This is a genomic window from Gemmatimonadota bacterium (assembly GCA_021295815.1).
Lineage (GTDB): Bacteria > Gemmatimonadota > Gemmatimonadetes > Longimicrobiales > Gaopeijiaceae > JAGWBQ01.
In genome coordinates this window covers 1-111,273 of sequence record JAGWBQ010000003.1, presented here as the reverse complement: position 1 = coordinate 111,273, position 111,273 = coordinate 1, and the positions used below count along the sequence as shown (strand labels likewise).

The window sequence follows — 111,273 nt, the reverse complement described above, 5'->3', positions numbered from 1 at the left end:
CGCAACGAATCCCCCACCGCTCCCGCTCGCCAAGGCCTCAGACTCAGACTCGACTTCGTCTTCTGAGTCGCAGCCGACGACGCGAGCGCCACCCGCCATGCGTTCCGGACCGGCGACCGTTCCATTAGACTTATTCCACGACGCTCTTGGACACCGGGTAGAGCCCGACAGACCGTACTATTCGTGGCAATATACGGGCGGGAGCGAGCTCAAGCGCTCGACAGGGACACGGTACGGGGGATCGTTCCTCGGCGGCGAAAGTTGAAGGCTGTTAGATTCGCCCGGTGAGCCCCCGCTCCTCCGCATCGCCGTCCGACCCTGTCGAACGCGTCATACTCGGCATCGATCCGGGTACCGCCGTAACCGGCTTCGGCGTGGTCGGCCGCGAGCTTTCGGGAACGCTCCGCCTGGTGGCTTGCGGTGCCATTCGCACCTCCGCCCGCGCTCCCCTGGCAACCCGTGTCCACGAGATATTCGCCTCGGTCCTCGAGCTTGTCGAGAGCCATCGTCCACACGCGATGGCGGTGGAAGATGTCTTCCAGGGCAAAAACGTTCGGTCCGCTCTGACCCTTGGGCACGCCAGAGGGGTAATACTCCTCGCCGGCTCGCTTCACGGGGTTCCCGTGGCCGAGTACGCACCCCGTCAGATAAAGAGTGCGGTGGCCGGCTCCGGAAACGCTACCAAGGATCAGGTTTCGTTCATGGTCATGAAGCATCTCAGGCTCGCCGAGCCGCCCACTCCCGCCGACGCGGCGGACGGCGTGGCCGCGGCCATATGCCACGCAACCATCGGCGACCTTCCGTGACCGTACCGCACACGCCCGGCGACGTGCAGACGCTCGTCCCGCTCGGTCCCGAATGAGCCCGAGGTGATTTCCCGGCTACGTGGAACGGTGGCCTCCCATGCGGAGGGCATGGTCGAGATCGAGACCGACGGCGGCGTCACCTACGAGGTGAACGTGCCCGCGCCCGTCTTGGTCGGACTCCGAGGTCGGGAAGGTTCCGAGCTCGAACTCCTCACCCACCAGGTGTTCACCGAGAACTCGGCGGCCATCTACGGCTTCGGCAGCAGCTCCGAACGACTCCTCTTCACGCTCCTGCTCTCGGCCCAGGGAGTCGGGGCACGACTCGCGCTCGCGATGATGTCGACCCTGACGCCCGACCGCCTCGCTCGCGCTCTGGTCGAGGCCGACTACGCCGTTCTCGCTCAGGTCCCAGGGATCGGTCGCAGAACCGCCGAGAAGATTTCGGTCTCCCTGAAGAACAAGGTCAAGGCCCTTGCGGCGGTGGCTCCAGAGGCGGAGCGCACCCCTGGCGACGGGTCCGTGGGCCAGGCTGTCGCGGCTCTCGTCGGCCTCGGCATGGCGGCCCAGGAGGCGGATCGCCGGGTACGCGCGGTTCTGGCGGAGAGCGTCGACGGCTCCGAGGACGAAGTGAGCGCGGAGGAGCTCATCAGGCGAGCTCTCGCCGGTCCCGCCGCCACCGAAGATCGATGACGAGTCGCATCCAGGTCACCACGCCGCGCGAGCTCCCCGACGACCGCAAGACCGAGCAGTCGCTCCGCCCGACTCGCCTCTCCCAGTTCGTGGGGCAGAAACGCGTGCGCGAGTCGCTCTCCATCGCGATCCAGGCGGCCCATCAGCGAGGCGATCCGCTCGATCACATCCTTTTCCACGGCCCCGCCGGTCTGGGCAAAACGACCTTGGCCTCGCTCCTAGCAAGCGAGATGGGGGTCAACATCAGGACGACCTCGGGACCGGCGCTCGAACGGCCGGCCGATCTCGTGGGCCTGCTCACCAACCTGCGCGCCGGCGACATTCTCTTCATCGACGAGATACACCGCCTGCGCCCGGACACGGAGGAGTTCCTCTATCCTGCGATGGAGGATTGGAAGGTCGAGCTCCGAATGTCGGACGGCCCCAAGGCACAGATGATGACGATGGCGGTCGAACGCTTCACCCTGGTGGGCGCCACCACCCGCTTCGGTCTGCTGACGGCACCCATGCGCGCCCGGTTCGGCATCGCTCAACGGCTCAACTTCTACCCGATGGAGGACTTGGCGGAGATAGCCGCCCGCAGCGCGAGCATCCTCGGGATCAAGGCGGACGACGAGGGAATTCTTGCGATCGCGCGCCGGTCGCGGGGAACTCCCCGAGTCGCCAACCGGCTCTTGCGGCGGGTGCGCGACTACGCCGAGGTTCGCGGCACCGGAGTGATCGACGGCGGAGCGGCCCGCGGCGCCATGGACCTGCTGGAGGTGGACGAGCACGGCCTCGACGAGACCGACACCCAGCTTCTGCGCACCCTCATCGAGAGATTCGACGGGGGCCCGGTAGGGCTCGCATCGCTCGCGGTAGCCATGAGCGAGGATTCCCGCACGCTTGAGGAGGTGTACGAGCCTTTCCTTATCCAGAGAGGGTTCATGAAGCGTACCGCGCAGGGGCGAGTGGCGACCGTGCGCGCCTTCAGGCACTTGGATCTGGATTTTCCCGAAGACGGAGGCCAAGGTCGGGACGGCCCGCCCGGCGGGTCGCAGCGCACGATCTTCTCGTGACGCCGGCCGACAGCCCGGAGGACTTCGACTACGACCTTCCCGACGAGCTGATCGCTCGCTATCCGGCCCACCGCCGCGACGAGAGCCGCATGCTCGTGCTGACCGGCGACCGCGGAGCTCCACGCCATGCCCGGTTCAGGCGGATCGCCCGGCTCGTAGGGCCCGGCGACCTTCTGGTCGTCAACGAGAGCAAGGTGTTTCCCGCCCGCCTTCTCGGCCGGAAGCCCACCGGCGCAGCCTGCGAGGTCCTTCTGCTGCGACCGCTCCCGGACACGGATCGCCGTTGGGAGGCACTTGTCCGTCCCGGCGGCAAGCTCAAGCCGGGTCGCAGCGTCGAGGTCGGGCCGACCGGGGCGCTTAGGGTGGAGATCCTCGATTCGCTCTCCGACGGCCTCCGCATCGTCGAACTCCACACTGATCTTGCGGTCCCCGCCGCGATCGACCGCTACGGTCGTGTGCCGCTGCCGCCCTATCTGGGGCGCGAGTCCGAGCCTATCGACCGGGACCGTTACCAGACCGTCTACGCCCGCACCCCGGGTTCGGTGGCCGCCCCTACCGCCGGGCTTCACTTCACTCCCGAGCTGCTGGACGACCTCCGTGGTCGCGGGGCGAAGATCGCACCGGTCACGCTCCATGTCGGCCCGGGGACCTTCAGGCCCGTGGAAACGGAACGTATCGACGAGTACGAACTCCACGCCGAGAACTTCTCGGTGCCCGAGAGCACCGCCGACGCCGTGAACGAGACGCGAGCCGCCGGCGGCAAGATATGGGCCGTGGGGACGACGAGCGTCCGCTCGCTGGAAGCCGCAGCCGCCGCGAACGGACACTTGCGGACCGTCTCCGGTTCGACCGACCTCTTCATCAGACCCGGTTACCGATTCCGGGTGGTCGACCGCCTCATCACCAACTTCCATCTGCCGCGCTCGTCCCTGCTCATGCTGGTTTCGGCTTTCGCCGGTCGCCGTCGGATCCTAGCTGCCTACCGAGAAGCGGTCGCGAAGCGTTACAGGTTCTACTCGTACGGCGACGCCATGGTGATCGTACCTTGAGCGCGGCCGTCTCGTTCAGCGTCGAAAAATCCGTGGGAAGGGCGCGGAGCGGCGTCCTGACCACTCTGCGCGGCGAACTTCCCACACCGCACTTCATGCCTGTGGGCACCCAGGGAACGGTCAAGGGGCTCTCGATGGACGAGGTGCGCGATACCGGCGCCCGCATGGTGCTGGCCAACGCCTATCACCTCTTCCTCCGTCCCGGCCACGAGCGGGTGCGACAGCTCGGGGGGCTCCACAGCTTCATGCGCTGGGATGGACCGATCCTGACCGACTCCGGCGGCTACCAGGTCTTCTCGCTTTCGGCCATTCGCCGGATCTCCGACGAAGGCGTCGTTTTCGGCAGCCACATCGACGGCAGCCGCCATCTCTTCACTCCCGAATCGGTCGTCGATATCCAGAGGGCTCTCGGTTCGGACATCACCATGGCGCTCGACGAGTGCCCGCCCGCCGGATCCGACCCTGCCGCAGCCCGGGACGCCGCTCGGCGCACACTGGCCTGGCTCGAACGGGCGGCTCGGCACTTCCATGCTCGCGAACCGGAGACCGACGCGTCTCCGCAGGCCCTTTTCCCGGTGCTCCAGGGCGGTGTCTTTCCCGAACTCCGTCGAGCACACGCCCGGCGAGTCCTCGATACCGGCGACTTCCCCGGCTTCGGCATCGGCGGCCTCAGCGTCGGCGAGTCGAAGGAGGCCATGCGGTCCGCGCTCGAAGCGGTCGACGAAGCTCTGCCCGCTGACCGACCGCGTTACCTCATGGGTGTCGGCTATCCCGACGACCTCCTCGAGGCCATCGCCCGAGGGTGCGACCTCTTCGACTGCGTGGCTCCTACGCGGAACGCTCGTCACGGCACGGTCTGGACGAGCGAGGAGGGCCAGATCAACTTGAAAGCGGCTCGTTTCAAGGATGACCGACTGCCCGTCGATCCGAGCTGCGGCTGCGCCACCTGCGCGATTTACGACCGAGCCTACCTTCGACATCTTGTGGTTGCCGGAGAGTGGCTGGCTGTTCGCCTGCTCTCGGTCCACAACCTGCGCTTTCTCGCTAGTCTTACCGCAGAGGCCCGCCGTCGCATTCGACGCCGCGAGTTTGGATCCTGGTCACGCGAATGGCTCCGACGCTTCCGCGCAGCACCTGCCCGATCCCGACCTGCACTTCAATCCTCGAACCGAACCCCGAATCCGGAACTGCCATGAACCTCCCCGTCCTGACGACTCCGCTCCCACTTCCGGCCGCTCCTGGCGAAGGCACCTCCGGATTGCTGCGCCTCCTTCTCCAGGTGACCGCCTTCCTGGCCATCTTCTACTTCCTCCTGATCCGACCCAATCAGAAGCGGGAGAAGGCGCGACGCCAGTCGATCGAAGCCCTCAAGCCGGGTGACGAGATCGTGACGAACGGCGGCATCATCGGCAGCGTGGTCCACATCGACGACGGCAGGCTGACGGTGAGGACCGGCGACTCCACTCGCATCACCGTAGATCAGGCCCGGGTCGCCGCGGTTCTCGACGTTAAGTAGGATGGCCCTCCGTCGAATCGTTCTCCTGGGGGACCCCGTGCTCCGCCGCCCGGCCGAGGAGGTCACCGAATTCGATGAGGAGCTGCAGGAGCTGGTCACCGATCTTTACGAGACCATGTACGAAGCCGAAGGCATAGGTCTGGCCGCACCGCAGGTCGGGGTGAGCAGGCGGGTGTGCGTGGTCGACGTGCGGGAGGAAGGCGCGCAAGGGCACCTGGCCATCGTCAACCCGCACATAGTGGAGGCGAGTCGGGAACGGAGCCGAAAAACGGAGGGGTGCCTGAGCATCCCGGGAGTGGAGGAGGCCGTGGAACGCCCCGCCGAAGTCACGGTGGAAGGGCGCGATGTCCGCGGCGAGCCGCTCGCCCTGAGCGCGCGGGGCATCTTCGCTCGGGCCCTCCAGCACGAGATCGACCATCTCGACGGCGTTCTCTTCCTCGACCGCCTGAGTCCGCTCAAGCGCAGGATGCTCCTTGCCAAGTGGCGCAAGTCGGGCGAGGGGCGTGAGTGAGAATAGCCTTCTGGGGCACACCGGACTTCGCGGTCGCTTCCCTGCGGGCTCTGGCGGAAGCCGGGCACGATATCGTCGCGGCCGTGACCCGGCCCGACCGCCCCTTCGGTAGGGGCAGGCTCCTCCGGCCGTCGGCGGTAAAGGAGCGTGCGCTCGACATGGGAACGCCGGTCCTGCAGCCCGATTCGCCCAAGGAGCCCGGTTTCGCCGAAGCCCTGGGGGCTGCTCGGCCCGACCTGTCGGTCGTGGTCGCCTACGGGCGGCTGATTCCGACCTCGCTGCTCGACCTTCCGTCCCTGGGGTCGATCAACCTCCACGCCTCGCTGCTTCCCGAGCTCAGAGGAGCCGCCCCCATCGCCTGGGCGATCGCTCGCGGTTACGAGACCTCCGGGGTCTCGGTGATGCGCATGGTGGAAGAGATGGACGCCGGTCCGGTGATACGGACGGCTACGCTAACCATCGAGGCCGCAGTGACGGCAAGCGAACTGGCGGTACGGCTCGCCGAACTGGGAGCCGCGACCGTGGTGAAGGCGGTGGCCGCGTTGGAAGCCGGACGTGCGCAGGAGCGGCCTCAGGATCACAGCTCGGCCACCTTCGCGCCGAAGATCACTCGGCAGATCGCCCGAGTGGACTGGAGTCGATCCGCCTCGGAGGTCGCGTGCCAGTTGCGCGCGATGGACCGGAAACCGGGCGCCTGGAGCCTGCTCTCGGGGAAACCGGTGAAGCTCTTCCGTCCCGAAGAGGACGCGCCGCCGCCGGGTTGCCGCGACGCCGATTCGTTCGGCCATCCGCCGGGCACGGTCGTTTGCGCCGACGTGCGCGACGGGCTGGCGGTCGCCTGCGGCCACGGCGTTCTCGGGGTGGGAGAGGTCCAACCACCTGGGAAGAAGCGGATGAGCGCAAAGTCATGGATAGCCGGAAGAGGGGTCGCCTGCGGCGAGCGCTTCAACTGAGCATGGCTGCCTGCGGACCGACCTCCCGCCGCATTCGAACGGCGCTACCGCGCCTTCACGTCGTCACCGACGACGACATCCTCGCCAGACCGGACTTCTCCATCCAGGCGGAACGGATGCTCCGGCTGCCCATTGCGCTTCACGTCCGGGGACCGCGCACGAACGGCAGGACGGTCTTCGAGCTGGCCGAAGCGCTGTCGGCCGAGCCGCGGCCCGGCCATCCGACGAGGAAGGGTCGGCTGATCGTGAATGATCGCCTCGACATCGCTCTCAGCCTGCCGGTGGACGGCGTTCACCTCGGCGCCCGTTCCTTCACCGCCGTCGCCGCCCGTGAGCTGATCGCTGGCGTGGGCCCGACCCGTGCGGTCCCGAGGTCTTCGCAAGCCGTCCGAGGTTCAGCCCCGAACGGCCTGGCCGTCGGTGTCTCGATCCGGCTCGCGACCACCGAATCGATCGCGACTCCCGATCCCGGCGGAAGGAAGGACCGCGACCCGGATCCGCCCGCTGCGGTAGATTACGTCTTCGCCGGCAACCTTTTCAAGACCCGCAGCCACCCGGGACGCCCCGGCGCCGGACTTGCGGCTATCTCCCGCACGGCCGAAGCCGCCAAATCGGTACCTGTGATCGCGATCGGGGGTATCACTCCAAAGACCGCAGCGGACGCCTTTCGCGCCGGGGCCTACGGAATCGCGGTTGTGAGCGGCGTCTGGGGGCGCACCGATCCCGTTCATGCCGCGGAAGACTACCTGAGGGCCTTGCCTTGATCGAGACTCGAGAGAAAATCGCCATTCGCGCAAACGGCGAGGATCTGCGCATCGCCTCTGAACATACCGTGACCAGTCTGCTCGCGGAGCTCGGCGTCCATCCTGCCGCCGTCGTGATCGAACTCAACCGCGAAATCCTGAGGCGGGAACGCTTCGCCGAAACGAAGGTCCGGGAGGGAGACGTGCTCGAGGTCGTGCACTTCGTGGGCGGTGGCTGAACATGCGACCCTGTCCCGCAACCTGACAACCTCGGATAGGCATTCGATGCATACGGGAAAAGAACCCACGGTGTCCGGAGGCCGGCCCGACTCCGGCGACCTCCTCGAAATAGGCGGTGAACGCCTGGCCTCGCGGCTGATCGTCGGCACCGGCAAGTACTCCACCAACGAGATCATGCTGGAGGCGATCCGAGCCAGCGGGGCCTCGATGGTCACAGTCGCGGTCAGACGCGTGGATCTGACCGGGGAAGACGAGGGCATCCTGAGCGTCCTCGACCCCGACGAGTTCTTCCTGCTCGCCAACACGGCGGGCTGCTACACGGCCGAAGACGCCGTCCGCTATGCGCGTCTGGCTCGCGCCGCCGGCTTCAACGACTTCATCAAGCTCGAGGTCATCGGCGACGAACGCACCCTGGTTCCGGATGTCTACGGAACCCTCGAAGCCGCGAAGATCCTCGTTGCGGAAGGGTTCAAGGTCATGGCCTATACCAGCGACGACCTCGTGACCGCGCTGCGTCTGGAAGATTCGGGCTGCGCCGCCGTCATGCCGCTGGCGAGCCCCATCGGCAGTGGACTCGGGTTGGTCAATCCCTATTTCATCAGAGAGATCAAGCGGCGACTCGAGGTCCCGGTGATCGTGGACGCCGGGGTCGGCACCGCCTCGGACGCATGTGTGACGATGGAGCAGGGTGTGGACGGAGTGCTGATGAACACCGCGCTGGCCGAGGCGCGGGACCCGGCGCTGATGGCCCGGGCCATGGCCGACGGCGTGCGCGCCGGTCGAGCCGCCTTCCTCGCCGGCCGGATGCCCGCACGCGAGATCGCCGCGCCCTCCTCCCCTATGGAAGGCATGGTCGACTGAGCATCCGGTCGCCATTTCCGGCACGCGATGCGGCCCTCGACACAAGACTCCAGGTCGAGCGCGGTCGTCGTCTCGACCGGGCCTTCGACGAGGTCGTCGAAGGGCTCGAACTCAGGGATCGTCGCCTCGCCCGCCAGATAGCCTGGGGAACCACACGGGCTCGCGGCCGGCTCGATCACCTCATAGCGGCGCGCTCGAAGCGCCCGGTCGCGGAGCTCGATCCGCCGGTGAGAGAGATCCTGCGCACCGGTCTGTATCAGGCGCTCCACCTGAATTCGGTGCCGGAGTATGCCGCAGTTTCGGTAGCGGTGGCCTTGGCCCGGAAGAGAACGACCGCGGGAGCCACCCGGTTCGTGAACGGCGTGTTGCGCTCGGTTCTGAGGATTCCGAACCCGGAGGAGCTCTTCCCGAGCTGGCAGGACGATCCGGTAGGCCACCTCTCCACGAGCGGTTCGCATCCTCGCTGGTTGGTGGCGCGCTGGTGCGCCAGGTGGGGCGCCGAGACCGCTCGGGATCTGGTGACGGTGGCCAACCGTCCGCCTCCGACCTGCCTGGTCCCGCTGGATGGCGACCTGGAGAGGGCCGGGAACCGGTTGGCGGGGCTGGTGCCGCCTCGCGACGGAATTGCGGGGACGCCCCGAAGTCGACCCGAACCCGAGCAGGCGCGCCACCCCGATCCGACTCTCTTCGGCTGTGTACCGTTACCAGCCGGAGTCGCGCCCGACGCGGCTCTCGAAGCGGTGGGCGATGCCGTCATCCAGGGACCGGGGGCGCACTCGGCGGTTCGTTACGCCGACCTGCCGGCGGACGGGCGCATTGTCGATCTCTGCGCCGCGCCAGGCGGTAAGGCCCTGGTTCTGGCGGCCGGCGGCGGCCGGGTCGTCGCGCTCGACCGATCTCCCTCCCGTCTGCAGCTCGTGGCCGCAGGCGCCCGTCGTCTCGGGCTGGAGGTCCGCTGCGCGGTCGCCGACGCCCGTCGTCCGCCCCTGAACCGGTCCCCTGCGGTTCTGCTCGACGCTCCATGCACCGGCACCGCCACGTTCGCCCGCAACCCCGACCTGCGCTGGCGGTTGAGACCGGACGCACCTGCCAGGATGGCCGCTTTCCAGGCCGATTTCCTCGCCGCTGCCGCTCGTGCGGTAACCCTGGGCGGACTACTGGTGTATTCGACCTGCACACTCGAACCGGAGGAAAACGAGCTCCAAGTGGCGGCATTTCTCACGAAGCACCCTGACTTCAGGCTCGAGCCTCCTGCGCATGAGGCGGCGCGGCAGGCGGCTGAAAGTCACCTGCTCGTCAGACCCGATCAGACGGGCGTGGACGGAGCTTTCGCCGCCCGGTTTCGGAGGCGGCCGTAACTGCCCGTGAAGCTAGGAGACTCGATCGCGCGCCGCCGCCCCGGCAAGCCGAAGAAACGGTCCGGCGGCAAGAGGAAACCGTCCGCCCAGACGCCCAAGGCCGCCGCGTCCAAGCCCAAATCCCGGGCCCGTACAGCCTCCGGCCGGCGCTCGCGTCCATCCACCCGCTCCGGCTCATCTCCAAGTCTGTTCGGCTACCTGGGCAAGCTGGCCCTCGGTGCGATCGCGAGCCTGGCGGTCGGCTACCTCGTCGCCACCCGTTTGATCTACCCGGCCGCCCCGCCGCCCACGGGGTTCTTCGCCGTACCCAGTCTTGCCGGCATGGATCTCACCGCGGCGACCTCAATGCTCTCCGGGGTCGGCCTCATCCTCAGGGAAGTCGATTCCCTGAATCATCCGAAGATTCCCGACGAGGTCGTATTCGGACAATCTCCGCTCCCCGGTCAGGTGGCCAGCCTGGGCGATTCGGTGAGCCTCACCGTGAGCCGAGGTCCGCTGACCCGGTTCGTGCCCGACGTGACCGGCCTCTCGGGCCGGATGGCCGAGGTGCTGGTCACCGGAACCGGCTTCGGACTGGTGTTCGACACCGTCGCCTCCGATCTCCCACGCGGCCAGGTGGTGGAGACCGTTCCCGAGGTCGGAACCGAACTGAGTCTTCCCGATACGGTGGTCATGGTGGTCAGCTCCGGACCGCTACCCTTCCCGATGCCGGAAATCGTCGGCTTGAATCTGGAAGAAGCGGAGGAGCTGCTCGACTCGCTGAACCTGGTGCTGGGGGAGGTGCGGGAGGTCTTCCGCTTCGGCTTCCAAAGCGGGCTGGTGATCGAGCAGACACCGGAAGAGGGCGTTCCGGTCGCCAAGGGAGACGAGGTGCGGCTGGCAGTCGGTTGGAGCCGGCGCGAGGGGGTGCCGACCCGAACGACGGAGCGAACACCGTGAAGCGTGGGTGGACCCGCTCGCCCTACCTCTGGGGAGTTGTGGCCTTGGCCGCTCTGATCACCGCGGCCTGGGTGCTGCGGGACAACGCGGAACCGGTGGTCGTGGGCTTTGAAGCGCCGGACTTTTCCGCTTTTGACCTCGAAGGAGGCCGGCGTTCCGTGTTCGAGCATCGCGGCGAGGTGATTCTGGTCAACGTATGGGCCACCTGGTGTCCGCCCTGTCTGGAAGAGATGCCTTCCATGCAACGGCTTTACGAGGAATTCGCCGACGACGGCTTCGAGATACTCGCGGTGAGCGTCGACGCGCCCTACGGCGAGGCTGACGCCGCAGGCCGTCCGGGCGGCAAACTCGATCTGTTCGCCGATGAGCACGGCCTCACCTTCCCGATTCTCCACGACCCCGAGGGGCGGGTGCAGAGGGTTTACCGGACGACCGGCGTACCCGAGACCTTCCTCATCGGACGCGACGGAATCATATACAAGAAGATCGCGGGCGGAACCCACTGGGACTCGCAGGTCAATCGCGAACTCGTTCAACGCCTGCTGGGAGGTTGACCTTGTCGACAGGTAAGACGACTCTGGTTTCCAAGCTGACCAATCTCGGCAAATTCGGGGGCGTCGACGAGGTCGGTCGGATGTTAAAGGAGGCGCCGGCTGGGTTGAAGCGCAATTGGCATCTCAAGATCGCCGCCCTCGTGATCGCGGTGCTGCTCTGGGCTCTGACATCCACGGGATGACTGCGGAACCGGCGGAGTGACCGCAGGCGTGGCCGACCTGCCCTCGCTGATCTTCGGCATGGAGAGCTCGTGCGACGAGACTTCGGCCGCGGTGATCGACGCTGACGACCGGATTCTCGGCCACGTCGTGCTCTCTCAGGACGAGCACGAGGTCTACGGCGGGGTGGTACCCGAGCTCGCCGCCCGGGCTCACCTGCGTTCCATCGATGCCGTGGCCGACGCCGCCCTCCGCCAGGCCGGGGTGCGGGGGAACGAGATAGATCTCTGGAGCGTGACCGCCGGCCCCGGGCTCATCGGCTCCCTGCTGGTCGGAGTATCGTGGACCAAGGCCGCCGCCTTCGGGTACCGTCGCCCCTTCGTGGCCTGCCATCACATGGAGGCGCACCTATTCGCCGCATCCCTCGAAGACCCCGACGCCTGCCCGCCCTTCGTCGGGCTCCTGGTGTCGGGCGGGCACACTCTCCTCCTCCATGCGGGCGCCTGGGGCGAGTACACGCTCCTGGGGGAGACCCGCGACGACGCGGTGGGGGAGGCTTTCGACAAGGTGGCCAAGCTTCTGGGGATGGGCTATCCGGGCGGACCCGAGATCGAAAGGGCGGCGGCTGCGGGGGAGCCCCATTTCCAGCTCCCTCGGCCTATGGTGAAGGGCCGTGCCGGGCAACCCGGGGACCCTGCCTACTTCGACTTCTCGTTCTCCGGCCTCAAGACGGCGGTGGCGGTGCTTGTGGAGAAGATCGGAGATCCGACTCCCCGTTCCGCAGACTTGGCGGCCTCCTTTCAGGCGGCGGCCGTGGACGTTCTCGCCACCAAGGTGATGCGAGCGGTTGCGCGGACCGGGTGCCGGCGGGTGCTGGTCGGTGGCGGCGTGGCAGCGAACAAGGCGCTGCGGGCGGAGCTGATGCGACGACTCCGGCCACACGGCTCCCTCCACTTCGCCAGCCCCCGGCTCTCGCTCGACAACGGAGCCATGATCGCCAGGACCGCCCGCTTCCGGTACGCCCGTGACGGGGCCAGCCCGTGGGACACGGACGCCTCCGCCTCGCTAGCTTTCCCCGGACTGGCCAGTATCTCCAACGCCGGACACGACCGTCGCACCTTCCGGCACGGTACCGCGGCGGCGGCGAACTGATCGGCACAACGGTGGACCGACCACAACTCAGGCGCAAATGTACCCGGTAATCTTCGACATTCCGCAGTGGGTGCCCATTCTCGGCGGCAGTCCCGTGACCTCCTTCGGCGTCTGCATGTTCCTTGCCTTCCTTGCCGCCGGCTACGTGGTCCGGACCGAGCTGCGCCGCATCGGCCAGGACCCGGACCGTGCCTGGGATTTCGTCTTCATGGCCGTGGTCGGCGGAATCGTCGGCGCCAAGCTCTACTACGTTTTCCTCAATTTCGACCGGCTGACGGCCGACCCGACGGGCATGCTCTTCGGTCGCGGCGGTCTGGTCTGGTACGGCGGGCTGATCGGTGGCACCGCATTGGTGCTCTGGGAGATACGCCGCCGTCGGCTGCCGCTCCCGGCAACGGCGGACGCCATCGCTCCGTCCCTCGCTCTCGCGTACGGAATAGGTCGCATAGGCTGTTTTCTGGTAGGGGACGACTGGGGCCGGCCCACGGATTCCTGGCTGGGCATCGCCTTTCCCAACGGCGCCCCGGCGACCACCGTCGCCAACATCGAGGCTTTCGGGATCGAGGTGGATCCCGCGCTGGTCGAGCGCTACGGGGAAGTGCTCCCGGTGCATCCCACGCAGCTCTACGAGGTCGGCCTCAGCACCCTGATCTTCCTGTTCCTCTGGAAACTTCGTCTGGGCGGGGGTCCTGCGGGATCCCTCTTCTTCATCTGGATGGCTCTGGCGGGAGCCGAGCGTTTCCTCGTGGAGTTCCTGCGAGCCAAGGACGACCGTTTCTTCGGCATTCTGACTCTGGCGCAGCTCTTCAGCCTGGCCATGATCGCGACAGCCTTTGTCGGCCTGCGCGCCCTCAGGAGAGCAAAGGCCGGGAAGGCGGCCTGACTTGCCCCCGGATCCGCTCCCGGAGCTGCGGGTCCTCCACGCTTCGGATCTCCAGATCGGCCGACCCTTCCTGCGCACCGCAGGCGAAGCCTTTCTCGCGCTCATACGGGAACTCGCGCCCGATCTCGTAGTCGTTTCGGGCGATCTGACCCAGAGGGCGAAAAAGCGCGAATACGAGATCGCGGAGGCTCTTCTGACCGAGATCGGAGCGCCTGCGATATGCGTGGCCGGAAACCACGACGTCGCGCTCTATCGGTTCTGGGAACGGCTGCTGTGGCCGTGGCGAAAGTGGGATCGTCACATAGGCGAGCGAAGAAGCGCATGCCATCTGCCCGGGCGGGCTCTCGTCGTCGGCCTGAACACCGCTTCACCCCACCGCGGCATAGTGAACGGACGGCTGCGGAGCGAAGATCTGAACTACGCCCGCACGGCTTTCGACGGGGCTGAGCCCGGGGAGCGCCGCATCCTCGTCATCCACCACTGCCTCCGACGTATTCATGGAAAGGCAAGCTCTCCGCTGCCCAACGCCGAAGACGCCATCGAAAGGATCGCCGGGATGGGGGTAGACGTGGTGCTGGCCGGTCACCAGCACGTCTCGCACGCGGACAGGGTCGTATCGAGGTCGGGGTCCTTCCTCCTGATCCATGCAGGCACGGCTACCTCCTCCCGTTGGCGCGCTCCCGAAGAAGGCGTCAATACCGTCAACCTCCTAGACCTGAACGGTCCTGCGCTCGCCGTCACCCGCTTCTCGCGCAGCGAGGGCAAGCGTTCCTTTCTCGCGGGCAAGGCGCGGCGTCTGCTCTTCGGCCTTCTGGCCGCAGTCGCTCTGGCAGGCGGGGGCGGGGCGGCGGCTCAGATTCCGACGCCGCAGATCCACAGGGTGGAGTTCACGGGCGATCTCACCTTTCCGGTCGACTCGCTGAGGAGGATCGTTCAGACGAGGTCTTCGGAGTGCGTCACCTTCCTGCTCACTCCATTCTGCTGGGCAGGCGCGGATTTCGCTACGAACACGGCGCTCCTTCGCGAGCGCTCTCTCGTGGTGGACGCCGCCCGGCTGCGAGCCTGGTACCATCAGCGAGGTTTTCAGGAGGCGAGTGTCGGTTTCTCCACGGTCGAACGCGAGGACGGTTCGGTCGATGTGACCTTCACTATCGACGAGGGCAGGCCGGTCCTGCTCGCTTCCTTCGAGATTGCGGGCCTCCCGGACTCGCTCTCCGACGCGGTTCCGGCCGGAGGCGCACCGGTTCCCGGCAAGGCGCTCTCGATCGTCGATCTCCAGATTCTCAGGGATTCGCTGGAAGCTCGCCTGGCCGATCGCGGCTACGCCCATGCCCGCGTGCTTCGACAGACCTTTGTTCCGGCGGGCGCTCCTTACGCCGCCGAGGTCACCTTGGATGTCTCGCTCGGCCCTCTGGTGCGCTACGGCGAAATCACTGTGACCGGCAACTCCTCCCTCGACCGGACGACGATCCTATACACCGCCCGCATCGCCGCAGGCGACCTTTACAGCCGCGAGGAGCTGCGCAACGCCCGCACCCGGCTCTTCGGTCTGGAGATCGTGCGCCGGGCGGACCTGCTCGCCGACTCCACCGCGATCCTTCTCGCCGATTCCGTGATGCCGCTGGAGATCAGGATATCCGAGTCCGACGCCTACCGGTTCCGATACGGAGCCGGACTGAACAGCGCCGAGTGCCTGGATGCCGAGACGCGGTGGACGGCGAGGAACTTTCTGGGCGCCGGTCGGCGCCTGAGCGTAAGGACGAGGGTGTCGAACGTGCTCGCGTCCCAACTTCACAACCTGGCCTGTCCGCAGAGTGGAGAAGAGGAATTCGCGGCTCTCAACTGGCTGGCTTCGCTCGAATTCAGTCAGCCTTGGGTTTTTTCCACCCGAAACTCCTTTTCGGCCACTTTCTTCGCCGAACGGAACTCCGTGCCCGACATCTTCGTGCGCGAAGCCATCGGCGCCTCCGCAGCCGTCACCCGTCCATTGAACACCCAGACCACGGTGACGGCGGCCTACGGCCTCGAGCTCTCCAGCCTGAGCGCGGCCGATGCGCTCCTGTGCGCGAGCCTGCTGGTCTGCGATCCGAACGACATCTCCATTCTGGCTGATCGCCATCGTCTGGCTCCGGTAACGGTTCGGTTGAACCGCAGTCTGGTGACCGGCATTCTGAATCCTACCGCCGGATACGTCGTTCGACTCGACTATGAGTATGCCTCGTCGTGGACGGGATCCGATTTCACCTACCAGCGCGTTCTGGGCGAGGGCGTCTGGTATTCCCAGCCCGCGTCTCGCCTCGTGCTCGCCACCCGCTTGCGGGGAGGCTGGGTCGGGGCTGACGGGAAGAGCGTCCGAGAGGGTGGTCTGTCGCTCCATCCCACCAAGCGATTCTATTCCGGTGGGGCGAGCTCGGTGAGGGGATTTGAACAGGGCGGACTCGGTCCGCGCGTGCTCTACGTGCCCGAGGCCGCCGGCCTGCTGGGGCCCGGAGGATGCGACCCCGAAGAGCTTGCCGCCCTGACCTGCGATCCCGATAGGGCGGACGCCTCCGTCTTCCTGGCCCGGCCCACCGGGGGCGACTGGGTTTTCGAAGCCAACCTGGAGACCCGGATCGGACTCTCGAATCTGTTCGAGGGCGTGCTCTTCGCCGACGTGGGCCAGGTCTGGAACAACCCGGCCGGCGTGTCTCTCTCCGAGGTCGAGGTCGCTCCCGGGCTGGGAGTGCGCTACGCGAGCCCCATCGGACCGCTGCGACTCGATCTAGGCTACCACTTTCGCGCGGGCGAGGAGCTTCCGGTGGTGGTTCCTCTCATCCTGCCTTACTTGGACGGGGAAGATCCGGAGTCCAGGCTCGTGGTCGACGGTCGGCCCGTGCCCTGGGTGCAGAGTTCGACCCTCGCTCGGCTCAAGGCTGAACGGGGCTGGGGCGAAGCGCCGGGATTGTCCGTCGACCGACTGCGCCTCCACGTCTCGATCGGCCAGGCCTTCTGAGTGGAGTTGTCGTGACCCGACGCCGAGACGATCCAGAGACCGGACCGAACGCCACCTCGGCGGGAGAGGATGGGGACCGGAGCGCGGCCAGGAAGCGGCGCTGGTGGCATTGGAGCCGGCCGTGGCCGTGGCTCGGGCTGCTGGCGCTATCGTCGGCCTTGCTGGTATTCGCCCGCGGCGGCCTTGCGAGTCGTCTTATACTCGAGGAAGCCATCACCCGAGTCGGCGAATCGCTTGCAGGCGAGATCATTGTCGACTCGCTCGCCGAGGGAGACATCTTCAAGCAGATGCGGCTCAAGGGAGTCGGTCTGATGGACGAGGACGGCCAGCCGATCTTCACCGCCGACTCCATCGCGCTCGGGAGCTCCCTGGCGTCGCTTTTGGTTGGCGGTCTCAGCGTGGACGAGGTCGCGATCTGGGGGCTCGACGGGAAGATCGCCCGTCTGCCCTCCGAGGCCGCGACCAACGTCGACAGGCTTTTCGCTCCCGAGGGATCCGCGACCGCACCGGGTGAAGACGATCTCGCTCCGGATACCGACCGGGCCGAACGGTCGCCGTTGCGGATCGAGAAGGTCTCCATCCGAGACAGTTTTCTCGACATTGCGGTCCCGGTCGGCGGTGGAGACGACCAACTGCTCGGCAACATCCCCGCTTCCGACGGCTCAGGGTCCGTATCGGAGCTGCCCATTTCCGGGATCGACCTCGACCTGGAGGATGTGACGCTCTGGCCCGAGGACTCCCGGGCGGAGTTCGTCGCAACGGTAGCGTCGCTCTCGGCCGACCTCGAGCTGAACGGCGGCGGGGTGCGGGTTCACGATCTGAGCGGCCACCTTACCTACACCGGTGGGGAGGGGGTCGTGATCACCCAGGGCTCCCTCAGCCTGGCGGAATCGACTCTGGCGTTCCAGGAGGCGAGGGTGGAGCCGCCCGACACGCAAGACACTGGCCGACCTTGGACCTTCACCTCGAGATTCGTCACCGTCGGAGCGGCGTCGGGGGACGATTTCACGGTCATCGAGCCGCGGTTGGCAGGCACGAGCATCAACGGCGAAATCGGGCTCGCCACCGACCGGGCGATCCTTCTCGACTTCTCACCGATCGTCGTCGAAGAACGGGGCGGCACGGCACGGCTCGAGGGCGGACTGCTGATCGACCGCGAGGGCGACCGCTACGACTCGGTGGAGGTGACGGTCGAATCCGCGCCCTCCTCCCTGGTCGAGAGATGGTTCAAGGTCGTCATGCCGGAGAACGTCCGCCTCTCGGGGGACGCGATTCTCGACGGAGAGGGCCGGAATCTGGCCGTAAGCGGGGTTCTGGCCCTACACCCGGAGGAGGTGGCGAGTCCGATGCTCCCGCCGCGCCCCGACGGTCCTCCGACCGTGACCTCCGCCGGCGACGAAGATACGGAGCCCGACCCAGCGGCCGGCACGTTCTCGCCCACGCCGGAAACGATCTCGGCCACTGTCCGAGGGTGGATCGACCTCGGGGAGAGAGGAACGGACGGAGAGGAGCTGCGGGCCCGCGAGCTCGTGGTGCGGGTCCAGCCGTTCTCGCGGGAGGAGGTCACGTTGCTGGGACGGAGCAGGGCGGATTTTCCGCTCAGGGGTCGGAACCGGCTCGAAGCGCGTCTGGACGGCGGATTGACGAGCGGCCTCACCTTCGATCTCGACCTGACGAACGGGTGGGAGGGTCGCGTGTCCCCGATCTCGGTCAGAGGAGAGATTCGCCAGGGAGAGCTCTCCGAGTTCGAGATCGAGGCTTTGACGGCGCTCGACTCGCTTCCGCTCGGAGCTCTTGGGCTGGAGGGCGAGGTGGGGAGCGCCTACGCGTCGGGAGCGGTCTCGATCTCCGGGCGGGCTCGCGACGCAGGCATCGACGCCGACCTGGAGATAGACGGAGGTCGACTGGCGGTGAGCGGCGTCGCGGACATCAGGGAGCCTGGCGCCTTCTACCGCTTCGGTCTCCAGGCCGATTCCCTCCCGGTCTCGAGTCTCTTCCCCGAACTCCCGGAACCCACATCGATCAACATGAGAGCCGACGTGGAGGGACGCGGGCGGGATCTGAACGCGGGATACCTTAGCGCCTCGGTATCCGCAAGCTCCTTACGCACCGGGCCGCTGACCGTGGACACTCTGGCCGCTCAGTTGTCGGTGGAGGGAGGTTTTCTGAACCTCGCCACGATGATCACGCGGGTGGGGGGCGTCTCGATTGCCGGTTCCGGGCGCATCGGACTGAACTCGCCTTCGAGAGGGGAGATCCGCTTCGACGCCCGGGCGGAGTCGGTGGCGGGTCTGCGCGAGCTCGTGATCGGGCCGGTCGGACCCGTCAAGGATACGCTCACCTCCCTCCAGAGGACGCTTCTCGCCATCACCGAAGTCGATGTGGAGGCGCTGCCCGAAGCCGTCGACGTCCGGCTCGACGGAAGGCTCCGAGGAAGAGTCGCTCTGCGCGGGTCGCTCGAGGACTTCGACCTCGAACTCGACCTGGGGCTTGCCGAAATGGCCTACAGGAGGGAAGAGGTCGATTCGCTGACGCTCAGGACCACAGTGCGCGGACTCCCGGAGTTCGACAACACCTGGACCCTCGACGCCGAGGCCGGCGGTCTGCGCCTTTACGGCCGCCGGGTGGAGACGGCCTCCGTGAGCGGTGTCTCCGAAAGAGGCGTCGGCAAAGCCCGCGTGGACCTGCGTCGGGGTTCGACCGGCGCACTCGCCCTGGCGTCCGAGTTCACTATCGAGGACGAAGGCGTGGAGATAGGGGTAACCGAGCTAGGTATAGCCGCCGACACCGTCCTCTACGAACTGGCCCGCCCCGCCCAGGTGTCGTGGGGCTCGCAGGCCTTGTCCTTCAACGATCTCAGGCTCGAAAGAAGGGGAGCGTCGGGGAAGTTCGTCACCGCCAGCGGTACCCTGGCCCGGGTGGGCATCACCAAGTTCGACGTCGTCGTCGAAGGGGTCGAACTCGCGCACATCGGGGAGCTGGGCGGGTTCGGTGACTGGCCGGCGTCCGGGAACGTGACGCTGACGGCGGCCGTTGTTGGACCTTCGAACGCACCCCGCATCGAGGCCGACTGGATCATAGTCGAACCCCGTTTCGAGGACTTCGAGCTGTCGAGTCTGACCGGAAGCGCATCGTACCAGGAGCTGAGCGCCCGGGTCAAGCTCTCCGGCATGGTGGGAGAGCGCGAAGTGCTGAGAGCCCAGGGACCGATGCCGGTGGACCTGGGACTGACCCGCGTGGCGGACAGGACCCCTGACGGCCTCATGGACATGGCCTTCGAGCTCGATTCGTTGCCTGCGGCCTCCGCGCTCGCCGCTCTTCGCGATCTGGAAGGGGTGAGCGGCGTCATTTCCGGCTCGGCCCGGCTGGGTGGAAACCTCGACGTCCTCCGCCCCGACGGGGAGCTCGAAATCACGGATTTCGAGTGGTCTCTGCCGGCCTTGGGCATCCGACCTCCCCCCACCGACGGCGTGCTCGGTCTCAACCGCGACGGGAGCGTCGATCTCAGGCTCGCGACCCGAGGCGGCGAGCTTGTCGCGGAAGGGACCGTCGATTTCTCCTCGGTCGCCAACCCGGCGCTCGACGTGAACTTCATGTTCGACGAGTTCCTCGCCGTGTCGCGGGCCGACATGGAGGCCGTGATCACCGGCGAGATCGGCCTGGGCGGCCGGTACCTGCGTCCGGTCGCGCAGGGAGCGGTCATCGTCGACCGCGGTACGCTCTTCACCGAGGAGTTCGAGCGAACTGCGTACGTGATCGATCTCTCCGATCCGCGCCTCTTCGGCACCGACACGACGTTCCTCGCCGCGCAACCCTTCCTCCGCGGTCTCAGCAATCCCTTCCTCGCCAACTTGCGCACGGAGATCGACCTCGAGGTTCCCCGCGACCTGTGGCTGCGCTCCCCCGAAATGAGCGTTGAAATGGGGGGCGAACTCTCGGTGAGCTATGATCGCCGGCAGGGCGACATCGTGCTTGTGGGCGAGCTCGAGGCGCTGCGGGGCAACTACTCGCTGTTGCAGCGCTCCTTCGAGGTATCCGGCGGCTCGGTCAGTTTCACCGGCATTCCCGGCGTGAATCCGAACCTCGATGTCACCGCCGTCAGCCGCATCCGCAGGCGCGAAGGCGAGCCGCTCCAGATGACCGCGACGGTGGAAGGAACCCTGACCGCTCCCGAGGTGAGTCTGACTTCCGACGAAGCCGGACTTGATCAGGCGGACCTGATCGGCTACCTCCTGCTGGGCAGGCCGGTTTCGGGTCTTGCCTCGCAGAACCCGCTTTCCCAGGCGACCACCGGAGCCTTGGCCACGCTCATCTCCGGAGCCGCCGCCTCGCAGTTGGGTACTGCTCTGGCCCAGGAGATCGGCGTGGACTATCTCTCCATAACCCAGGCCGGCGACTACACCCTCGCCGGGCTCGCTTCCCCCCTCGCCACCACGGAGGTGGAGATCGGACAGTACATCGGGCAGGACGCCTTCGCCGTACTCGTGCTGCGTCCCCTCGCCCAGCAAACCGGAGTGGGCGGCTTCTTCGGCGGCGTCAGGGTCGACTGGGGCTTCGGCGACGAGTACTGGGTGGAGACCTTCGTCGCGGATCGCTACCTCAGGGGAGGATCCGGAGGGCTCGGAGGCATCGGCACTCTCGGCGGGCTGGGGATAGCGCCGCAACAGATAGTCGGCGTCTTTCTCTTCAAGGAGATAGGATGGTGACGTCGGGAACGGGCCGGAGCTTCCGGGAGGAACTCGTCGTGCGCGGCGCCCGCGAACACAATCTGAAGGATGTCGACATCACGCTCCCCCGCGACAGCCTAGTGGTGATCACCGGCCTTTCGGGCTCGGGCAAGTCCTCGCTGGCCTTCGACACCATCTACGCGGAGGGGCAGCGCCGTTACGTGGAATCTCTCTCCGCCTACGCCAGACAGTTTCTGGGTGTGATGGAGAAACCCGACGTGGACGCCATCGAGGGGCTCTCGCCCGCCATCTCCATCGAGCAGAAGACCGTGAGCCGCAACCCGCGCTCGACGGTCGGCACCGTAACCGAGATATACGACTATCTGCGTCTGCTCTGGGCGCGGGTGGGCATCCTCCACTGTCCGGAGTGCGGCAAGGCCGTGGAGCGTCAGTCGGCGACCCAGATCGTGGATCGTCTGCTCCAGATCGAGGAAGGCACCCGCATCGAGCTCCTCGCACCGCTCGTGCGCGGCCGCAAAGGTGAATTCGCCGCGCTCTTCGAACGCACCCGGAGGGACGGATTCGTCAGAGTACGCGTCGACGGGAAGACCTACGATCTCACGAGCCCGCCGCGTCTGAACCGCCACCAGCAGCACGACATTTCGGTGGTCGTGGACCGCCTCGTGGCTCGCGCTCAGGACAGGGAGCGGATCGCCGACTCGGTGGAAATGGCGCTGCGCCACGGAAACGGCCTGATCGAGGTGGTGGAGCACCCCAGGATCGGGGAGCCCGGGGACGCGACGACCTACAGCGAGCGGTACGCCTGCATCGACTGTGGATCCGATCTCGACGAGCTCGAGCCGCGCCACTTCTCGTTCAACTCGCCCTACGGCGCTTGCGAGAGCTGCGGAGGACTCGGCACGCGAGCCGAGGTCAGCCCCGAGCTCGTCGTCGGCGACCCTTCCCTCAGCGTGCTGGAGGGGGCGATACTGCCCTGGGGCGAAGCTTCGAGCCACATTCGACGCTCCGCTCTGCCCGGTCTGGCCGAGCTTTACGACTTCGATCCCGACGCCGCTTGGGGGGAATTGCCCGAGAAGGTTCGAGAGATTCTGCTTTGGGGATCGGGCGAACGATCGGTCAGGTTTCCGTATCGCTCGCAGTCCGGAAGCTTCGCAGGACATTTCGAAAGGCCTTGGGAAGGAGTCATCCCCAACCTGAACCGACGCTTCCGCGAAACCGAATCGCAGGCCGTGCAGGGCCAGATCAGGGAGTTCATGACCACGCGCACCTGCGCGACCTGCGACGGCAGCCGGCTAAAACCGGCGTCGCGGGCGGTGACCGTGGGTGGCATGTCCCTAGGTGAGTTGGCACGGATGCCTATCAACCGACTGACGGGCTACATCGCTTCGCTTCCGCTTGAAGGAAACGGGGCGCTTCCGGTCGCGATAGCCCGCCCCATCATCAAGGAGGTAGCCGATCGCCTGCAATTTCTGGAAGATGTCGGGCTGGGCTACCTCACGCTCGGTCGGTCCGCAGGCACCCTTTCGGGAGGTGAGGCGCAGCGGATCCGGCTCGCGACTCAGATCGGGAGCAGACTGGTCGGTATTCTCTACATCCTCGACGAGCCGTCCATCGGGTTGCATCAGCGCGACAACCATCGCTTGCTCGCGACGCTGCGCACGCTGCGGGACATGGGCAACACCGTTATCGTGGTCGAGCACGACGAAGGTACGATCCTCGCCGCCGACCACGTGGTGGACATGGGGCCGGGGGCGGGCAGGCACGGGGGCGAGGTAGTCGCGAACGGGCCGATCGAGGCGGTGCTGAAGGAGGAGCGCTCCATGACCGGCGCCTATCTGCGCGGCGACCGAAACATCGAACGTCGAGAGACCAGGCGTTTCGCGGACCCGCGGAACGAGCTCGTGGTGGTGGGAGCGCGTGGCAACAACCTCCGCGACATCGACGTGACCTTTCCGCTGGGCGTGTTCACCTGCGTCACCGGGGTGAGCGGATCCGGCAAGTCGACCCTGGTGAACGAGACCCTCTACCGCTCGCTCGCCCGCAGCCTCCATCGAAGCCGAGCGGTGGCCGCCGCGCACGACCGCATCGACGGTCTCGGTCTTCTGGACAAGGTTATCGAGGTCAACCAGGCACCCATCGGGCGCACTCCGCGTTCCAACCCAGCCACCTACACCGGGCTTTTCACGCCCGTGCGCGAGCTCTTCGCCAGTCTGCCGGAAGCCAACATGCGCGGCTACGGACCTGGACGCTTCTCGTTCAACGTGAAGGGCGGTCGTTGCGAGCTGTGCAAGGGGGACGGCCTCAAGAAAGTCGAGATGCACTTCCTGCCCGATGTCTACGTGCTCTGCGAAACCTGCCGGGGCAAGCGCTACAACCGCGAGACGCTCGACATTCGCTACCGGGGCCGGAGCATCGCCGACGTGCTGGCCTTGAGCGTCGCGGAAGCCCTCGAGCTTTTCGACGCCGTGCCGCGCATCCGTTCCCGACTCAAGACCCTCAACGACGTCGGCCTCGGCTACATCACCCTCGGGCAGGCGGCGACGACCCTCTCGGGAGGCGAGGCCCAGCGGGTGAAGCTCGCCACCGAACTTTCCCGCCAGGCCACCGGTCGCACTATCTACATTCTCGACGAACCCACCACCGGCCTCCACTTCGAGGACGTTCGCGTCCTGCTCAAGGTGCTGCACCGCCTAGTGGATCTCGGCAACACCGTAATCGTGATCGAGCACAACCTCCATGTGATCAAGACCGCCGACTGGATCATCGACCTCGGTCCCGAAGGCGGAGCCGAGGGCGGCCTGGTCGTGGCCGAGGGCACGCCCGAAGATCTTGCCCGGAACCCCGACTCGCTGACCGGGGAGCACTTGAGGCCGTTGCTGGCCGACGGCGGCGAAACCCGCACGGGCGCCGATGCAGCGCACCGGCTAGGTGAGACGAGGGACGAATAGCGCTCTTTCAGACTTCGGTTCGGTAGGTTTTCCCCGTGGATCCTGGTTCCAGAACGGCTAGATGCGTGTGCGAGACTCGAATGATGACGCTTCCGCGACGGTCCCTATCCTGCTCACCGCTCAACGTCGCCCTCCCGGCACTCGAACCCGGAAACGAAACCGCGAACGCGGGGGTAGCGAAGTGGCCCTTGGCCCGCCAAAGTGCGGAGACCGGTGCGCACACGCGCAAAAGGCAACCTCACCGGAGAACCGAACGCATGGTAACCTACGACGATCTCGAGAGCTTCCTGATCCGAATGGATCTCGACTACGAGGAGGTGGAAGAAGGCATCTGTCTCGTACGGTCGGGCACGAGCGGCCTCCCCGTCGTGCTTCACTACGACGACACCATCCTACTCATCCGCATGAAGCTCATCGACCTACCCGACTCTCTCGCTGCGGAGAAGGCCCTCTACCGGACCCTGCTCGAGCTCAACGCCAGCGAGGTCGTGCACGGTGCCTACGCCATCGAGGGAGACGAACTGATACTCAGCGACACGCACGAACTCGAGACCCTCGACTTCCACGAGCTCCAGGCCTCGATCGAGTCCATGGAACTGGCAGCGTCGTCTCACGAGCACACCATCCGGAGGCTCGCGGGGGTCTCGAGCAACAAAGAGGAGGAAAGCTGAGCATGGGCATCTTTTCACGCCTCTCGACGCTGATCAAGTCCAACGTCAACGACATCATCTCGAAGTCGGAAGACCCCGAGAAGATGCTCAACCAGATCATCCTGGACATGCGCGACCAGTTGGCCAAGGCGAAGCGCGAAGTCGCGTCCGCCATCGCCGACGAACGCAAGCTAAAGGGCCAGCTCGACGCCGAGGTCAAGGCGGTCCGGGAATGGCAGCACAGAGCCGAGCTCGCGATCCGCAAAGGTCGGGACGACATGGCGAGGCAGGCGCTGGTCCGCCAGCAGGAGCACGCCGAGCGTCACCAGATGCTGGATCGGACCTGGAGGGCGCAGGCTGCGGAGACCGAGAACCTGAAGAATTCGCTCAGGGCTCTCAACGAGAAGATCGAGGAGGCGAAGCGCAAGCGAAACCTTCTCATCGCCAAGCAGAAGCGAGCTCAGGCCCAGAAGCGGATCCACCAGACCATGTCCGGCCTCTCCAACACCTCGGCGTTCGAGGCCTTCAACCGCATGGCCGACAAGATCGAGGAGGAGGAGCGACAGGCGGTCGCGCAGGCGGAGGTCACCGAGGCCATCACAGGCGATACGCTCGAGACCGAGTTCGTGCGGCTCGAGGCCGGCTCCGCCGACGCCGGCACCGAGGATCGTCTGCTCGCGCTCAAGTCCAAGATGGGCTTGCTGCCCGAGGGGACCGCCGAACGGAAGCAGTTGGGAGCCGGAGACGCTGCTGCCGCCGATGCGGAGTCGGCCAGTGCGATCCCGCTGGGAAGCGGCGCCGGCGACGCGTCGGCCTCGAACGATGGCCAGGATTCGACCGGCGCCCAGGGGCCGGCCCAGAACGCGTTGAGCGAGGCCGAACTCATCTCTCAGTTCGACCGTCTCGACGGTGACGCCGGGAGCGGATGAAAGAACCTGTCTTCTTCCTCAACGGCGAGTTTCTGCCTAGAAGCGAAGCGCGCATCTCACCCGAGGACCGAGGCTTCCTGCTCTCCGACGGCGTCTACGAGGTCGCTCCCTTCTACGACGGCTCGCCCTTTGCGCTGCGCGAGCACCTCGACCGCTTGGCCTCAGGCATCGAATGGATGCGTATTCCCTACGATGTCTCCAGGCTCGCAGGCGTGCCCGGGGAGCTAGTTCGCCGCAACGGGATCGCCGACGCTCCCACCGCGCTGGTCTACCTCCAAGTGACCCGCGGCGCGGCGCCCCGGACGCACTTCTTTCCCCCGGAGCCCGTCGAACCCACGGTCTTCGGCTATGCGAAGGCCTGGGATCGGCCCGAAGCGGACCGCTGGGAGCAGGGCTTTTCGGCGGTGACCGTTCCCGATCTGCGCTGGGGTCGGGTCGATATCAAGACGGTCTCGCTGCTCCCCAACGTGCTCGCCTTCCAGCGGGCTCTGGATCTCGGCGCCGACGACGCCCTTCTCGTCCGCGACGGCATCGCCATCGAGGGCGCGCACCAGAATTTCTGGGGTGTGTTCGACGGAACGGCGGTCACGCATCCGCTCACCGCCAACATCCTCCCCGGCGTTACCCGCCGTTTGGTTCTGGAGTTGGCGAGCGAGGCCGGCGTCCCATGCTCCGAGCGCCCGATCGCTGTCGAGGAGATCGAACTTGCCGACGAGCTCTTCTTCACGGGGACCACCGGCGAGATCCGCCCTTGCACCGAGGTGGACGGCAAAATGGTAGGCGACGGCATGACGGGCGAGGTGACGCGCAAGCTATCGCGCCTCTTCCGGGCTCACGTCGAGCGTACGGCGACCGGCGGCTAGCCGGATCGGGCGGCGCGACGACGGCATGACGAGCGCTCCTCCGCCCCAACTGCGCAACCTTTCGCTGGGGGCGATCTTCGCTCTCGCGGTGATCGCCCTGTTCGCGGTGGTGTTGGTCGTGCCCGGCGACGGTTCTCGAACGGGGGGTGGCGGTTCGGCGGCAGCCGGCGCGGATGAAGGGTCGCGCTGCCGTGGGAGGCTTTGTCCACCGCTTGCTGGGGATCGCGTTCATGTCGGCGCCGAGCGGCTGCTCGTCGACTCGCTCCACCTCGTCGCCGGTAAGCGGGTCGGGTTGATCACCAATCACACCGGGATCGTAGGGCCGGCCGGACCCGCCGCAGGAGAGACCGAACTGATCTCGACCGTCGACGTCCTTCACGGGGCGCCGGGAGTGGAGCTGGCCGCCCTCTTCGGCCCGGAGCACGGTCTTCGCGGCGACGCCGAAGCAGGGGTCGGCGTGCAGGACGGCGTGGACGTCCGAACCGGAATTCCGGTCTACTCGCTCTACGGCGCGGTCCGCCGTCCGACCCCCGAGTCGCTGAGCGGCCTCGATGTCCTTCTCTTCGACATGCAGGATGTAGGTGCCCGTTACTACACCTACGTCTACACCATGGCGCTGGCCATGGAGGCCGCCGGCGAGCTCGGGATACCCTTCGTCGTGCTCGACCGCCCGAATCCGGTCGGGGCCGCTATGCAGGGCAACATCCTCTCCTCCGGTTTCGAGAGCTTCGTCGGCATGTACCCTGTGCCTATGCGCCACGGCATGACCGCCGGCGAGCTCGCCCGAGCCTACGTGGGGGAGTTCGGGATCGAAGTGGAGCTCTCGGTCGTGCCTCTGCAAGGCTGGCGGAGGGAGATGACCTACTCCGAGACCGGCCTGTCCTGGACGGCGCCTTCGCCCAACATGCCCAGCGAGGAGAGTGCGCTCGCCTACTCCGGCACCTGTCTCTTCGAGGGGACTCCGCTCTCGGTCGGGCGGGGTACGGAGTCGGCGTTCCAGGTGATCGGCGCCCCCTGGCTCGACGGCCGGGAGCTGGCGGAGCGGCTCAACGCATACGGAATCGCCGGAGTGCGTTTCGAGGCGGTCCGCTTCACGCCGGGCGCACCGGGTGACGGCAAGTTCGACGGGACTGAGCTCGGGGGCGTACGTTTCGTGGCGATCGAAGCCGAGTTCGACGCTCCGAGAGCGGCGGTGGCGGCTCTGATCGAAGCTCGCGCGCTTTCGGGAGACGACTGGAGCTGGCGAGAGGGACATTTCGACCGTCTGGCTGGCACCGATTCGCTCCGTCTCGGCGTAGAGGCGGGATCCGACCTCGACGAGATCACGGGAAGCTGGGACGGTGGGATTTCGGAATTCAGAGCCAGGATCCAAGATTACCTGCTGTACTGAGAATGTCGGACGGCCGAACGGCAGCGGCGTCCGCTCCGAGCACGACAAGTCCACATAATCCGCCGACCGGCGACCACACCCTTGCCGCACCCCGGAGGGGCCTCCCAGATATGAGCCACCGCTTCCCAGCACTGATCTGCGCCCTATTCGTCACGGCCTGCTCCGCGCGCCAGGCGGGTCCACCCCGCACTCCCTCGACCGGGAACAACCCAGGTCAGGTTTCCAACCCGGCTCCAAACCAACCCGCAGCGGTCGGGCGAACGGCTGAGAGCGGGGTGTCCTCCACCTCCGCCGGGGCTACGGAGACAGGACTCCGCTGGGTGGAGAACACGATGGCGTCGCTCACCCTGGAAGAGAAGGCGGCCCAGCTCGTCATGCCCTTCGTGCTGGGCGATTTCGCGCCGGTAGGAAGCTCGAGCCATTCCCGAATCACCTCGTACGTGGAGGACCTCAAGGTCGGCGGGGTCATCATGTCGGTAGGGCAGCCCACGGAGGTGGCCGCCAAGCTGAACGCCCTCCAGGAGGTCGCCGATGTCCCGCTCCTGGTCGCGGCCGACCTCGAGACCGGCGCCGGATTCCGACTCCACGGGGCGGTGCAGATGCCCGGAACCATCTCCCTGGGAGGCGCGACCGATTTTCCCGCCCTCATGGCGCTGGGGGCAGCCGACGCCGAGGAGCTCGCCTACGAGATGGGGCGGATCACCGCGGTCGAGGCTCGCGCCGTGGGCATCCACGTGGCGTTCGCACCGGTGCTCGACGTCAACAACAACCCCGACAACCCGATCATCAACGTGCGCTCGTTCGGCGACGATCCCGAACGGGTGGCCAGACTGGGAAGCGCCTTCGTGCGGGGAGTCGAAGATCACGGAGCCGTCGCCACCGGCAAGCACTTCCCGGGCCACGGCGACACTGACACCGATTCGCATCTCTCCCTCCCGGTCATCAGCCATACCCGCGAGCGGATGGAGACAGTTGAGCTCGTGCCCTTCCAGGCCGCCGTCGATGCCGGCATGGGTGCGGTGATGACGGCCCACATCGCAATCCCGGCGCTCTCGGAGGGCGTGCGAGCTCCCGTGACCCTCGCACCCCAGGTGCTGGAAGATCTGTTGCGCCGCGACATGGGCTTCGACGGCCTCGTGTTCACTGACGCGATGGACATGGGCGCGATCACCCGTCTTCATCGCGGCGGCGAAGCGGCGGTGCGCGCGTTGGAGGCTGGCTCGGACATCATTCTCATGCCTCCCTCGCCCGAGGCGGCCATCGCCGGGATCGCCCAGGCGGTGACCTCGGGGCGGATGAGCGAGGAACGGCTGGACGCGTCGGTGCGCCGGGTGCTCGGGCTCAAGGCCCGACTGGGACTGGAGCGGGTCGCGACCGTCGACATCGGCGAGGTCGCTGCGCGCGTCGGCATTCCAGAGCACGACGAGGTCGCTCGGGCGATAGCGGAGCGCTCGATCACCGTCCTCAAGAACGTGGAGGATGGCCGTGAGATGCTGCCGCTCCTGAGCACGCCGACGGCCAGGGTCACGTCCGTCACTTTCCGGCGGAGCTCGGACGTGATGGCGGGTCGCTACTTCAACCGGAGGCTCGGCCAGACCTATAGACGGCTCGCTACGGTCAACATCGACGCCGACGCCACGGCCGCCGACTACGGCGCGCTTCGACGTCAGGTCGCGAATCAGTCGCTGGTGATCGTCAGCACCTACGTCGCCGCGGTCTCCTACTCGGGCACGGTGGCGCTTCCGGATGAGACGGTGGAGTTCATCCACCATCTGCGAGAGTCCGGGAAGCCGCACATACTCGTGTCGTTCGGCAATCCGTATCTGGTTACCGAATTTCCGCAGGTGCGAGCCTACGTGCTGGCATGGAGCGGCGCCCGAGTGAACCAGGTCGCTGCGGCCCGCGCGCTCCTGGGCGAGATCGAGGTGGTCGGGCGCACTCCCACCGCGATCCCTCCGCTCTATTCCACGGGCGACGGAGTGATGATTCCCGCGAAGGGCAGTCGGGAACGATGATGAAGGCGACAGGGGCGCTTGCGACCGCGGCTGCGCTGGGTTGGGCCTGTTCGCCGGTCGGGGTCGCGGAGGCGGGACCGATTCCGGAGCTCGACAGGGACGGCGAGCGCTGGGTGGAGAGCACGATGGCCGAGCTCAGTCTGCCGGAGCTCGTCGGTCAGCTCGTCATCGAATGGATACCCGGAGGATATGCCGCACCGACGAGCCCGGACTTCGCCGCCCTCGAGCGTTGGGTGACTCACGACCGAATCGGCGGCGTCGTCCCGTCCATCGGGACGCCGCATGCCTATGTGGCCAAGCTGAACGCCCTCCAGGAGAGGGCCGAGATTCCACTTCTCGTCACCGCCGACTTCGAGAACGGCGGTCCGGGCATGCGCATCAACGGCTCCTTCGCTCTCCCGTCCATGCTGCCGCAGGGCGGCGGGACCTCCTTCCCGCCCACGATGGCGTTCGGGGCCGTCGGAGACGAGATTTTCGCGCACGAATACGGACGAGTCACCGCAGTGGAGGCCAGGGCGAGCGGCGTACACCTGCTCTTCGCACCGGTACTCGACGTCAACAGCAATCCCGACAACCCGGTGATCGCTTCGCGGGCATTCGGGGGCGAGCCCGGACTCGTGGCTCGCATGGGCGCGGCCTTCGTACGCGGCGCTCGGGAGGGAGGGGCCTTCACCACCGGCAAGCACTTTCCCGGCCACGGCGACACTTCGGTCGATTCCCACGTGGGGCTGCCGGTGATCGATGCCGACCGCGCTCGACTCGACTCGCTCGAACTCGTCCCCTTCGTCGGGGCGGTGGAGGCGGGGGTGGACGCCATGATGACGGCACACGTCTCGCTCCCGGAGCTGCTCGGTCCCTACGGGCCGCCGGCAACCCTCTCGTCCGAGGTGATGACCGATCTGCTTCGCTCCGAGCTCGGCTTCACAGGCGTGCTCTTCACCGACGCGCTCACCATGAGGGCCATCACCGACGGCTATGGGGTCGGCGAGGCCGCAGTGCGCTCGCTGGAGGCCGGATCCGACGTAATTCTTTCGCCCAAGGAGGTCGGAACCGCTATCGCGGCGGTGGTGGCCGCGGTCGAAACCGGGCGCGTCGAGAGAGAGAGAGTGGAGGCGTCCGTGCGCCGGATTCTGACCCTGAAGGCCAGGCTGGGTCTCCATCGCGACCGCTTCGTATCGCTAGACGAGGTGGATGCGCACGTCGGCACGGGCCAACACCTGGCCTTCGCCGACAGCGTCGCGACTCGGTCCATCACGCTGGCTCGGGACGCGGAAAAGCTGGTTCCGTTATCGAGCGTCAGCGCCGAGCGAACCGTACACGTTCGGTTCACGCGCTCCAGCTGGCTCTGGACCGGTCGCGCGCTCGACGCGGCGCTCGCCGACCGCCTGCCCGACCTTCCCACCGTCGAGCTCGACGAACGCAGCGACGAAGCCGCCTACCGCCGGGCGGCCTCCCTCCTGGCGGCGGCCGACCGCGCCCTGGTTTCGGTATACGTGCATCCGTCGCGGGGCTCGGACGAGGACGCCCTGCCCGCACCTTTCCGAGATCTGGTGAACGGCTCGGCTCGCGAGCGACCGACGATACTCGTCTCGCTGCGGAGTCCCTATCTCGCCCGGGCGTTGCCTGCGGTCACCACCCACCTGATCGCCTGGGGAGACGATGCGGCTTCCGAGCGGGCCGTCGCGCGCGCCCTCTTCGGCGAGGAGGCCGTCACAGGCAGGCTGCCCATCGCCATTCCGCCCGATCTGGCCATCGGTGACGGGTTCGTTCGGGAGGCAGTGCGCCCGCCGGTCGGCAGGGTCGACGTGGAGGACCCGTTGGTGGCGGCCGGCATCGTGGCCCGCGGATCGGGGGCGGCGGCACGCGCACAGGAGGTGACGGTCGCGGACCCGGCGACCGTGGGCATGTCCGGCACGGTGCTCGACCGCATAGACGAGATCATGCAGGCCGGCATCGCCGACTCGGTCGCCTCAGGGATGGCCGTGGCCGTCGGCAGGCGCGGCAGGCTGGTCAAACTGGCCGGCTACGGCGAGCTCGCCTACGGAAGCGGTCGGGAGGTGGAGCCGACCACGATCTGGGATCTGGCTTCGGTGTCGAAGGTCGTGGGAACCACCACTGCGGCCATGATCCTCGTGGACGAAGGTCGTCTGGAGCTCGACGAACCCGTGGTGAGCTATCTGCCCTGGTGGGCCGAGGGTGACGACCTCAAGCGGGAGGTCACGGTAAGGCATCTCCTGCTCCACCGCACCGGACTGCCGCCCTTCCGCCGCTGGTTCACCGAGCTTTCGGGCGTGGACGCCTACAAGGACGCCGCCGCCGCAGAACCGCTCGACGGCCCGCCGGGAGAGGTGACTGTCTACTCCGACATCGGCGTGATGACGCTCGCCTGGGTGATCGAGGAGGTAGCCGGACAGCCGCTCGATCGATTTCTGGAAGGCAGGGTCTGGCAGCCGCTGGGTATGCTCGACACCAGATACCGCCCTGCCGCAGGTCTCCGCCCCAGGATCGCGGCGACCGAATTCGACGAGGACTGGCGGGGCGAGCTGGTCTGGGGCAGAGTCCACGACGAGAACGCCGACGCCATGGGTGGAATCGCGGGCCACGCCGGTCTGTTCAGCACCGCCGTCGACCTCTCCGTCTTCGCTCGCGTCATGCTCGACGGCGGGAGCGCGCCTGCCTGCGTCCCGGGAAGGATAGCGGGAGAGCCGTGCCCGGTGGAACGAAACGAGGAGCGGCGCGTCGTGGGCGAGGGGACGCTCGCCCTATTCACGCGGGCCTTCGACTCCACCTCGACCCGCGCCCACGGATGGGACACCCCGTCCGAGAGATCCTCGGCCGGCGACTACTTCAGCTTGCGCTCCTTCGGACACACCGGCTACACCGGGACCTCGCTGTGGATGGACCCGGAACTCGAGCTCTGGGTCGTGCTGCTGACCAATCGGGTGCACCCCACCCGGGAGAACTCCCGCCACGTTCCGCTAAGGCGCGCGGTTCACGATGCGGCGGCGCTCGCCGTCGACGACCGCGAGGTCGAACCCCGAGGGTCGCGCTGACGGAAGCGACCCGCCACGCCAATTCGACCCATGCCCACGACACCACCTTCCGCCGGCAGCACCCCCCGACGGAGCAGGGAGCGAGTCCGGGTGCGGACACTCTCCGACCACGACCGGGTCGCGACTCATGTGGCCGACCGGATAGTTGGAGTGATCCGGGAGCGCAAGGCCCAGGGGCGCAAGGCGGTTCTCGGTCTGGCCACGGGGTCGACGCCGCTCGGGGTCTACCGCGAGCTCGCGCGCATCCATCGAGAAGAGGGGCTCGACTTCTCGAATGTGGTGACCTTCAACCTCGACGAATACTATCCGATGGAGCCGGAGAGCAGGCACAGCTACCGGCGCTATATGCGTGAAAACTTCTGGGGTCCGGTGGGGATACCGCCCGCACACGCCCACATCCCCAGGGGAGACCTGCCGGCGACTGAGGTAGAGGCTCACTGCGCCGAGTACGAACGGAGGATCGCCGAAGCAGGCGGAATCGATTTCATGCTGCTCGGCATCGGTCGCACCGGTCACATCGGCTTCAACGAACCGGGGTCGGAACGAGACTCCCGCACCCGGCTCATCTATCTCGACTCGGTGACTCGGAACGACGCCGCAGGAGATTTCTTCACTAAGGAGGCGGTGCCTCCCCAAGCCGTCACCATGGGTGTGGCCACCATTCTGGAGGCCCGCGAGATCGCGTTGCTTGCGACCGGCGAGCACAAGGCGCCGATAGTCCGTCGAGCGGTGGAAGGGAAGCCGCACCCCGACGTCGCCGCCACATATCTCCAGGAGCACCCCCGCGCGACCGTCTATCTCGATCCCGCAGCCGCAGCCGATCTTACGCGCGCTCGCGCGCCTTGGCTGGTCGGATCTGTCGAGTGGCGCTCCGAGCGCGTCACGGAGGCCGTGATCTGGCTCAGCAGTCGAGCTGGCAAACCCATTCTGCACCTCTCCGAGGACGATTATCGCGAGCACCACCTGAGCTCTCTGGTGGCGAGGTACGGCGCGGGTGAGCTCAACGGGAGGGTCTTCAACGAGCTCTCGGACAAGATTCGAGGGAAGAGCAGGCTGCCCCGAGAGAAACGTATTCTGGTATTCTCCCCTCATCCCGACGACGACGTGATATCGATGGGTGGGCTCCTGCGCAAGCTCGCCCAGAACGAGAACCTCCTGACCGTCGCCTACCAGACCTCGGGCAACATCGCGGTCTTCGATCACGAAATCCGGCGCTATCTCGACTTCGTGGAACGTTCCGCGGCCGCACTCGGCTTCATGGGAAAGGAAGCGGCCTCCGATCTCGCTCGCCGCGTCTGCGAACTGCTTCGGGCCAAGGGGGCGGGAGACGCGGATGCGCCGGAGGTGCAGGCATTGAAGCGGATCGTGCGGGAGACCGAGGCGGTCGCGGCGCTGGAGGCGACCGGAGTGGATTCGTCGAGCGCCCGTTTTCTCGACCTCCCCTTCTATCGAACCGGCACGGTGCGCAAGGACCCGATAGGCACGGAGGATGTGGAGGTCGTGCGCGGTGTTCTCGCGGAGGTTCACCCCGAGATCGTCTGCGCCGCCGGCGATCTCTCGGATCCGCACGGGACGCATCGCATGTGTCTGGAGGCCGTCGAAAAGGCTCTGGACCGTTACGAAGGACCGGAGCCCGAGCTCTGGCTCTATCGGGGAGCGTGGCAGGAGTGGAGTCTCTCCGAGGCCGACCTGCTGACCCCCCTCTCCGACATGGAGCTCCATCTCAAGACGCAGGCGATATTCCGCCACGAATCCCAGAAGGACAGCGCGCCGTTCCCGGGCCACGACCCCCGCGAGTTCTGGCAGCGCGTCGTGGACCGCAATAGGGGCACCGCGGAAGAGATGCGCTCGCTCGGTCTGCCCGCATACTTCGCCATGGAGGCCTACAAGGTGACCGGAACCCGGGGACTTGCACCGTGAGCGGCTTCGGAGCCCTCGATGTGGCGGTGCTGGTGGTCTACATGGCCGGGGTGACTGCATGGGGCGCGTGGCTGGGGCGCAACCAACGCGACGGAGCCTCATATTTCCTGGGCGCTCGCGCCATGCCCTGGAAGCTCGTCATGCTCTCGGTGGTGGCGACCGAGACCAGCACCCTGACCTTCCTGAGCATTCCGGGCGTGAGCTACCTCGGGAGCCTCGTCTTTCTCCAGCTCACCGCAGGCTACCTCCTGGGACGGATCGTCGTGGCGTTCGTCTTCCTGCCCGCGTACCGCAAGGGCGAGCTCACCACGGCCTACGGACTTCTGGAACGCCGCTTCGGCACCGGGACCCGGCGCTTCACCTCGGCGATCTTCATGGTCACTCGCCTGCTCGCCGACTCCGTGCGCCTATTCGCGACGGCGATCCCGCTCGCGCTCATCACGGGCCTGCCCTACTCGGCGTCCATCGCGGTGATCGCGGTCCTCACCCTCGTCTATACGTATTTCGGGGGGATCAAGGCGGTGATCTGGGTGGACGCGTTGCAGATGGGGCTCTACCTGCTCGGGGCCGCGGTCGCGATCGTTGCGCTCGAGCTCATGGTCGCCGGAGGCTGGGGCGAGATACTGTCGTCCGCCGGGGAGGCCGGCAAGCTGCAACTGCTCGACTGGGACGTGCCGTGGCCCGACTGGAACGCCACCTACACGGTGTGGGCCGGGGTCCTGGGCGGAGCGGTTTTCGCTATGGCTTCGCACGGCACCGACCACCTGATCGTGCAGCGCTTGCTCACGTGCAGGAACCTGCGCGCCTCCCAGAAGGCCCTCGTGGGCAGCGGAGCGGCGGTGATCGTCCAGTTCGCGCTCTTCCTCCTGGTGGGCATCGGGTTGTGGGCGTACTACAGTGGCTGCGACGTAGGTGCCGGTGGGTGCTTCCGCGCGAGCGACGAGATCTTCCCGCTCTTCATCGTGGAGCAGTTGCCTGCCGGCCTCAGCGGTTTGCTCATCGCCGGGGTTTTCGCAGCGGCCATGTCGTCTCTCTCGTCGTCGGTCAACTCGCTCGCTTCCGCCACCGCCTACGACTTCTGGGCGCCTCTCGCGGGTGCCGCAGGTGATGACCGACGCATCCTTCGGGCCGGACGATTCTTCACGACGGTCTGGGCGGGACTGCTCACCGTCGGGGCGATCATGTTCATCCCCCTGGGTCGGGAGAGCTCGGCCGTGGAGGTGGCGCTGGCGATAGCCGGCGTTGTCTACGGTGCGCTGCTGGGGGCGTTCCTGCTCGCGATTCTCACCCGCCGCCCGGGGCAGCGCACCGCGATCGTCGGGATGAGCGCCGGGCTCGGCTTCGTCGTCTGGATCTGGCTCAGCACCGACGTCGCCTGGACCTGGTACGTGCCCGTCGGTGCGACGGTCACCCTCCTCGTGGGAACGGGCGTCGGCGCGCTGCGCCGTGCCGTCATGGCCCTGCTCCCCCGGATGGCGGCAAGGAGGAGGCGTCGTTGACCTGGGTCGTCGGCTTGGACTGCGGAGCCTCGAACGCCCGGGCCGTCGTGCTCGACAGGAACGGACGCCTGCTGGCCCGCTCCGCCCACGCCTGCGGGGCGGCGGCGACCTCGAACGATCTCGCTCCCACGACGCAAGCGATCGAGTCGGCGGTGCGGGAGGCGGTCGACCGAGCCGGAGCCGAGCTTCCGGCCGCTTCGCTCTGGGCGGGAGTCGCCGGAGCCGGCAGGGCAGGGGTGGCGAGCCAACTGGAAGAGGCGCTCCGCTCGACGGGATTGGCGCAGCGCGTGACGGTCGGAACCGATGCGGATACCGCCTTGCACGCGGCCTTCGGGACCGGCGAAGGAGTGGTCGTCATCGCCGGGACCGGGTCGGTGGCCCTGGCTAGGCGCACCTCGCCGGAGGCTCCCGGCGGGTATCGCCGCTTTCGAGTGGGAGGTTGGGGGCCTGCCATCGACGACGCCGGGAGCGGTTGCTGGATAGGAATGCGAGCGCTGAAGGCGGTCGCCCGAGCCACCGACGGCCGCGACCCCGAGACCTCCCTCACCGATAGGGTCGCCGGGCATCTCGGCGACGCGAACATCGTCACCTGGGCCGAGAAAGCCACGCGGAGAGATCTTGCCGACCTCGCGCCCCTGGTCTTCGGCGAGTATGAGCAAGGCGACCACGCGGCCCAGGCCATAGTCGAGGACGCGCGGGCCGCGTTGACCGAGCTCGCCCGTCGAGCGGTGCGGCGGTCGGGGCCGTGGATGGAGCCGGCTCCGCTGGCATTGGTTGGCGGACTCGTTGGGGAAGGAGGCCCGCTGAGAAACTTGGTCGTGGACGGCCTGGCGGCTCGCGGACGAAGCCACCCACGCCGGCGGGACGCCGCACGGGATGAGATCCGAAGCCGGGAGGAGGTCCGAATCAGGTTGGTCGAAGGCGGAGACGCCGCGCTCGCCGCCGCCCGACTCGCTCTCGCCGCCGTGGACCGCAACCAGTGAACCTCGAGCTGATCGGCTCGGTCTTCGTCGCCTCCATCGGGAGCGGCCTGCTCCCGTTCCTCAACGCCGAGGTCATCCTTGGAGCGGCGGTGGTCGCCTCGCCTTCGGATCTTTGGCCGTTGACGATCGCCAGTTCGATCGGCCAGATGGTCTCGAAAGCCCTCCTCTACGCACTCGCGCGCTGGGTGCCGGATCGCCTTCCCGCTCGGGCCAGAAAGGCCATGGACAAGGCTTCCAGCCGGGTCGAGAAGGTCCGCGCCGGAGGTTGGGGTCTCGTGTTCGTGAGCTCGCTCACCGGCTTCCCGCCCTTCTACATCGTGTCGCTGGCCGCCGGAGTCGTGAAACTCCCGCTGGCCGGATTTCTGGTCGGGGGAACAGCCGGGAGAATCATCCGCTTCGCGCTCATCGCCTACGGAACCGTGGCGATCGGGGAGGCCGTGACGGGGTAGGTTCACGGCTGCACGCCGAGGCAGATTCGGGGGCATACGCTCCGCTCTCGTCATGCGTTCGGCTGGGCGGAATTGCGACCGATGGTTATCGGGTACCCGCTCGGTTTCTGATCGGGTATCTGGCATTGGGGTTCAATTGGGTTAAGCTAAAGCAGGGCCGCTCCGCCCCCCGGCTGCAGGCGTCAGCGCGTTCCTCGGGCTTACCTGCCTCAACACCGAAATCCGGCCACACTCATCCAGATTCAGATCCATACACTCCTTCCCGCACTGGCCGATCTCCATAAGGAGATACTAGATCTCGTGCAGATTCGACACGTGTCGGACCACGAAATTCGGACATCCCGGCGGCCGCAATGCGTCGGGGTGTTACCGGTTCTGGGTCTGACGGCGTTGACGTCCTGCGCGGAGCCCGAGCCTCAGGTCGGATCGGTATCCGAGGCACCCCAGACGATTCTCGAGCTCGGCGACACCATCGCCGTTTATCCTCCACCGGGCGGCCCCCTTTTGGCAAGGGTTCGCGAACTCGCCTTGGCGGCGGACGGGCAGTCCGTATATGTCCTGGACCCCGGCTTCGAGCAGGTCCATCGGATCGGGCTCGACGGTACCCATCTGGCAACGTTCGGTGGCGAAGGCGAGGGGCCTGGAGAGCTCGAGCTCCCCAACTCCATACGGCCAACCGCAGGTGGGGTGTGGGTCCTCGACAGACACCGTTTGACGCTTTTCATGGATGACGGGACGGTCGCGGAAACCAGACCCATGACCGACATGCCTGCGCTCACCTTCGCACCCCTCGGCGACGGTATGGTCCTTGTCCCTTCGGTCCAGGTAGCGACGCAACCGCGGCCAGACCGACTCTTCGCTGAGATCGAGGGGCTGCTGATGCGAGTCGAGGGTGATGGACCCGTCGTCGTGACGAACTCCACAGATGTTCCGGACGCACTTGCGAAGGCCGGTGTTGAAGAGCGGTGGTTGGGGTGGATTCTGGCTCCGTTAGGTGATCGTGAGGTTGCGGTCCTGCTGAACGGGCCGGTGCTGCGCGGCTGGCTGGCTGCCGTGAGTGACGATGGCGCGACCATCGAGTCGCTGACGGAGCTTCCGATGCCGGCGACCGTAGTGCGCGCCATTGCGGATGCGATCCGAATGGCCGACATTCCCGAGGCAACAATCAGACCATTGCGTGATGCGAAGCTGATGGCGGACAGGCTGTGGGTCGCGTCCACCGGCCTTGGCTCTGGACCGGTGGCGTTCACGGTCCCGCTTCAGGATGACGATCCCTCCTTCGTCATTCCAGGCGGTGAGGGTTTTCACACGAGAGGGAACCTGGTCAGGGATGTCGTGGTCCTGCCGGATCGAGTTTTCGTAGCGCGGGACATCGCGGTCACGATTCGCCGAGTGGTGGGACCCGTGGTGAACTAGCTTTGCAGCCGCGGCCAACCTCGCGCGCGAGCGACGAGCTCGGCACTCCTGCAGTTGACGATAGGGAGGTCGCCGCCTACTAGTCTAGTCCAGTCTAGTGCTACTAGTGCCACCGCACCCGGCTCGTCTGGGCGCACCACAACATATGGTTGCGCAGGGTCCGAGCCGTGATCATGGGGATATAGGGCACGGACAGGTCCCCGCTTGCGACCTGGACCCGGAGGGTCGCCAGCCCGAACCATCTCTGGATGAACGACTGCCTGACAGTGACCGCCTGGGTCTTGCGGAAAAGGAAGACGTCGACCTTGCGTCCCAGCGTGCCCCGCCTGATCGCCATCCCGTCGTCGTCGTGAAAGTACCCGAAATTGCGCCAGCGCAGCCAGCCCAGCCCGCAGATTACCGCCAGGACGGGTACGGCCCTGAAGGCCAGGCCGCCGGGGTCGGTCCCGAGCAACGCTTGGAGAACAGGTGAGAGCTCGCTGACGAAATGCAGAGCCGCACTCGCTACCAGTACTGCGACGGCTGAACGGAACCCGAAGCTCCAAAGATAGTGAGCGGACACCGCTCGGTGGCGCGGGTCGCCGGGAAGCAGGGTCAGATCCGGACCCTCCTCCCCTAGGGTCACCGCTCTCAGCTCCTCGGCCTGAGACTCGGTAACGAGAGGGACGCCCAACACCGTGACCTCCTCGCCCCAGCCCACCTCTGTCGCCGCCGTTTGGTCGAGGGTCACGGGCCGTAATTCGAGAGCGGCTTTCCGGAGCCCGCGCAAGAAGAGAGTCTGCTTGAGGCGCAGCACCTGGATCTTCGTCAGACCGACGACCACGGTCCGCCGTGTGAGAAGACCGCTTCGCGCCCTCAACGTGCCCCCCTCCGCCGAGAGCGCGTAATCGTGGAAACGCAGCCAGGCTCGGACTATGTTCATCGGCAGGAGGAAAACCATCATGCCGATGTAGACTATCGAAGAGGCAATGAAGGTCACGGCAACCCCGAAGGACGATTCCACGGACGTCTCCCCGCTTGAGACAGTGTCGGCGAGTCGCCGGGCCTCAACCGCGAGCACTATCATTACCCCGACGACCAAGGCACCGAAGACGGTGGGTCCGGCGGTGGAGAGCCCTATTTGGGCGATGTCGCGTCCTCCCAGCTTCAGAAGTGTCCGCCGAGCGAGAACCGACACTCCGGCGTTCTCGACTAGCGGCGACTCGGTCTGGACTGCGGAAGCGTCGTCGAGCTCTTCGCCCTCGACAACGGCTTCAAGCCATTCGGCCACATCTACGGTGACGCAGGGGAGCCGGCACTCGGTCTCCCTGCTTCCCGCCGTGTCGAGACTTACCGTTACGAGGCCGAACAGACGATCTATCAGGGAGCGTTTCACCTTGACCCCCTGCACGCGTTCGAAGGGCAGACTGAGGGCGGTGCGCTTCACAACGCCCTGCCGGACGAGTATGCGGTCGTATTCTAGTCGGTAGCGGAAGAACCAGTAGCGGAGCCCGGCGACGACTGCCGCAAGCAGCGCGAGCGCAGGCAGAATCACGATTAACTCCGGGTTTTCCCGGTAGCGTAAGCCGATGAAGCCGAGCACGGGGCCGACCTGCAGAAGATTTGTGGTTCGGCCGAACACCCCGGCGAGGAAGTAGACGGCGGCCAGCGGCGAGGTGCGCCGCCATACCTCCACGGGTACCGTCGTCACCGCTTGTCTCGGGGAGCGAAGGCCTCCGTTGCGGGCGGATCGGGATCGGCGGGAACGTCCGGGCTCGGATCCGCGTCCGACATGGGCGCGGCGGGCAGGCGCGACACGTCGGACACCCGGGCCGGAAGCGGGGGAGGCTCGGCCTCGATCCGGCTGGAGATGTAGGCCCGCAGTTCCTCCGCGGTGTCGGCCGCCAGTCCCTCGAGGTCGTGGGTGGCAACGCCGGCCGGACAGATTGTCAGCGTCGAGATGCCGAAGCGTCGGTCGAGCGGCCCGCTATGCGTCTGGGTGTGCTGAATCCTGCTGAAGGGCACCGCCACGACCGAACGCCAGAGCACGCCCGCGCGGAACACGATGTCGTGCGAGCGCAGCACGTATCCGCGTCGTGGAACCTCGACCATGGGCCATGCCAGGTCGCGCACCGACAATATGATCGCGATGCACCACACGCCCACGCCGACCCGGGGTGCGAGCTCTGCAGCCCAGGCCGGAAGACCGTCGAGAGGCGCCAGTGGCAGGAGGGCGGCCGCACTGATCAGGAAAGGAATGCGGTACACGAGCCTTCCCACCTGAAGCCGGAGAGCGAAACGCGGATGAAGCGGCCTCCAGGTCAGGTCTTCCGGGGAAGTCAGTGCAGCGGGATCGATCTCGGGGTTCTGGAACACGTCTGGCTCGGCTGGTATGCGTGCCGGCCGCTCAGCTCGCCGCCGATCTTCTGTGCGCTGGCATGTCGGCAACTACGACCTTCCTGGAAACTGGGTCCCAAAGGTAATAGATGCGCAGGCAACGGCCCGGGTCGCGGGTGTTGCCCCCGCTCTTCAGATGCCATTCCACCTTACGGCTCGTGCCGTTCCACTGCACGTCGAAAGTGTCGCCTCCGCACGGTTGGTTGTGCACGCCGGGCAGTTCGTCGATCGCGCCGCTCAGGTCGGGCGCGTTGCCCCGGAGACGTCCGATCCGATAGCTGGTCGCGAGCCAGAAGATGCAACGCGCGGCCATGCCGACATCGCTGTAGAGCGCCCGCCCGATCGAGCTCCGGGCCGAAGGCAGCAGGACGAGGCGTTGCTCGAAGTGCTCCTCGCACCAGTCCGCGAGTTCGCTCCATTCGATGGGAAAGGGTATGGACGCATCCGCGTTCTCTCCGAGGACCGGAACCAGCTTGAGGACCTCTCGCAGACGCTCGGTGGCTCGGTCGCGCTCCTTGGTCGCCGCCAGGACCTCCTTCCGCAGATTCGATGCCTTGGTTCTCCAGCGTTGGGAGCCGGGGCGGCGAGGTCGGGAGGCTCCGCCGCCCCGGGCTGCGGCTGGCGGTCGGGCCGGCTGCGCTTCTTCTTGCGCAGCGAGTCCGGGAGCCGTTCCGTCTTCCGCGACGGCCACCGCTCCGGTGACGTTGTCCGCCGTGCCGGTGTGACCGTCCGTCGGGGTCTTCGGGCCGCCGCGCCTTCGGAAGAGCTCCCGGAAGCGGGCGAAAAAGCCCGACTTGGAGGCCGTAGCACGCACCCCGGCAGTCCGTCTGCGGCTTGGAGGCGGGGCAGGGGCGAGCGCCTCGGCCTTCCTTCTGAGTTTGCCGAAATCCGGGTCGGGCTCCGGCGGTTGAGGCATTGCGGCGAGGATCTCCCTGCGAATCTTCTCTTCAATGTGGGCGGCGCCTCCCGGAGTCCTGACCCGCTCTCCCAGATAGAGCGGGTGGTGGTACTGATTCGACATCGGGGAAAAGCCGGGCAGATAAAGACGCCAGGCGCCCCCGTAGACCGAGCGCTGCTTGCCGACCTTGTCCGAGAGCAAGTAAGTGCACCGACTTGCCAACGTAAAGACGGTCGCCGTTCCGGTCAGGTTCCGAGCGAGAGCGTCCACGCGTCGGCGCGAGGGGAGGGGATCCTCGCCTTCGTGCGGGATAGTCGCGACCACTGCCGAAAGCCTGCGTTCAGGGTCGAGCAGATAGCTGAGAAGGAAGTCGAGTTCGGCATGGCTGGCTATGTGGGTCGGTCGGGACGACACCGGCTGGTCGTGGAGGAGCAAAGGAAATTCCTGAGCCACCGACGCGAGAATTTCGGGAACGATCCTCGGATCCGGTCCCGGCACCGCCTCGCGGGTGAACGCTCTGAAGCCGACGACGGGGTCGGAGTCGGGCGTAGCGGATACCCGAACTTCGCTGACCCAGCGCTCGCTCCCGGCGAGAATCAACCTGGCCATCCATTGATCCTCCAGCCCTTCGACCACCCTGACCGTGCAGAGCGAGTCGGCGCCCTGCTCCTCACATCGGAAACCGGGTCGGATTCCGCGTTCAAGATCGGCGGAAGCAGCGCCCGGAAGGCGTTTCAGCAACTCGCCCATCAGAAATTCGCGACATCGGTCGACGGTGTCCGGTGGAGACTCCGGAGAAAGACGAGCGTCGACCTTCAATCCCGAACCCTGGGAAGCTTCGCTCACAGTCTCGACGCCTGGTGGCCTCCCGCCGCCAACCACTCGTTGCAGATCTGAAAAACTATTGAACCGCCTGTCCGGTGGTGTCACCACATCCTCCTGATCTGTCACGAGATACCCGCCTCCTGCTACCTCGTCGGTATCGGCCGGTAGTCGGACCATATGCTATCAATCTAAACGTAGTCTTCGGTAGGGCAATAATCCGTCATGTCGAAGGGATCACGGTCGTCGGACCGGCCTGGGATCGGGATGCCCCGGCGTACGACATACCGTCGCTGCTGCCATTCCGGCGGGGTCGGCCGCTGTGACATACTCTGCGGACTGACGTTTCGGTCAAAGAGGCCAGGTCTTGCAGCGCGGTGATCGGCAGGACGTGCTCAGGGCCGGCACAGGGGTTGCAAGCGGACCGGGTCGGCGCCCGACCGCTCCTAGGTCCGGGCCCGGATCACCCCAGCCGCGGTCATCGACCGGAGGACGAAATGCCACTTGCCAACTACCCCCTCACCCCCCACCTCTCCCTCAAGGAGTTCACGGACCTGCCCCACCGCCTCGGACGACTCTTCGAGCATGGCGACGGCATCGAGAGCTCCGTCGCCTTCACCCCGCCCGTCGGAGTAGTGGAGACGAACGACAACGTCGTCGTCAACGTCGAACTAGCGGGGCTTCGTCCGGAAGACGTCAGCGTCGAGCTGGAAAACGGCGTGCTTACGATCAAGGGCGAGAAGCGTCCCGGCACGATCTTGGGCAGCGCCGGAGACGCGGAAACCGGGTCGGAGAACAACGAGCGCGTCCGCCTCGACGAGCGGCGCTTCGGGAAATTCAGCCGTGCGTTCGCCCTTCCACGTTCCATCGCCGCGAGCGACGCCAAGGCCTCTCTTGACCAGGGTGTGCTGACCGTGCTGCTGCCGAAGTCGAGCGAGGCCAGAAGTCGCCGCATCGAGATCGCTTCGTAGCGACACGCCTCTGAAGGTCTTCGGAGGGAGGCCGGGAAGTCAACCCGTCCTACCGTCCGCGGAGCGGGTCCGGGTCTTCGCGCCCGGGCCCGCTCTTGGCATTGCAAGGCGTGGTCGCCCCAACGGCCAACCGGACCGGGACGGGCGCCTTGATCCCCCGGGCGCTCAGTCCATGTCCAGAATCTCTTCGATCCTGGCGATCAAGTCCCTGTAGTGGAGGAGGGTCGCCCGGTGATCGGTCGAAGCCGCGGCCGCCTCCAGTTCCTCTCTCAGAGTCATTAGCTGCCCCCTGACGAACGGGCCGATGTCGCTCGCTCTCGCCTCCTCGTTTTCGAGCAGGCCCGCCATGTGGTCCACGTACGCGCGCTGCAGGTTGCGCCGGTAGGTGTCGGTCGAACCGCCCGACATGGCCTCCGACCATATGGCCTCGCGGGTGTGGTCGAGCATGTCGCCGAGCGAGTACGCGTCCGAGCCGTGGAAGGCTTCCTGTTCGACGAGCCTCTTCATTCGAGCCAAGTTGAGAAGCTGGACGAGTCCGCCGCGTTGCGAGGCTCCGATCCTGTCCGGCACTCCCGAGCCGCCGAAGCGTCGCAGAATGTCGGCGTCGAGAAGCCATTCCGGAGTCCGGAAGACATGCTGCGCCAGGTAATCGACCGCTCGGCGCTGATCCTCCGCGTCGACCATCTCGTAGATCACGCCTTCCTGGCCCTGGCGCTTTCGCGTCGTCACCACGCCGCCCACGTTCACCACCACGTGCCCGGTGTACCGGCTCCACTGCGAGATGATGTTGCCGTAGAGCTCCTCGAGCTGCGAGTAGTCTTCGCCCTCTTCATAGCTCCAGTCCTGGAGGTTTTCCACGATCCGGCGCAGGTTGCGGATGCCGAGGTCGGAGGCCTCCATTGCGTCGTCGCCGATCGCTTCGGTCAGAGAAGTCGGATCCTGGCCGTTGGGGCTGGAAAAACGGTAGATCGGGTCTTCCTGCATCTCGACCACCATCTCCCTGAGACCTTCCAGCTCGGAGTTGCGGTCGGTGCCGGGGTAGTGCCGGTATCCCCACTCGATGGCGAAGCGGTCGTACGGTCCCACCACCGGGTCGAAGCAGGTGTCGTCTCCGGGCTGTGCGACGTAGTTGAAGCGGGCGTAGTCCATAATCGAGGACGCGACGCCATTGTCGCAGACGAAGCGGGAGCGCAGCTGAGCTACCGTGTAGCTCGAAGATCCCTGCATGTTGTGTTGCAATCCGATGGTGTGACCGACCTCGTGCGCCGAAACGAACCTGACCAGCTCGCCCATGACGGCGTCGTCGAACTTCACTCCCCGAGCCGCCTCGTTTGCAGCCGCGGTCTGGGTGAAGTACCAGTTCCTGAGGAGGTTCATGACGTTGTGATACCACTGGATGTCGCTCTCCAGAATCTCGCCCGTGCGCGGGTCGTGGACGTGCGGACCGCTGGCGTTCTGGACGTCGGAGGCGAGATAGCGGATCACGGAGTGGCGCGCGTCCTCCGGGTGCCAGGTCGGGTCTTCCTCGGGGCTGGGCGCGTCGCGGGCGACGATGGCGTTGCTGAAACCTGCGGCCTCGAAGGCCGGCTGCCAGTCCTCGACCCCCTGCTTCAGGTACGGCACCCACTTTTCCGGGGTCGCCGGATCGATGTAGTAGACGATGGGATCGACCGGATCGGTCAGCTCGCCGCGCGCGTAGGCCTCCGGTTCGCTCGGTTCCAGCCGCCAGCGCGTGACGAAGCAGACGGAGCGCGCCCGCTGCTCGTCGAGACCGTAGTCCGTCTGACTGGTGGAGAAGAAGCCCACCCGCTCATCGCAGTAGCGCGGCTCCATCGGGTCGTCGGGCAGCATGAGCATCGAGTGATGCATCTCCATCGAGAGCGTGTTGGACTGCCCGTTGGAGGGGGCCTCCGTGGCGTCGTAAGTGACCACGCGGCGTACCTCGACATTGCGTGGGAAAGCTGTGGCTCTGACGATGTAGGTCCGGTCGCCGTCGAGACGGCGGACGGAGTAGGCCGTTCGCCTGAACTTCTGCAGCCCGATGAGGACCACATCGTCGGTGAAGAGATCGGTGACGTTGATGACGGCCGCCGAGGAATCCTCGTTCATCACTTCGATGTCGAACGCCATGACGATGGGCTCGAAATTGGAATTGCGCACCGCTTCCGAGATGGCCGTGGTGTCGTCCGCGAAATTCTGATAGCTGACGAGTCTCAACAGGACCCTGTCGCGAGCCTCGTCGTGCTGCCAGCGGACGGTGGAGGTGTTGACCTTCGAACCGCCGTAGCCCACGCCGTCCGGAGTGCGGGCGATGCGGGTGAGCAGGAGCATCTCGCGCCCGAAGGTCTCGTTCGGGATCTCGTAGAAGAGATCGCCGTCGACCATGTGGGTGTCGAAGAGCCCCTCGCTGGTGACGGCATCTTCGGTGATTACGTCGCTGTATTCCTTGCCTTCGGCTTCGGTGGTGTCGGAGGCTGCGGCGGAATCGGCTTCCACCTCCTGAGCCGAAGCGGGCAGGCCGCTGAACGTGAGGGCGGTCAGCAGAATGAGTGGCGTGGCTTTCACGATAAGGTCCTCTCGGGGAAGGTGTGGGCGGCGCGGGGTCGGGGCGACCCCCTGCGAATAATGCGAAGAAACCGGAGAATGCGCCATTGGCGGCCAGGGGAGCGTTCCTGAACCGGGGGAGTCGAAACGCCGGCGGGCTCGGAGGTAGATTCGGTCGGCCGAGGCTGCCCGGAGGCGAACCGGGAAGGGACTAACCTCCCCGTTTGGTCCAGATGCCGATGGCGCACATGGCGCCGGCTCCGTACTCGGCGGGGATGCTCACCGGGCTGGGGTAGAGCTCGATGATCTCGACATCGAGGGTGTTCATGGCGAAGAAGTCCTCCGAGTACTGTCCCGAGCGGGACACCCGAATGCCATCCACCCAGACCTCGGGATCGCAGCCCGCCTCGAAGTTGGTCACGCCGCGTCTGAAGGTCACGAGCCAGCGCGTCCCCGCCTGCCGCGCCCTCACGCTCGGGAGTCCCTGGATGCTCGCGCCCACGCTCTGATAGCCGCGACGTTGGAAGTCGGAAGCGGTGAGGAAGCGTCCTCCGAGTCCGCGTTCCATGCGCTCGTAGATCGGCAGCAGACGGCGTGCCACCGCTCGGGAGCGCACGGTGACGTCGATTCCCGAGAGCTCGATGACCTCTTCCCCTAGAGGGATGATGGCGTCGTAGTCCGAGCCGGGGATCACCTCGACGCTCCACTCCTGGGTCTGGTAACCTATGCGACTCACCTGCACGAGAATCGGACCGGGCTGGAGCTCGCCGTAGGTGAAGCGCCCGTCGGCGCGGGTGAGCACGGTCCTCCCCGAACCGGCTTCACTGACGGCGGCTCCCTCCACACCGTCACCGGAAGCGAAGTCGATCACCTTCCCGCGCAGGAATGCCGTTCTCGCGTCGCCTTCCGCCTCCGCCGCCACATCGGTCCTGCCCGACGCCATGCCGATGGTGACCGAAGTCATGACCAGAGGAAGCGCCGAGACCTCGATCTCCTGCGGCGCCGCGAGATACCCGGGGTACTCGACGACCACCGTCAAGTTCGCGGGGCCGGGGACGTCGAAGGAGAAACGCCCCAGCACGTCGGTGGTCGCGACTCCTATCTCCTCGTATTCCTGGTCGAGGAGGCGAGCCGTCACGCCTTCCAACGGTCCGCCGGACTCCTCGCTGAAGACGAAACCTCGGATGTTCTGCGCATCGAGGCTGGCGGCGTTCGGAGCAAGTCCGAAGAGGACGGCGACCACCGCGGTCAGCGTCGCTTGTCTTCCTGTGGAGAACCTGGTGCTTCGCATGGCGCTTGCCGGGATACCAACTTTGGCGGGGGAAGGCTAGCTTTTGGGGTGCGAGAATCAGATACGCTCCCGCGCCCCAACCGTTCCACGGCCGGTCCTACCCCCATCATGTCCGCCGAATCCACGCAACCCAGACCGGCTCCTGCCGGCAACGACGAAGCCGCCGCTCCGCCGAGTCAGCGCCGCGAGCGGATTTTCAGCGGCATGCAGCCCTCCGGCGAGGCGCACCTGGGCAACTATCTGGGCGCTCTGCGACGCTGGGTGAAGATGCAGGAAGCGTACGACTGCGTCTGGTGCATCGTCGACCAGCACGCGATCACCGCAGGCGGGGATCCCGCAGACCTTCCGGGCAACGTCTTCGATCTGGCGGTCTCTTACCTGGCGGTGGGCCTCGACCCCGAACGGGCGATCATCTTCGTGCAGTCCGACGTAAAGGAGCACACCGAACTGGCGTGGCTCTTCAACGCGGTGACCCCGGTGGGAGATCTCGAGCGCATGACGCAGTACAAGGACAAGTCGAGCCGATTCGAGTCGGTCCCGGCCGGCATCTTCAACTATCCCATCCTCCAAGCCGCGGACATTCTTCTCTACAAGGCGGACGGGGTCCCGGTAGGGGAGGATCAGCGCCAGCATCTCGAACTCTCCCGGGAGATCGCGCGCAGATTCAACGCCGCGTACGGAAAGACCTTTCCCGTTACCAGACCGCTAATCAGCCGGCAAGTCGGGCGCATTCTCGGTCTGGATGGCAGCGCCAAGATGAGCAAGTCGCTCGGCAACACGATAGGCATACTGGCGGAGCCTCCCCAGGTCCGGAAGAGGTTGCGGACCGCGGTTACCGATCCCAAGAGGGTTCGACGGAGCGACCCCGGCGATCCCGAGGTGTGCAACGTCTTCGCTCTGCACGCGCACTTCACCGACGAGGAACGACGCACCGAGATCGGCGAGGCCTGCCGCAAGGCGGAGATCGGTTGCGTCGAGTGCAAACGCTCGCTTTCCGATTCCGTCAGCGAGGCCTTCACGCCTTACCGGGAGCGAGCCGCGACTTACCGGGAACATCCGTCGCGGGTTCGTGAAATCCTCGAAGACGGCGCGAAACGGGCCCGGGCCGTCGCTGGCGCGACAATCGCCGAGGTCCGGAGCAGGATGGGGATCGATTGGAGACGCGCGGTTCCTCTCCCCACAGTGACCGGGCCGGCCGCGATTACCCGACCTGATCCCGCAGCGACACGAACGCGCTAGTCATCCGCGGACAGGCCTCTCATCTCCGGATTCCACCACCACTCACAAGCCGGCACTCCGATGATCGATCTCGCAGGTACCCACCTCGCGGTCCCGACGCCCTTCGACCCCGTGACCGAGGAGGTCGACCGCGAAGGCTTCGTCCACAACCTGGAGTCGTGGTTTGCGGAGCCCGTCTCGGGGGTCCTCGTCGGCGGATCCACCGGCGAGTCGGTCCTGCTCGACGCCGACGAACGCGACGCCCTCGTGCGGGATGCCCGTTCGGTGGCCGGGCCCGACAGGATCGTCGTCGCGGGTGCGACCGGAGAGTCCACGCGGTCGGCGATCACCGCGGTGGCCTCGGTCGCGAGGGCCGGCGCCGACGCCGCACTGGTGAGTCCGCCCGCCTACTACCGGGACGCGATGACCCGGCCGGCGCTGCTCGCCCACTACGAGAGCGTCGCCGAGGCCGCGCCGATTCCCATCCTCGTCTACCAGGTACCGCTGCGGCTCAGCACGATCGAGTTTCCGACCTCGGTGGTCGCCGAGCTCTCCACGCTGCCGAACGTGGTCGGGATCAAGGACTCCCGGGGCGATCTCGGGAAGGCGACCGAGCTCGTCTCCGCCTGCGGCGACGGCTTCCAGGTGCTCGTCGGCTCGGGAAGCATCCTCCTCCCCGCCCTGAAGGCGGGAGCGGTAGGCGGCATCGTCGCGGTCGGGGCCTTCGCACCGGTCTTGGCCGCAGCCGTCTCCAACTCCTTCCGGACCGGCGGTCTCGAAGAGGCGGAGCGCGCGCAGGCCTTGGTCACCGCCTTGCACGATGCGGTCGTGGCAGGTATGGGCGTACCGGGGGTGAAGGCCGCTCTCGACCTGGTGGGCATGGTCGGGGGAGCGCCCCGACGTCCGCTCGGACCGCTCGCCGCACCGCGCAAGGTGGCTATGAAAGCTCTGCTCGAGGCCGCCGGGGTCGTCGGGCGCACTGTCGGATCGAGAGCGTGATCGGTCCCTGCGTGGTGGTCGTGGGCGGGCAGTGGGGCGACGAAGGCAAGGGCAAGATCGTGGACGTGCTTGCCGAGGACGCCGCCGTCGTCGCTCGCTACCAGGGCGGCGCCAACGCTGGCCACACCGTCCAAGTCGATGACGCCGAGTTCATACTGCATCAGATTCCGTCGGGCGTTCTCCATCCCGACACCCGCTGCCTGTTGGGAAACGGAGTCGTCCTGGATCCGGTCGAGTTCCTGAAGGAGTACGACGGGGTGGTCGGACGGGGCATAGACCTGTCCGAGAGGGTCGGGGTCAGCAGACGAGCCCACCTTCTGCTTCCTTACCACCGAGCTCTAGACCACGCTTCCGAGGAGTCGGCGAGCACGCCCATAGGCACGACCGGCCGGGGGATCGGCCCGGCCTACGAGGACAAGGCGGGACGTCGCGGCGTTCGCTTGGCCGACCTCGCCAACCCCTCGCGGCTGCGCGAGCGGGTGGGAATGGCGCTCGAACGCGCTGTCGGCAGAATCGCTCGTTCAGGCGTCGACGTGTCCGGCCTTCGCCGCCGGTTGGAGGAAGAGACCGAGGCCGCTCTCGCGCTGACGCCGCGCCTGCTGGAGCTTGCCACCGACGTAGGGCCGGAGATCACGTCCACGCTCGATGCGGGCGGGCGGGTTCTGCTCGAAGGGGCTCAGGGCACCGCGCTCGACCTCGATCACGGCACCTACCCGTTCGTCACCTCGTCCAGCACGACGGCCGGCGGAGCCACCACCGGCGCCGGCATCGGTCCCACCTCGATCACCGACGTGGTCGGGATCGTCAAGGCTTACACGAGCCGGGTGGGCGAGGGCCCGCTCCCGTCCGCCTTCGATCCCGAGATGGACGAACGGGTGCGGAAGCTGGGAGGCGAGTGGGGAGCGACCACCGGACGCCCCCGGCGTTGCGGCTGGTTCGACTCGGTCATCACCCGACATTCGGCGCAGGTCAATGGTCTTACCGGCCTGGCGGTCACCAAGCTGGACGTGCTCGACACCTTGAGCCAGCTCCGGATCGTGACCGCCTACCGCATGGCGACCGGCGAGGTCGTCGATAGCTTTCCCGCAGACACCTGGGCGCTCGGTACCGTGGAGCCGGTGTTCGAGACCCTCCCGGGCTGGCAGGCGCCCACGAGCGGGGCGAGACGGCTGGACGAACTGCCTACCCGCGCCCGCGCATATCTGCGCCGGCTGGAAGAGCTTACCGGCGCGCCGGTGCGGATGGTGTCGGTGGGAGCTCGCAGGTCGCAGATCATTTACGTGGAGTAGCCTCCGTGTTCGATCACCTCGGAGACAGGATCGACGGTGCGCTCAAGCGCCTGCGCGGCCGGGGCGTGCTCAACGAGCGGATGGTGGACGAAGGGCTCAGGGATCTGCGACGGGCGCTCCTGGAGGCGGACGTCAACTTCAGGGTCGCCAAGGACTTTCTGGCGAAGGTCAGGGAGAGGGCCGTCGGGCGCGAAGTGATGAAGGCCGTCCGTCCCGGTCAGCAGCTCGTCAAGATCGTCCACGACGAACTCGCCGCCCTCATGGGTTCGGGTGAAGTCGAGCTAGCCCGGGCGAAACGCGGTCCCACCGTAATTCTGCTGGTGGGGCTCCAAGGCTCCGGCAAGACCACGAGCGCAGCCAAGCTGGCGCACCACGTGGCGGTCCGGGAGGGACGAGGGGCTTCCAGGTCGGCATCGGTCTTGCTTGCAGGATGCGATCTTCAACGTCCGGCGGCGATCGAGCAGCTGAAGACCCTTGCGGGCCGGGTGGGGGCGTCATTCACTGCCGGCGAAGCCGGTGGAGACCCGGTGGCCGCCGCGAAGCTGGCTCGGCGCGAGGCGCGCGACAGCGATTACCTCATCGTGGATGCGGCCGGCAGGCTCCAGTTCGACGACGCCCTCATGACCGAGCTCGAAGCGATCCGCGACGCCGTTCGACCGCACGAGACCCTCCTGGTCGCCGACGCGATGACGGGGCAGGAGGCGGTCGGGATCGCGAAGGGCTTCAACGAGCGGGTGGGTATCACCGGCGTCCTCCTCACCAAGCTCGACGGCGACTCCCGCGGCGGAGCGGCTCTCTCCATACTCGGCGTCACCGGGAGGCCGATCAAGTTCGTCGGAGTCGGGGAGGGGATCTCCGACCTCGAGCGCGCCGACCCCAGGAGACTGGCGGGCCGCATTCTCCGCCAGGGCGACGTGGTGGGGCTGGTGGAGCGGGCTCAGGCGGCCATCGACGAAAAGGAGTCGCGCGCCTTCGAGGAAAAACTGAAGAAAGGAGGTCGCTTCACCCTCCAGGACATGCTCTCGGCCATGCAGCAGGTGCAGCGCATGGGTCCCCTGGACCAAGTGCTCAAGCTGGTTCCCGGCGCTTCGCGCATGAAGATCCCCGGCAAGGACGTCGATCCGAAACGCATGAAGCATGTCGAGGCCATCATCCTCTCCATGACGCCGGAGGAACGTGCTCGTCCGGAGATTATCGACGCATCCAGGAGGGTACGGATCTCGCGCGGAAGCGGAAGACCTGTGGCCGAGCTCAACCGACTGCTCAAGCAGTATCGGCAGATGAACAGGATGATGCCGCTGATGATGAGGTCGGTCGGCAAGCCGGGCGGCCCGAGGATTCCGGGTGCGGGAAGATTGCTGGGGGGAAATTAGTCGGAGCGAGTTCGGCGCTGCGAGTCTCTCGCTTACCGTCCGTTCGTTGCCGCGTTATATTTCACCATGCCAACCAGAATACGTCTCCGGCGCATGGGCCGGAAGAAGAAGGCTCACTACCGGGTCGTGGTAGCCGACGGCGCCTCTCCCAGGGACGGCCGCTTCGTCGAGACCTTGGGTTACTACAAGCCGCTTTCGCATCCTGCGCGACTCGTCATCGACCTCGACGCCGTCGATTCCTGGATGGAGCGGGGGGCGCAGCCGTCCAATACGGTGCGTTCCCTCATCCGCAAGGCCCGCAAAGGAGGCGACGGTATTGTGGCGGTGGGCGAGCCGCAGAGAAACGTCGAGTCCGAGGCCGAGAGCCAGGAGCGCGAAGGCACCAAGGCCGAGATGCTGGCGGAGGAGGCTGCCGCCCGGGCGGCCGAGGCCTGATACTTACGGCCGCGAGGCCGACCGGCCCGGTTCGACTCGGTGTTCCCGATTGTCGGCTCCGGCCTCGACGGGAAAACCGACCTTGACGGATAGCCCGACCCGGCTGATCGTCGGGCGGATCGGACGGCCGCACGGCACTCGCGGAGCGGTCGTGGTCCATCCGCTCACGGACCGGCCTGACTGGGTATATCGCCAAGGGTTCGAACTCACCGCCTCGGCGAACGAGAACTCGGCCGAAGACTTGCGGCGTCTGGTCGTGGGAGAGGTGAAACCGGCCAACAAGGGCCTGATAGTGCATTTCGCCGGAGTCGGAGATCGGAACGAGGCCTCCCGACTCAAACACCTGTTGCTCTTCGCTCCGCTCGAGGCTCTGGCTCCCCTCGAGGAAGGCGAGTTCTTCCATTTCGAGCTTGTGGGGCTCGAGGTGGTCACCCGTACGGGAGAACGAGTGGGCCGTGTAGAGGACCTGCTCGATGTCGGTGAGAGCAAGCTGTTGCAGGTCGGGACAGGCAGCAGGCCCTGCCTGGTGCCTTATCGACCGGAATTCGTAGTGGAGGTGGATCTCGATGAGAATCGAATGGTGATCGCTCCTCCCGAAGGTCTCCTGGAGCTGTAAGGGCCGGTGGACAAACCGCCTGGGGCGGCAAGGCGCGGCCTGCGGATGCGCATCAACCTGGTCACGCTCTTCCCGGAGTACTTCACCGCGCCCCTCTCGCTCTCGATCCTCGGGCGCGCGGCGGCGGCGGGACTGGTCAGCTACCGTGTGCTCGATCTCCGGGAGTACGCCAGGGATCGGCACCGGACCGCGGACGACCTTCCCTACGGCGGAGGGGCCGGCATGGTGCTCAAGCCCGAGCCTTTCTTCCGGGCGGTCGACGAGATCGGACAGGCCGGCGCCGTCGTCCTCCTTTCGGCGCGCGGCAGGCATTTCAGCCACGACGACGCCGTGCGGCTATCGGTCCGACCCGACCTCACCCTGCTCTGCGGGCACTACAAGGACGTGGATCAGCGAGTGGCCGATCACCTGGCGACCGAGGAGCTCAGCGTGGGCGACTTCGTGCTCTCGGGAGGCGAGCCTGCGGCCCTGGCCGTGGTCGACGCCGTGGTCAGACTCATTCCCGGAGCCCTGGGGGATCACGAGGCCGCCTCGACCGATTCCTTCTACGACCGAGGCGGGCTCAGCGCCCCCTCGTACACCCGGCCTCCATCCTATCGCGGTCACGAGGTGCCCGCCGTTCTGCGTTCGGGGGACCACAAGCGCATCGCGCACTGGCGGGCCGAGCAGGCCGAACATCTGAATCGGGAAAGAGGCGTGGACCGAGCCCGGCCCCGGGATCCGTCCACGGGACGGCGATCGGGCGGTTCGTGAGGACGCGCAGACGCGTCGGCACTGTACATGCTCAGCCGCTCAGCCTATATTTCAAGGCTAACCGTCAAACGAAACCCGCCTTGGCCGCGCACCGCCATGCCCAACGTTATCAGAGATTTCGAGCTGCAGAACCTGAGGGACGATCTGCCCGAGTTCCATCCGGGCGACACGGTCCGCGTTCTCTACCGCGTGCGGGAAGGAACCAAGGAGCGTCTCCAGCCTTACGAGGGCGTCTGCATCGCCCGCAAGCACGGAGGTCTGGACGAGACCTTCACTGTCCGCAAGGTCTCCGGTGGCGTCGGCGTCGAGCGTATCTTCCCGCTCCAGGCCCCCACGGTGGCCGGCATCGAGGTGATTCGCAGAGGTCGGGTAAGGCGGGCCAAGCTCTATTATCTGCGCGGTCGTCGAGGCAAGTCGGCGCGGATTCCGGAGAAGCGCGTCCGTCGGTAAGGTCCGGGTCGAGGCAGGCGGCCGCAACGGCGTAGACCGCCGGGTCGGCGACCGGTCGCGGTCTGCGAAATTTCCGCCCGCTGCGGGTGCGGCGCTCGAGTACGAGCGCGCTTTCTGGGCATACGGCATCCCTGTCGTCGGTATCGACGAAGTCGGTCGCGGACCCTTGGCCGGACCCGTCGTGGCCAGCGCCGTAGTCCTGTCGGATGGAGAGCCCGTCGAAGGAGTGGCCGACTCGAAACGGCTTGCTCCAGCGGAGCGGGAGGAGTGCTACCGCCGCATCGTGGAATGGGCGGAAGTCGTTGGGACCGGAGCGGCGTCCGCCGAGGAGATAGATCGTCGCAACATTCTCAACGCCACCGCTCTCGCCATGAAGCGGGCGCTCGCACGGGTTCCGGTGGGGCAACCCCGCCACGTGGTCGTGGACGGCCTTCCCATGAAGCGCTTAAGGCTTCCGCACGATGCGGTCGTCAAGGGTGACGCTCTCGTGCACTCGATCTCCTGCGCCTCCGTCGTGGCCAAGGTGACGCGCGATCGGCTGATGAGGCGTCTTGCCCGGAGGTACCCCGGCTACGGATGGTCGCGCAACATGGGATACGGCACCCGGGAGCACCGAGCGGCCCTGCTGGAGTTGGGACCGACCCCGCATCATCGCCGAAGCTTCCTTCGCAACCAGCTCCGCTTGAAAATCTGAACGGTCGGAGGCGGCCGCTGGACTTACCGAGTCCTCCCGCATCTCTGTCGCACCCCTCCTGAAGTGAGGCTCCCGGTTCTATCTTTCTTCGGCCCGGTAGCTCAGTTGGTAGAGCAGCGGACTTTTAATCCGTCGGTCCTGGGTTCGAGCCCCAGCCGGGTCATCACCATATCGAGGCTCCCGATGTCCCACTTGAGAACCCCGACCCTAGCGGCATTTGTTCTGTTCGGTACTGTTGCCGCCTGCCAACCCGAAGCTGAGCCGACCGTCCACGATCTCGTGCTGGCCGGCGGTCGAGTGATGGACCCGGAGTCAGGAGCCGACTCGGTGCTGAACGTGGGAATTCGAGACGGCGTGGTGGTGTCGGTCACCGCAGACACCCTTCTGGGCGAGGAGGTGATGGACGTCTCCGGCCTCGTGGTCGCGCCGGGCTTCATCGACCTCCACGCGCACGGGCAGGACCCGTTCTCTCGCGACCTTCAGGTGCGTGACGGTGTCACCACGGCCCTCGAGCTCGAGAGCGGCGGCTATCCGATAGAAGAGTGGTACGCGGAGCGGCAGGATTGGCGCATCAACCACGGGGCGTCGGCAAGCTACTCGGAGGCGCGCCGTCTGGCCTTCGACAGCGCGGCCGGCGAGACCATCTACGGGCGGGCCGACGAGGCGCGGGTGGCCGAGATCCAGCGTCACCTGGAAGCCGAACTCTCGCGCGGCGCCCTAGGGGTGGGCCTCGGTCTCCAGTACCTGCCCGGAGCGGGGCGTCCCGAGATATTCCGCATGTTCCAGACCGCAGCGGAGCACGGTGTGACCGTTTTCGTTCATGTGAGATATTCGGGGGTGCTGGAGCCCACGAGCGCCATCGCAGCCGTGCAGGAGATGGTCGGCAACGCGGCCGGTACGGGGGCCTCGGTGCATGTCGTCCACATCGGCTCGACCGGGCTCTCGCAAATGGGACCCGTCCTCGAAATGATCGCCGGTGCGCAGGAGGTCGGGGTGGACGTGACGACCGAGATTTACCCTTATACCGCGGCGTCGACCAGCATCGGCTCCGCCATCTTCGACCCGGGCTGGCGGCAGCGGCTCGGCGCGAACTACGGCGACATCGAGTGGGTCGCGACCGGCGAACGGCTGGATGCGGGGAGCTTCGCCCGCCGAAGGAGCCAGGGCGGGATCGTCATCGCCCACATCATCCCCGAGGAGGCCATGCTCCAGGCTCTGGTACACCCCATCGTCATGGTGGCGAGCGACGGCGTGGCCTTCGTGAACGGTCGCGCCCATCCACGCGGGGCCGGAACCTTCGCCCGGGTGCTGGGCCGCTACTCCAGAGACGAGGGCCGACTCGGGCTGATGGAGGCGCTGCGCAAGATGACGCTCATGCCCGCGCGGCGTCTCGAGGCGATGGTGCCGGAGATGGCCGCCAAGGGAAGGGTCTCGCCGGGCGCCGATGCCGACCTGACCGTCTTCGACCCCGAAACGGTGCTGGATCGGGCGACCTTCGTCGACCCGGATCAGCCCTCCACCGGGATCCCGCACGTTCTCGTGGGCGGCGTCTTCGTGGTCCGCGACGGAGAGCTCGTCGACTTTGCCGAAGGAACCGCCCCCGGTAGAGCGATCCGGAGGACCCGCAAGTGAGCCTGCCCGACCACGCGGGCAGGGACGACGCCCGCTCCGCCCTCCGCCGTCGCGACCGGGGCAAGGACGACCGCTGGGTGGCCGCCTTCCTGCACGAAGCTCCCTACGGTTTTCTGGCGACCACCGACGCCGACGGCCAGCCCTTTCTCAACTCGAACCTCTTCGTTTTCGACGAGGCCCGGCGGGCCATCTATCTTCACACGCATCGCACCGGTCGTACCCGACGGAACCTCGAGGCGACAGGTATGCGGGTCTCGTTCGGCGCCGTGGCGATGGGGAGACTCCTGCCGGCGGACGAGGCCTTGGAGTTCTCGGTCGAGTATGCCGGGGTGGTCGCCTTCGGGAAGGGCAGCGTCGTGTGCGAAACCGAAGAGGCGCGCCATGGTCTCCAGCTCCTGCTCGACAAGTACGCCCCTCACCTGAGGCCCGGTCGGGACTACAGAGCCATAACCGAGGGCGAACTCAGGCGGACGGCGGTCTTCCGCATCGACATCGAGAGCTGGAGCGGCAAACAGAAGGAGGTGGAGGCCGACTTTCCGGGCGCGTTCTCGTTGCCGGCCTTGGAGGTGCCGTTCGGGCCGGAAGCATCAGGCTAGCCTAGGAGCCGGCGCAGCTCTGCTCTTTCGGGATACGCCGACATCAGTGCCGGCGCGGTTGGGGCGCGCGACCGAACCACCTCCGGCGGTTCCGGTCCCCGTTTCTACCGCTGCCCTGTTGTTCGGCGCGGCCGCCATCGAAGGTCGGCGCATCCCAAGGCGCAGACCGACCGACCGAAAAATCACGGTGCCGCTGCCATCCCCGGCCGTCGAGTCAACGGCGGTGGCCAAGCAGTCGCCGACACACCCTAGATTCGCGGCTGTCATCGTCCACACACCGCTTGAGACGGCGATCCGTCCACCACTCGAAGTCATACCATAGCGGGGTCGGGTCCCGAAGCTTCGCGAGGGCGCGCTGCCGTATGTCGGCAATCCGGCCCGCATCGGTGATCCCAAGCGCTTGGACGGAGGATGGCGTTGCCGCGAGGCGCTCCACCTTCCCTCGGAGATCGGCATCCCCGAGCAACACGCTCAGGTCTATGGCCTCGATGACGAATTCCGGATCGTCGAGCGCCGACGCCGCCAAGCCGAGAATCTCCGCGAGGAGCCCAACATCGAGCCCCTGCGGGCCCTGCTCGTCCACGAACATCGCCATCACGACAAACGGCGAACGCCTAGCCGAACGCTGCGCCCTTGTGCTGCCGGGCCCTTTGGCCGTGGCGATCACCTCCCGCAACGCGGGTTCGCCTTGGAAGACCAGCCAGTCGTAAACGTCAAACCCAAGCAGTCCGAAGTCGGCTAGCGGCCCAATGGCAACCGGATCGCCCAACTTCGCGATGGCCCAGACGGCATCGTACAGCTCCACGTTGAGTTCCCCCCAATCCTCGGGAGCGTCCAGCCACGCTTCCTGCTCGACCGCTTGGACCACGGCGGCGCGGAGTTCGGGACCCCATTCGTCCGGCGGGATCCCCGGCAACTGAAATGCGTCGCGCCGCATTCCCAGCTGCAGTATGCCGCGCCTCACATCCCCAGGTCTCGACGAGACCAGAAGACGTGCAATCTCTGTTTGGCTAAGTGAAGAATCGGCGTCCGGTTCCTGACCATGCGCACTCAACGGGATTGTCATGGCCGCCACGAGCAGCGCGGATCCCGCGAACCGCACCAGTCTCAGTGCTTCGCTTGACATTGATCCTATCCTCCTCACCACCGGGCGTGTATGTGAGGGTTCGCAGGGTATTGGCTGTTATCCATGATCCCTATTGCCCCGGCGGCTATGGCAGCGTTCTTGAGAACTCACCCTTCTCACCCCCCGTGCTTGCGCGCCAGCGTCTCGAGACCTTGATCGATCTCCGCTCGGCTGATCCAACGACCGCTCACCATCACGCCGCGGCGATCCTTGAGGTTGTCGAGATCGTCCAGCGGGTTCGATCCCAGCAGCACGAGGTCGGCGCGCTGGCCGGGCTCCACGGTTCCGAAGCCGCCGTCCAAGTCCAGATGCTCGCCGACGTACTCGCCCACGGTTCGGGTGCCGCTCACCAGAATGGCCTCGTTCGACATCCCAGCGTCCGCCATGACGGCCAGTTCCCTGTGGAGCGCGAAGCCGGGTACGTTGAAGAGCTGGGGAGAGTCGGTCCCCATCAGGATACCGGCCCCGGCGTCGGACAACGCCTTCAGGATGTCCTTGCGCAGAGAGAGGAAGGCCGCCACCTCGTCGGGAGCGCCCCTGGGTCCTCCGGCGGCCTGTCGACGCCAGGCTTCGCGCTGTCCCGACGACACGTAGCGCATCTCCGGCTGTGAGAGCATCTCTTCGGCGTTCGGACTGCCGTAGAGGTTCTCCCACAGGTACATGGTTGGGACGACGTAGGCCCCCGACTCCACCGTCAGCGCGACTATCTCGGGGAGCTTTTCCTCGTCGAAACCGTTCACAAGTCCGCCCAGACTCACGGGGCGTCCGGCGTTGATCTGGGAGACCACGTCGTCCGACGCGACCGCCTGGACGTAGCCGTCGAGATGGTCGACGGTCGACATGCCGGTCCGGAGCGCGTGTTCGAGCCCTACGGCCGCCGGAACGTGACCGCCGTAAGTCAGTTCGACCTCGCGGGCCACATCGACCATGCGGTTCCAAGCGGGGAGCGAGACCCCGGGATGTATCTTCTGCAGATCGTAGCCGGCCTCGCCGTGTGCGCGAACGAGTCGCTCCGCAGCCTCGGGGCTGGGAGCGGAGCTGCCGTTGATCGAAGGGGCGCCGACGTAGAAGGTGGGTCCGAGCACTTCGCCACGTTCGAGTTCGTCCGCCAACGGCACCTGGTACGCCGAGCCCAGCATTCCCCGAATGGTCGTGATGCCGTTCGCGACATAGAGGAAAAGGATGTCCTCGACGTCTTCGCGGGAGGGGTTCGCGCCCGGCGGTACGTGGGCGTGCATCTCGGCGAGTCCCGGCATCAGGAAGGCGCCTGTTCCGGAGATGACCTGCGCTCCCGCCGGTGCCCGCACTTCGGCGTTCGGGCCGACAGCGCTGATCCGGTCGTCGGTCACGATCACCGTCTGGCCCGCCATGGGCCCGGATCCGGTCATGGGCAGTACGGTCACGTCCACGAAAGCCGTCACCTCGGCGTCCTGGAAGATTCCTCCATCGGAATAGGTCTGCCATTCCTCCCTGAGGGCGGCGAGCATTTCGGTGATGAAGGCGCGCTGTGAAGCCAGATCCGCCGAGAGCGGACCGATCCAGCCTCCTGCCGCTCCATAGAGCCGACCTGCGCGGGAGGCGAGCTCCGCAGTCTCGCGCACTAGCACGGCCAGCCTTTCCTCCATCCCGCCCGACCCGCCGCCGTTCGCGGCCGATGACACCTCCGACCTGAGGTCCGCGGCGCTCCGCGCGAGATCCCAGAGCTCGAGCATCGTCGCCGTCCACTTCGTGCGCGTCTCCATATCGACATCGATGCGTGCGTCTTCGCGGACCTCCACGCTGGTCTCGTGACTCTCACCACCAACCTCCAGACGCACGGTATACGTTCCGGGAACTACCCAGGGCCCCCGGATCAGGTCGCCGCCGAAGCCGCGACCGCCACCGGAGCCGCCGTGACGCAAGTTCCAGACCGTCCGTCGGATGCCGCGTCCTCCCGGGGCCCCGACCTGCGCGACCTCGCTCCCGTCCGTGGCGAGAACCGTGATGGCGGGATCCATGCCGGACGAACCGAGCCAGTAGTCGATGATGGCGCCGGCCGGCGGGTTCTCCCCTTCGAAGATCATGTTGCCGGTGTGGCCCCTTCTCGACCGATAGCGGATCTGCTCGGCCGGCTCGACGCTGAAGAGATGCGACGAACTCGCCGCTATCGCCGGACCCATCGCCTGGAGGGCGTTCACCTGATCGAGTATCCATATGCCGCGACCGTGAGTGCCGAGCACCAGGTCGTTGTCTCGGGGATGGACGACGAGGTCGTTCACGGGCTGGGTCGGAAGTTCGCCTTTGAGCTCGAGCCAGCGTTCGCCCCGATTCCACGACCACCACGCACCGAATTCGGTCCCGAGATAGAGAACGTCGGGATTGCGCTCGTCCTCTCGCACCGCCCTCACCACGAGTTCGTCGGGAAGATCGCCGATGATCGACCGCCAGCTCGTTCCGTCGTCTTCGGAGACCCACAGATAGTTCGAGTAGTCGTCGTTGCGGTAGTTGTTCGCCGCCAGGTAGACGCGTCCGTCGACGCTCGCGGAGGCGTGAATGCGATTCACCCACATCATCTCCGGCGCACCCGGAACGGCTTCGCTCACGTTCCTCCAGCTCGCACCGTCGTCCGGCGACACCAACACTTGACCGTCGTCCGTCCCTGCGTAGAGAACGCCGGGCCTGAAACGGGACTCCTCGACCGCGCTGACGGTGGGCCAATAGGGAATGCCGTCGTCCAGGGAAAGCACGGTGGAGTCGGGCCGCTGACCCATGATGGTCAGGGATCGACGGTCGGCGCCGGTGGTGAGATCGCCCAGCGACACCCAGCTCTCGCCCCGATCCGTGCTCTTGTGGAGCTCGTCGAGGCCGGCGTAGAGAGTGTGCGCGTCGTGCGGGCTGATGATGAACGGTCCCTCCCAGTTGCCGGGCGGCATGGCGTTGCCGAGACGCTCTTCCGGCGCGTCCGGATCCGGCCAGGTGCGCCAGTTGCGTCTCGGTCCGATGTAGCCCTCGGGCTGGTTGGGGCGAATGAAGCGGCTCTGGCCGGTGACCATGTCCACCCGGTTCAGTCCCAGGTACTGGCTCTCGCTGTAGAGAGTGCGCCCGTCCGTCGTGTCCACCACGTTCCAGAAGCCGTCCCCGCCGCCCCACTTGCTCCAGTCCTCGTTGATAATGCCCTCGCTGCGGTAGACCGCGTTCGGCCCCTTCCAGGAGCCGTTGTCCTGAAGTCCCCCGTATACGTTGTAGGGATGGGCCATGTCGACCGACACATGGTAGAACTGGCTCAGAGGAAGGCTGGTGACGTAGAGGAAGTGGTCACCCCTGTCGTAGCTTATGCCCAGCCCGCCGTCGTCGGCCTTGAGCACGTGCTCCGAGTCGTGCGGGTCGACCCAGACGAAACGGTCGTCGCCGTGCGTGCGGTGACCGCGGGGAACGGTGAAGGTGACCCCGCCGTCGTCGGAGTACGAGTAGGAGTTGAGCATGTAGACGCGCTCGGGGTCGTTCGGATCGACCATGGGCTGGCTCGCATACATCGGGCGTGGGTTCCAGTCGCTCCTCAGCTCCCAGCTCTCGCCGCCGTCGGTCGAGCGGTAGAGGCCGGCTCGTCGTTCCTCGTAGGCTGTGGAGGCGTTGTAGCGGTTGCCCTGTTCCAGACTCGCGTAGATGATGCTCGGGTCGCGCGGGTAGATGGAGATGCCGATGCGTCCCAGATCGCCAGTGGGAAGTCCGTTGTCGAGCCCGGCATTGGTCAGCCGGGTCCAGCTCCGTCCTCCGTCCCTGGAAAGGTGGAGGGCGCTGCCGGGGCCGCCGCCGTGGAAGCCCCAGGGTCTGCGCATGCGCTGGTAGGTCGCCGCGAAGAGCACGTCGGGATCGGTCGGGTCCATGGCCACGTCGACCACCCCGGTCTCGTCGTCCACGTGCAGAATGCGCTCCCAGCTCTCGCCGCCGTCCCCGGTCAGATAGAGCCCCCGCTCCTCGTTCGGTCCCCAGAGGTGGCCCATAGCCGCGACATAGGCTACGCCGGGGTCGGTGGGATGGAGGACGATGCGCCCGATGTGATGCGATTCATCGAGGCCCAGATGCGTCCAGCTCTCGCCGCCGTCCGTGGAGCGGTAGACTCCGTTCCCCCACGAGGTGCTCTGTCGATTGGCGCGCTCTCCGGTGCCCACCCAGACGATCTCCGGGTTCGCCTGGTGGAGCGCGATATCTCCGATCGAGTGCACGGCTTCGTTTTCGAAGACGGGTGTGAAGCGCACCCCGTTGTCGGTGGTTTTCCAGACGCCGCCGGTCGCGGCGGCGACGTAGAAGGTCTTCGTGTCCGAGTTGACGACGGCGATGTCGACGAGACGACCGCTCATGGTCGCGGGGCCGATGTTCCGGAAGGAGAGGCCGTCGAGATCGGAGGAGGCGAGCTGGGCTGCGGCCGGGGTCGCCGCGACCAGCAAGCCCGCGAATAGCAGCGAGATCGGTGTGACTAGACGTGGTACGGAGGTGCGGACGGGGCGGAGATCGGGGTGATCTGACATGGGGTGGCTTGAAGAGCGGCACTTGCATGAAACGGAGCGATCCCGCAACCTACCCCTATGCTGTTACGCCGGTTCTACGACGACAGTCTCGCTCAGGCCAGCTATATGCTCGGATGCCAACGGTCGGGCGAGGCCGTGGTGGTCGACCCTGGTCGACGTCCCGAGCCCTACCTCGCCGCCGCCGCCGAGGAGAGCGTGCGTATCGTCTGCGTCACCGAGACCCACATCCACGCCGATTTTCTCTCCGGTTCACGGGAACTTGCCCGCGTTGCGAACGCCCGGCTTCTCTTATCGGACCATGGCGACGAGGACTGGAGCTATCGCTACCTCGACGAGGACGGAGCTCGGCCGCTGCGGGACGGCGAAGAGTTTTCGGTAGGTGCGGTGAGTCTGCGGGTTCTCCACACTCCGGGCCACACCCCCGAACATATTTCCTTCCTGGTGACCGACGGCGGCGTGAGCGGTGCTCCCGCTGACGGAGTGCGGAGCTCGCCCCCGCCTCCGCTGGCCCTTCTCAGTGGCGATTTCGTCTTTGTCGGAGACGTGGGTCGCCCGGATCTCCTCGAGGTCGCCGCAGGAGAGACCGGAACCATGGAGGCCAGTGCGCGGCAGCTCTACGCCTCGCTTCAGCGCTTCCGCGAGCTTCCCGTTCACGTCCAGCTCCTGCCCGGTCACGGGGCGGGCTCGGCGTGCGGGAAAGCGCTGGGGGCGGTGCCCTCTTCGACCGTGGGCTACGAGCTCTTGGCGAACTGGGTGTTCCAGTGCGCCGACGAGGACGAGTTCGTCGCCAAGGTGCTCGAAGATCAGCCCGAGCCGCCCGCCTATTTCGCGCACATGAAGCGACTCAACCGCGCCGGACCCCCGGCTCCCCCCGACCGACGCCTGGAGCGAGCGGATCTCCACCGGGCGCTTTCGATGAGGCATGACGGCTGGACGTTGCTCGATGTGCGGACCCGCGCGCAGTTCGCTGGGGGCCACCTGCCCGAGTCGCTGAACGTGCCGCTGACCAGGACTCTGCCGACCTGGGCGGGCTGGGTGGTCCCCTATGACCGCCCCATCTGTGTCGTGGTGGAGACCGAGGGTCAGGTAAGGCCGACGACCGAGCTGCTGCTGAAGATCGGCCTTGATGATGTGCAGGCCTTTCACATCTTGTCGGATCCGGCTGCGTCGCCCGAATTGGGCGCGGTAGTGGTGCTCGACTGGGACGAGGCCGAGCGGGCTCGGATCGAGGAGGGAGCGGTGCTGGTCGACGTTCGGGGAAAGATCGAGTGGGACGAGGGCAGAGTGCCAGGCGCGGTCCGCATCCACCTGGGCGAACTCTCGGTCAGGGTGGGCGAACTTCCTCGGGACCGGCCCGCTCTGCTCCACTGCCGGACCGGCCACCGCTCGGCCATCGGAGCCAGTATCCTGGCGGCTGCAGGGCACCCTGACGTGCGAAACGTCGAGGGCGGATGGCTCGATCGGTTGGCTCGCGGGATGGACGTGGAGCGTTAGCGGAGCGATCCCCCCCCGACCGCTTGCTCCCCGAATGCCCGGGCGAAGCCGCCCAGGAGAGTCCACAGCTCCCGGAGCGCGCTCACCGGTCCGGGCCAGGGTTCCTCGTCGGAGTGCGCCAGAAGTCGGCTCACCGTGGAGGAGGTCGGTCCTCCCAGCGCCACTGCGAGGTGACGGGCCTGATCGGGGCGGATCAGATTGTCGCCGACACCGTGGAAGATGTGGACGGGGGCGGTCACGAAGGGGAGGGTCTCGGAGGGTTCGAGTTCGGGGCAGATCCGCAGAGCGCCTGAAAGGAGCTGGTCGACGAGTCGGAGCGCTTCTGTCCGATCCGGCAGCTCCCGACCCGGGGGTGCGATGAGGTCGAAGAGGGGTCGGCGTTTTTCGGCCACTCCCGCACGGAGACGGAGTCGGCTGGGTTCGAAGACGGGGTTCCACGAGGGAACGCCCTTGTCGCCGGCCTCCGACGCCAGGGCGAGAACGCCGCCGGCGACATCGACGGCCGCCTCGTACTCGGGAACCAGAGTGAGGAAATTGCCCGCGATTATCCAGCGTCCGTAGGGGTCGGGGAGCGGCGCGTCGGGCGTCCCGTCGTCGCCGGTGAAGAGATAGCGGACGGTTCCGGCCAGGTCCGCGTAGCCGCCGAAGGACACCACGCGGTCGAGGCACCCGCGGAGCTCCGGCTCGGTGGTGGCCGCGAGCGTATGGGGAACCCCGAAGGAGAATGTTATCGCGCCCGTGGAGAGGTTCGCTGGGGTCGGGGCGCCCCCGATGCTGGCTATGGTGGTGCGGCCGGTGCCGGTTTGGGTTCCGGCGGACTCGTCCATGGTGGCTGAAAGCGCGTCCAGCCCCGCTTGGAGGGCGGGATTCGCGGCTGCGGGTGCGAGCTTGAGCTCACGCCACTCGGGTATCTCGGGGATGACTGCCACGTCGCCGCTGGCCGCCAGAGCGCGCGCGAATCTGAGCAGGCGCGGGTGAGCCCTGCCGGGGCGGGTGAGTCCGTGCAGCAGGATCCATCCGCGTCGGGGAGCACGTCGCCGCGACCGCAGCACGCTGACCGGCACCTGGCCTGTGTCACGGTGGATGAAGATCTCGCTCTCGACCACATCGCTTCTTCCGGTGCGCCACGCGACCAGGAAACGCAGCGCCTTGCAAAGGGCGGCGGTTCTGTGGCCGGCCTCCTTCAAGGGCTTCGGACGGCGACGCCTCCGCCCGTTAAAATTCCAGACCGGCGCTGACGGTCATGTGGCGGGCGTCGTCGTCGCCCACGCCGGAACGGTTTACCACCTGCCCCTCGACGAAGATGCCGAGCCCCAGGAGCCGGATTCTGGCTCCGATGCCTCCATGCACCCCGTTGTGGCCGACCGTTGCGTCCGACGCCTCTTTGGTGCTCCGGTACCTGCCCAGACCGCCTAGGAAGTAGAGGCCGGGTCCGACCGGGAGGCCCACCCCGAACACGGCGCTGATCTTGCCCGCCACCATGGTCTCGTCATTCTGGGTTCCGGCGCTTCCGGGGATGTCGTGGTAGACGCCCTCGAAGCGGCCCGAGAGCGGAAAGGCGGGCACCCCGACGCGCAGGGCGAGCTTGGCGTGGCGACCGAGGTCGGTCTGCTCTGCGTAGGTGCCCGTCGGCAGGGTGGAACCGACACCGAGCATGAGGCTCGTCTGAGAGAAGGCGGGGGTCGGAGAGACCGCCTGGGCGATCAGGAGTCCGGCGCCCGCGAGTGCCGGCAGCGGTTTCGGGAGGCGGAGATGAGAGGAGTTCATAGTCCTTGGGGTTAGGGCCTGGTTGCGGCCGCGTGGAGTCCGAAGTGCGGCGTCTTCGGTGATACCGGGCGGGCTCGACAGGGTTCGCCCGGGGGGATCGGAGTCGGAATCGCCCTGCCGGAAGCGGCGGAAAACGTGGCTGCGGTCTAACGATACGGAGACGCTTCACACCACCTGCACCTCGGGGTCGACCTCGCTCGCCCAGGCCTTCATTCCTCCTTCGAGGTTGAATACGTCGCGGAAACCCAGGTCGACCAGGTATGCGGAGGCCGCGAGCGAGCGCACGCCCGACCGACAGCAGACCACGATCCCGCCGGGCCGCTCTTCGGTCGCGTCGCGCAGCTCGTCGGTTCTTGCGGCGAGCTCTCCCATCGGTATCGGCAGGGCGCCGAGCGCCGCGAGGTTTCCGGCGGCCCACTCCCAGGGTTCGCGCACGTCGAGGACGAGGGGCGGACGGGCTCCTTCCACAAGGTTGGCGAGCTGGACGGCGGTGATCGATCCGACCGCCTCTTCGGTGGCCTCGGTCTCGACGTCGCTCGCCCCGGCGGTCCCGCAGAACACGTCGTAGTCGATCAGACCTTTCTGGGTGGGCTCGTTCCCGCAGACCGGACACTCGGGATCCCGGCGCAGCCGTATCTCGCGCCACCGGGCGGTCAGCGCGTTGAAAAGGAGGAGTCGACCGGCGACCGATTCGCCCGCTCCGAGGATGAGCTTGACGGCCTCGAGCGCCTGCATGGATCCGATCACTCCCGGCAGGGCTCCGAGCACCCCGCCCTCCGCGCAGTCGGGCACTAGCCCGGGCGGCGGCGGGTCGCGAAAGACGCAGCGGTAGCAGGGGCCGTGGGGAGCGGCGAAGACGGCCACCTGTCCCTCCCAGCGGAGGACCGAGCCGAAGACGTTGGGGACACCGGCGAGCACGCAGGCGTCGTTCACCAGGTATCGTGTGGGGAAGTTGTCGGTGCCGTCCACCACGACATCGTAGCCGGGTATGATGTGGAGAGCGTTCGAGGACTCCAACCGAACCGGATGGTTCACGACCCGCGTGTGAGGGTTCACCTCCTGCAGGCGTTCGCCGGCGCTATCCAGCTTGCTGCGTCCGATGTCCGAGGTTCCGTGCAGGATCTGACGCTGGAGGTTGCTCGCGTCCACGTCGTCGAAGTCGACGATCCCCAGTGTGCCCACTCCCGCCGCCGCCAGGTACAGGGCGAGAGGGGAGCCCAGCCCTCCCGCACCCACGCAGAGTACGCGCGCCTCCTTCAGTTTTCGCTGACCCGCGAGTCCGACCTCGTCGAGAACGATGTGGCGGGCGTAACGTCTCAGCTCCGCGGGCGAGAACCCGGCGCCGTCCAGAGTTCCTGCGGTCTGGGGACCGTGCACCGGGCGGTTAGCTGTCGGGCTCGGAGGTCGGGGGTGATGAGACCCCGAACTCGCCCAGAGACAGGAAATGGTCGCTGTCGGCCCGAAGAGAGTCGACCAGGGCTCGATCGCCGCCTGTGACCTGAACGGCTCGCGCCATGGCGGAGGCGGCGAAGTGGAATTGCCAAACCACTTTGACTGATCTGTCGGGCCAGATCCTGCGTTCGCGCAGACCTCGGAAGCTGTATATCTCTCGATATAGCCTGATCGACCGATCCACATCTACCCAGACGGGGTTGTCCGGTGTTCCTATCGAGACCCAACCGGGTGGGCCGAACCCATTCCGCACGGGTTGGAGGAGAAGGGCCAGGCCCTGGCGCACCGCCCAGCGGGTGAGCCCGAGCCGGGTCATCGTCCCGCCCAGACTCGAGAAGTAGATGGGCCGATCCTGTCGGGCCGCCTGGACGATGGCCAATGTGAGTTGGTCGATCCTGCTGAGCACCGTGCCGCTGCGGTAGACCGCGACGACCTCCGCCAACGGCAGGTCGAGGTCGGAGGTGAGCCGGGTTGGAGCGACCGCATCCAGAATCTCGTGCGAGAGTTCGATGATCGGTCGGGAGGGCATGCCGGGGTCTTCGTAGAGGCCGGGGGCCTGCTCGGGATCGAAGGGGCGCTGGTTCTCCGGCGAGGTGAGCGCCTGAAGCTGTTTCACGTACCAGGACGTGCCCAGATACTGACCGACCACCACGGTCACGTCCTGGCGGATGCCCTCGACCTCCTGCACGTACCAGAGCGGGAAGGTGTCGTTGTCGCCGTTGGTGAAGAGCACCGCGTAGGGCTCCACGCTCATGAGCAGATTGTAGGCCCAGTCGCGCGCGGCGTAGTCCCCCGACCGCGACGCCCAGCTCCAGTTGAGGACAAGAGGGAGAAGGGCGATCGACATCACCGGAGCCGCGCGGAGCAGCCTTCGCCCCGGCAGCTCCCCGCCTTTCGATCTGCTGCCTCGTGTTCGTCGGACGACGAGATCCCAGAAGCGGGCGAGGCCGATACCCGCGAGCGAACCCCAGAACATGAAGCCGACGAGGTAGAAGTAGTCGCGCTCCCTGACTTCGTGCCGGCTCAGGTCCGCGATCTCGGGAGAGAGCGAGTAGCCGTAGCGGAAGTTGAGGTAGATCACGAGCCCGACGGTGAGCGTCGCGGCGAGCGCTCCCAGACCTGCGCCGGTGGCGCGATCGGCCCGCCAGGCACCGGAGAGCCCGAAGATGCCGAGCCCCAGGAAGATGACGGTGAAGGGCGTGCTGGCGCCTCCGGGGAGCACGTCGGGCTTGAGCGAGCGCGCCCACTGCCAGTCAAAGTACTGGTAGTAGTTCTCGAACTGGGACTCTATCGGAGCCTTGCGCTGGGTCACGGGCACCGGCCGATACTGCTCGCGCCTGAGGTTGGCGGCGAGATCCGGACAGCCGGTCCTGCCCAGAGTGTAGATCGCCACGGCGGCGCGGCTCAACGACTCGCAGGTCGGATCGCCCTCGTTGATCACCGGGTCCAGCTCGGCTCTGACCGGGAGAACGAAGTTGAAGGAGATCCCGATCGCGACCAGGGTCGCCGCCCGCCACAGGAAGCGCAGCTTCGCGAGCGATCCCGCACCGGCCGCCAGCGCAATCACGACGAGAGCGGGAGCTCCCAGGACCGACATGAGATGGTTGGTGGCGCCGAGCGCTGTCAGGAAGACGGCCCAGAGGATCAGCCGTTCGCTCCCAGGCTCGCTCCGACGGTCGCGCCACCTCACTCCAAGCCAGCAGACGGCCGCGACGATGACCGCGCTCACCGTGTAGACCTTCTCGTTCACGGTGGACTGGTTCCAGACCGTAAAGGCGGTTCCACCTATCAGAGCGCCTGCGGCGGCGCCCCACAGGGCGATCCTCCGGTCGGTCTTCAGTCCGCCGAGGACGCGATGGGCGACCAGAAAGAAAAAAGCCGAAGCGGTCGCGCTCGTCGCGGCCGCCAGCAGGTTGACGGCCACCGCCGGGGGGATCCCGAGAGGCGTGAGGAGCAGGCTCCACGCCCTGCCTAGAATGACGAAGAGCGGGTTACCCGGCGGGTGCGGAATGCCGACGATGTGGGCGGTGGCGATGTACTCGCTGGCGTCCCAGAACGCGGTCGACGGAGCGAGCGTCGCGACGTAAAGAGCGAAGAGCGCAAGCCCGACCAGTAGGGCGGCCCGGTAGGGAGGAGCCGGACTGGCGTCGTTGTCAGCGATCACCGTCTATCGGTCCGCGGATCATCCGGTGCGGGCAGGGCGTGGCAGCCGGATTCGCGCGCCAGGAGGTCAGCGGCGATCCCCGTCGCCGTCGCCATCGTGGCTCTCCTCGTCATCGTGCATTCCGCCGTCCTCGTCCCCGTCGTGTTCCGGCTCGCCCTCGTGCATCTCGCTTCGGTCGGTGTTCACGGCTACGAAGCTGATCTCGATAGTCGCTCCACCGACGAGTTCCGAAACCGCGACGGTGACCCGAGACGGCGCGTCGCCCTCTTCGAAGTAGCTTCCGTAAGCCTCGTTCATCGCGGAGTAGTCGGCGATGTCCGTCAGATAGACCACGCCCCGCACCACGTTGCCGAAATCCATTCCCAGGTCGGCGAGCAGAGCCTCGAAGGAGCGCATGATGTTGTGGGTCTCCGCCGCGACCCGTCCCTCTTCCATGGCTGCGGTCTCCTGGGTCGAGCCGATCTTGCCGGCGAGCCAGTAGGTTTCTCCGGCCTGGACCGCTGCGGAGTAAGGCCTGCTCGAGGGTTGGTGAACGGTGCGCATCACGCCCGCTTCAGGGTGTTCGTGCGGAGCCTCGGCGCAAGAGGCCGAGAGGAGGGCGGCGGCGATGATCGCCGGGAGAGCGTAGGATCGTGCGTGCATTGGTGCCTCGTGAGGTGTGGGCGGAGGTCGTGCGGGACGACCCGGATCGCCCGCAGGCGAAGAATGGCTATCTTTCTCAACATAATATGTTTACGACTCGAACCCGCCCGAACCTCGACACCGACCGCTCCCTCGAACTCTCACCCGAGGAGCTGTGCGCTCTTTACGCCACAATGGTGACCTCGCGCCGCATCGACGAACGAGAAGCGAGCCTCAACAGACAGAACAAGACCTTTTTCCAGATCTCCAGCGCCGGCCACGAGGCGGTGGGGGCTTCTCTCGCCCGGCACCTGCGTCCGGCGGAGGACTGGATGTTCCCGTACTACCGCGACCGAGCCCTGACCCTCTCTCTTGGTCAGACGCCCCTCGACCACTTTCTCCAGGCGGTGGGCGCTGCGGCCGACCCTTCCTCATCGGGCAGGCAGATGCCAGGCCACTTCGGCGATCCCGACCTGCGCATGCCCACCATGTCCTCGCCGACCGGGACCCAGTTCCTTCAGGCGGTGGGTTGCGCGGAGGCCATAGTCAAGATACGGCGCTCCCCTGAGCTGGCCGAGGGCGTTCCCGAGCTCCTCGAGGATGAGATCGTCGTCGTCTGCGCCGGCGACGGGACCACCTCGCAAGGCGAATTCTGGGAATCGCTCAACACGGCGAGCAACCTCAGGCTACCGGTCCTCTACGTGATCGAGGACAACGGCTATGCCATCAGCGTGCCGGTAGAGGTCCAGACGGCGGGGGGAAGCATTTCCGAGCTCGTTCGTTCCTTCCCGGACCTCTTCGTGCTGGAGTGCGACGGCACGGACGTGATCGCAGCTCACGACGCGTTGGGCAAGGCTGCGGCATTCGTGCGAGCCGGCGAGGGACCTGCGCTCGTCCACGCCCACTGCACCCGTCCGCACTCCCACTCGATGTCCGACGACGAGGCCGCCTACCGAAGCGCGGCCGAGCTCGCGGAACAGGCGGCGCGCGACCCCATTGTCCGGACGCGCAAACTCCTTGTGGAACTTGGCGTGCGAAGCGAGGAAGGGCTCGAGGCTCTGGAAGACGAGATCACGGAGAACGTGGACGCGGCGGCGGACCAGGCTCTGGCCGCGCCCGATCCCGATCCGGACGAGGCCTTGAAGCACCTCTTCGCCGTATCCGGCGCGGCCGATTCCGAGGAGTTCGATTCCGGGGAGCCCGAGACGGACGAGGGCGGCAAGCTCCTCACCATGGTCGATCTCATCAACGCCTGCCTGCGCGACGAGATGGAGCGGGACGCCCGCGTCGTGATTTTCGGGCAGGACGTCGCGGACGCGTCGCGTGAAGAGGCTCTCGACGAGGTTCCCGGCAAGGGGGGCGTCTTTAAGGTCACGCACGGACTCCAGCGCCGCTTCGGGCGGGAGCGGTGCTACAACGCGCCGCTCGCCGAGGCCAACATCGTCGGCCGCGCCATCGGCCAGGGGCTCAGGGGGCTTCGTCCCGTCGTCGAGATCCAGTTCTTCGACTACGTGTGGCCCGCGTTCCACCAGATCCGCAACGAGCTCGCAACCCTGCGCTACCGTTCGGGCGGAAGGTACAGCGTCCCGGTCGTGGTACGCATTCCCTACGGCGGCTACCTCAGGGGCGGCGGCATCTACCATTCCCAGACCGGCGAAACCCTCTTCGCCCACACCCCCGGGTTGCGTGTGGCGATGCCTTCCAACGCGGAAGACGCCAACGGGCTCCTGCGCACCGCCATCAGGTGCGAAGACCCGGTGATCTTCCTCGAGCACAAGCACCTTTACCGGCAGGTGCACAACAAGGGCCGCTATCCGGGTCCCGAGCATTCGATTCCCTTCGGCAGGGGCCGGAGAGTGCGGGTGGGGTCGGATCTGACCGTGGTCGCCTGCGGCGCGCTCGTCAAACGCTCCATGGATGCCGCGCGAATCGCGGCCGAGCGGGGAGTCGACGTCGAGGTCATCGACCTGCGCACCATCCAGCCGCTCGACATGGAGATGGTAGCCGCGTCGGTGAGGAAGACCAGCCGGGTTCTAATCGCGCACGAGGATTCGCTGACCTTCGGGGTCGGCGCCGAGATAGCCGCCCAGATCGCCGACGAGACCTTCGAATGGCTCGACGCGCCGGTCAGGCGGATCGGCTCGCTCGATACCTGGGTGGCCTACTCCCCAGTGCTCGAGGCAGCCATCCTGCCGCAGGTCGACGACGTGCTGACCGCGATAACGGACCTAGCCGGCTACTGAGGGTCCGCTCCCGCCGCCGCCGACGGTGTCAGCCGACCAATCTCCTTCCGCATGGCGTCGGCATCGGTGACCGGAAGACGGCAGACGCGATCCCTGCACACCCAGACTGTCGGAAGGCCGCCGACCGGCTCCCGACCGTCCGCAAGGGAGCCTGGCACGGCGGTTCCGTCCTTGGATCCGACCACCGTGAGGTTGCGGTTCGGGACGGAGAAGGCGGTCCGCACGAGAGCCGACACGGCCTTGGCGTCGGTGCCCCGGCTCTCCCCTGTCCGCAGCTCGTTCGCGACCGGCGGGGCGAGTATCACGACCTCGATGGGCTCGGCCAGGGTTCGATCCGCCGCCGAAAGCATCCGTCCGAACGCGGGTCCGTAGTCGAGCAGTGCGGACCCAAGCCGCCCAAGCAGGGCGAGGGCCCGTTCCCGATAGCCGGCGTTTCCCAGAGCCGGGCCGATCCGCGTGAAGAGCTCGACGGCCAACGACGTGCCCGAAGGCGTGGCGTTGTCGAGAAGCTCCCGGGGCCGGACCACGAGCTTCTCGCCGTCGGCGGGCGAGTCGTAGAGGATCCCGGGATCGTCACGATCACCGAAACGGAGAGGGATCTCATCGGCCAATTCCCGGGCGCGAGCCAGCCAGCGCGGATCCAGCGTCGCCGCATGAAGCGAGACGAATGCATTGCCCAGCGCCGCGTAGTCTTCCAGGAAGGCGTGGACCCCGTTTCGCCCCCCGATCCAGCTCCTGACCAACGAACCTTTCGGCCTCAGGTTCTCCCAGATGAACTCGGCCGATTCCACGGCGACGCTCAGGTAGTCGGCCCGCGCCCACGTCGCTCCGGCCTCGGCGAAGGCGCGCACGGCGAGCGCCGCCCAGCAGGTCACCAACTTCTCGTCCCGGAAGGGGGCGGGCCGCTTCGCGCGGGCGCCGAGCAGCCGCTTGCGGGCATCCCCGAGCAGGGACTCCAGCTCCCTTTCCGACATCCCGCGGGCTCGAGCGCAGGTGGTCAAGTCGCGAGGGAGATGGAGGATGTTGCGGCCCTCGAAATTGCCGGCGGGGCTCACGTCGTAGACCTGGGCGAAGATCTCGTGGCTGCTTCCGAGGAGATTCTTCACCTCGGAGGCGCTCCACACGTAGTAGGCACCTTCCTCACCCTCGGAGTCGGCGTCTCTGGAGGCGAAGAACGCGCCCTCGGGGGAACGAAGATCGGCCGCCACATAGTCAAGGGCGCTCTCGGCGATCCGGCGCAGATCGTTTTCGCCGCCAGCCCGCCAGGCGTCGAGGTAAGCGAGTGCGAGCAAGGCGTTGTCGTAGAGCATCTTCTCGAAGTGCGGCACCAGCCAGCGGCTGTCGACCGAGTAGCGGTGGAAGCCGCCGGCGAGGTGGTCGCGGATACCGCCCGACGCCATTTGCCTCAGGGTGTGGACGCTCATTTCGAGCGCCTGGGCATCCCCGGTGCGAAGATGCCGGCGCAGGAGGAGCTCGATGGTGAGCGACGGCGGGAATTTCGGAGCGCCGCCGAAGCCGCCGTTCACGGCGTCGTAACGCCGGGCGAGCCCTCGCCAGGCCCCGTCCAGCGCCTCGACGAGCTTCGCGGTCAGCCTACGCTCGCCGGGAGCCCCTCCGCTCTTCGGCCCCGGGTTCAGTTCCATCACCGCGACCAGGCGCTTTCCGGCGGCCTTGGCCTCACCCGGTCGTTCGTGGTACGCACGCGCCGCCGCCCGGAGGATCTGCCTGAAGCCCGGCCGCCCGAGTCCGGGTTCCGGCGGGAAGTAGGTGCCCAGGTAATAGGGCTCGGCCTCCGGCGTGAGGAAAGCGGTGAGCGGCCAGCCTCCGGCGCCCGTGGACGCCTGCAGGGCGCGCATGTAGATCTGGTCGATGTCGGGGCGCTCCTCGCGGTCCACCTTGATGTTGACGAAGAGCTCGTTCATGAGCTCGGCGGTGATCGGGTCGGCGAAAGACTCGTGCTCCATCACGTGGCACCAGTGGCAAGACGAATACCCGATCGAGAGGAGAACCGGACGATTTTGGGATCGGGCGCGCTTCCAGGCGTCCTCACCCCAAGGGTACCAGTCCACCGGATTGCCGGCGTGCTGGAGAAGGTAGGGGCTGCTCTCTCGGGCGAGACGATTGGCCAGGCGGCGGTCCTCCTGATGCGATGCGGCCCGGGGCGCCGGGCGATGGCGGTCGGTGCGAGCCGGGGGGACGAACCACGGCCTCTATGCCATAACTTATCTGCATGAAGCTCATTCTGGCGATGGCGGCCCTGGTCCTGACGAACCCCCGCTACCTTCCGCTGGCGCTCTCCTCGGCCTGGGCCTTCAGGGCGCACCGTTGGTGGGCGCGACCGCCCTTCCTGCCCCTGCCGTCTCTCACGTACGTGCGCTGGAGGATGGACACCGCCTACGGCGATCCCGCGGCGGCTCCTTCCCGGGATGAGTTGAAGGGCTTTCTGCAATGGGCTCACCGAGCCAGGAAGGAGATGGCCTCCTCCCCGCACGATCGAGATCGGAGGTAGCCGTGTACTCGGCGGCTCTCACTGGCAACGCGGCGTCCGGCAAGTCCACCCTTGCCGAGCTCTGGCGGAGCGAGGGAATCTCTGTTCTCCAGGCCGACGACCTGGCGCGCCGGGCGCTGGCCCCCGGTTCCGCAGCGCTGGAGGCCTTGCGCGAGAGTTTCGGGGCGCGCGCCCTGACCGAGGCCGGGGAACTCGATCGTCGGTGGATGCGCGAACTCGTGTTTTCCGACGGCGAAGCCAGACGACGTCTGGAAGCGATCGTGCACCCCGAGGTGCGTCGCTTGCGTGCGGAGCGGGAGGAGGAGCTGCGTCGGCAGGGCGTGGAGCTGGTCGTGTCCGAGATCCCGCTGCTCTTCGAAGCCGGCCTCGAAGGCGACTTCGACTGCGTGGTTCTCGTCGATGCCGATCCCGAGGTGCGCCTCCGTCGTCTGATGGACTCCAAAGGGTTCGATCGCGAGCTGGCCGGCCGGCTCATGGCGTCGCAAGGAGACCCGGCGGCCAAGCGCGAGCCCTCCCGCTTCGTCATCGAAAACAACGCCGGCCTCGACATGCTGGCCGTGGCGGGGCGAAGGGTCCTGGCCGAGCTGAGACAATTGGCGGGCATGGCCATGCGCATGGATCTCCACATCCACACCTGGTCGAGCTTCGACTCGCTCTCCCGTCCCGAGCTCGTCCTCGACCGGGCGCTGGCTCGGGGTTGCGGCCGCATCGCACTCACCGACCACGACCGGATAGGAGCTGCGGCCCTCATGGCCGACCGCTATCCGGCGCTGGTGATTCCCGGCGAGGAGGTCAAGTCGCGGGAAGGGGTCGACGTCATCGGTCTCTATCTGAGTCTCGAAATACCCCGCCGCACTCCCGCGCGCGAAGCGATCCGGCAGATCCGCGACCAGGGCGGGGTTCCCTACCTGCCTCATCCGTATGCGCCGGGGAAGGGGGGCGACGGACGGATGGCCGAGGAGCTGGGGCCGCTCTGCGACGTGATCGAGGTCTTCAACGGTCGCCTCCACAGCACGGCGCCCCAGAAGAAGGCGGCCGCTCTCCGCACCCGCCTGGGCAAGGTTCCGGGAGCCGGTTCGGACGCGCACACCCTGGGCGAGGTCGGGCGCTCCACCATCACCGTCGAGAGTCATCCGAACGAACCGGAAGCGTTGGTGGATGCGCTCGCGGGCGGCGTGGTGAACGGACGCATGTCGTCTCGCCTCGTGCATTTGGGCTCGACTTGGGCCAAGTTCCGAAAGAAGCTGGCAGGAGGCCCGTGGACCGAGCCCGAGGTCGAGGACGAACAAGGAGGAGCGGACTGTTGAGCTACGAAACCCCGGAGAGTCGACGTGCGAAGGTAGTCGAGGTGCGTGAGATCCTGCTGAGTTCGAGGCGCGTCGTTCTCACCACCCATGCCAACGCCGACGGAGATGCCGCCGGTTCGGAGGCTGCGGTCGCTTCCTGGCTGCGAGCGAACGGAACCGAGGTCACCATCGTCAATCCCACGCCCTTTCCCAACCGCTTCAAGTGGATGATCGACGAACCGCGGAACGTTGTGAGGACCAAATCGACGCTCGCTCGGGACAGGTGCGCCGAATCGGACCTCGCCGTGGTTCTCGACACCTGCGACATCGGCCGTCTGGGCTCGGTCTGGCAGCTCATCAAGGGGCTGCGGGTCGTGGTTGTCGATCACCACCTTCCCGGGACGCGACCTGTGGGCGGCGTCCAGCTCACCGACACGGACGCCTGCGCCGCGGGCGAGCTCGTCTACGACCTGATCAGCGACGCCGACGGCCCGTGGACCCGGAACGTGATCGACGGACTTTACGTCGCCATCTCGACAGACACGGGTTCCTATCGCTTCGACAACAGCACCCAGGCGGCGCACGCCATCACCGCAGATCTGATCGAGCGCGGCGTCAGCCCCGGGGAGGTGAGCCGCCGGCTCTACGGGGCCGTCGATCTGCGTCGCTACGGAGTGATGCGCGAGGTACTCTCCACACTCGAGAGCGACCGCGGGGTTACTTCGATGGTAGTGTCCCAGGAGACGTGCCGGAACCACGGCGCGAGGCCGAGCGACCTGCAAGGGTTCGTCGACATTCCCCGATCCGTACGAGGAACCGAGATCGCCATCCTTTTCAGGGAGACCGAAAGATGCGAGGTGAAGGTCTCGTTCCGGGCGGCGGGGGGGGTCAACGTGGCCGCGCTCGCCGCGGAGTTCGGGGGGGGCGGTCACGAGAAGGCTTCCGGAGCCCTCGTCGCGGGCGAACTCTCGGCGGTCGTCGAAGATGTTCGTCGTGCGGCCGCCGCTGCGGTGGGTGCGCGTTGACTCCGAGCCGGGAAGGCACCGGACGTGGGGGGCTTCGCGGTCCCCCGGCGCCGGCCGGGGGAGGTGCGCACAGGGCTTGGGAGGGCCTCGGAGCCGAAATACTCCAAAGGGTGCTGATCAGGATTCGCAGGCGAGTCGGAGCCGAGAATGTGGACCGGCTCTGGCTATTCGAGCCGCTGCGGGAGGACTGGCGGGAGCTCGGGCTGGCGGTGCTGAGCACCTTCAGCGGAGAAGCCGGGCGTCGGCTCGTTTTCTCGTTCGCTTACGTCGCCACCCGTACCGGTCATGGGCTCTCGATCACCGACGAGCTGAAACAGGTGGGGGAGGCCGCCCCCCGATTCCTGGACGACGTGCTGCGCGGAGTGGAAGAGCGGGCGTTGCGGCTCGGCGTGGTACGTCAGGGGGGCGTCGCGCGCGAAGTCGAGATCGGAGGATCCGAGGAAAGCTATTCCGAGCTCGTGGCCGAGTACGAGATCGAAACGGAAGAAGATGCCGACCTCTGAGAGGCGGGTGCCCGGAACGACACTGGCCGCAGACGCAGGCTGGAGCGCGGCCGGGATCGAGCGGATCACGGGCTCCTCCGCGCTTTACGGCAACCGGATCTCTCTCAAGACCAGCGGGCCCGATGCTTTCGATGCCTGGCGGAACGCGGTCGAGGACGCCAGAGATTTCATCTATCTCGAGGCCTACTGCGTACGGGCCGACACCACCGGCAAGCGCCTCCGCACCCTGCTGCGCAGGAAGGCCGAGGAAGGCGTCGCCGTCTTCGTCATCCACGACTGGCTGGGGTGCTGGGCCACTCCGAGATCGTACTGGCGCCCTCTGCGGGAAGCCGGAGTCCGCATCCATTGCTTCAACCCGCCGCGCCCCAGCCTCGGCAACCCTCTGGCCGTGTTCCAGCGCGACCACCGCAAGCTCATGGCGATCGATGGGAAGACGGCTTTCGTGGGCGGATTCGGAATCGGCGACGAGTGGATCATCGGCAAGAAAGGACCGCCGTGGCGCGATACGGGCGTGACCATGGAGGGGCCGCTGGCGAGGGCGACCCAGGTCGCATTCGAATCCATGTGGGGTGCGGCGACCGGCGACCGGCTGGTCGCGGGAAAGGTGAGACCAGGAGAAGGGAAAGCGAGGAGGAAACGAGCTGCGGCGAGGCGGGAGGCTCGGCCGGACGGCCAGGGAGCGCTGGAGCTCTTCGGGGACGAACCCAGGCCTGCGGCGTCCGCCGCCTCGACGACCTGGGACGAAGCCGCAGCCGGCATCCCGGCCTGGCTCATCGAGGGCGAGCCGGGGAGGGCCCGCGTCTACCAGGCGTCGCAATTGGCGGCGCTGCGCGCTAGGAAGCGGATCTGGATCACGGACGCCTACTTCGTCGCTCCGAGGGTCATCGCCGAAGCCCTGGGAGCGGCGGCGGAGCAGGGCGTCGACGTGCGCATCCTGGTTCCGGCCCACAACAACTGGCCCATCGTGGGCTCCATGTCCCGGAGCGGCTATCGCGACCTCCTCGAGTCCGGCATCCGCCTCTTCGAGTGGAAGGGGCCGATGATTCATGCGAAGACCGCCGTGGTCGACGACATCTGGTGCCGAGTGGGCTCCAGCAACCTCAACGCAGCTTCGCTTCTGGCCAACTGGGAGATCGACGTCACCTGTCTCGACGCCCGTCTGGCCGGCGAGATGTGCGAGCTCTTCCTTAAAGATCTCGCCCATGCTGTCGAGATAGTGCTGCCGGGCAAGACTCCGTCGGCGGGCCGACGTTCGCTCGAACCGACCTCGGGTCTGATGAATAGGTTGGCGGAGCTGGATGGGGACAAGGGTAGTTCCCGAAGGCGCAAAGGGGCGTTGGCTTCCGCAGTGCGCGCCGGCGGCGCCCTTCGTGACACGCTTTCCGGCAACCGCACCCTGGAGAGGGAGGACCGAACCGTGCTCGGCGTGGTTTCGACGCTGATGGTTGCCGTGGCCGTGCTCGCGGCTATTTTTCCGAGGCTCGCCGGATGGACCTTGGCCTTGGTCGCCGGATGGTTCGGGATCAGCAACGCCGTGCGGGCGTTCGTGGAATCGAGGCGAGCTCGGGTGGCGTCGGTGGCGGACGATACGGTCGAGACCGAGCGGCCGTCGGCGGACGAATTCCCGACCGGCATCACACCGAGCGTGCAACTTAAAGACCAACGGAACCGGGGCGATCATGGACGGAGTTGACTACGGAATCATCGGGGCGGTCCTCGCCGGTCTGCTTTCCTTCCTCTCGCCGTGCGTGCTCCCGCTGCTGCCGAGCTATCTGGCGTTCATCACCGGGATGAGCCTCGACGAGCTTCAGGAAGGCAAGAAGAGGCATGCCACCGTCGCCAACGCCCTCCTCTTCGTCCTGGGCTTCAGCACCGTATTCATCGCCCTCGGCGCCTCGGCCTCCTTCGTGGGAGGCTTCATTCGGGACTACGATGTCTGGTTGGAGCGAGTCGGGGGTGCGGTGATCATTGTCCTCGGCCTCCATCTGATCGGGGTCTTCCGCATTCCGGCGTTGATGAGGGAGAGGCGCATGGATCTCGGGTCGAGTCCGGTGGGCTACCTGGGAGCCTTCGGGGTGGGCATGGCCTTCGGGGCCGGATGGACCCCCTGCATCGGGCCCGTGCTGGGGGCGATCCTGGGCTATGCGGTGGTTCAGGACACCTATTGGGCCGGTGTGACCCTGCTCACTGCCTATTCCGCCGGTCTCGGCATTCCGTTCATGATCTCCGCCCTGGTGCTCGACCGTTTCCTCAAGGTGTTCGCCCGCTTCAAGCGCTTCCTGCCCTTGGTGGAGAAGGGATCCGGCGGCCTGCTGATCGTTCTCGGCATCCTGCTGATGACAGGTCGCTTCACCATGCTGGCCGCATGGCTCAACCAGTTCGCGCCGGAGTGGCTGCTGGACCGCATCTGATGCCCGGTCGCGCCGGAACGGCCGCCAAGCCTCGCCTGCCGACCGTGGATAGCGCACAAGCGGGGGGAGCTACCGAGCTTGCGGAGGACCCGCGCCTCACGGAGCGACGCAACCCCGCCTCCGTCGAGATAGACCGCATGGGTCCGCTGGAGATCGTCGACCTGATCAACCGGGAAGACCGTCGGGTGGCCGTCGCGGTCGCCGAAGTGCGGAAGCCGGTCGCGACGGCCCTTCGGCTCGCCGAGGCCGCCTTCCGGGCCGGTGGTCGGCTCGTCTACGTGGGCGCCGGCACCTCGGGCAGGCTCGGCGTGCTTGACGCCGCTGAGATGCCGCCGACCTTCGGCACACCTCCGGAGATGGTGCACGGGGTGATCGCGGGCGGCCATCGGGCGCTGACGCGAGCCCAGGAGGGGGCGGAGGACGAAGCCGGGGACGGTGCCCGCGCTCTCGACGAACTCGACGTGGGCGCGACCGACTTCGTACTCGGTATCGCGACCTCCGGAACCACGCCCTTCGTGCACGGGGCGCTGGCGCTGGCGCGGGAGCGGGGAGCCAAGACCGGGTTCCTTCTATGCACCGAGCCGTCACCCGAACTGGTGGCGACTCACGACGTGGTGATCGCTCCTCTGGTGGGTCCCGAGGTGATCACGGGTTCGACGCGCATGAAGGCGGGCTCCGCCACCAAGCTGATCCTGAACGCCATCACGACCGGCGCCATGGTGCGGCTGGGCAAGGTCCACGGCAACCTCATGGTCGACCTCCAGACCACCTGCCGGAAGCTGCGCGACCGCGGACGGCGCATCGTGTCCGAGACCCTGGAGAAGAGCGCGGAAGAGGCCGAAGCGCTGATCGAGCGGGCGGGCGGAAGCGTGAAGACCGCACTGGCCATGGGCATGCTCGACGCTGGACGCGCGGAGGCGGAGAGACGTCTCGCCGAGGCCGGCGACGTGCTGGCCGGGATCGCTGACCGGGAGTGATGGGCTCGGGCGGGAGACGGAAGCGACGGAGTCTGGACGGACGGAGCTCCGCCGGGGCGGCCCGCGATTCCGGCAAGGCTGCCCGCAGCCCTAGGAACGCGGCTCGGGCCTCCCGCAAGGCCGCGAGAGGCCGTTGGAACGCCGGAAATCGCGCGAGCAGGACCGAACGAACGCCGTCGGGGCCGACCGACGGACGGCTGACGGACGCACAGGCCATGCTCGTCTTTCTCGGCCTACACGTCGCGATAGCCCTGGCCGTCTTCGAACCCAAGCTGCATACCGGCGGCGACAACGCCATGTACATGCTGCTGGCGGACTCCTTCCACGGGCAGGGTGCCGTCTACCACACGAACATCGACCCGGGACCGCCCACTCCGCACACCAAGTACCCGCCCGTCTTTCCCGCGCTGCTCGCCTTCGTGCAGCTCCTCTTCGGTCAGAGCGTCCTCGCCTTCAAGGCTCTCTCGCTCGCCGCCACGACGCTCTCGGTCTACCTCTTCTGCCGCTGGACCCGGGGAAGCTTCCGCCGCAGCGTCTGGATCCCGATGTGCGCGGCCTTCGCGGTCAACCCGATAGTCATCGAGTACTCGCACTGGATCCTGACCGAGGCGGCTTTCCTGCTTCTCTCTCTGGCGACCCTCGCGGTCGTGGAGCGCGATCGCGGAGAACGACTCGGCAGGTGGTTCTGGCTGGGCCTGCTCGGAGGCGCGCTTTGTTTCTACACTCGACAGATCGGCGCCCTCATGATCGCGGGTGTCGCGCTCTCTTACCTGGCAGGCCGTCGCTGGCGCAGGCTCCTGGTCTACGGAGGCTTGAGCGCCGCAGTCACGGTGCCCTGGCTGCTGGCGTCCTCCAGGGTGACCGGGGAATCCTCTCCCTATTTCGAGGAGTTCCGACTCCGCGACGTTTACGCTCCGGAAGAGGGCTACCTGGACCTCGCCGGATGGGTGGGCCGGATCTTCGACAACCTGAGCGACTACGTGTTCGTGCAGATTCCGAGGACTTTGGCGGCGATACCTGCCTGGCATACGAGCTGGATCATGGACGTGGCGTCGTTCCTGCTGGCGGCGCTCGCGGTCGTCGGACTGGCGCTGCGGTTGAGACGACCGCAGGCGACCGAGGGGTACTTCCTTCTCACCGCCGCAGCCCTTCTTCTCTTCGCCCAGACGGTGAACGACGTTCGCTATCTCATGCCGCTCGTGCCGATCATCTTCGTCTACGCGGCAGGCGCCATGGAGGCCGGGCGCGAACGGATCGGCTGGCTCAGACGCCGGCTGAAGCGGGGCCTGCCCACGGCCGTCTTCGTCTCGTTCTTCGCTCTGGGCACCGTTTCTCAGGCGGTGCTGGCTCCTCGGACCCTGGCGACCGGCAGACGGGTCCTCGGGGGTGAGAGCTACGCGGGATACCAACCGCACTGGGTGAACTTCTTCCAGGCGATGGACTGGGTCGAAGCCAACACCCCTGCAGATGCCGTCTTCACCGTGAGAAAACCTCGCCTCTTCCATCTGCACACCGGTCGCAGCGGCGTAGTCTATCCTTTCTCCAACGACCCGGAGACGGTGTTCGCCCAAGTGGAGACCACCGATTACGTGATTCTCTCCTCGGAAAACACCAGCGTCTACCTGGGGACGGCGATCGCGGCCCACCTGAATCGGTTCGAGCTGCTGTTCCAGACCCCGGAGCCGGCTCCGACCTACGTCTTGCGCCTGATTCCGGAACCCTGACGGCCCGTGCACGGATCTCTCGCGGCAGCACCACGTTGCGTCCACACCGGACTGTTGGCGTTCGGACTGGCCTTCGCTCCCGGGGCCGAGCCCGCCAGCGCGCAGGCGCCTCCTCCCCACATCGAGTGGCGCACCCTGGAGACCGAACACTTTCGCGTCACCTTCCCGGCCGGGATGGACGAGCTGGCCCAACGCGCCGGAGCTTACGCGGAAGAGGCCAGAAGCCGGCTGGGAGAGACCTTCCTGCCCGCGCCCGAAGGCACGGTCGACATATTGCTCACCGACCATACCGACTACTCGAACGGTTTCGCCCAGTACGTTCCTTCCAATCGGATCACCATCTACGCCCGCCCCCCGGTCGATCTCCCCACCCTGGGCTACTACGACGACTGGCTCCGACTCGTGATAGTCCACGAGCTCGCCCATGTCTTCCACATCGACCGCACCGCCAACCCGGTCGGCAAGGCGGCGCGGGCGGTCTTCGGGCGGGTGGGCGCGGCCTGGCCGTTCTTCCCGGGCTCCGGACTGCCGCGCTGGGGAATCGAGGGCATCGCGACCTGGTACGAATCGGCGCTCACCGGGGCCGGTCGGGTCCACGGCACCTTCCACAATACGGTGCTGCGTACCGCGGTGATCGAGGGCGCCTTTGAAGGGCTGGGCCAGGCACAGGGCGACTCGCCGGTCTGGCCCGGCGGCCAGCGCCCCTATGTCTACGGATCGCAGTTCTTCGAGTACATGCACGATCGTTACGGCGACGAAGGCTTGGCCGCATTCGCCCAGGCCGTGGCGGGGCAGTGGGTCCCTTTCCGCCTGAACGCGGCCGCGAAGCACGGATTCGGCATCACGCTCAGCCAGGCTTGGCACGACTGGGAGGAGTCGGTGCGCGCGGATGCGGAGGAGTTCGAAGGGAGGGCTCGCGAGCTTGGGCCGCTCTCCGTTCCCGAGCCCGTCACCCGCGGAGCCAGGCGGGCGCTGTACCCGGTGTTCTCGGCTGACGGCCTCGAGCTCTACTACGCGCTCGCCGACGGCCGCTCCGATCCGGCGGTCGCTCGGATGCGCCCCGAAGGAGTTTCGGGTGAAGGTCCTCCAGGCGGCGAACGTCTCTTCAGGGTGAACGACACAGGGCCGGTCGCGCCCATGCCTTCCGGGCATCTTCTCTTCGCGCAGCAAGACTTCGAGGGCGCCTACAGCTTCTACGGAGACCTCTACCTGGCGTCGATCCCATCGGGCCGAACCCGCAGGCTGACCGAAGGCGCGCGTCTCTCTCAGCCCTCGGCCACTCCTGCGGGACACGCGGTGGCGATACGGGAAGGAGCCGGAACCCGCTCCCTCGTCCACGTGGATCTGGAGACCGGAGCGGTGCGCGAGCTGGTGCCTGCCTCGCCCGACGAGCACTGGGCCTACCCGGCGGTCTCTCACGACGGCCGGTGGATAGCGGCTACGCGCTGGCGCGCGGGCGCCCGCAGCGACATCGTCATTCTCGATTCGGAGGGCAGGGAAGCGGCGGCGGTCACCGCCGACCGAGCGCTCGACCTGGCCCCCCGCTGGAGCGCCGACGGGCGTTATCTGGTGTGGATGTCCGATCGTACGGGCACCTTCAACGTCCTGGGTGTGGAGTGGGACGCGGCCGGCGAGCGGACAAGCGAATCGAAGCTGCTCACGAATCTGCTCACCGCAGCCGGCTATCCCGCTCTCGACCCGGCCGGCGAGTGGCTCTACTTCTCCGCCTATCACGCCGACGGCTGGGAAATCGAGCGAACGCCCTTCGATTTCCCGGCGGCTCCGGCGGTGCCGGTCGCGACGTCCCCCCCGCACGAATCCGAGCGCGACGGATTGCCGGCGAGGAGCGTGGCTGCCGGGGCCGCCGACCCGGACGAGCGCGAGGCCTCCGGTCTCGGGGCGGGCGGAGTCCAGGCGGAGTCCAGGCCCTACTCGAGCCTTTCCACGCTAGCGCCCACTTACTGGGAGCCGCAGACGCGCTCGCCGGTGGTGACCTCGGCGGTCTCCACCCCGACGGCCGAGGTGCCGCGCCGCGAGCTGCTCGGACGGGCCTTCGGCCTCACGACTTCGGGGCGGGACCTGGTGGGACGCCACTCCTACTCGCTGAGCGCGCGCGTCTTCATCCCCGACGGCAATTTGGAAGCGGGACTCGCCTACAGCTTTCACGGTCTCGGGAATCCGGCGCTGGGGCTCTCGGTATCGCAGTCCTGGGACGACGACGGCGCTCGCCTGGCGGGCGGGCGGGACGGGGCGGAGCCGGACATCCTCTACGTGCTGGAGCGCGAGCGCAGAGCTGCGGCTTCGGCGACCTTCGTTCGTCGGCGAGCGCGCAGTTACGCCGCCGTTAGTTTGGATGCCGGTGTGGCGCGCGACGACTTCACGCTGCTCGACTCCGAGCTCGAGCCGGCGACTCGCTACCGGTTGACCCGACCCCGAACCGACCTCTTCGATTACTCCGCGAGCTTCTTCTTCAGCAGCGTCCGCTCCACCGAGTTCCACATGGGGCCGCACAAGGGAGCTTCGTTCTACATCAGAGCCCGAGATCGTCGGGAGCTCTCGCTTCCTGACACGCTTGCGGGCTCCGGTCTTGATCGCAGCGCACAGGATCTGCTCTCCAGGTTCGTGCTCCACGCTCCGCTCTTCCGCGCGGGATACGGGCAACACGCGGTCGCCGCCAGGGTCAGCGCCGCGGCCGCCCGAGGCCCAGGTGCTCACGGTGGCTATTTCGACGTGGGCGGGGCTTCCGGTTCTCCGGAGAATCTCTCCGGGCTAGGGCTCTTCGGAGGCAGTTCGATCTTTCTGCCGGTTCGCGGCTACCAGGCAGGGGAGCGGGGGGGCGACCGGGCCTGGTCCGTCTCGTTCGAGTACCGTTTCCCGCTCGCGCTCGTCAACCGGGGACTGGGACCGTGGCCCGCCCATCTCGACCGCTTTTTCGGATCGGTCTTTTTCGACGCCGGCGACGCCTGGGCCGGGAGCTCGGCTGCAGGTTCGCGACCCGATCCCATGGCCTCCGCCGGTGTGGAGGCCACCGCAGACCTTCTCACCTTCTTCCGCTTCCCCCTCCGGGTGCGAGGCGGCGTCGCGTTCCCGCTGGACGACGCTCGACCCGTCTGGTACGTGCGTCTGGGTCTGCCGTTCTGACGGTTCGCAGAGTTCGGTTCACAAGCGCGAGGGAGACGGGGCCGGGCAGCCGAAGGGCGCCGCCCACCGCGGACGGATGTTGACCCCCGCAACAAGTTGTGTGCAGGTTGCACCTTCCTACAACATGTAGTACCTTGCCTCTTCAATCCCAAGCCGACCCCGGTGATCCGTCACCGACCCGACCTTTTTAAAAAGGAAGCTGCCCGAATGATCAAGACTCACGCTCCCCGGCCCCCGAGAGAGATTGAGATCTTCAACGACCTGACGCCGCCGGACCTGCCTGAGGCGAGCTTCAACGAAAACGCCAGGACCGTGCTCGCTCTTCGCTACCTCAAGAAGGACGAGAACGGTGAACCGACGGAAGAACCGGAGACCATGTTCTGGCGCATCGCCCGCACGATCGCCGACGTGGACGCCGACTACGGAGCGAGCGCGGACGCCGTCGAGGAGCTGGCCCGGCAGTTCTACGGTCTGATGACCACGGGAGCCTTCGAGCCCAACTCGCCCACGCTCATGAACGCCGGCCGGCCTCTCGGCCAGCTCTCGGCCTGTTTCGTGCTCCCGGTGGACGACGCGCTCTCCACCGGCGAAGGCGGCATCTACGACACGCTCACCTCGATGGCGCTCGTCCATCAGTCGGGTGGCGGGACGGGATTCTCGTTCTCTCGCCTGCGCCCAGAGGGTTCGATGGTGCGCTCCACCATGGGCGTCGCGTCCGGGCCGGTGTCCTTCATGCGGCTCTACGACGCCAGCACGGACGTGGTCAAGCAGGGCGGCACTCGCCGCGGCGCCAACATGGGCATCCTGCGCGTGGATCACCCCGACATCCGCAAGTTCATCAACTGCAAGAACGACACCTCGCAGATCACGAACTTCAACATCTCGGTGGCGATCACCGACGCGTTCATGGCCGCGGTGGCCGCGGACGAGCAATACGAGCTCGTCGATCCGACGACGGGTGCCTGCGTCGGAACGGAACGGGCGCGCGCCATCTTCGACGAGATCGTGCACAGCGCCTGGCGGACCGGCGAGCCGGGCACCTTCTTCATCGACCGCGCCAATGAGCACAACCCGGTGCCGGCTCTCGGCAGCTACGAGGCGACCAATCCGTGCGGCGAGCAGCCTCTCCTCCCATACGACGTATGCAACTTGGGGAGCGTCAACGTCGGCGCCTACGTCAAGGACGGAACGGTGGACTGGGACGGCCTCAGGAGGACCGTGCACCTCTCGATCAGATTCCTCGACAACGTCATCGACGCCAACCGCTATCCGCTGCCTCAGATTCACGAGCGTTCCCAGGAGATCCGGCGGGTCGGCCTCGGAGTCATGGGCTGGGCCGACATGCTCGTGCGTCTCGGCATTCCCTACGATTCCGAGGAAGGAGTGGCGTTCGGCGAGCGGCTGATGGAGTTCGTGAACGAGGAGAGCCGGGTCTCTTCCGAGAAGCTGGCCGAGAGCAGAGGCGTGTTTCCCGCGTGGCGGGAATCGGTCTGGGGACCCGACGACCACGCCGCGCGCAACCAGGCGGGCGGGCGCATCCGGGACGAGCGCAGGCTGCGCAACTGCAACCTCACCACCATCGCGCCCACCGGCACCATTTCGATTTTCGCCGGCTGTTCAGGTGGCATCGAGCCGCTCTTCGCGGTCGCCTTCATGCGCAACCAGGCAGGCGTGCTCATGCCCGACGTCAATCCCGACTTCGTGGCTCGCGCCAAAGCCGAGGGCTGGTTCACGGAGGAGCTCATGGACCGGGTCGCCAAGGAGGGACACATTCACTTCGACGAGATCCCCGAGGAGACGCAGAGAATCTTCCGCACGGCGCACGACATCACGCCGGAGTGGCATGTGCGCATGCAGGCGGCGTTCCAGATGCACAACGACTCGGCCATCTCGAAGACCACGAACTTCCCCAGGGAGGCTGCCGAGAAGGACGTGCGCGAGATATACAGCCTGGCTTACTCCTTGGGCTGCAAGGGGGTGACGGTCTACAGGGACGGCTCGCGGGACGCTCAGGTGCTGAGCACCGGCAAGACGGAGACGGCGGCGAAGAAACCGTCCGAGAAGGAGGCCGACGCGGAGCCGCCGGCGAATGCCGCCGCAGCTCAGGAGAAGGCTTGGGAAACCCTTAAGAACACGCTCGCGGACACCCGAGAGCGACTTCACAACAAGGAAATCGAGATCGAGGCTCTGCGGGCTCGTCTCGCCAGGGAAGACGTGGCTCGCGGCAAGCGGCGCCGGAAGCGCGTGCGTCCTCAGGTGCTCCACGGTTACACTGTCAAGATGAACTCCCCGCTGGGCGACATCTACGTCTCGGTGAACGAGGACGAAGAGGGTCGGCCGTTCGAGGTTTTCTGCACGATCGGGAAGGCGGGCGGAGCCGCTACGGCGGACGCGGAGGCCGTCGGACGGCTGGCGTCTCTCGCTCTGCGGTCGGGCATCCCCCTCACCGAGGTCAAGGAGCAGTTGCGCGGCATCTCATGCGATCGCGCCGTCGGGCTCGGTCCCAACAAGGTGCTTTCGGTGCCGGACGCCGTGGGGCAGGCGATCGACACCTACCTGGCCGAGAAAGAGGGCGTGCAGGAGTCGCTCCCCTTGACGGTCGAGGCTCCGGCGTGGAGCGGATCGAAAACCGCGACCGCCACCGCAGCCACCGGTGGCGGGGACAGCGCCGGTCCCGCCTTCGATCTCAGCACCTGCCCGGAGTGCAAGGCAGGTCGGATGGCTTATGTGGAGGGGTGCAAGACCTGCCACATCTGCGGATACTCTGACTGCTCCTGACACCACGGCACCTATGACGACCGACGGACGGACCCAGGTATCCGTGGTGCAGGCCGCGGCCGCGCCTTTCGACACGCCTGGAGCGCTCGACAGCGTCTCTCGTCTGACCGCCAAGGCCGCTTCGGAGGGTGCCGAGCTCGTGCTCTTCCCCGAAGCCTTCGTCGGAGGTTATCCGTGGGGGCTCCGCTTCGGCACCTCGGTGGGGGGGCGCACCGAGGCGGGCAGGCGCATGTTCGGCCGCTACCACGCTTCGGCGATCGCCGTGCCCGGCCCCGAGACCGCTCGCCTGGGCGAGGTGGCTGCGGGCGCCGGGGCGTATCTGGCGGTGGGGGTGATCGAACGCGACAGCGATCACGGGCGAGGGACGCTCTTCTGCACCCTCCTGTACTTCGGCCCGGACGGATCGTTGCTGGGCAAGCACCGCAAGCTAAAGCCCACCGCCGCGGAGAGACTCGTCTGGGGAGAGGGGGACGGCAGCACGCTCACCACCTTCGACGCTCCGTTCGGCAGGGCGGGCGGGCTGATCTGTTGGGAGAACTACATGCCGCTCGCTCGCATGGCGATGTACGGCAAGGGCGTGGAGCTCTACCTGGCGCCCACGGCGGACTCCCGGGAACGCTGGCAGGCCACCCTCAGGCACATAGCGCTCGAAGGCCGCTGCTTCGTCCTGGGAAGCAACCAGTACGTGACCAAGGAGATGTACCCGGACGATCTGGAGACCGCCGAGGAGCTCGAGGGCTGGCCCGAGGTTCTCTGCCGCGGTGGCTCGGCCATCTACGGTCCATTGGGCGAGCTGATCGCCGGCCCGCTCTGGGACGAGGAAGGCATTCTGACCGCCGAGATCGACATGACGGCCGTGGCTCGCTCCAAGTTCGACTTCGACGCCACCGGCCACTACGGACGTCCCGACATCTTCAGGCTGGAAGTGGACGAGAGCGAGAGGCCGGCGGTAAGCGCGGGGGGGAGGTCGACGGCGACGTCCGATCCTGGACGGAAGGCGTGAACGACGGAGCGCTCCACACGCTCCAAACCGCGGATGAACGGGACTAACCGGCTAGCCCCCGACGTAGGGCACAAAAATTCAACGGGAGGCTTGACCTTCCAGCGGCGCCCTACGACATTTCGCCCCTCACCGTTCCGTTCGGAGAGACCCGGCTTCCGCCCGGGTGACGTTCCCGCCACCAGCGCAGCCCGATGACCACCGCCGCCGCCCCGTCCGCCGCCACTTCCGCACGTCCCGCCTCGCGCACCGCGGGTTTTCTCGCCGAGGTGGACCGCTTCAGCGCGCACAACTACCATCCTCTGCCGGTCGTCATCGAGCGCGGCGAAGGCTCGTGGGTCTGGGACGTCGACGGCAACCGATACCTCGACATGCTCAGCGCCTATTCCGCGCTGAACCAGGGTCACCTGCATCCGAGGATCGTCGCGGCGGCTCGCGACCAGCTCGACGAGCTCACCATCACTTCGCGCGCTTTCCACAACGACCGGATGGGCCCGTTCCTCAAGCTGCTCTGCGAGGTCACCGGCTTCCAGCGTTCGTTGCCGATGAACACGGGCGCCGAGGCCGTGGAGACGGCGATCAAGATGGTGCGCAAGTGGGGGTACCAGGTCAAGGGAGTCGAGGCGGACCGGGCTGAGATCATCGTCTGTTCGAACAATTTCCACGGTCGTACCACGACGATCGTGGGCTTCTCCTCGGAGGAGGAGTACCGCGCCGGTTTCGGTCCCTTCACGCCCGGTTTCAGGGAGGTGACCTACGGCGACATAGACGCTCTGGAGCGCGCCATCACCCCGAACACGGTCGGCTTCCTCGTGGAACCTCTCCAGGGGGAGGGCGGCGTGGTCGTGCCTCCGGCCGGGTACCTCTCCCGGGCGCGAGCGCTCTGCACCCGACACAACGTGGCGTTCATGGCAGACGAGATTCAGACCGGCCTCGGGCGAACCGGTAGGATGTTCTGCTGCGACTGGGAGGACGTGCGTCCCGACGTTCTCATCGTGGGCAAGGCCCTTGGGGGCGGAGTCTATCCGGTGTCGGCCGCGATCGCCGACGTCGAATTCATGGATGTCTTCCGACCCGGCGACCACGGCTCCACCTTCGGAGGCAATCCGCTCGGGGCAGCCGTCGCCGACGCTTCCCTGCGGGTCATAATCGACGAAAACCTGGCGGAACGCTCCGACGCCCTGGGCAACTGGTTCATGGACCGGCTGAGAGCCATCGATTCGCCCCACGTCGAGGAGGTCCGGGGCCGGGGACTCATGATCGGCGTCGTCATCAAGGAGTCGAGCGGTACGGCGCGTCCCTTCTGCGAGGCCCTCCAGCACCGGGGCGTCTTGGCCAAGGAGACTCACCAGCAGGTGATCCGCTTCGCGCCACCCCTGAACATCTCGCAGGACGCTCTCGAGTTCGCTCTCGGCCATGCCGAGGCGGTTCTGAGGTAGCCGCCGATGCCCGCCAGCGTGGAGTGCAGGCGCTGCAACGCCGAAAATCCGGCGCTGCCCAAGCCGCCCTTCCGGAGCGAGCTCGGCGACCGAATTCTGGGCTCGATCTGCCATCTCTGCTGGCAGGAATGGCTCGAGCATCAGACCCTGCTCATCAACCACTACGGGCTGGACCCTCGGGACCGCAAGTCCCGCGACTTCCTTTACGGTCAGATAGAGGACGTTCTCCTGGGTGACGGAGGCGGCGAAGAGATCGACACCTCGAAGAAAGGAAGCATCGAGTGGTAGCCCCGCTGCGACGGCAAGGTTAGATTTCGGGCTGTCCCGCCGGCCGGCCACCCACACGAGCACATTCCTCCGCCCAGCATCCGCTTCGAATATGAGCACCTCGGCCCTCTCCCCGGAACAGCTTGCCGCAATCAAGGACCTGCTGTTGGGCGAGCAGGCCCGTGCGATGCGGGCGCTGGGACTCTTCGACCAGGCGGCCCGCCTCGACCGCGAATCCGGCGATTCGGATCTGACCACCTACACCGATCACATGGCGGACCAGGGAACCGAGGCCATGGAGCGGGAGAAGGCGGCGGTCATGGCGACCAAGGAAGGGCGCTACCTCTACCGCCTCGAAGGCGCGTTGCGCAGGCTGCGCGAGAGCCCGAACACCTTCGGTCTCTGCCACACTTGCGGGAAAGAGGTCGGCTATCCGAGGCTGGAGGCGCTGCCGCACGCCCGGTACTGCATCACGTGCAAGACGAAGGAGGAACGCGGCTAGCCGGAGGAGCGCGTCGCGGACCGGCGGACGACCGCTAACGGCGAGCGAAGAGCTCTCTCGCTTCGAGGCCGACCCGAAACCTCCGTTCCACCGGGACCAGCCAGCCCTCCGGTCTGGCGTCGAATAGATTGTCGACACCGAAGCTGAGCTCGAGATTCGGACCGGGCGTCAGTGAAATCCGAAGGTCGAAGGCCGTGAGCCGTTCCTGAGTCGCGATCCGCTCGCTCGATCCCTCCGAGGACAGCCCTAGCACGGGCGCGTCTCCCGTGAGATGGCCGGTGGCGTCGATTCGGACCGACGGATCGATAACCCAGGTGCCCTGCAACCGCGCCGAGTGGCTGGGACGGCGGTCGAGCGGCCGGCCCGAGCTGCGGGACCGGGCGTCGAGGTAGGCGTAGCCCGCCCTGAACAGGCCGATCCGGGAGTGGGCCAGGAGGTTGACTTCGGCGCCCCGCGTCGTCACCTCGGAGATGTTGACCGGCGAGTAGATGAGCAGTCCGCTCGCCGCGTTTCCCACGAAGCTGTTCTCGACGAGATCGTCGACCTGGTTCCAAAACAGTTCCGATTCGATGCGCACGCCCGAGTTCGGCTGCCATTCCGCACCCCCGGAGAAGTTCCAGGAGCGCTCCGGGCGCAGATCCGACGATCCCCGGAGGACGTATCCGCCGGCCAGGTTGACGAACTGCCAGGTAAGTTCCTTGAAGGATGGGGCCCGGAAGCCCCGCGCCCAGCTCGCCCGGAAGCGGAGGTTCTCGTCGGCGGGCAGGACCAGCCCGAGCGAAGGCGAGAGGTTCGACCCCCACCGACTGTTCCAGCCTAGTCGGGCCCCGCCGGTGACGGTCGCGTTTCCCACTCTCCAGGCGTCCTGCGCGAAGAGAGCCGTCTGCCCGTCCCCGACCCTCTCCTTGACCAGCTTGTCGGGGGATTCGATCGTTCTCCGCGAACCCTCGATGCCTATGTCGATTTCATGATCGCCGAGAGCGACCGAGTAGGAGACGGTCATCCGGGTTTCGCGCTCGCGCTGAGGCTCGGCGTCGGAACTTGCCAGCGGCAGGTCGCCCCGAGCGCTGCGGTAGAGGTGCTCGTATCCCTGGGTGAACGAGGCCAGCGTCAGCTCTCCCCGTCCGACCGCCCCGCGAGCCTCCACCCATCCCGAGGAGCCCATGTTGTCGTTGAAGCCCGAAAAGCCGCCGCCCACCGGCCAGCGCTGCCGCTCGCGCAACAGGTCCAATCCGGCACGGAAATCCCATATCTCGCCCGCGCGGTAGCGCAGCTCCGAACGAAGATCCCACACCCGGGCGAACCCTTCCCCGGGTGCGAGCGCGAGCCCCGGCACCTCGTCTTCCGCCCGAACCGAGCCGATCGCCCGGTACCGGATACTTCCGCCTCCGCTCGTGGTCACCTCGGCCTCCCGCCTCCCGGTCGTCCCGGTCAGAGCACGAGCGCCCACCCTGAAGCCCGGATCGGGATCCCGGGAAATGACGTTGACGACGCCTCCCAGAGCGTCGGAACCGTAAAGGGAGGAGAGAGGTCCCTTGACCAATTCCACTCTCTCCACCCCCGCAAGCGTCAAGCGGCCGAGATCGCGCTTTTCGATCAACGCCCCTGGGGCCGGTCGGCCGTCGATGAGCACCAGCACCCGCGCGCCGCCGATTCCCCGTATCCTGATCCCGGTTCCGGTAGGTGGCGTGGAGAACGACTCGAGGCCGGGCAGCTTGGCAAGCAGCCGGTCCACCGAAGGTGCGCCCGCAGCCTTGATTTCACCCGTAGCGAGCGTGCGGACCGGGACCGCCACCTCTGAGCGTGCCCGGGCGCGTGCCCCGACCGTGACCACGATCTCCTCGAGCAACACGGGTTCGGGCTCGAGCGAGATCCGCCAGCCCAGCCCGTCGGCCTCGATTCCGGTGATCGAGCGGGTCCGGTACCCGAGCGCGGAGACCGTCAACGAACCCGAACGCCACCCTGCGGCGGGCCGAAAGCGACCGTCGGCGTCGGTCAGCAGAGCAGAGCCGAGAGGGAGGTCCTCCTCCTCGCCGGGAATCCACTCGACCGCCGCTCCGGGAACGGGTTCGCCCGACTCCGCGTCGAAGACGAGCCCCGGGTCCTGGCCGGAAGCCGGGTGTGCGAGCAGGACGCCGACGCACAGGAGCGTCAAGCGGCGCATCACCTCAGCTGCCGGTACCTGATCGTGACGTGGCCCGATACTCCGGAAGCGTCGTAGTAGCCGGTGACCTGCATCTTGTAGACCCTTTGCTCGACCTGGACGAGGAAGACGTTGTAGGTCGGCCACATGCGACGGTTCTCCCGGATGTCGTACCAGAAGACACCTCCGGCGTCGTCCACGGTAGCGGGGAACGCGCCCGCGACGATGGAAAGGAAACCCGCGTAGTCCGGAGCGTCGCCGGCCTCGGAGAGAGTGTCGAAGTCGTCGGTGATATCAAGTGGGAAGGTGCCCGATCCGCAGTCGGCGTTGAAGACGATGGTGAGGTCCGGGGTCAGCCCCAGGTCCCAGCCGCAGCCGGCCGGATTCGCGACCGCCGCTTCGGCGAGGCTGAGAAAGACGGGGCCTTGTCCGAGGTCCCCGGCCACCGTGCGCGCCTCCCCGAGAGAACCGTTAGGGCCGTGCCTGCGGTACTCGACGGTGACGCCTACCGGACGCTGACCCTCCATCTCCAACGAGACCACCCGAAAGACCGCGAATCCGCGTCCCGAGGCCTCGCGCACCTTCCACGCCGCGCCCGGGTTCGCCACGAGCGTGCCACTGATCGGGTCGTAGCGAAACCACCTCCCTCCGGGATCGGGGACGAGTCCTTCCTCGACGAATGCGGAAGAGGAGGGAATGTGGGCGTCGGTCACCGCCGCGAACGCCGCCTCTCCGTCTGCCGGTGTGAGCGCCGCCACCTCCTCGGCCGAGAGGCTCGAGTTGTCGCCCAGGTTGTGCCCCACCACCGAACCGGGACCGGCCACACCGCCGTTCAGCCGGATGGAGAAGCGCCGCAAGGCCATATGCCAGTCGGTGGACGTGACAGGGTCGCTCGGCGTGACGACGGCCACCCCTTCGTCGAAGTCGAGATGGACGAAGGAGTTCGCGGAGGCGTCGACGGTGATCTCTCCCTCGGCCAGCACCGGCGGCGGCTGGGTGACCTCGCCTTCGCAGGCTGCGGTGCCCGACAGGATCGCGAGGGTCCCGGCCAACGCCCGCGAGTGGTGTCGAGGATGCCGGGTGGAGACGTTACGGAGGTGCATGGAGGGCGTATGCTCCTGGGTAGGTGTGCGAGTGGCGGCACCGCGAATACATGGGATGTCCACCCTTCCGTATACGAGAAGTGCGGCGCTCATTTCCTTCACCCCTGGGTACTGGGAGGCGTCCGCTGTCGAGGCCTGCCGACTACCCTTCCAGATACCTCGCCACCAGCGCCTTCGTCCCCTCCACCCCCGGCTGGCCGAAGGGGTCCACGCCGTAGAGTTCCGCAGCCATCACCGTCGCCAGCTGCACGAGCATGAGGAAGGCGCCGAGCGAACGCTCGTCGGGCGCGGCCAGGGCGACGGTCGCGTTCGGGCATCCGCTTCGAGCCAGAGCCTGGGCGGTCGCGCGGCGCTCGATGGCGAGAATGTCGTGAAGCGAACGCCCGGCGAGCCGTGCCAGCTCCGGGATGCCGACATGCCGGTCCGGGACCTGGAGCGGCTTCGCCTTTCCCCCCGCTTCGAGGAAGACCACCACCTTGTCGGCGGGACCGTCCGCCAGAAGCTGAAGGAGGGAGTGCTGATCGGCCGGACCCGATGCGGCGAGCGGCGTAGGCCCCCGGTCGGGCCGCTTGCCCAGACTCTCCGCCCAGAGCTGTTGGAAGAAACGTCCGCATGCGGTCAGCCGGTCGCCGTAGGGCATGAAGACGACGATCCGCCGGCCGCTGATGCGCTCGGCCCGCACGAGAGAGACGGCGAGCCTGCCTGCGGGGTTTCTTTTCAGCGAAGTCTTGCGGCAACGCTCGGCCATCTGCGCGGCCCCGTCGAGCAGGGCGTCGATGTCGGCGCCCGCCAGCGCCAGAGGGAGGATCCCTACCGCCGACAGTGCCGAGAAGCGCCCGCCGACCCCGGTGGGTATCGAGAACGTGGCGATCCCCTCGTCCCGGGCGATCCGGCGCAGCGGGCCGCTGTCCGGGGAGGTCGTGAAGACGAGGCGATCGGCCGTCGCTCGGCTGCCGAGCGCCCTGGCGATCGATTCCGTGGCGGTCAGGTAAAGTGCCAAGGTCTCGGTGGTTCGTCCCGACTTGGAGACCACGTTGTAGAGAGTCTTCGCCGGATCCACGCGGGCGAGCAGGGAGCCGACGGTGTCGGGATCCGGGTTGTCCACGACGTGCAGCCTCGGCAGGCCGCGCCGGTTGCGCGCGTCAGCGTTCCAAGCCGGTCCCAGGATGGCGTCGCGAAGGGCCCTGGTTCCGAGTGCGGAGCCACCGATGCCGAACACGATCACGTCCTCGTAGCTTCGCCGGTCCGCCGTTCGCTTCACCTCCTCGACCAGGTCGCGGTCGTGAACGAGATCCAGGAATGCCAGTTCCCCTTCCGCGCGTCGGCGCCCGATGCCGGTCAGCGCGGCCCGGAAGTCGTCCTCAGGCCTTTCCGCAGTCCGACCGTCCGACCCGTCCGGTCTTCGGATCGGGACTGGCAGGTTCGCGAGATCGAGCCGGAGAAGCTCTTCCGGCGCGATTTCGGCGTTGCGCCCGGCGTCGGTCATCGGCTGTTCCGTTCTTCGGAAGGTGCCGACGGAACCTCGATCGTGAGTCCGTCATAGGCCGCGAAGAATCCGTCCGGTAGCCGTTGGTCGAGCTCCTTCTGGGAGACGCGGTGAGTCAGGTGAGTCAGGTAGGTTCGCTCGGCCCCCACCTGCCTGGCCGCCTCCACGGCTTCCTCGACGGAGAAGTGGGCCGGGTGCGGGTCGCCGAACCAGAGCGCGTTGAGCACGAGAACGCGCACGCCCTCGAGCGCCCTTAGAGTGCGGTCGGGGAGCGACTTGGCGTCGGTCACGTATCCGAGGGGTCCGATGCGCAGGCCGTAGCTGCGTCCCCGGCCGTGCGGAACCCGAAGGGGAGTCGCCTGGTGTCCGAGCAGGCGCAGGGGCTCCGTTCCATCGAAGATGCGCAGATCGATCTTGGGGATGGTGCTCCTCGGCCCGGCGTGGGCGTCGGCTCCGAAAATGTAGGGAAAACTCGACACCACCCGCCTCTTGTGCTCGGCGGATATGAAGACACGCACCGGCCCTTTCTTCTGAAACACCCTGAGGTCGTCGATGCCGTGGATGTGATCGGCGTGAGTGTGGGTGTACCACACGGCGTCGAGGTTTGTGACACCCGCCCGCAGCAGCTGGATCCGAAGTTCGGGAGGCGTGTCGACGAGCAGGCTCCTGCCTCCTGCCTCCACGATAGCCGCGTGGCGCGTGCGTCGGTCGCGCGGATCGGGCGACGCGCAGGTGTCGCAATCGCATCCGATTACCGGAACGCCGAAGGAGGTGCCGGTTCCGAGAAAGGTCAGCTTCACGCGTTACGTCCGATCGGCCCGGAAGGGCTCACAGCGTCTCGAGCCGCATCATGTTGGTCGATCCGCTCTGGTCGAAGGGGATGCCGGCCGTCACGGGCACGGGAGCGCCGGGTTCGCCGATGCCGCTTTCGAGGACCGCGTTCCGACCGCACTCCCGCTGGCTCTGGTAGTTCGACTGGTGGCGGGACGCGAGGACCGGGCGCACGCCCCAGACCGCCGCGAGCTGGCGGTGGGTGTATCGGTCCGGGGTCACCGCGAAGATCGGAACCGAGGGACGGTAGGACGATACCAACCTGGCCGAGGAGCCTGATCGCGTTAGGACGATGATCGCCGGAGCCCCCACCCGTCTGACGGCGTCGACAGTCGACTTGGCCACCGCGTGTTCGCGAGAGGAGGCGCCGCCGCGCGCCTGGATGCCCCGCGCATGGAGGTAACGGGGGCCACGCACGAGAAAGCCGCTCCGCTCGATCTCGGTTCCGATCCGGATGAGAGCGTCGAGCGCGGTAAGGGGATGGGTTCCCACTGCGGTTTCGCCGGAGAGCATGACGGCGTCGGTCCCGTCGAGGATGGCGTTCGCGACGTCGGATGCCTCGGCACGAGTCGGACGTTGCGCCACCAGCATCGACTCGAGCATCTGTGTCGCGGTGATTACCGGACGGGCGTAGTAGTTGGCGAGTTGGATGATGCGCTTCTGGACCAGAGGAACGCGTTCGAAGGGCAGTTCGACGCCGAGATCTCCGCGAGCGATCATCGCCATGTCGGTCTCGGTCAGGATGGCCTCGATTTGATGGATGGCCATCACCTTCTCGATCTTCGATACCACGAGAGACTGTCCGCTGACGCGGTCCTTCAGATCGATCACGTCCTGAACGTCGCGCACGAAGGATAGAGCGATGCACTCGATGCCGAGACCGAGGGCGAAATCGAGGTCCGCCAGATCCTTTTCGGTAAGGGAAGGCGTGCTAAGCTCGGCGGTGGGCAGGTTGATGCCCTTGTTCGATCGGATCGGGCCGCCGTAGACGACCTCGAAGCGCGCGCGCTCCGGGTCGTCGTCGGTACGGCGAAGCTCGATGCGACCGTCGTCGATGAAGACGATGTCGCCCTTGGAGGTGTCGCGAGCGAGGGGCTCGTAGGTGACCGGGAGGTCGCCCGGCCGTGCGTACCTGGTGTGGGCCAGCACCACTTCCTCGCCGTAGCCGACGTGAATGGTGCTGGAAAGAGAGCCGACGCGGATCTTGGGACCTTGCAGGTCCGCCATGACGGCGATCGGTCTGTCCACCTCCTGCGAGGCCTCGCGCACAGCCTTGACCGCGGCGGTGTGAGCCTCGTAGGAACCGTGCGACATGTTGATGCGCGCTACGTTCATTCCGCGCTTTGCCATGCCCAGCACTACGTCGGGATCCTGGGTGGCGGGACCGAGCGTGCACACGATCTTGGTCCTCAGCACTCGATTCTCCGGCGTCAGGGGGTCGATGCGGACGTGGGGTCGTTCAGCGGACGGCGGAAGAGTGCGCCCTCACCGGTCGGCCGCTCCGAATGTCGCACGGGCGCCGGACCGTCGCAACCGGCGAGGGCGTCCGAACGCCGGAGCCGGCCATCGAACGAGAGTCAGCCTCCGCTTTCCAGCAGCTCGAAGATTCGCTGAACGGTCACGGCCGGCACGCCCGTTCCCGCGATCTGGGGGTAGCGTTCGCCGTGGCTCGACATGTCGATTCGCGCCGCCGCCTCCTCGTAGGTGAGTCCTTCGGCGTGGAGGGCCTCGGCCTGCGCCTGGAGGTCGCGCATGTACTCCTGCAGGTAGGAAATCCGTTCCTTGTCGCGGAAGGGGTTGCCGTGGCCCGGGAGGATCCAGTCGAAATCAAGCGCCTTGAGCCGTTCAAGCGTGTCGTCCCACTCCGCGATGAAGCCGTCGCCCATGAAGGGCAGACCGGGTACGAGCAGATCACCGGTTACGAGCACCCGTTCCCTCGGCAGGTAGACCACGACGTCTCCGCCGGTATGCCCGCGGCCGAAGAAGAGCAGCTGGATCTCGCGCTCGCCGCGGTGGAGGGTCATTCGCTCGGAGAGGGTCGCGTTCGGACCGTTCGGCACGAGGTCTCGCTGCCCCTCCAGATAGTTGCGGGCGTAATCGAGCCGGCCCTGGAGTTCGGTGCGCTCCTCCTCGTCTTCGGCTGTCGCCACCCGTTCTTCCAGCGCCGCCACCTGGTCGGGAAGGCCTCCCAGAAACAACTGGTAGGAGCGACCCATCGAAGCCCCGCTCTCGATCATTTCGCGGGTGACTTCGTGGCCGATCACCTGGACCTCGGGAGGATAGATCCCATTGCCGTGGGCGTGATCGAAATGGAAGTGCGTGTTGACCACGAACCTTACCGGCTTATCGGTCAGCGCCTCGATCTCCTCCACGACCGCCCATGCGGCCGCCGGAGAGATGTGCGACTCGACCAGAAGCACGTCGTCCTCGTTGACGATCACCGCTCCGTGCGAACCCACCGCAAGTTCCCCGGTTCCACGAGCGTGATAGACACCCTGCACCACCTCTTCGAACTCGAACGCCGGACCTTCGAACTCGGTCCCGGCGGGACGAGCGATCTCTTCCGGAAGAGGGTGCTCGTCGGCGGTCTGGCAGGCAGGGACGAACGCGACGGAGGAAAGCAGCGTGACAAGCTGGCGGGTTCTCATGACGGGATTGGCGGATGGGAGTAGGCGGCGAAAGCCGCCCACTAAGCGAAGGAAGGCGGGCGAAGGACCATGATCGCGCCCAACCCAACTTTCGCGGATGACGGCGGATAGTGCAAGACGCTTCGGGGACGGTGGTCGACAGACCGTGAAGTTTACGGAGGTAGTGCGGGCCTCAGGTATGATTATGTTCACCCCATGATGCGACCTCTTCATGTAGCGCCGCCGCCGATCCCTTTCCCGGATTGCGGTCGGGTGGCCGGGAATTCAAGAGGCGTCGACTGACTGTGGCCTTCCACATGATCGACAGCGAGGAGGCGGGCGCGACGATCGCCGGCCGGCTCCGTTCGGCGGACCGAGTCGCCCTCGACCTCGAGGCCGCCGGCTACCACCGTTATTCGGACCGGATCTGCCTTGCGCAGGTGACCGTGGACGAAGCGGACTTCGTACTCGACCCTTTCGCCTTCGACGTCGGGGAGCTGCTCCGCCCGATGCTCGAGGACCCCGCCACCGAGGTCGTGATGCACGGCGCTTCGCACGATCTCCGACTGCTCAAGCGCGACTGGGACATCGCGGTGCGATCTCTTTTCGACACCCATATCGCAGCCGAGCTGCTCGGGGTGAACGGCACCGGCCTCGGTTCGCTCGTGGAGTCACGGCTCGGCTTCGTTCTGCCCAAGGAATATCAGCGGGCGGATTGGGCGGTGCGCCCCCTCCCGGAGGCGATGCTCAGGTACGCCGCCAGCGACACCCGCCACCTCTTCGATCTGGCCGACGCTCTTCTCTCCGAACTCGACGAGCTGGAGCGCGAAACCTGGTTCCGTGAAGAGTGCGAGGCGCTCGTCTCGGCAGCAGACGGCTGGGTGGAACCTGCCGACTACGAGCTCGCCGCCAGGGTCAAGGGGGCCTTCCACCTCTCCCCGCGGGAACTCGAGGCGCTGCGTGTCGCACTCGACTGGCGGGACTGGATCGCCAGACGCAGGGATGCCGCCCCGTTCCGTGTGATCGGTGACAAGGCGCTGCTCGAGGTGGCCCTTCGACGGCCGGAATCCCAAGCCGAACTCCAGCGCGTCCGAGGATTTCCGCGAGCTCTGGCCAGATACGCGGGCGACGACCTGATTCAGCGGCTCGGGGAGACGGAAGGAATTCCGGAGCGCGAGATCGCCCCGCTCGACAAGATGCCTCGCCGAGGATCCGTGCGTGTGCGCCCCGATCTCGAGCCGGCCTTCCAGCAGGCCAGGGTTCTCCGCAACCGGAGAGCCGACGAGCTCGGCCTGAGTCCGGGCAAGCTGCTCTCCAACGCCGCCATCGCCGACATCGTGCGGCGGATGCCGGAATCCATGGAGGAACTCGCGGCGGTCGAGAGCGTGCGACGCTGGCAGGTGAAACTGCTCGGAATGGAACTGATCGAGGCTGTTACTTTAATTGAGGGGGAAGCGAGTCCCCGGACGGAAGCACTTTAATCCATGGATGAAGACATGTCGGGCAACGAACGAAAGCAAGTGGTTCTGGTGGAGCGCGAGGATGCCGGATCCCATCTGGCAGCCTTTCTGGTCGGGGCCGTGATCGGTGCCGGCGTCGCCCTCCTGCTCGCTCCTCAGTCCGGGGTGGAAACCCAGAAGAGCATACGTGAAGGCGCCAAGAAACTGCGAGTTGCGGCGGGAACCACCGTCCGGGACGCGCAACGCCACCTGGGCGAAGGGATCGAAGCGGCCCGAGAAGGCGCCCGCGAAAGATTGGGGTCGGTCAAGGACGCGGTCGACGCCGGTCGCAGGGCCGCCACCGATGCTCGCCGGGACCTGGAGGAACGGCTTTCCGCGTCCAAGGAAGCCTACAAGGCGGGTGTGGAAGCCGCGCGCCAGGCCGAGCGAGTGGCCGAAGGGCAGGCGAACGACGGAACCGCCGGTGACGAATCCGCGGCTGGCGGGGAGAAGGCGGTCGAGCCCGCTTAGACTCCGGTCACTCGAGATGGACTCCGCTCCTTGCCTCCTTCGGCATCGCCTCTCGAACCTGCATGTCGGTTTCGCCCTAGCGATCGCGGTCGGGAGCACGGCGGATCTCCACGCCCAATTCGACTCCACTTCGCCCACTGCGGCGAGCTACTACGCTTCCAGGTCCGAGTTCTCGGTGGAGCTCGACCGCCCTCTCCTCGACCAGGATTCTCCCTACGTGGTCGTGCACCTCCGCGAAAACCGCGTCTACCTCTTCGACGGGAGCAAATCCATCTGGAGCGCTCCGGCGGGTACCGGAAACGGCTTCCAGCTCTCGTCCGAGGAGTGGGATTGGGATTTCTCCACGCCGCGAGGCCTCTTCCACATCAAGAGGATGGAACGCGATCCGCTCTGGAAGGCGCCGGACTGGCACTTCGTGGAAAACGGTCGGCCGGTGCCACCCAAGGACTCGCCCGTCAGGATCATGGCGGGGGTGATGGGCAACACCGCCATCTATCTGGGCGACGGCATCGCCATCCACGGGACGGGAAGGCCGGAGCTCATCATGAACGCGGATCCGGAGGCGCGGCGCGTTTCGCACGGGTGCATCCGTCTCACCAACGAGTCCGCTCGCTCGCTGATGCACCTGGTGGAGGTCGGCACACCCGTCCTCATCTTCTGATGAGCCCGGACGGCCGGAAGCTCGTCGCCCGCAATCGCAAGGCGCGCCACGAGTTCGAGATCATCGACACCCTTGAGGTCGGCATCGAGCTGCGCGGGCCCGAGGTCAAGTCGATTCGCGCCGCAAGGCTCTCCTTTAACGACGCGTACGCGTCGGTCCGCGCAGGCGAGCTCTGGCTCCACTCCCTGCACGTCAGTCCGTACAAGGAAGCGGGGGAGCAGAACGTCGATCCGGTCAGGTCCCGTCGACTACTGGCCCATCAGCGCGAGATACGGGGTCTGGCGACCGCCGTGGAGGAGAAGGGCCTGACCCTGGTGCCGCTCTCGGTCTATTTCGTCCGCGGTAGAGTCAAGCTGGAGCTCGGCGTGGCGCGTGGAAGGAAGCTCCACGACAAGCGGGAGGTCATCAGGCGACGCGAGCAGGATCGCGAGGCCAGGCGTGCGATGAGGTCCGGATGAGCCGCCCGGCGAGCGGTCTCGTCGGGTCCGGCAGGCTTGGGAGAGGTCGCCTGCTGATCGCGTTGCTTCTGGCGCTCGCCTTCGCCGTGCCTCCCCAAGCGGCGACCCAGGAGGTCGAGCTTCGCATCGAATTCGTCGACGGGACCGGAAGCCAGGTGCCCATTTCGTTCCGGACCGGACCGACAGCGGTGCCGCTCTCGACCTTCACGACGTTGGGATGGAGCGCGACCGGGTTCCAGGGAGGGGTGACGCTCGAGGGTCCCGACGGCACCCTGGTCGCGCTCGACTTCGGATCGCCTTTCCTCAAATGGAACGACGATGTCGTTCACCTCACCGACGCTCCCTTTTCGACACCCGACGAGGCCTGGGTGCCTCTGCAACTGGTTTCCGAGGTACTCGTCGAACGTCTCGGCGCCTACTACGATTTCGAGGCCGCCACGCTGACCCTCGAAGCGACGACTCCGCAGAGCTGGGGCGGCGTCGCCGCAGAGAGCCCCCGGTCTCAGGAGAATCGAGCCGGCGCAGGCGTATCGCCCGGAAGAGCCGCAGTCGTCGAGGCGGTGCCGTCCGCAGGTGGCGCGGGAAGCGGCGGAGCCCCGGACGGCGGCCGCCCGGGCCTTTCCCCCACCGAGCTCGAGGGTCCCCCGGTCGTCATCATCGACCCCGGACACGGCGGTGGCGACCCGGGTGCGCTCGGACTCGGCGGCGTTCGCGAGAAGGACATCGCGCTCGCGGTCGGCCGGGAACTGGCCCGCATCCTCGAGGAGGACGGCCGGGTCGAGGTTCGGATGACCCGCTCGACCGACCGCTTCGTCCCCATCTGGGAACGCGGCGAGCTGGCCACGGGGTGGAAAGGGGATCGTCCGGGCATCTTCGTCTCGCTGCACGCCAACTCGCTTCCCTCGGTTCGGTCCCTCCGAGGGTTCGAGACCTACTTCCTCGCCGAATCGCGGACCGATCACGAGGCGCGCCTCACCGCCATCGAGAACGCCCCTCTCGCGATTCGCGGTCAGGAGTTCGACCCGCAGGCGATGCCCGAGATCGACCACATTCTGCGTGACCTGCGAGCCCACGGCCTGGAAAACTGGTCGTCGCTCCTGGCCGAGCTAGTGCAGGAGGAGATGGGCAGCTTCCATCCCGGTCCGGATCGCGGGGTGCGCCAGGGAGTCCTCGCGGTGCTGACCAACGCCCTGATGCCGTCGGTGCTGGTGGAGGTCGGCTATCTCTCGAATGCCGACGAGGCGCTCGTCCTCGTCCAGCCCGAGTTCCAGGAGGAGGCTGCCGCGGCGGTGGCGAGGGCGGTGATCTCGTTCTTCGGCCGTTATCCGCCCGGCTCACCGAGCTTGAAGGAGGTCGACAGGGGCGGACCGGGGCGGTGAGGACGCGCACCCTCCTTCCGACGGCTTTCGTCTTGCTCCTCCCGTTTTCCGGCTGTGTCTACTACAACTCCATTTACAACGCCGAACGCGAGCTGTCCCGGGCCGAAGCTCTCCGCCGCGGCGGTTTCGACGCGAGCGCGGAGGCGCTCTACGAAGCTGCGTTGCGTAAGGCCGCCGCCGGATACCGCAAGGATCCCGGAGGCGAGTGGGCCGCCGAGGCCCTGTTCATCGGCGGACGCGCCGCCTTGGAACTCGGGAAGGCGGCCCGGGCCGAGGCGTTCTTGGCGGCGTCGTCGGAGATCGCCCGCGCGGCCGGTCATGAGGAGATGGCCTTGGAGGCCACCGTTTACCGTGCGCGGGCGCTCGCCCGGATGGGCCGTTCGTTCGCCGCTCTCGAAGTTCTGACACCGTCGCTGAACCGTCTCGACCCGAGTCCGGCCGTTGCGACCGGGTATCTGACAAGGGCGCGCATCCGTCTTGAGCGAGGGATGACGGAGGGGGCGGACCGGGACCTGACGACGGCCGCCGCCGTCGGTCCCGAATACGCCCTCGACGCCGCCATGATCAGGATGGCGTTGGCGATCGAACGCCGCCGCTCCGATTGGGCGTTCGATGCCGCGGAAGACATGCTCGTCGTCTCCGGGGCCCACTGGCGGAGCGAGGCCTTCATAGCGCTGCTCCGGCAAGGAGCCGCGGAGGACGCATTGGAGCCTGCGCTGCGCATGCTCGTCGAGACTCGGAGATCGGGCTGGCCCCCTGCGGAACGGGACCGGATTCGCCTGGCTGCCGCCCGCCTGCTGTATCAGAGAGGGGACACGGCGGTGGGCCTTTCCGTGGCGGGAGAGCTCGCGATCGTCAGCGACGTGGCCGGCGAAGCCCGTTTCTGGATTGCCACCGAGCGGATAACCCAGGTCCGGGAAGCCGGAGAACTCCCCGGTCTGAGAGACTTCCTGCGTCCCGCCTCCGACCACGCCGGCGCAGCCGAGCTTTCCGAGAAGATCGACGGGCTTCTTTCGTTGATGGAAGGAGCCGCGAGCGATCCCGTTGCGCTCTTCGCCGCGGCGGAGCTGGCACGGGAGGGGCTCGACGCGGACCTCCTCGCCCGAACGCTCTTCATCGCCTTTGCCGATCTCGACCCGGCGGGCCCGTGGGCGGGCAAGAGCCTGCTCGCCGCGCTCGCTCTCACTCCGGACTCGGAAGCGGCGTCGCTCGCCTCCCGGCTGGATACGATGCGCGACGATCCCTACCTGCTCGCCGCCACCGGCTCCCCGGCTCAGGACGAGCTCGAAGCCCTGGAAGCGGAGCTCGACCGGCGCATGCTCGGCTTGCGCGCCGGTTAGAGGTATCCATGTGTCTCAGAGGCATCCATGTGTCGGGAAGCGCTCGGGCGGGCGGCGGGAAGTTCGCCGGCTTCGGTCGGGTGAACGGCGCCCCGGACGCGCTCGGTGTGGCTCTTCCTGTAACGGCCGTGCTGTTCGTTCCTAGCCACCCCGTGCGCGTCCGCCACGTCACTCCCGGCGCTGGTGCGCTTTTCGCGGCGGCCTGTTAGCGCAGGAGACCCGGTGAATCTCGGCGTCAGACTCTTCGGACACGACTTCCGGAATCCCGTATTCATGGCGGCGGGCTCGTGCGGATTCGTGCGAGAGGTGGCCCGCGCCCTCGACGTCGAGGCTCTGGGCGGCTTCGTCACCAAGTCTGTGACGGTGGAGCCGCGCGCAGGCAACGCCGCGCCCCGCGTCACCGAGTACGGCCGGGGGATGCTCAACTCGGTCGGACTCGCCAATCCGGGGCTCGCGCAGGTGCGGAAGACGCACCTGCCCTGGATCGCGCACAACCTCAAGCGCCCCCAGGTATTCGTGAGCGTCGCCGGTAGGACCGCCGCGGACTACGCGCGGATCGCGGCGACGTTGCACGACGCCGACGGATTTCTCGGCTACGAGCTCAACCTCTCGTGCCCGAACGCGCTCACCGACGGGCATGCCACGATCGCACACGATCCCGATGCGGTCGCGGCAGTGGTGGCCGCCTGCCGTCGAGCCACGGACCGTCCGCTCGCCGTAAAGTTGGGGCCCGACCTCGGGGATCCGCTTCGCTCCGCCGTCGCCGCTGAAGACGCGGGTGCTGACGCGCTGACCCTCGTCAACACCCTTCCGATGTCCTCCGGTAAGCTGCGTCGCGCCGCCTTCCGCCTGGGGAGCGGTGCAGGCGGTCTCTCGGGCCCGCCTCTCCGACCCCATGCCTTGCGAGCTCTCGCTGCGATCAGGGGAAGGCTTCCGGTAGTCGCCGTGGGGGGGATCCACCGTGCCGCCGATGCGGTCCGCTACGGACGTGCCGGCGCCGCACTGGTCCAGGTTTGCACCGGGGCCTTCGCCGATCCTCGGACTCCTGCGCGAGTGGTGAACGGGCTTCGGAGGTGGCGAGCGAGCCCTCGGGCGCGGTCCTGGACGGAACTAAGCGGCTGAACAGGGGCAGTAGGTCCCGCATCTCACCACCCTCGAGAGGACAATGGCCGAAGTAATAGTCGCGCTCGACTGCCCTTCGCGCCGCGAGGCGCTCTCCATCGTGGAGCGCCTGGGCCACCGGCAGAACTGGTACAAGGTCGGCCTCGAGCTCTTCACCCGCGAAGGCCCGGTAGTGGTCCGGGAGCTGGTGGACGCCGGCAAACGGGTTTTTCTGGATCTGAAGCTTCACGACATCCCTCAGACCGTGGAGCGAGCCGTGGCCGCCGCTTCGGTCCTCGGCGCGGAGATGGCCACCCTGCACATCACGGGCGGCGAGCATATGGTGGCGGCCGCAAGGTCAGCGGCGGAAGACAAGGTTCTCCTCCTGGGCGTGACGGTGCTTACCTCGCTCTCCCTCGCCGACCTCGAGGTCGTACGCGGCAGCTCGGTGAGATCGATGCGTTCGGAGGTCGAACGCCTCGGCCGGATCGCCATCGACTGGGAACTGAGCGGTGTCGTGCTCTCGCCGCTGGAAGCCTCCTGGATCTCGGCGATGTCGAAAGGCGACCTCGCCCTAGTGACCCCTGGAATCCGTTGCGGAGGCGAAGACAGCGACGACCAGATGCGGGTGGCGACTCCCGCGCAAGCCGTCGAGGCCGGGGCGGACTTTATCGTTGTCGGACGCCCCGTCATTGGTGCCGAAGACCCCGCCGACGCCCTCGCCGGGATCAGGGCCGAGACGGAACAGGCCACCTCGGCGCGATAGTCGGAGTACCGGTGGGCCTGCGCCTTTACGACACGGCTCTGCGCGACACGGTCGTCTTCGAGCCCAGGACCGGCTCGCCAGTGACCGTATACGCCTGCGGACCCACTGTCTACGACTTCGCCCACATCGGCAACTTCCGCTCCTTTCTCTTCTTCGATCTAGTCCACAGGTACCTGGCGTGGCGCGGCCACGAGGTCAGGTTCGTGATGAATCTGACCGACGTCGACGACAAGGTCATCGAGGCCGCCGATCGGGCGGGCGTGAGCATCTGCGAATACACGCAGCGGTTCGCCGACGCCCTCTTCGTCGACGCGCGCGCCCTCGGGATGCGGTCCCCGGCATCCATGCCCCGCGCGACCGAGCACATCGAAGGCATGATCGATTTCATCGAACGTCTCATGGAGCGAGGCCACGCCTACAAGGCGGATGACGGCGCGGTCTACTTCTCGGTGAAATCCTTCCCCGCCTACGGAAGGCTTCGTTCACCTACGGGCATGGCCGCCGGCGCTCGGGTGGCTCACGGGGATTACGAGAAGGAGGAGGACCGCGACTTCGCCCTTTGGAAGTCCGCCGACGAGGCCGCCGTCTCGACCGGCGCCGCCTGGGAGTCGCCGTGGGGCATCGGCAGACCGGGCTGGCACCTGGAGTGCTCCGTCATGAGCATCGCCGAGCTGGGAGCCCCCGTCGACCTCCACCTCGGGGGAGAGGATCTCGTCTTCCCCCACCACGAGAACGAGATCGCGCAGTCGGAAGCGGCGATCGACGGCCCCTTCGTCCGCCACTGGCTTCACGTGAAGCATCTCTTCGTGGAGGGCCGGAAGATGTCGAAGTCGCTCGGCAACTTCATTTCGGTGCACGCGCTGCTCGGCGAGGGCTACGACCCCGCGTCGATTCGGCACATCCTCATCTCCTCTCACTACCGCGGCGAGCTCAATTTCACCCGGGCCGGCCTGGAGGCTTCCAAGCGGGCCACTCAGCGCCTCCTCGATTTCGACGGGAGACTTCGTGAGCTCCGGGTCCGCGACGAAACGGAATCGGGTGATCTGGCGCGATTGGCGGGCGAGGCTCTCACCTCCTTCCGGCGGGCGATGGACGACGACTTCAACTCCGCCGAAGGGCTTGCGGCGCTCTTCGTCTTCGTGGGCCAGGCGAACGCGCTGCTCGACCGGAGCGACGCCGTCTCCGCCGCCGATCGCGACGCGGCCCTGGAAACCCTCGTCTCCATCGATTCCGTCCTCGGCCTCATCGAGACCGCCAAGGTCGGTCAGGAGCTGGAGCCCGATCTCGCGCAGGAGATAGAGGCTCTGATCGAGGAGAGAGCCGAAGCCCGGTCGGAACGCGACTTCGCCAGAGCCGACGAGATCCGCGCCGAACTCATGGAGCGCGGGGTGGCGCTGGAGGACGGACCCGAAGGCACGCGCTGGAAGCTGGTGCGGTAGGATCGCCGCCGCGATCGACGGGATGGCGGCACGCCTCCGGATCGTCACCACGGACAATGATGGCGGCTTTCGCCGCTACCGCCCTCCTCGTCGGGTGTTAGATTGCCTCTCCCAGGCTCCCTCCACCGCTGGCGTAGCTCAACCGGTAGAGCAGCTGATTTGTAATCAGCAGGTTGGGGGTTCGAGTCCCTTCGCCAGCTCTTTACACCCCGCACCGGATACATTACCTTACCCGGCTAGCCCTTTTCACGGGGGCGCCCTCAGCGAACGGACGGCGGGTCTCCCGGGTGGGGTACCGAAGCGGTCAAACGGGGCAGACTGTAAATCTGCTGGCTCAGCCTTCGGAGGTTCGAATCCTCCCCCCACCACTGAGGGAGGGCCCACCGCAAGGGGACGCGCGCTATCGCTTCCGGCCCGCCCGGAGACCACCGACACACCACCTTGCGGGAGTAGCTCAGATGGCCAGAGCGTCAGCCTTCCAAGCTGAGGGTCGCGGGTTCGAGTCCCGTCTCCCGCTTACGGCGGCCGGGACAAGGGGGATCGGAGGCCCGGCCCGAGCTCGTCGCTCCGCGCGCATCCGCTCTGGTAGCTCAGTGGTAGAGCGCGTCCTTGGTAAGGACGAGGTCGCGGGTTCAATCCCCGCCCAGAGCTCTGATCCGGAGGCGGCGGCCACGCCAGTCGTCCGCCAGCGCACCACACCCTGAACCAGGCCCAAGGGGCCCATCCGCAGAGAGGAGAGACATCGAGATGGCGAAGGCGACATTCGAGCGAACGAAGCCTCATGTGAACGTGGGAACGATCGGACACGTGG

General features: G+C 66.9%; 85 protein-coding genes, 5 tRNA genes and 1 pseudogene. 73 read left to right on the top strand and 18 right to left on the bottom strand.

The features are described from left to right. The first annotated feature begins 284 nt into the window (after window positions 1-284). The 30 genes from ruvC (at window position 285) to J4G12_01940 (ending at window position 39,267) form a co-directional block, all read left to right on the top strand. Window positions 285-806: a crossover junction endodeoxyribonuclease RuvC gene (gene ruvC / locus J4G12_02085; protein MCE2454592.1), complete on the top strand. Its 522-nt coding sequence runs from the start codon at window positions 285-287 to the stop codon at window positions 804-806. A 63-nt stretch (window positions 807-869) separates the two neighbouring features. Continuing rightward, the gene (locus tag J4G12_02080) at window positions 870-1,496 is read left to right on the top strand and encodes a Holliday junction branch migration protein RuvA (protein ID MCE2454591.1); all 627 of its coding nucleotides are present in this window, start codon (window positions 870-872) and stop codon (window positions 1,494-1,496) included. Beyond that, on the top strand, window positions 1,493-2,554 hold the full coding sequence (gene ruvB / locus J4G12_02075; protein MCE2454590.1) for a Holliday junction branch migration DNA helicase RuvB: 1,062 nt from the start codon (window positions 1,493-1,495) through the stop codon (window positions 2,552-2,554). Before J4G12_02080 ends, ruvB begins: the two co-directional genes overlap by 4 nt. Then, window positions 2,551-3,603 carry a tRNA preQ1(34) S-adenosylmethionine ribosyltransferase-isomerase QueA gene (queA, locus tag J4G12_02070; protein MCE2454589.1) on the top strand — a complete coding sequence of 351 codons (1,053 nt, stop codon included), beginning with the start codon at window positions 2,551-2,553 and terminating at the stop codon, window positions 3,601-3,603. Before ruvB ends, queA begins: the two co-directional genes overlap by 4 nt. Further along, on the top strand, window positions 3,600-4,799 hold the full coding sequence (tgt, locus tag J4G12_02065) for a tRNA guanosine(34) transglycosylase Tgt (protein MCE2454588.1): 1,200 nt from the start codon (window positions 3,600-3,602) through the stop codon (window positions 4,797-4,799). The genes queA and tgt overlap by 4 nt, the downstream gene beginning before the upstream one ends. Next, on the top strand, window positions 4,796-5,119 hold the full coding sequence (yajC, locus tag J4G12_02060) for a preprotein translocase subunit YajC (protein ID MCE2454587.1): 324 nt from the start codon (window positions 4,796-4,798) through the stop codon (window positions 5,117-5,119). The genes tgt and yajC overlap by 4 nt, the downstream gene beginning before the upstream one ends. A 1-nt stretch (window position 5,120) precedes the next feature. Further along, window positions 5,121-5,630 carry a peptide deformylase gene (gene def, locus J4G12_02055; protein ID MCE2454586.1) on the top strand — a complete coding sequence of 170 codons (510 nt, stop codon included), beginning with the start codon at window positions 5,121-5,123 and terminating at the stop codon, window positions 5,628-5,630. Beyond that, window positions 5,627-6,583 (top strand): methionyl-tRNA formyltransferase, encoded by a 957-nt coding sequence (gene fmt / locus J4G12_02050; protein MCE2454585.1) that lies wholly within the window; start codon window positions 5,627-5,629, stop codon window positions 6,581-6,583. Before def ends, fmt begins: the two co-directional genes overlap by 4 nt. After that, window positions 6,538-7,347, top strand: coding sequence for a thiamine phosphate synthase (locus J4G12_02045; protein MCE2454584.1), 810 nt, complete (start codon window positions 6,538-6,540; stop codon window positions 7,345-7,347). Before fmt ends, J4G12_02045 begins: the two co-directional genes overlap by 46 nt. 17 nt (window positions 7,348-7,364) lie before the next feature. Then, the gene (gene thiS, locus J4G12_02040) at window positions 7,365-7,565 is read left to right on the top strand and encodes a sulfur carrier protein ThiS (protein MCE2454583.1); all 201 of its coding nucleotides are present in this window, start codon (window positions 7,365-7,367) and stop codon (window positions 7,563-7,565) included. Window positions 7,566-8,234: 669 nt separating this feature from the next. Further along, window positions 8,235-9,785, top strand: coding sequence for a hypothetical protein (locus J4G12_02035; protein MCE2454582.1), 1,551 nt, complete (start codon window positions 8,235-8,237; stop codon window positions 9,783-9,785). A 6-nt stretch (window positions 9,786-9,791) separates the two neighbouring features. Next, a complete protein-coding gene (locus tag J4G12_02030; protein MCE2454581.1) occupies window positions 9,792-10,724 on the top strand; it encodes a PASTA domain-containing protein in 933 nt (310 codons plus the stop codon). Continuing rightward, complete coding sequence (locus J4G12_02025; protein MCE2454580.1) at window positions 10,721-11,278, top strand: TlpA family protein disulfide reductase; 558 nt, start codon at window positions 10,721-10,723, stop codon at window positions 11,276-11,278. Before J4G12_02030 ends, J4G12_02025 begins: the two co-directional genes overlap by 4 nt. Window positions 11,279-11,280: 2 nt before the next feature. Continuing rightward, window positions 11,281-11,460: a hypothetical protein gene (locus J4G12_02020; GenBank protein MCE2454579.1), complete on the top strand. Its 180-nt coding sequence runs from the start codon at window positions 11,281-11,283 to the stop codon at window positions 11,458-11,460. A gap of 16 nt (window positions 11,461-11,476) precedes the next feature. Next, window positions 11,477-12,589 carry a tRNA (adenosine(37)-N6)-threonylcarbamoyltransferase complex transferase subunit TsaD gene (gene tsaD / locus J4G12_02015; GenBank protein MCE2454578.1) on the top strand — a complete coding sequence of 371 codons (1,113 nt, stop codon included), beginning with the start codon at window positions 11,477-11,479 and terminating at the stop codon, window positions 12,587-12,589. 37 nt (window positions 12,590-12,626) lie between these two features. Beyond that, entirely contained in the window at window positions 12,627-13,472 is an 846-nt protein-coding gene (locus J4G12_02010) for a prolipoprotein diacylglyceryl transferase (GenBank protein MCE2454577.1), read from the top strand. A gap of 1 nt (window position 13,473) precedes the next feature. Further along, complete coding sequence (locus J4G12_02005; protein MCE2454576.1) at window positions 13,474-16,464, top strand: BamA/TamA family outer membrane protein; 2,991 nt, start codon at window positions 13,474-13,476, stop codon at window positions 16,462-16,464. Window positions 16,465-16,475: 11 nt separating this feature from the next. After that, window positions 16,476-21,170 carry a translocation/assembly module TamB gene (locus tag J4G12_02000; GenBank protein ID MCE2454575.1) on the top strand — a complete coding sequence of 1,565 codons (4,695 nt, stop codon included), beginning with the start codon at window positions 16,476-16,478 and terminating at the stop codon, window positions 21,168-21,170. Beyond that, a complete protein-coding gene (uvrA, locus tag J4G12_01995; protein MCE2454574.1) occupies window positions 21,164-24,100 on the top strand; it encodes an excinuclease ABC subunit UvrA in 2,937 nt (978 codons plus the stop codon). Before J4G12_02000 ends, uvrA begins: the two co-directional genes overlap by 7 nt. A 257-nt stretch (window positions 24,101-24,357) precedes the next feature. Then, on the top strand, window positions 24,358-24,771 hold the full coding sequence (locus J4G12_01990) for a CesT family type III secretion system chaperone (GenBank protein ID MCE2454573.1): 414 nt from the start codon (window positions 24,358-24,360) through the stop codon (window positions 24,769-24,771). A 2-nt stretch (window positions 24,772-24,773) separates the two neighbouring features. Then, complete coding sequence (locus J4G12_01985) at window positions 24,774-25,679, top strand: PspA/IM30 family protein (protein MCE2454572.1); 906 nt, start codon at window positions 24,774-24,776, stop codon at window positions 25,677-25,679. After that, window positions 25,676-26,542 (top strand): D-amino acid aminotransferase, encoded by an 867-nt coding sequence (locus J4G12_01980; GenBank protein MCE2454571.1) that lies wholly within the window; start codon window positions 25,676-25,678, stop codon window positions 26,540-26,542. Before J4G12_01985 ends, J4G12_01980 begins: the two co-directional genes overlap by 4 nt. Window positions 26,543-26,567: 25 nt before the next feature. After that, on the top strand, window positions 26,568-27,932 hold the full coding sequence (locus J4G12_01975) for a DUF1343 domain-containing protein (protein MCE2454570.1): 1,365 nt from the start codon (window positions 26,568-26,570) through the stop codon (window positions 27,930-27,932). Window positions 27,933-28,207: 275 nt separating this feature from the next. After that, window positions 28,208-29,947 (top strand): hypothetical protein, encoded by a 1,740-nt coding sequence (locus J4G12_01970; protein ID MCE2454569.1) that lies wholly within the window; start codon window positions 28,208-28,210, stop codon window positions 29,945-29,947. Further along, entirely contained in the window at window positions 29,947-33,000 is a 3,054-nt protein-coding gene (locus J4G12_01965) for a serine hydrolase (protein ID MCE2454568.1), read from the top strand. The genes J4G12_01970 and J4G12_01965 overlap by 1 nt, the downstream gene beginning before the upstream one ends. A 30-nt stretch (window positions 33,001-33,030) precedes the next feature. Beyond that, entirely contained in the window at window positions 33,031-34,920 is a 1,890-nt protein-coding gene (locus tag J4G12_01960) for a glucosamine-6-phosphate deaminase (GenBank protein ID MCE2454567.1), read from the top strand. Between the two features lie 41 nt (window positions 34,921-34,961). Further along, window positions 34,962-36,419, top strand: coding sequence for a sodium:solute symporter (locus J4G12_01955; protein ID MCE2454566.1), 1,458 nt, complete (start codon window positions 34,962-34,964; stop codon window positions 36,417-36,419). Continuing rightward, window positions 36,416-37,402, top strand: a complete 987-nt coding sequence (locus J4G12_01950; protein ID MCE2454565.1) for a hypothetical protein — start codon at window positions 36,416-36,418, stop codon at window positions 37,400-37,402. Before J4G12_01955 ends, J4G12_01950 begins: the two co-directional genes overlap by 4 nt. After that, window positions 37,399-37,851, top strand: coding sequence for a VTT domain-containing protein (locus J4G12_01945; protein ID MCE2454564.1), 453 nt, complete (start codon window positions 37,399-37,401; stop codon window positions 37,849-37,851). Before J4G12_01950 ends, J4G12_01945 begins: the two co-directional genes overlap by 4 nt. 363 nt (window positions 37,852-38,214) lie before the next feature. Next, entirely contained in the window at window positions 38,215-39,267 is a 1,053-nt protein-coding gene (locus tag J4G12_01940; GenBank protein ID MCE2454563.1) for a hypothetical protein, read from the top strand. Window positions 39,268-39,370: 103 nt separating this feature from the next. Here J4G12_01940 and J4G12_01935 read toward each other — a convergent pair whose 3' ends face one another. From J4G12_01935 to J4G12_01925, 3 genes are read right to left on the bottom strand one after another with little or no spacing between them, the layout of a single operon-like run. Then, window positions 39,371-40,957: a PH domain-containing protein gene (locus tag J4G12_01935; GenBank protein MCE2454562.1), complete on the bottom strand. Its 1,587-nt coding sequence runs from the start codon at window positions 40,955-40,957 to the stop codon at window positions 39,371-39,373. Continuing rightward, entirely contained in the window at window positions 40,954-41,622 is a 669-nt protein-coding gene (locus J4G12_01930) for a PH domain-containing protein (GenBank protein MCE2454561.1), read from the bottom strand. Before J4G12_01930 ends, J4G12_01935 begins: the two co-directional genes overlap by 4 nt. Before the next feature lie 31 nt (window positions 41,623-41,653). Further along, window positions 41,654-43,291 (bottom strand): hypothetical protein, encoded by a 1,638-nt coding sequence (locus J4G12_01925; GenBank protein MCE2454560.1) that lies wholly within the window; start codon window positions 43,289-43,291, stop codon window positions 41,654-41,656. Between the two features lie 569 nt (window positions 43,292-43,860). Here J4G12_01925 and J4G12_01920 point away from each other — a divergent pair. Beyond that, window positions 43,861-44,334 (top strand): Hsp20/alpha crystallin family protein, encoded by a 474-nt coding sequence (locus tag J4G12_01920; protein ID MCE2454559.1) that lies wholly within the window; start codon window positions 43,861-43,863, stop codon window positions 44,332-44,334. A gap of 165 nt (window positions 44,335-44,499) precedes the next feature. Here the strand turns inward: J4G12_01920 and J4G12_01915 are convergent, their stop codons facing one another. Together J4G12_01915 and J4G12_01910 are read right to left on the bottom strand one after the other, a co-directional pair. Beyond that, window positions 44,500-46,986, bottom strand: a complete 2,487-nt coding sequence (locus J4G12_01915; GenBank protein ID MCE2454558.1) for a zinc-dependent metalloprotease — start codon at window positions 46,984-46,986, stop codon at window positions 44,500-44,502. Between the two features lie 103 nt (window positions 46,987-47,089). Continuing rightward, window positions 47,090-48,121 carry a carboxypeptidase regulatory-like domain-containing protein gene (locus J4G12_01910; protein ID MCE2454557.1) on the bottom strand — a complete coding sequence of 344 codons (1,032 nt, stop codon included), beginning with the start codon at window positions 48,119-48,121 and terminating at the stop codon, window positions 47,090-47,092. 156 nt (window positions 48,122-48,277) lie between these two features. Between J4G12_01910 and trpS the strand changes: the two genes are divergently transcribed. The 12 genes from trpS to J4G12_01850 all read left to right on the top strand — a co-directional run bounded on the left by trpS (window position 48,278) and on the right by J4G12_01850 (window position 58,224). Beyond that, window positions 48,278-49,408, top strand: coding sequence for a tryptophan--tRNA ligase (gene trpS, locus J4G12_01905; GenBank protein ID MCE2454556.1), 1,131 nt, complete (start codon window positions 48,278-48,280; stop codon window positions 49,406-49,408). A 60-nt stretch (window positions 49,409-49,468) separates the two neighbouring features. Continuing rightward, complete coding sequence (locus J4G12_01900; GenBank protein MCE2454555.1) at window positions 49,469-50,386, top strand: dihydrodipicolinate synthase family protein; 918 nt, start codon at window positions 49,469-49,471, stop codon at window positions 50,384-50,386. Continuing rightward, on the top strand, window positions 50,386-51,675 hold the full coding sequence (locus tag J4G12_01895; GenBank protein MCE2454554.1) for an adenylosuccinate synthase: 1,290 nt from the start codon (window positions 50,386-50,388) through the stop codon (window positions 51,673-51,675). Before J4G12_01900 ends, J4G12_01895 begins: the two co-directional genes overlap by 1 nt. Before the next feature lie 5 nt (window positions 51,676-51,680). Next, on the top strand, window positions 51,681-53,048 hold the full coding sequence (gene ffh / locus J4G12_01890) for a signal recognition particle protein (GenBank protein ID MCE2454553.1): 1,368 nt from the start codon (window positions 51,681-51,683) through the stop codon (window positions 53,046-53,048). Window positions 53,049-53,114: 66 nt separating this feature from the next. Next, on the top strand, window positions 53,115-53,483 hold the full coding sequence (gene rpsP, locus J4G12_01885; protein MCE2454552.1) for a 30S ribosomal protein S16: 369 nt from the start codon (window positions 53,115-53,117) through the stop codon (window positions 53,481-53,483). Between the two features lie 82 nt (window positions 53,484-53,565). After that, window positions 53,566-54,099 carry a 16S rRNA processing protein RimM gene (gene rimM, locus J4G12_01880; GenBank protein ID MCE2454551.1) on the top strand — a complete coding sequence of 178 codons (534 nt, stop codon included), beginning with the start codon at window positions 53,566-53,568 and terminating at the stop codon, window positions 54,097-54,099. A 45-nt stretch (window positions 54,100-54,144) separates the two neighbouring features. Beyond that, window positions 54,145-54,852, top strand: coding sequence for a tRNA (guanosine(37)-N1)-methyltransferase TrmD (trmD, locus tag J4G12_01875; protein MCE2454550.1), 708 nt, complete (start codon window positions 54,145-54,147; stop codon window positions 54,850-54,852). A gap of 96 nt (window positions 54,853-54,948) precedes the next feature. After that, window positions 54,949-55,302: a 50S ribosomal protein L19 gene (gene rplS, locus J4G12_01870; protein MCE2454549.1), complete on the top strand. Its 354-nt coding sequence runs from the start codon at window positions 54,949-54,951 to the stop codon at window positions 55,300-55,302. A gap of 127 nt (window positions 55,303-55,429) precedes the next feature. Further along, the gene (locus J4G12_01865; protein MCE2454548.1) at window positions 55,430-55,996 is read left to right on the top strand and encodes a ribonuclease HII; all 567 of its coding nucleotides are present in this window, start codon (window positions 55,430-55,432) and stop codon (window positions 55,994-55,996) included. Window positions 55,997-56,086: 90 nt separating this feature from the next. After that, a tRNA-Lys gene (locus J4G12_01860) sits at window positions 56,087-56,159 on the top strand. A 20-nt stretch (window positions 56,160-56,179) separates the two neighbouring features. After that, complete coding sequence (locus J4G12_01855; GenBank protein MCE2454547.1) at window positions 56,180-57,628, top strand: amidohydrolase family protein; 1,449 nt, start codon at window positions 56,180-56,182, stop codon at window positions 57,626-57,628. Next, on the top strand, window positions 57,625-58,224 hold the full coding sequence (locus J4G12_01850) for a pyridoxamine 5'-phosphate oxidase family protein (GenBank protein ID MCE2454546.1): 600 nt from the start codon (window positions 57,625-57,627) through the stop codon (window positions 58,222-58,224). The genes J4G12_01855 and J4G12_01850 overlap by 4 nt, the downstream gene beginning before the upstream one ends. 214 nt (window positions 58,225-58,438) lie before the next feature. Here the strand turns inward: J4G12_01850 and J4G12_01845 are convergent, their stop codons facing one another. Continuing rightward, on the bottom strand, window positions 58,439-59,371 hold the full coding sequence (locus J4G12_01845; protein ID MCE2454545.1) for a hypothetical protein: 933 nt from the start codon (window positions 59,369-59,371) through the stop codon (window positions 58,439-58,441). Between the two features lie 95 nt (window positions 59,372-59,466). Further along, window positions 59,467-63,855: an amidohydrolase family protein gene (locus J4G12_01840; protein ID MCE2454544.1), complete on the bottom strand. Its 4,389-nt coding sequence runs from the start codon at window positions 63,853-63,855 to the stop codon at window positions 59,467-59,469. Window positions 63,856-63,912: 57 nt separating this feature from the next. Here J4G12_01840 and J4G12_01835 point away from each other — a divergent pair, with 57 nt between their 5' ends. Further along, window positions 63,913-65,349, top strand: coding sequence for an MBL fold metallo-hydrolase (locus J4G12_01835; GenBank protein ID MCE2454543.1), 1,437 nt, complete (start codon window positions 63,913-63,915; stop codon window positions 65,347-65,349). Here the strand turns inward: J4G12_01835 and J4G12_01830 are convergent. The 4 genes from J4G12_01830 to J4G12_01815 form a co-directional block, all read right to left on the bottom strand. Then, window positions 65,346-66,536: a hypothetical protein gene (locus J4G12_01830; protein ID MCE2454542.1), complete on the bottom strand. Its 1,191-nt coding sequence runs from the start codon at window positions 66,534-66,536 to the stop codon at window positions 65,346-65,348. The two genes, J4G12_01835 and J4G12_01830, sit on opposite strands and share 4 nt — an antisense overlap. A gap of 28 nt (window positions 66,537-66,564) precedes the next feature. After that, complete coding sequence (locus tag J4G12_01825) at window positions 66,565-67,116, bottom strand: hypothetical protein (protein ID MCE2454541.1); 552 nt, start codon at window positions 67,114-67,116, stop codon at window positions 66,565-66,567. A gap of 165 nt (window positions 67,117-67,281) precedes the next feature. Beyond that, a complete protein-coding gene (gene moeB, locus J4G12_01820) occupies window positions 67,282-68,754 on the bottom strand; it encodes a molybdopterin-synthase adenylyltransferase MoeB (GenBank protein ID MCE2454540.1) in 1,473 nt (490 codons plus the stop codon). 2,044 nt (window positions 68,755-70,798) lie between these two features. Beyond that, window positions 70,799-71,374, bottom strand: a complete 576-nt coding sequence (locus J4G12_01815) for a RidA family protein (GenBank protein ID MCE2454539.1) — start codon at window positions 71,372-71,374, stop codon at window positions 70,799-70,801. A gap of 86 nt (window positions 71,375-71,460) precedes the next feature. Here J4G12_01815 and J4G12_01810 point away from each other — a divergent pair, with 86 nt between their 5' ends. Next, on the top strand, window positions 71,461-73,596 hold the full coding sequence (locus J4G12_01810) for a dehydrogenase E1 component subunit alpha/beta (protein MCE2454538.1): 2,136 nt from the start codon (window positions 71,461-71,463) through the stop codon (window positions 73,594-73,596). A gap of 1,646 nt (window positions 73,597-75,242) precedes the next feature. On the opposite strand, the pseudogene J4G12_01805 reads toward J4G12_01810, so the two are convergent. Beyond that, window positions 75,243-75,725 (bottom strand): annotated as a pseudogene (locus J4G12_01805) (thioredoxin domain-containing protein). Window positions 75,726-75,826: 101 nt separating this feature from the next. Between J4G12_01805 and J4G12_01800 the strand changes: the two are divergent. The 14 genes from J4G12_01800 (at window position 75,827) to J4G12_01735 (ending at window position 93,158) form a co-directional block, all read left to right on the top strand. Next, window positions 75,827-76,105, top strand: coding sequence for a hypothetical protein (locus J4G12_01800; protein MCE2454537.1), 279 nt, complete (start codon window positions 75,827-75,829; stop codon window positions 76,103-76,105). 2 nt (window positions 76,106-76,107) lie between these two features. Then, window positions 76,108-77,412: a dephospho-CoA kinase gene (coaE, locus tag J4G12_01795; protein MCE2454536.1), complete on the top strand. Its 1,305-nt coding sequence runs from the start codon at window positions 76,108-76,110 to the stop codon at window positions 77,410-77,412. Continuing rightward, complete coding sequence (locus J4G12_01790; GenBank protein ID MCE2454535.1) at window positions 77,409-78,416, top strand: bifunctional oligoribonuclease/PAP phosphatase NrnA; 1,008 nt, start codon at window positions 77,409-77,411, stop codon at window positions 78,414-78,416. Before coaE ends, J4G12_01790 begins: the two co-directional genes overlap by 4 nt. A gap of 110 nt (window positions 78,417-78,526) precedes the next feature. Then, window positions 78,527-78,919, top strand: coding sequence for a hypothetical protein (locus J4G12_01785; GenBank protein MCE2454534.1), 393 nt, complete (start codon window positions 78,527-78,529; stop codon window positions 78,917-78,919). After that, window positions 78,906-80,612, top strand: a complete 1,707-nt coding sequence (locus J4G12_01780; GenBank protein MCE2454533.1) for a hypothetical protein — start codon at window positions 78,906-78,908, stop codon at window positions 80,610-80,612. Before J4G12_01785 ends, J4G12_01780 begins: the two co-directional genes overlap by 14 nt. After that, entirely contained in the window at window positions 80,599-81,330 is a 732-nt protein-coding gene (locus J4G12_01775; GenBank protein ID MCE2454532.1) for a cytochrome c biogenesis protein CcdA, read from the top strand. Before J4G12_01780 ends, J4G12_01775 begins: the two co-directional genes overlap by 14 nt. Beyond that, entirely contained in the window at window positions 81,330-82,307 is a 978-nt protein-coding gene (gene murQ / locus J4G12_01770) for an N-acetylmuramic acid 6-phosphate etherase (GenBank protein ID MCE2454531.1), read from the top strand. Before J4G12_01775 ends, murQ begins: the two co-directional genes overlap by 1 nt. A gap of 215 nt (window positions 82,308-82,522) precedes the next feature. Continuing rightward, window positions 82,523-84,031, top strand: a complete 1,509-nt coding sequence (locus tag J4G12_01765; GenBank protein ID MCE2454530.1) for a DUF2029 domain-containing protein — start codon at window positions 82,523-82,525, stop codon at window positions 84,029-84,031. A 54-nt stretch (window positions 84,032-84,085) separates the two neighbouring features. Beyond that, window positions 84,086-87,172 (top strand): PD40 domain-containing protein, encoded by a 3,087-nt coding sequence (locus tag J4G12_01760; protein MCE2454529.1) that lies wholly within the window; start codon window positions 84,086-84,088, stop codon window positions 87,170-87,172. A 207-nt stretch (window positions 87,173-87,379) separates the two neighbouring features. After that, entirely contained in the window at window positions 87,380-89,950 is a 2,571-nt protein-coding gene (locus tag J4G12_01755; protein ID MCE2454528.1) for a vitamin B12-dependent ribonucleotide reductase, read from the top strand. Between the two features lie 13 nt (window positions 89,951-89,963). Next, the gene (locus tag J4G12_01750; protein ID MCE2454527.1) at window positions 89,964-90,953 is read left to right on the top strand and encodes a carbon-nitrogen hydrolase family protein; all 990 of its coding nucleotides are present in this window, start codon (window positions 89,964-89,966) and stop codon (window positions 90,951-90,953) included. Window positions 90,954-91,144: 191 nt separating this feature from the next. Then, a complete protein-coding gene (gene rocD / locus J4G12_01745) occupies window positions 91,145-92,389 on the top strand; it encodes an ornithine--oxo-acid transaminase (GenBank protein ID MCE2454526.1) in 1,245 nt (414 codons plus the stop codon). Between the two features lie 6 nt (window positions 92,390-92,395). Beyond that, window positions 92,396-92,677 (top strand): oxidative damage protection protein, encoded by a 282-nt coding sequence (locus J4G12_01740; GenBank protein MCE2454525.1) that lies wholly within the window; start codon window positions 92,396-92,398, stop codon window positions 92,675-92,677. Between the two features lie 91 nt (window positions 92,678-92,768). Beyond that, a complete protein-coding gene (locus J4G12_01735; protein MCE2454524.1) occupies window positions 92,769-93,158 on the top strand; it encodes a TraR/DksA C4-type zinc finger protein in 390 nt (129 codons plus the stop codon). 34 nt (window positions 93,159-93,192) lie between these two features. On the opposite strand, the gene J4G12_01730 is transcribed toward J4G12_01735, so the two are convergent. From J4G12_01730 to J4G12_01705, 6 genes are all read right to left on the bottom strand, one after another. Continuing rightward, entirely contained in the window at window positions 93,193-95,322 is a 2,130-nt protein-coding gene (locus tag J4G12_01730) for a TonB-dependent receptor (protein MCE2454523.1), read from the bottom strand. Then, window positions 95,322-96,497: an HmuY family protein gene (locus J4G12_01725; GenBank protein MCE2454522.1), complete on the bottom strand. Its 1,176-nt coding sequence runs from the start codon at window positions 96,495-96,497 to the stop codon at window positions 95,322-95,324. Before J4G12_01725 ends, J4G12_01730 begins: the two co-directional genes overlap by 1 nt. A gap of 49 nt (window positions 96,498-96,546) precedes the next feature. After that, window positions 96,547-97,890 (bottom strand): glucose-6-phosphate isomerase, encoded by a 1,344-nt coding sequence (locus tag J4G12_01720; GenBank protein MCE2454521.1) that lies wholly within the window; start codon window positions 97,888-97,890, stop codon window positions 96,547-96,549. Continuing rightward, complete coding sequence (locus J4G12_01715; protein MCE2454520.1) at window positions 97,887-98,690, bottom strand: MBL fold metallo-hydrolase; 804 nt, start codon at window positions 98,688-98,690, stop codon at window positions 97,887-97,889. The genes J4G12_01720 and J4G12_01715 overlap by 4 nt, the downstream gene beginning before the upstream one ends. Before the next feature lie 28 nt (window positions 98,691-98,718). Next, complete coding sequence (gene pyk / locus J4G12_01710; GenBank protein MCE2454519.1) at window positions 98,719-100,137, bottom strand: pyruvate kinase; 1,419 nt, start codon at window positions 100,135-100,137, stop codon at window positions 98,719-98,721. Window positions 100,138-100,298: 161 nt separating this feature from the next. Further along, window positions 100,299-101,369 carry an MBL fold metallo-hydrolase gene (locus tag J4G12_01705; protein ID MCE2454518.1) on the bottom strand — a complete coding sequence of 357 codons (1,071 nt, stop codon included), beginning with the start codon at window positions 101,367-101,369 and terminating at the stop codon, window positions 100,299-100,301. A 296-nt stretch (window positions 101,370-101,665) separates the two neighbouring features. On the opposite strand from J4G12_01705, the gene J4G12_01700 reads away from it, so the two are divergent. From J4G12_01700 to J4G12_01635, 14 genes are all read left to right on the top strand, one after another. Further along, window positions 101,666-102,829, top strand: a complete 1,164-nt coding sequence (locus tag J4G12_01700; GenBank protein MCE2454517.1) for an HRDC domain-containing protein — start codon at window positions 101,666-101,668, stop codon at window positions 102,827-102,829. 15 nt (window positions 102,830-102,844) lie between these two features. Beyond that, complete coding sequence (locus J4G12_01695) at window positions 102,845-103,318, top strand: YtxH domain-containing protein (GenBank protein MCE2454516.1); 474 nt, start codon at window positions 102,845-102,847, stop codon at window positions 103,316-103,318. A gap of 16 nt (window positions 103,319-103,334) precedes the next feature. Further along, window positions 103,335-103,979: a L,D-transpeptidase gene (locus J4G12_01690; GenBank protein ID MCE2454515.1), complete on the top strand. Its 645-nt coding sequence runs from the start codon at window positions 103,335-103,337 to the stop codon at window positions 103,977-103,979. Then, entirely contained in the window at window positions 103,979-104,437 is a 459-nt protein-coding gene (gene smpB / locus J4G12_01685; protein ID MCE2454514.1) for an SsrA-binding protein SmpB, read from the top strand. Before J4G12_01690 ends, smpB begins: the two co-directional genes overlap by 1 nt. Beyond that, window positions 104,434-105,816 (top strand): N-acetylmuramoyl-L-alanine amidase, encoded by a 1,383-nt coding sequence (locus tag J4G12_01680; GenBank protein MCE2454513.1) that lies wholly within the window; start codon window positions 104,434-104,436, stop codon window positions 105,814-105,816. The genes smpB and J4G12_01680 overlap by 4 nt, the downstream gene beginning before the upstream one ends. Next, window positions 105,813-107,156 carry a hypothetical protein gene (locus J4G12_01675; GenBank protein MCE2454512.1) on the top strand — a complete coding sequence of 448 codons (1,344 nt, stop codon included), beginning with the start codon at window positions 105,813-105,815 and terminating at the stop codon, window positions 107,154-107,156. Before J4G12_01680 ends, J4G12_01675 begins: the two co-directional genes overlap by 4 nt. Window positions 107,157-107,164: 8 nt before the next feature. Next, complete coding sequence (locus J4G12_01670) at window positions 107,165-107,365, top strand: hypothetical protein (protein MCE2454511.1); 201 nt, start codon at window positions 107,165-107,167, stop codon at window positions 107,363-107,365. A gap of 13 nt (window positions 107,366-107,378) precedes the next feature. After that, window positions 107,379-108,278 (top strand): dihydroorotate dehydrogenase, encoded by a 900-nt coding sequence (locus tag J4G12_01665; GenBank protein ID MCE2454510.1) that lies wholly within the window; start codon window positions 107,379-107,381, stop codon window positions 108,276-108,278. A 43-nt stretch (window positions 108,279-108,321) separates the two neighbouring features. Further along, entirely contained in the window at window positions 108,322-109,023 is a 702-nt protein-coding gene (gene pyrF / locus J4G12_01660; protein MCE2454509.1) for an orotidine-5'-phosphate decarboxylase, read from the top strand. 11 nt (window positions 109,024-109,034) lie between these two features. After that, window positions 109,035-110,462 carry a cysteine--tRNA ligase gene (cysS, locus tag J4G12_01655; GenBank protein MCE2454508.1) on the top strand — a complete coding sequence of 476 codons (1,428 nt, stop codon included), beginning with the start codon at window positions 109,035-109,037 and terminating at the stop codon, window positions 110,460-110,462. A gap of 127 nt (window positions 110,463-110,589) precedes the next feature. After that, a tRNA-Thr gene (locus J4G12_01650) sits at window positions 110,590-110,662 on the top strand. A gap of 86 nt (window positions 110,663-110,748) precedes the next feature. Beyond that, a tRNA-Tyr gene (locus tag J4G12_01645) sits at window positions 110,749-110,830 on the top strand. Between the two features lie 75 nt (window positions 110,831-110,905). Beyond that, window positions 110,906-110,979, top strand: a tRNA-Gly gene (locus J4G12_01640). Window positions 110,980-111,041: 62 nt separating this feature from the next. Further along, a tRNA-Thr gene (locus J4G12_01635) sits at window positions 111,042-111,113 on the top strand. Window positions 111,114-111,273 lie beyond the last annotated feature (160 nt).

Excerpts from the sequence above, each read along its gene's own strand:
- ruvB (MCE2454590.1), top strand. The coding sequence starts at position 1,493 with ATGACGAGTCGCATCCAGGTCACCACGCCGCGCGAGCTCCCCGACGAC.
- yajC (MCE2454587.1), top strand. The coding sequence starts at position 4,796 with ATGAACCTCCCCGTCCTGACGACTCCGCTCCCACTTCCGGCCGCTCCT.
- def (MCE2454586.1), top strand. The coding sequence starts at position 5,121 with ATGGCCCTCCGTCGAATCGTTCTCCTGGGGGACCCCGTGCTCCGCCGC.
- J4G12_02045 (MCE2454584.1), top strand. The coding sequence starts at position 6,538 with ATGGATAGCCGGAAGAGGGGTCGCCTGCGGCGAGCGCTTCAACTGAGC.
- J4G12_02035 (MCE2454582.1), top strand. The coding sequence starts at position 8,235 with ATGTGTGACGATGGAGCAGGGTGTGGACGGAGTGCTGATGAACACCGC.
- J4G12_02010 (MCE2454577.1), top strand. The coding sequence starts at position 12,627 with ATGTACCCGGTAATCTTCGACATTCCGCAGTGGGTGCCCATTCTCGGC.
- uvrA (MCE2454574.1), top strand. The coding sequence starts at position 21,164 with ATGGTGACGTCGGGAACGGGCCGGAGCTTCCGGGAGGAACTCGTCGTG.
- J4G12_01990 (MCE2454573.1), top strand. The coding sequence starts at position 24,358 with ATGGTAACCTACGACGATCTCGAGAGCTTCCTGATCCGAATGGATCTC.
- J4G12_01985 (MCE2454572.1), top strand. The coding sequence starts at position 24,774 with ATGGGCATCTTTTCACGCCTCTCGACGCTGATCAAGTCCAACGTCAAC.
- J4G12_01980 (MCE2454571.1), top strand. The coding sequence starts at position 25,676 with ATGAAAGAACCTGTCTTCTTCCTCAACGGCGAGTTTCTGCCTAGAAGC.
- J4G12_01975 (MCE2454570.1), top strand. The coding sequence starts at position 26,568 with ATGACGAGCGCTCCTCCGCCCCAACTGCGCAACCTTTCGCTGGGGGCG.
- J4G12_01965 (MCE2454568.1), top strand. The coding sequence starts at position 29,947 with ATGAAGGCGACAGGGGCGCTTGCGACCGCGGCTGCGCTGGGTTGGGCC.
- J4G12_01960 (MCE2454567.1), top strand. The coding sequence starts at position 33,031 with ATGCCCACGACACCACCTTCCGCCGGCAGCACCCCCCGACGGAGCAGG.
- J4G12_01955 (MCE2454566.1), top strand. The coding sequence starts at position 34,962 with ATGGCCGGGGTGACTGCATGGGGCGCGTGGCTGGGGCGCAACCAACGC.
- J4G12_01925 (MCE2454560.1), bottom strand. The coding sequence starts at position 43,291 with ATGGGCGAGTTGCTGAAACGCCTTCCGGGCGCTGCTTCCGCCGATCTT.
- J4G12_01920 (MCE2454559.1), top strand. The coding sequence starts at position 43,861 with ATGCCACTTGCCAACTACCCCCTCACCCCCCACCTCTCCCTCAAGGAG.
- J4G12_01915 (MCE2454558.1), bottom strand. The coding sequence starts at position 46,986 with ATGGCGCATTCTCCGGTTTCTTCGCATTATTCGCAGGGGGTCGCCCCG.
- trpS (MCE2454556.1), top strand. The coding sequence starts at position 48,278 with ATGTCCGCCGAATCCACGCAACCCAGACCGGCTCCTGCCGGCAACGAC.
- J4G12_01900 (MCE2454555.1), top strand. The coding sequence starts at position 49,469 with ATGATCGATCTCGCAGGTACCCACCTCGCGGTCCCGACGCCCTTCGAC.
- rpsP (MCE2454552.1), top strand. The coding sequence starts at position 53,115 with ATGCCAACCAGAATACGTCTCCGGCGCATGGGCCGGAAGAAGAAGGCT.
- trmD (MCE2454550.1), top strand. The coding sequence starts at position 54,145 with ATGCGCATCAACCTGGTCACGCTCTTCCCGGAGTACTTCACCGCGCCC.
- rplS (MCE2454549.1), top strand. The coding sequence starts at position 54,949 with ATGCCCAACGTTATCAGAGATTTCGAGCTGCAGAACCTGAGGGACGAT.
- J4G12_01855 (MCE2454547.1), top strand. The coding sequence starts at position 56,180 with ATGTCCCACTTGAGAACCCCGACCCTAGCGGCATTTGTTCTGTTCGGT.
- J4G12_01840 (MCE2454544.1), bottom strand. The coding sequence starts at position 63,855 with ATGTCAGATCACCCCGATCTCCGCCCCGTCCGCACCTCCGTACCACGT.
- J4G12_01835 (MCE2454543.1), top strand. The coding sequence starts at position 63,913 with ATGCTGTTACGCCGGTTCTACGACGACAGTCTCGCTCAGGCCAGCTAT.
- J4G12_01825 (MCE2454541.1), bottom strand. The coding sequence starts at position 67,116 with ATGAACTCCTCTCATCTCCGCCTCCCGAAACCGCTGCCGGCACTCGCG.
- moeB (MCE2454540.1), bottom strand. The coding sequence starts at position 68,754 with ATGTGGATCGGTCGATCAGGCTATATCGAGAGATATACAGCTTCCGAG.
- J4G12_01815 (MCE2454539.1), bottom strand. The coding sequence starts at position 71,374 with ATGCACGCACGATCCTACGCTCTCCCGGCGATCATCGCCGCCGCCCTC.
- J4G12_01810 (MCE2454538.1), top strand. The coding sequence starts at position 71,461 with ATGTTTACGACTCGAACCCGCCCGAACCTCGACACCGACCGCTCCCTC.
- J4G12_01800 (MCE2454537.1), top strand. The coding sequence starts at position 75,827 with ATGAAGCTCATTCTGGCGATGGCGGCCCTGGTCCTGACGAACCCCCGC.
- J4G12_01780 (MCE2454533.1), top strand. The coding sequence starts at position 78,906 with ATGCCGACCTCTGAGAGGCGGGTGCCCGGAACGACACTGGCCGCAGAC.
- J4G12_01775 (MCE2454532.1), top strand. The coding sequence starts at position 80,599 with ATGGACGGAGTTGACTACGGAATCATCGGGGCGGTCCTCGCCGGTCTG.
- murQ (MCE2454531.1), top strand. The coding sequence starts at position 81,330 with ATGCCCGGTCGCGCCGGAACGGCCGCCAAGCCTCGCCTGCCGACCGTG.
- J4G12_01765 (MCE2454530.1), top strand. The coding sequence starts at position 82,523 with ATGCTCGTCTTTCTCGGCCTACACGTCGCGATAGCCCTGGCCGTCTTC.
- J4G12_01755 (MCE2454528.1), top strand. The coding sequence starts at position 87,380 with ATGATCAAGACTCACGCTCCCCGGCCCCCGAGAGAGATTGAGATCTTC.
- J4G12_01750 (MCE2454527.1), top strand. The coding sequence starts at position 89,964 with ATGACGACCGACGGACGGACCCAGGTATCCGTGGTGCAGGCCGCGGCC.
- rocD (MCE2454526.1), top strand. The coding sequence starts at position 91,145 with ATGACCACCGCCGCCGCCCCGTCCGCCGCCACTTCCGCACGTCCCGCC.
- J4G12_01740 (MCE2454525.1), top strand. The coding sequence starts at position 92,396 with ATGCCCGCCAGCGTGGAGTGCAGGCGCTGCAACGCCGAAAATCCGGCG.
- J4G12_01735 (MCE2454524.1), top strand. The coding sequence starts at position 92,769 with ATGAGCACCTCGGCCCTCTCCCCGGAACAGCTTGCCGCAATCAAGGAC.
- J4G12_01730 (MCE2454523.1), bottom strand. The coding sequence starts at position 95,322 with ATGCGCCGCTTGACGCTCCTGTGCGTCGGCGTCCTGCTCGCACACCCG.
- J4G12_01725 (MCE2454522.1), bottom strand. The coding sequence starts at position 96,497 with ATGAGCGCCGCACTTCTCGTATACGGAAGGGTGGACATCCCATGTATT.
- J4G12_01720 (MCE2454521.1), bottom strand. The coding sequence starts at position 97,890 with ATGACCGACGCCGGGCGCAACGCCGAAATCGCGCCGGAAGAGCTTCTC.
- J4G12_01705 (MCE2454518.1), bottom strand. The coding sequence starts at position 101,369 with ATGAGAACCCGCCAGCTTGTCACGCTGCTTTCCTCCGTCGCGTTCGTC.
- J4G12_01700 (MCE2454517.1), top strand. The coding sequence starts at position 101,666 with ATGATCGACAGCGAGGAGGCGGGCGCGACGATCGCCGGCCGGCTCCGT.
- J4G12_01695 (MCE2454516.1), top strand. The coding sequence starts at position 102,845 with ATGTCGGGCAACGAACGAAAGCAAGTGGTTCTGGTGGAGCGCGAGGAT.
- J4G12_01690 (MCE2454515.1), top strand. The coding sequence starts at position 103,335 with ATGGACTCCGCTCCTTGCCTCCTTCGGCATCGCCTCTCGAACCTGCAT.
- smpB (MCE2454514.1), top strand. The coding sequence starts at position 103,979 with ATGAGCCCGGACGGCCGGAAGCTCGTCGCCCGCAATCGCAAGGCGCGC.
- J4G12_01680 (MCE2454513.1), top strand. The coding sequence starts at position 104,434 with ATGAGCCGCCCGGCGAGCGGTCTCGTCGGGTCCGGCAGGCTTGGGAGA.
- J4G12_01670 (MCE2454511.1), top strand. The coding sequence starts at position 107,165 with ATGTGTCTCAGAGGCATCCATGTGTCGGGAAGCGCTCGGGCGGGCGGC.
- pyrF (MCE2454509.1), top strand. The coding sequence starts at position 108,322 with ATGGCCGAAGTAATAGTCGCGCTCGACTGCCCTTCGCGCCGCGAGGCG.